Here is a 93,701-nt window from a genome sequence, read left to right as displayed (position 1 = left end):
CCGCCTTCTGTGCCGGCGGGTCCTGTTGGAGGGCGCGGTCGATGTCGTTGAGCTGATCGGGCGCCACCACCTGAGCCTCGTCATTCGGCGCGGTGGTATTATCGGCTGCAGCCTGAACGTTGTCGTTGGCGCGGCCGGTCAACGCGGAGGCCGCGGCAGCCGTCGGCGTATCGGCTGCGGCGATCTGCGCGTTGGCGTTGGCGACTGCCGGCGGCATCTGGCTCAAGGCCGGCACGTCGTTTTCGGCCTTCGCCGCGCCGTCCTTCTTGTCGGCCTTGTCGTCGGATTTCTGCGCCGTCTTGCCGCTGTCGCGGTGGCGCGATGCATGGCGCCGCTGCTTGCTCGGCTTGACTGCGTCGGCCTGGTTGCCCGCGCTGTCCGATTGGCTGCTTGCGGCTGAACTCGGTGCCGCCTGTGCAGCGGCTCCGACCAGCACGAAAAGGCCGGCAAGAAGAATCAGTGCGGCGCGCCCGCTGGCTTTCATCATGTTGACGATCTCCCCAATTCCGCCTGTCCCGGGACCGAACAGAGCCCCTGGGGCGTGACCACAGCGGGGCAAAAAATGGGAATCTTCGGGCTATCCCGGGCAAAAGCGGGGCAAACCGCCGCCTCGCAACCGGCCGCCGGATGCGGACGGGACCGATCGGTGTTATGAGCCGTCGCGGGTTTCGACGGCCGCATCGCGTGGCGAGGCACGGCGCAGATCACGAAGTCGTGATCTTTCTGGTGCCGGCGTAACAAACTGAAAGAGCTGCCGAATTGCATGGTGAGGGCGCGTGCGCGGACGTGAGGACGAGTGGACCGGCCTGATGCGGTCGGCCATGGCAGGCGATGATGCGGCGTATCATCGCCTGTTGAAGGCGGTCACGCCTGTGCTGCGCGCTGCCGCGAGGCGGGGTCTGGCGCGGGCCGGGCAGCCTCCCGACCAGGCCGAGGATATCGTGCAGGAGATTTTGTTGGCGGTGCATCTGAAGCGGCACACCTGGGACAGCGAAGCCCCCTTCGCCCCGTGGCTGTTTGCGATCGGGCGCAACAAGCTGATCGATGCGCTCCGGCGGCGGGGCCGGCGGGTCTTCGTCAACATCGACGATTTCGCCGAGACGCTGCCGGGCGAGGCACCGCAGGAGACGGCCTCGGCGGCCGAGGTCGCAACGCAGCTCGACACGCTGCCGCAGCGCCAGCGCGACGTGCTGCAGTCGATCGCCGTCGACAGCGCTTCGATCAAGGACACGGCGTCAAAGTTTTCGATGAGCGAAGGTGCGGTGCGGGTCGCGCTGCATCGCGGACTTGCGGCGCTGACTGCCAAACTGCGGGACCACTAGTCATGGATACCGATCAACTCATTCGCTCGCTCGCGGCCGACAACGCCCATCGCGCGCCGCGCGTCGGTGCCGTGCTGACGATGGCGCTGCTGGTGGCGGCGCCGTTCTCGATCCTGATCTTCGCCAGCTTCCTTGGCGTGCGGCCCGACGTGATGACCGCGATGCATAATCCGTTCTTCGACACGAAGTTCGCGGTCACGCTGTCGCTTGCGATTCCCGCGATCATCGTCAGCCTGCATCTGTCGCGGCCCGAAGCCTTGATGCGCGGCTGGGGCTGGCTGCTGCTGCTTCCCGTCGGCCTGCTTGCGGTTGCGATCGGCGGCGAGACCATGATGGCCCCGGCGATGCCGATGACGATGCGGCTGGTGGGCAAGAACTCCCGGGTGTGCATGCTCGCGATCCCCGCGATGTCGCTGCCGCTGCTTGCGGGCGCGCTGTTCGGCCTGCGCCACGGCGCGCCGTCGCATCCTGCACTCGCCGGCGCGCTCGCCGGCCTGCTGTCGGCCGGCCTTGCCGCAACGCTCTACGCCTCGCACTGCACCGACGACTCGCCGCTGTTCGTCGCGACCTGGTACACGATCGCGACGGCACTCGTGACCGCGATCGGCGCCTACGCGGGTTCGAAAGTTTTGCGCTACTAGCGGCGGCGGCCTCACGCCGCCGGCGTCGTGCCCTGCTGCATGCGGTGGAAGCGCAGCACCTGCTGCGCGGTCGATGAGCGCAGGGCCTCGTAGGCATCGCGCAGCGTCAGCATGTCGGTCTTCGAGCCGCCCGAGAGCTTTTCGCGCATCGCGATGATCGCGCGGACGCTCGACCATTGCATGCCCGCGACCTTGGCGAGAACCATCACGCCCTCGTTGCGGCTCTCGATCATCATGTTCTCGGCGGTCTCGACCGCGACGCCCGCGAGTGCTGCGAGCCCCGCATTTGTCTCGTCGAACTTGCCCTGCTCGGCGAAGCTGGTGACCTGAAACTCGTTGAGACGACCGTCCTCGTGCAGCGATCTCACCAGCGCGCGCGCCATTTCGGTCTGCCTGGTCATGGCGGCGGCGCGGACCCGATGGGTCGCTTCCTGGACCACGCTGGACACTTCGTCCGCGAGCTCCGGATGCGCGGTCTCGAGCTTCCTGCGCACGCTCAGGGACGCCTTGGCGATCAGCTTCAGGTAGTGATGGCGCGGCAGGTCGGGCCGCAGGCCGATGCAGGTGGCGAGGTCATCGTCGCGTTCGGCGCGCGTGACGAGGTCGGTAAAACTTCCCTCGGAGAGCTGCGCGCCCGGATTGCTGACGGTCGATTGCACGACGTCTTCGTTGCCGCGCGCCACCAGCACGTCGGTCAGCGCTTCCGACAGCACCCGCCGCAGCGAGATCGCCTTGAGATGCGCCTGGCCCCTGGTGCGCGCGATCTCGATCAGGGTCGCCTCGTCCAGCCGTTCCGATTTCGAGAGCACGGGGCCGGAGACCTCGATCACCTCGTCGAGCGCGAGGGTGCGGATGATCCTGGGCGGCGCGGCCGCGATCGGCGCGAGACGGTTGGCGAGCAGCGCTCTCGCCGAGGTCTCGATCTGCTCGATCAGGCACTGGAACACGTCGTCGAACACCCTGATGTGCTCGTCGGAATAATCCACCGCATTGTTGATGAAGAGATCGGTGACGCGGCGCAGGGCCTCGACCCGGCGCGCGACGGTGCCGTGCGAGAGCGCGGTCTGCAATTCATCAAGCAGGTTCTCGGATGGTTTGTCGGATTTCGATCTCATGGCCCTGTCCTGGAGCGTTCGGTCCGGCTGCGGCTTCTGCGCAGCCAGGAAAAAATGGATTAGTCAGCTCGTTGCAATACGGTTGCGCCCTTGCGCCTTGGCGGAATAAAGCGCGCTGTCGGCGCGTGCGAGAAACGTGTCGGCAGTATCGTTGTCGCGCAGCGTCACGACGCCCGCGGAAATCGTCACCCGCATGCCGGGGGAAAATGCGCTCCAGTCGAGATCGGCGACGATGCCGCGCAGCCGCTCGAGCATGCGCCCAGCTGCGCCGCCGTCGGTGCCCGGCAGCAGCAGCAGAAATTCCTCGCCGCCATAGCGGCCGAAAAAGTCGGCCGGGCGGATATTTGCAAAAATGGTGATGGCGAAGGTGCGCAGCACCTCGTCGCCGACGGGGTGGCCGTGGGCGTCGTTGATGCGCTTGAACCAGTCGAGGTCGATCAGCGCGATGGCGCAAGGTGCGGACGCCTGCTGCGACTTTTCGACCTCTGCATCGAGCAGCCGCATGATGCAGCGGCGGTTGTAGGAGCCGGTGAGCTCGTCGAGCTCGGCGAGCTCCTCGATGCGCTGATAGGCGGCCTTCAGCTCGATGCTGCGCCGGTACAGGACCTTTCGCAGTGTGGCACCGAACAGGCCGAGGAAGGCGCACTGGCCGATCACCAGGACGAAGCACAGCATCGAGGCGGTCCGCTGGAGCTTCGTGGCGACTGGCATGCCGATCGGCAGGTCGGAGGCGAGGAAGACGGCCGCGAGGCAGGTCGTCGCGATCGCCCAGGTGAACATCGCCTGCGCCGAGGTCATGCGCAGCGTGCCGAAGGCGAAGATCAGGAACAGCACGCTGATGAAGGCGATGCCGAGGGTCGGCACCGACACCAGGAAGATGAACTGCAGCGCCATGTGCGCCGAGATCTGGAAGACGGTGAGATAATGGTCGCTGTGTCTGTCGCCGACGCCGGCTTCCGACATCACGACGAAGATGCCGATGATCATCAGGCCGCCGACCCAGAACAGCGACGGAACGTTCATCGGGACGACGCCGTCATGGGCATAGATCAGCAGCACGAAGGCGCCGAGCGAGTAGCTTGCGACCTGGCCGACATACATCTGCCGGCGTTGCCGGACCCGGCGTGCTCGTACCTCGGGCGCAGCCGCGTCGGGCATGAGAACGAGATCCGCGACCTCAGCGGCATTCCTCTCCGGTAAGGTCGTCGCGGCCGTGCTCATTGTCCCGCCAAGGGTGAATGTCGCCCAAAAATCTACGCGGCAAGCCTTTAGGTTTGGTATCCTTCGAAATCGAATCCAAACGGTGCTGCGCGCAACAGGGTGACAGCGGCCGGCGGGGAAATTTGCCGGCGATTAGGCATCGTTGGCGACGGGGTCGAGCCAAAGCAGGGCTTGGTGAGACATACGTCGTGCAGGGCTGCTATGGTTCCATCATGTCGGGCCGTCCGCGCCGGACGGCATTGCGCAGGGAATTCTTCATTACTATGTTACCGTTATCGAGCGAGCCGGCCAACCGCCGCGGGTGGCAAAAGGAAAATTCGCGTATGTGGGGTAGATCACACAGACCCCCGTGTGACTGCGGTAGGCTGAAGAATTTCGCCCCGCCCGTCGAACCGTCCGCCGCGCCGACCCGACCAACTTTGCGAGACGGGCATTGAGCGTGACACAGGCGGCTTCGGACGAGGTCCTCATCGCCAGGATCGCTCAAGGTGACCGGCTCGCCATGCAGGTGCTGTACGGGCGGCACCATGTCAGGGTCTACAGGTTCGGGCTAAGGCTCGTGCGGGACGAGCAGGCGGCGGAAGACCTCATCAGCGAGGTGTTTCTCGACGTCTGGCGTCAAGCCGGCAAGTTCGAGGGTCGATCCGCCGTTTCCACCTGGCTGCTGGCAATCACCCGATTCAAGGCCCTGTCTGCGCTCCGGCGCAGGAAGGACGTTGGGTTGGACGACGAAGCTGCCAACGCGATCGAGGATTCGTCTGACGATCCGGAAATCGCGGTGCAGAAAAAGGATACCAGTGAAGCGTTGCGGGAGTGTCTGACGGGCCTCTCGCCGGACCATCGGGAAATCGTCGATCTCGTCTACTACCACGAGAAATCCGTGGAAGAAGTGGCCGAAATCGTCGGTATTCCGGAGAACACTGTGAAGACGCGCTTGTTCTATGCGCGCAAGAAACTGGCCGAACTGCTGAAGGCAGCCGGCGTTGAGCGAGGCTGGCCATGATGGCATTGAGCAAAAAGATGCTGGAGCAAGAGCCCAGTGAAATTGAACTGCTGCTGCCCTGGCACGCCGCCGGCACGCTGAACACGCGTGACGCTCGCCGCGTCGAGGAAGCGCTGGCGCGTGATCCGGCGCTTGCAAAGCAATATGCCGCGATCCGCGGCGAGTACGAAGAGACCATCCATCTGAACGAGAGCTTGGGGGCTCCGTCGGCGCGGGCGATGCAGAAGCTGTTCGCCGCGATCGACGCCGAGCCGGCGCGGCCGGTCGGTTCGCTGCCGCTCTCGGCGCGCATCGCGACCTTCTTCTCGAGCCTGTCGCCGCGTACGCTGGCCTGGTCGGCGAGCCTGGGTGCCATCGCGCTGCTGCTCCAGGCCGGCATCATCGGCGCCGTGCTGATAAAGACCCAGCCCGCGACCTTCGAGACCGCTTCGCTGTCGGTCGGCGCGCCGATCACGCGTGAGCTTGGAGCTCCACCTGCGCGCGCGCTGGTGCGCTTCACGCCCGAGGCGCGCGTCGCCGACATCACCGCGCTGCTCGACAGCTACCAGGCTTCGATCATCGGCGATGCCAAGGGCGGCATGTTCCGTCTCCAGTTCGACAAGGCGATGGGCCGGGACGAGCTCGCCTCGCTGCTCGGCAGGATGTCGCGCGAGAAGTTCGTCAACCTCGCCGTCGCGGCGCCGTAAGGCGCCGCTGCACCGATGACGCGCAAGTCCGAGAGTAAGTCGCGAGCCGGGGCCTACGCTTCATCGGTCGGAGCTGCACTCCTGCTCGCCGGTCTCGGCGTCGAGGTTGCGCAGGCGCAGGCGATCATGCGCACGCCGACGATCAGCGTCCCCACGCGCACCCCGACCATCTCTCCCAGCATCGCCGCGCGCGTCAGCCCCGGTGTTGGTGCGCGGGCTGTCGGCGTCGGCCCCGGCCCGCGTTCTATCCCTGCTATCCCGCGTACCACCACCACGGCGCGGATGCGACCGACCCCAGTGCTGCCCTATGCGCGCTATTCGCCGAACCTCTATCCGGCCTGCACCGCCCCCTATCGCGACGCCGACGGCGAATGCCTGGCGCAGCCGGGCGCGGGCGGCGATGGCGCGGGAAAATCGGGCAAGAAGAGCGCCGGGAAGGGGCGGGGCAACAGCACGCCGGCCGCCGTCGACTTGCGCACCTTCGCCAACGAATTCGTGGCCGAGATCGACGGCGCGCTGTCGGCGACTGAAGCCGACGAGCTTGCGCGTCGCCACGGCTTGACGCGTGTCTCATCCGAGAATTTCCCGCTGATCGGGGCGACGTTCGGCCTGTTCCGCATCACGGACGGCAGGCCTTCCGAGACGGTGCGGCGTGAGTTCGCCGCCGACGGCAGCGTGCGCTCGCTCCAGCCGAACTTCCGCTACGTGCTCCAGGATCAGAAATCGTCAGTGCCGACCGAGGGCGATCCCGCGCAATACGCGCTGGCCAGGCTTCGCCTGCCGCAGGCGCATACGCTGGCGCACGGTGCCAACGTGACGGTTGCCGTGATCGACTCCGGCATCGACGCCCAACATCCCGAGCTCGCCCACTCCATCGCCGACAACTTTGATGCGCTCGGCAGCGCCGAGGGCCCGCATGTCCATGGCACCGGCATTGCCGGCGCCATCGTGGCGCATGCCAAGCTGATGGGCAGCGCGCCCGAGGCGCGCATCATCGCCATCCGCGCCTTTGGCGGCTCGACGGGTGGAGCCCAGAGCTCGTCCTACATCGTCCTGCGCTCACTGAATTACGCCGCCGAGCACGGCGCGCAGATCGTCAATATGAGCTTTGCCGGTCCGAAGGATGCCGTGATCGAGCGCGCCATCGCGGCGACCGCCGCCCGCGGGCTGGTGCTGATCGCGGCAGCCGGCAATGCCGGCGCGAAATCGCCGCCGCTCTATCCAGCCGCCAATCCCAACGTGATCGCGGTCAGCGCGACCGACCAGCAGGACAAGCTGTTCTCGGCGTCCAACCGCGGCAATTACATCGCGCTGGCCGCGCCCGGCGTCGACATCTTCCTGCCGGCGCCCGACGGCAAGTACCAGATGACCTCGGGGACCTCGTTCTCGGCCGCCTATATCTCCGGCGTCGCCGCGCTGCTGCTCGAGCGCAATTACACGCTCAAGCCGGAGGCGCTGCGCATGACGCTGGCGAAGACCGCGCGCGACCTCGGCTCACCCGGCCGTGATGATCTGTTCGGCGACGGTGAGGCCGACGCGTTTGCCGCAGTGATGGCCGTTCCCGCCGACAGCGCGACGCCTGTTGCGGCTGCGTCCGGTACAACAAAACGTGAAGATGCCGAGAAGCGTCGCGACGAGCCTGGCATCCGCGCGATCGAACAACCTTCGCTGTCGAGCGCAGACGATAAATCCACGATTTCTCAGGCGGATAGGCCGGCGACGCGATAGCGGCTGCGACAACTTTGCGCGCCGTGCGAGGGCCAAGAAATCGAACGCCGCATTGAACGTTCAGCCGGCTGCCACGACCAAATTATGTGGGAGCGGTCATCCCTCCCCATAAGTCATATCAGGCGCGAGCGCCCATCCACCCCAAGCGCCCATATGGCTCGACCCGTCCGGTTGTCCCCCCGGACGGGTCTTTTCTTTTCAGGCGTCTGATTTCTTGAATCGCTCGGCACGATCAGCTTCTGGTTGAGCGAACGTGGCGGCGCCCCTTGTCGGCGTCCGGGAGTCGCCCCGCAGGCCGGTTATGCTTGTGCGAAGCTTGACTCGAAAACACAGCAATTGTCCGCACGACTACGGTGATTGACGACGACCGGCGTGTCGTTGCTGGACAAGTCAAAACTTTTCCACAAAATATTCATGTCGCGTCTAAATTGATTCGTGTGCGTTGCGTCGCGTCCGTATTTTTCTCCCAACGGGCTGGTTTATGACACATCGCCAAGAGGCTGTTCGCGACGTGGCGCGTGGCCGCGACATTGCGGCACGCTGGTGCGCTCTCGCCGAGCAGCGGCTGGAACATCTCTCCGAAATGTTCGAGACCGGACGCTGGCGCCGCTATCACTCCGAGCTCGCATTCCTCGAAAACATCCAGGAAGCCAAGCGCGCCGTCCAGACCTGGCGCGCGCTCGCGACCGGTAGTGACGTGGCCGCGGCGGCCGCGAGTGTCTCGCCCGTATTCGGCTGGTCGCCGGCGACCATGCCCCGCGTGTTTCCGCGCGACCAGCAGGCCCAGACCGTGCAGCCGAAGGCCGTCCACATCGCCGCGGAGACCGCCGTCCCGGTCAGGCTCGCGCCCAAGCCGGAGGTCCTTGCCGAAATCACCGAAGCCCCGCTCGCGCCGCGAGCGACGCCTGCTACGGTGGCATTGTTCACTGCGCCCGCCGCTGTCGCGCCGCTCAAGGCTCCCGCTGCGCGGGCGCCGCTCACCGCACCCGCCGTGAGGTCGCCGGTTGCCGCGCCTGCCGCAATGGCGGCGTTCACCACGCCTGCCGTGAAGGCGGCGTTCGCCGCACCTGCCGTGAAGGCGCCGCCCGCCACACCTGCTGTAATGGCAACGCTTCTGCCGCAGTTCGCCCCGCCCGCCGCCGAAATTGTCGCCGCTCCCGAGCGCGTCGTCGAATTCACCTTCAGCCTCGACGGCCTGCAAGCGAAGTACCCGCTGCTGAGGAACGCGTTCTAGCGTTTGGGCTCCGGGATGAGGGCGGCAGCTACCGCCGCACCGCATTGCCGCCGACCACCAGCTGCGCAAAGCGCTGTGCGCCGTCGGCCGACAGATCCGACGTCACTGCACGGGCGTGATCGAGCCCAACCACGGCGCCGCGCGGGGTTTCCGAGATCATGTTGTTGTTGACGAGCGCGGTGCCTGCGCCGGACACCACGGAGACGCCGACGCCGGCCAGCGCCTTGCGGATCACATTGCCCGTGATCGCGACGTCGCGCAGATATTTGCCCCAGCCGGCGACGATGCCATAGGACGGCGCGTTCTCGATCACATTGCCGGTCACGGAGCTGTCAGCCTCGATGTAGATGCCCACACCGGCATCGTCGTCGGGGGCGGTGCCGATCGGCCGCTTCGGGATCAGATTGCGGATGATGTTGCCCTGGACCACCGCGATGCGGCCGCCTTCGTTGAAATTGCAGACCGAGACGCCGACGGCGGCACCATCGACCGTGTTGTTGGCGATCATCGCGGCCTCGAACGCGAACTCCGAATAGAGCGCGACCTCGCGCACGTCGCTGACGCTGTTGCCTGATATGTGGATGTTCGACGCCGAATTGCCGCGCACCGCCGAGTAATCGCAGTTCCTGATGCGATTGCCGCGCACGATCACGTTGCCGGCGCGAAACGCGTTGATGGCGTTGCCGTACTGGCCCGAGCCGCCGGGGCCGGCCTTGATGTCCTCGATGCGGTTGTCAGTGACCAGCGTGCCGTCGTCGCCGATTGCGGTGCGCAGGATCTCGATGCCGTTGTCGTTGGTGCCGATGATGGTGTTGCGGGACACGCTGAGGCCCTTGGCGTCGAACGAGACGACTGCCGTCACCGCGATGTTGGTGAAGATGTTGCCCGAGATGTCGCCGGACACCTGCTCGAGCCAGATGCCGCTGCCGCCGGAGCCGGTGATCTCGCAATCGGTGATGCGGACGTCACGCCCGCCGAGGACATGGATCAGTCCGCGCCGCGTCGGCAGCGGGATGCCGCCGCCGTCGAAGATGAGGCCGGTCAGGCCGATCGAGTCCGACCCGTCGCTCTGGATCGCTGCGGCCCCGCCGGTGAAGATGATTTTTGTCGCGCCGCGCACGCCGATCAGCTGGGCGCCATTCGGCAACCGCAGCAATCCGCTGCGGTAGATGCCGGGTGGCAGCGCCAGCGGCATCTGTGCCCGCGCAGCGTCGTCGATGGCGCGCTGGAGCACGCGGGTCTGGTCCTCGCTGCTGCCGGGCCGCACGCCGTATTGCGTGGCATCGCGGCCGAGCAGGGACGTCAGCGGCGCCGCGCGCGCGGCGTCGGCCGGCATGGCGAGGGCGCCCGCGATGCCTGCGGTCGAAGCTCCGATGAGATGACGGCGATTGAGGTCCATGACGCATCCTTCGGCGGACGCGGGAGGTCCGCGACCGACTAGGTAGCGCAGGGTGGCTGGGGCGGTGAGGATTGTTCGCGGTAGGGTTAAATGTTTACCGCAAAGACGGTGCCGTAGGGTGGGCAAAGCGACTTGTCCGCCGTAGCTCGAAGAGCGAAGGCGGAAGCGTGCCCACCATTGTTACACGAATGCGGATGTATGGTGGGCACGGCGCGACGCGCCTTTGCCACCCTACGAAATCTGAGTGTTCCGCTGCTTCCTTGCCAGCCCCACCAGCTCCATCAGCATCGCTTCCCCCGCGTCCACCAGCTCCTCCAGCGTAATCCGGGCTGCGCCCTTGCGCCGCACCGCGCCGCTGCGGGCGAGCAGGGGAATGTGGATGAACGCCGCAAGCTGCGGTCCGCCCGCCCTCACATTCTCGATCGCGCGCCAGCTGAGATAGTTGCAGAGATAGGCGCCGGCATCGCGCGAGGCGCGCGCGTCGATGCCGGTGAGGCGCGCGGCGCGCAGCAGTCTTGCCGTGTGCGGACCGAACGTCATCGCGTCCGCATGGCCGGCGATCCCGCGCTTGCTGGAGCGGGTGTTGGCGGCATCGGGCCAGAGCATGGTGACGGCATTGCGTGCGCGGGTCTCGATGCGGAGGTAAGGCGTACGCGAGGCGAGGCCGAACATCAGCAGCGCGTCGGGCTGTTCCTTCGCGAGCACATCAGGCAATTGCCGGTCGACCGCGGCATAGGTGACCGGGAAGATGTGGCTCGCGAGCGCGACATCGTCGAGCGCCGGACGGCGCAATTGCGCCAGCCGCGCCACCAGTGGCTGGGTCGGGTTATAGGGCGCGCCGGGAAACGGTCCGAAGCCGGTGAGGAGAATGCGGAGCTTTTCGCTCATTGCAGCAACTCCAGAATCTGCTCGGCGGCGAGTGCCGGCGTGAGATGGCCTTCGGCCACCTCAGCCTCGATCTTCCTGACCTTGGTCCGCACCGACGCCTCGCTGCGCAGCCGCGCCAGCATGCGCTGCTCCAGCATCGACCACATCCATTTCACCTGCTGCTCGCGCCGCCGTGCGGCGAAATCACCGGACGCGTTCATCGCCTTGCGGTGATCCAGAACCTTCTGCCAGAGTTTTGCGATCCCGTCGCCGGTCAGCGCCGAATAGGTCTCGACCGGCGGGTGCCAATGCTCGGATCGCGGCGCCAAAATATGCAGCGCRCCGCGATAGTCGGCGGCGGTGATGTTGGCGCGCTTGAGATTGTCGCCGTCGGCCTTGTTGATCGCGATCATGTCGGCGAGCTCGACCAGGCCCTTCTTAATGCCTTGCAGCTCGTCGCCGCCGCCCGGCAGCATCAGCGCGAGGAAGAAGTCGGTCATGTCACAAACTGCGGTCTCGGACTGGCCGATGCCGACGGTCTCGACCAGCACGACGTCGAAGCCGGCGGCCTCGCACAACAGCATGGCCTCGCGCGTCTTGGCGGCGACGCCGCCGAGCGTGCCTGACGATGGCGAGGGACGGATGAAGGCGTCATTGGAGGCCGACAGCCGCGCCATCCGCGTCTTGTCGCCGAGGATCGAGCCGCCGCTGCGCGCCGAGGACGGATCGACCGCGAGTACCGCGACCTTGTTTCCCTGCTCGATGAGATACGTCCCGAGCACGTCGATGGTGGTGGACTTGCCGACGCCGGGCGAGCCGGTGATGCCGACGCGAACCGCCTTGCCGGTGTCGGGCAGCAGCATCTGCACCAGCTCGCGCGCCAGCGCCTGATGGTCGCCGCGCCGGCTTTCCACCAGCGTGATCGCGCGGGCGAGGGCTGCGCGACTGCCGGAGCGCAAGTCGCGGGCGAGGGTTTTGATGTCCAGCGAGGCCTTCTTCTCAGTCATGCCCTGCTTTACAACGCCCCGGCGGGGCAGGCGAGGGCCGCTCGCCCGATATCACCGAGTCGTTGCCGCCGCTGTCTGCACCGGCTTCACCTTGCGCCAGACCCACACCAGCACCGGCCAGAGCAGCGCGCCGATCGCCATGGCGGCGAGGATCGCCGCGACGGGCCGCTCGAAGAACGGCAGGATGCTGCCGTCCGACTTGATCAGCGAGGTCACGAAAGCCTGCTCGACCATGGTGCCCATGACGATGCCGAGCACCATCGCGGCCACCGGATAGCCGTTCGCCTCCATGACATAGCCGATGATGCCGAAGGCGGCGACGGTGACGACGCCGAACATGTTGTTGCCGATCGCGAATGAGCCGACCGCACAGCACAGCATGATGATCGGCATGATGGCGGAGCGCGGTGCCAGCAGGATGTAGGCGGCGATCCGGATCATGGCGATGCCGAGCGGGATCATCAGGATGTTCGCGATGATGAACATCAGATAGATCGCGTACATGCTCGACGCCTTCTCGGTGAACAGCGTCGGGCCGGGATTGAGGCCCTTCATGTAGAGCACGCCGATCGCGATCGCGGCGATGGTGTCGCCGGGGATGCCGAACAGCAGCGAGGGCACCCAGCCCGAGGCGATGCTGGCATTGTTGCTCGCGCCGGCCTCGACCAGGCCCTCGACGTGGCCGGTGCCGAATTTCTCCGGCTCCTTGGAGAAGCGTTTCGACATCGCATAGGAGACCCAGGCGGCCATGTCGGCGCCGGCGCCGGGCAGCACGCCGATGATGATGCCGATGATGTTTCCACGCGTCATCTGCCAGTGATATTTCTTGGTCAGCTTCCACTGGCCGGCCATGATGCTTCCGAATTTTCGCCGCGGCAGCGGCGGCGGCTCGGGCGTCAGCATCGCGCGCATCACCTGCGCCACCGCGAACACGCCGACCAGCGCCGGGATCGGCTCGATGCCGCCGAACAAATCGGTGATGCCGAAGGTGAAGCGCGGCACGCCGCCCGGATTCTCGATACCGATGCAGGACACCAGCAAGCCGAGGAACATGCCCGCGATCGCCTTCACCGGCGAGGAGCGCGCAACCAAAGTGGCGCACATCAGGCCGAGCAGCGCCAGCCAGAAATATTCGAAGGTCGAGAACGAGAGCGCGATCTCGGCGAGCGGCGGCGCCAGGATCATCAGCGACAGCACACCGGCAATGCCGCCGACGGCGGAGAACCAGACGCCGGCCCCCAGCGCCAGCTCAGCCTGGCCCTTGCGCGTCATGGCGTAGGCCTCGTCGGCATAGGCTGCCGAGGCGGGGGTGCCGGGAATGCGCAGCAGCGCGCCGGGGATGTCGCCCGAGAAGATCGCCATCGAGGAGGCTGCGACAATGGTTGCGATCGCCGCGATCGGCGAGAGGTAGAAGGTGACGGGGACGAGCAGGGCGGTCGCCATCGTCGCCGACAGGCCCGGCAGCGAACCGATGACGAGGCCGTACACGGAGGCTGCGAACATCGCGATGATGACCTCCCAGGTGGAGATCAGCGCGAATGCTTCAATGAGGGTCTTGAGCATGGGATCACCAGGGCGTCGGCAACAGGCCAGCGGGGAGCGGCACGCGCAGCAGCTTGCCGAAGATGAGGTGGATGGCGAACGGCGACAGCGCCGCGAGCGGCAGTGCCAGCTTCCACTTCGCCCCGAGCGCGGTCGAGGTGACGTAGACCATGATCGCCGCGGTGATGATGAAGCCGAGCCGGTCGGCGGCGGCGACGTAGAACAGCAGCAGCGCCGGCGGCAGCAGGGCGCGCAGGCCGTAGAGCTTGCCCTGCGGCGGCGGTGCGGCCGCCACCTGGCCGTCCTCGAGCGGGACCAGCTCTTCCTCCTCCTCGAAGGAATGGCCGATGCCGAACACGATCGCGAGCCCGCACAGCGCGAGCCCGATGCCGATCACGAGCGGAAATACGTTGGGGCCGACCGGCTGCCCCGGCACCGGCGGCAGGATCCAGCCGCCATAGGCAGCCGCCGCGCCGAGCACGACGAGAAACGATCCCGTGACGGAGTCGGGAAGACGCATGTGAGAATCCTATGCGAGGTATTCTCCCTCTCCCCGCGCGCGGGGAGAGGGTTGGGGTGAGGGGGGCTCTCCGCGGGGGAGGTGAGAATTGGACTCGTAGAGAGTCCCCCTCACCCGAAACCCGCGCTTCGCGCGAATTCCGGCCTCTCCCCGCAAGCGGGGGGAGGCGATCAGAGCATCGCAGGTCCGGATCACGCCTTGCTCAGGCCGGCGGCCTTCATCGCCTCGCCCATCTGGGCGTCGCCCTTGTCCATGAAGCTTGCGAACTGACCGGCATCGCCCCACACCGTACCGAAGCCGCGGTTGCTCATGAAGTCCTTGAACTCGGCGGAGTCGTAGACCTTCTTCAGCGCTGCGGTGAGCTTCGTTGCGATCTCCGGCGGCAGGTTCTTCGGTGCGCCGATGCCGCGCCAGGCGCCGGTTGCGTAGTCGATGCCCATCGCCTCCTTCAGCGTCGGCACGTCCTTGAAGATCGGGTTGCGCGCCGGCGCCATGATGGCAAGGCTCCTTGCCTTGCCCGCCTCGATGATGGCGCGCGCCTCCGGCACCGAGCACGTCGTGAGGTCGAGGCCGCCGGCGGCGAGATCCTGCATCGCGGGCGCAGCGCCATTCGACGGCACCCAGGCGACCTGGTTGGCGGGCAGGCCCATCGCCTGCATCCAGCCGACCAGCGCGAGATGCCAGATGCCGCCCTGACCGGTGCCCGACGCCTTGAACTTGCCGGGAGGCGCCGCCTTGATGGCTTCGGCGAGCTCCTTGACGGTCTTGTAGGGCGAGGAGGAGGAGACCTGGATGCCGGGCGGGTCCTCGTTCATCAGCGCCAGCGGCGTGTAGCTCTTCGGCGTCAGCTCGGTGAGGCCCTGCCAGTGCATCATCGAGATTTCGACGGTGAGCATGCCGATCGTGTAGCCGTCCGGCTGCGCGGTCGCGATCGCGCTATGGCCGACCACGCCTGAACCGCCGGTGCGGTTGACGACGTTGAAGGGCTGGCCGAGATCCTTTTCCAGGAGGGCTGCGACAATGCGCGCAGTCGCGTCGGTGCCGCCACCGGCACCCCAGGGCACGATCACGGTGACCGGCCGGGCCGGATACGCCTGTGCGCGTGCGGGTGTGAGACCGAATGCGGCGGATGCGGCAATCGCGGCGGAAGAGGCCGCAAAAGTGCGGCGCGAAATCTTGGACATCAATGCCTCCCAGCGGCGCCCGTGACACCGGGCGCTCTTGTCAATGAAGGCATTCTAGTCGGCTTTGCGGCGCCGCTGCAAGGTAGCGCTACCACAGCGTTGTGAGCAATGTGTCGCTGCTCAAAACATCATCACTGCGGCTCCGCCGCGTCGCCCTTCGGTCGCGCACCGCCGAAGATACGCATGCCTTCCGCCGTGAGATAGGTCTTCAGCGTTTCCCACGTCACGAAGGCGACATATTCGCCCTCGGCGTAGGGGCCGACCGCGTAAGGCGGATAGTGGAAGGTGAGCCCGGAACTCTTGCCCGTTTCGGTTGACGGCGCGAGCGTCACCGCGCCGATCTTGAGCAGGCTCGGCTCGACGCTCTTGAACCACTCGTCGGTCGCGGTCTCGCTGGTGTCGCGCTTCTTCTTCTCGACTCTCAGCGAAGCGATCACGGCCTTCACCATCGCCTTCATAGTTGCCCCGTTGTCGGTGGTCTCGGTGAAGAACGGGCGGATCGAGATGCGCTTGCCCTCGCTCTTGTCCCACAGGATCGTGTTCACGTCCGAGTTGGGATGGGCGCCATGAGTGTCCATGTAGTCGTTGCGCAGGACGCTGACATAGCGATCTGCAACAACGGAGCGGATCGCATATTTGCGCTCGAAATCCCAGCCGCCGTCCTTGAAGAACTGCGGATCTTCCTTGCGCGAGGCGGCGGCCTCGGCCGCGTTCTTGTCGAGCCACTTCCTGCCTTCGGCCAGGCAATCCGCCGCGAGCGCCGCATCCGCCTTGATCCTGTCGTCGAGGAAGACGCGGGCGTCGATGCTCTTGGTCTTGATGATGGCGTCGGGCTTGGGGTCCGCGGCGAGGGCGGAGATCACGCACGTTGCGCTAAGCGCCATGGCGACGCTCAAACCGATCATGAACTTCAATGGGAGTGCTCCTTACGTGAGCGTCAGAATATTTCGAGGATGTGGTCTGCGATCTGCTGCGCAGAGTGGGGGGAGGCGGAGCGCCGGACAGTCGCCTGCGCCTGCAAGCCGGTCGCATCCTCGATGATCTGCTCGACGTCGATCAGGTTGAGCAGCGAGAAAGAGGCCTCCGGTTCGACCTCGACCAGGACATCGATGTCGCTGTGCGGGTGATAATCGTCGCCGTCCCGCGTGCCGAGGATGGCGAGCTTCGAGACGCCCTTGGCTTTGATGGCATCAGCGTTCTGGCGTATCGCAGCGATGACCTCATCACGTGTCATGGAGACAATCCGGCCGGTGATACGGCCAGCGTACCATCTACTCCGCCGCCTCGCTATGCCCGAGCCGGGCATTCAGCTTGCGGATCAGCTCCTCGGCGGCTTCCGCGATCACCGTGCCCGGCGGGAAGATGGCTTCGGCGCCGGCCGCATAGAGCGCGTCGTAATCCTGCGGCGGCACCACGCCGCCGATGATGATCATGATGTCGTCGCGGCCCTGTTTCTTCAGCGCGGCCTTGAGTTCAGGCACTGCGGTGAGATGGGCGGCGGCGAGCGAGGAGACGCCGAGGATGTGCACGTCGTTCTCGACCGCCTGCCGCGCAGCTTCATCGGCAGTTGCAAACAGCGGCCCGATGTCGACGTCGAAGCCGATGTCGGCGAAGGCCGAGGCAATCACCTTCTGGCCGCGGTCGTGGCCATCCTGGCCGATCTTGGCGACCAGGATGCGCGGCCGGCGGCCTTCCGCCTCCTCGAAGGCGTCGATCAGCGCCTGAACCTTCTCGACCTGGTTACCCATGCTGGACGCCTCCCGCTTGTAGACGCCGGTGATGGACCTGATCTCGGCGCGGTGCCGGCCGAACACCTTTTCCATCGCGTCCGAGATTTCGCCGACGGTCGCCTTCGCCCGTGCTGCGTCGATCGCGAGCGCGAGCAGATTGCCGTTGCCTTCGCCGGCCGAGCGCGTCAGCGCGGCAAGCGCCGCGTCGACGTCGGTCTGGTTGCGCTCGGATTTCAGCCGCGTCAGCTTGTCGATCTGGAGGCGGCGGACATTGGTGTTGTCGACCTTGAGGATGTCGATGGGAGCCTCATCCGTCGGCTTGTACTTGTTGACGCCGATCACCGCCTGCTTGCCGGCATCGATCCGGGCTTGCGTCTTGGCCGAGGCCTCCTCGATGCGCAGCTTGGGCACGCCGGCCTCGATCGCCTTGGCCATGCCGCCGAGCTCCTCGACCTCCTGGATGTGGCTCCAGGCCTTCGCCGCGAGGTCGCGCGTCAGCCGCTCGACATAATACGAGCCGCCCCAGGGATCGATGATGCGGGTGGTGCCGCTCTCCTGCTGCAGGAACAGCTGGGTGTTGCGGGCGATGCGGGCCGAGAAGTCGGTCGGCAGCGCTAAGGCCTCGTCGAGCGCGTTGGTGTGCAGCGACTGGGTGTGGCCCTGGGTGGCCGCCATCGCCTCCACCGTCGTGCGCATCACATTGTTGAACACGTCCTGTGCGGTCAAAGACCAGCCCGAAGTCTGGCAATGCGTGCGCAGCGACAGCGAGCGCGGGTCTTTCGGGTTAAAGGGCTTCAGCAGCTTCGCCCAGAGCAGGCGCGCGGCGCGCATCTTGGCGACTTCCATGAAGAAGTTCATGCCGATCGCCCAGAAGAACGACAGGCGCGGCGCGAAGCGGTCGACGTCGAGGCCCGCGGCAAGACCGGCGCGCAGATATTCGACGCCGTCGGCGAGCGTATAGGCGAGCTCGAGGTCCTGCGTCGCGCCGGCCTCCTGCATGTGATAGCCGGAGATCGAGATCGAATTGTATTTCGGCATCTTCGTGGAGGTATAGGCGAAGATGTCCGAAATGATCCGCATCGAGGGCGCGGGCGGATAGATATAGGTGTTGCGCACCATGAACTCTTTCAGAATGTCGTTCTGAATGGTGCCCGAGAGCTTTTCCGGCGGCACGCCCTGTTCGCCGGCGGCGGCGACATAGAGCGCGAGGATCGGCAGCACCGCGCCGTTCATGGTCATCGACACGCTCATCTGGTCGAGCGGAATGCCTGCGAACAGCGTGCGCATGTCGTAGATGGAATCGATGGCAACACCGGCCATGCCGACGTCGCCGCCGACGCGCGGATGGTCGCTGTCATAGCCGCGATGGGTGGCGAGGTCGAAGGCGACCGAGAGGCCCTTCTGTCCGGCCGCGAGGTTGCGGCGGTAGAATGCGTTGGAATCCTCCGCCGTGGAGAAGCCGGCATATTGCCGGACGGTCCAGGGCTGATTGACATACATGGTCGGGTAGGGGCCGCGCAGGTACGGCGCGATGCCCGGATAGGTCTCGAGGAAATCGAGCCCGGCGAGATCGGCCTCGCCATAGGCGGGCTTCACCAGAATGCCCTCGGGCGTCAGCCACGGCTCGGCGCTGCCTGACGGCGCGGCGGTAGCGATGCGCTCGAAGGCGACGTCGGCGAAATCAGGAATGCGGCTCATGGTTTCAACCATATCATTAGACGCTCAATCATGATCCGGATGCTGATGGCTGACGATGGTCGCCATCTTCTCCGGTCCGTAATTCTGTTGCGTGGTCTGGCTCGGCAAATTGGAGATTCCGACCACCCAGCCGAGCCGGGATTCGGATCCGTATTGGCGCGTCGGCACCAGCTGGTCGGGGCGGTCAAAGGCGCCGGTCATGATCTCGATCCGGTCGCCGTCGATGCGGCCAAAGCTCAGCGGCGTGCCGCAGGCGGCGCAATAGCCGCGATCAGCGATCGAGGAGGAGCGGAAGAACGCCGGCTGCCCCTTGCTCCAGGCGAAGTCCGTCCGGTTGATGTCGGCGAAGGACGCGAACGGCGCGCCGCTCGCCTTCTGGCACATACGGCAATGGCAGATCGAAACCCTGTTGGGGGTTGCCGAAATCGCAAAGCGCACCGCGCCGCATTGGCAACCGCCGGTGAAAACTGGTTTGCCCGCCTCGCTCATGCCTGCTCCATCCGTCGGTAGGCGTCTTGCAGTGTCGCAAGCGCATCGCCTCCGGCGAAGACAAAACCCGTGACGCCGGCCGCACGGAGTGCCGCCTCGGCATCGGTCGGACGGCCTGCCAGATAGATATGTCGCGCGCCCGCCGTTTGYAGGGCCTTCGCCGCGGCGTCGGCGTGTTCCGGATAGACCTTGTCGCTGGAACAAAGACAGGCGAGCTCGGCGCCGGAGGCCTTGAATGCGGCGGCCAATTTGGCCGGATCGGCAAAGCCCTCGCTGTCGACGGCCTGGATGCCGCCGGCCTCGAACAAGCTCTTGGCAAAGGTCGCCCGCGCCGTGAAATCGGCGGGCGTGCCGAGATTGGCCAGAAACACCTTTGGCCGCGCACCGCGCGCCTTCAGCGCCGCATCGGATTTGTCGCGCAACGCCTCGAACGGTTCCGCCAGCCGGATCGGCGGCAGCGCATCGAACTTGTATTTCTGCTCGCCGTAGGGAGCGAGCTTGACCGGCGTCGCCGTCAGCACCGCCGTCTCGCGCTCATGCAGGTTGGGAAACTCGCTGGCGCCTGTCAGCACGTCGCGGCGCTTTGCGATGTTGGCGTCGCGGGCCTTTCGCGCGGCCGCGACCTTGCTTTGGAACAGGCCTTGCTGAAGCGCGGCGAAGGCGCCGCCGGCTTTCTCGCTGTCCTGGAACAGCGCCCAGGCGGCGTCGCAAAGCTGCGCCGTCAATGTCTCGATGCCGCCCGCGCCGGCGGCGGGATCGCTGACCTTGGCGAGGTTGCTTTCTTCCAGAAGCAGGGCTTGCGTATTGCGCGCCACGCGCCGCGCGAATGGATCAGGTAGCCCGAGCGCCAGCGTATGCGGCAGCACGGTGATCGCATTGGCGCCGGCGAGCCCGGCCGCGAATGTCGCGATGGTCGCGCGCAGCATGTTCACGTAAGGGTCACGCTGGGTCAGCATGCGCCAGGCCGTATCGGCGGCAATGAACAGCGGCTTCGGCGTCAGCCCGCACGCCGTCTCGATGCGCGCCCACAGCAGCCGCAGTGCGCGGAATTTTGCCATGGTCAAAAACTGGTCGGCATCCGCAGAGAGCCGCGCATAGATCATGTCCTGCGCCTGCTCCAGTGGAACGCCGGCGCCCTCGATCGCGCGCAGATAGGCGACGCCGCAGGCCAGCACGAACGCGAGCTCCTGCACCTCGGAGCCGCCGGCATCGTGGATCACGCGCCCGTCGGCGGACGCGAACGGTCCCTTGAAGCCGAGCGCGGCGAGCCCCTTGATGGCGCCAGTGACGGCCGGAACGATCTCGTCCCATGTGTAGGGGCTGTGACCCCACACCGCGCCGGCCGCAAGCGGATCGAGCCCGAAGCGGATGTTGCAGGCGGCGGGATCGAGGCCGTTGCTCTTCACATATTCCGCGACATGGATCGCCGCCATCCGCGATTGCGGACCGATCTGGAGCTCGATGCCGATGCCGGCATCGAGATGAATATCCTTGAAAACCTTGGCGACCGCATCGGCCGAAGGTTCCAGCCCGAACCCGTGAGCGCCACTGCCGCCGGCGAACACCAGCGCGAGCCCCGTCGCGCCATTTTCGAGATCGGTCAGCGCCTGCGCATTCGCGAGCGCCGCATCGGGATGGTCGATCCGCTGCATGATCTGCCACGGCGCGGCGGCAGGCCGTCCCACCACGGGCGCAACGCCCCGGGCGCGCGGATAGAGAGGGTCGATCTTGAGGCCGTCATAAGTCTTGCCGACCAGCTTCTCGAACGGCGCGCCCTTCAGCACGCCGTCGACCAGCTTGCGCCAGTCGTTGACCGTGGCCTTGGGGAAATCCGCCGCCAGCGGCAGGTCGTCAGTCACGGAGGTCATACGGCCAAGGGCTCCCAAAAATCTTGTTGTTCGCGGGCGAAATTGCCACGGCCGGCCGTCGCTGCAAACGGTTGTTTTTGGTTAACCGGTATCCGGAAGCCGCTCAATGCCTTGCGTCGAGGCGCTGGCAAGCCCGTCACGCACACGAATGCCTGAGATCACGCGGTCGGGCGCGATTTCGGCCAGCGGCACCAGCACGAAGGCGCGCTCGAACAAGCGCGGATGCGGCAAGGTCAGGTCGGGTTTCTGCAAGCTGACATCGTCATAGGCGATCATGTCGAGATCGAGCGTGCGCGGGCCCCATTGCCTCTCCTTGTTCCGTGTGCGGCCGAATTTCTGCTCGACCTTATGCATCACGAACAAGAGCGCATGCGGATCGAGGCTGGTTTCGATCTCGACGCAGGCATTGATGAAGGGATCCTGGTCCTCGTCACCCCAGGGCGGCGTCGCATAGTCCGAGGAGCGCGCGATCAGCGCAGCTTGCRCCATGCCGCAGATGTGCGAGATCGCCTTCCGGAACGTCGCGCGGACATCGCCGACATTGCCGCCGAGTGCGATCAGCACGCTCGCCATCTTACGGATGCCGCGAGCGCGTCAGCATGATGCCGACGTCGTCGAAGATTGCGGCGATCGGCGCATGCGGCTTGTGCACGGTGATCTTCACGGCGCGGATGCGCGGGAAGTGCGACAGGATGGCATCGGCGACCGCGCCGGCCGCTCGCTCCAGCAGCTTGTAATTTGTATTCTTGAACGCCGCCGTCGTGGTCGCCACGACTTCGGCGTAGGACACGGTGTCGGCGAGCCGGTCGCTACGCGACGGCTCCGACAAATCGGTATAGAGCTCGAGATCGATGACGAAGCGCTGGCCGACTTCGGTCTCGTGATCCATCACGCCGTGGCGGGCGTGGATCGACAGGCCGGTGACGAAGATCGTATCGGTCATTGCTTGCTCTCGATTGCATTCGCGACCCGCAGGGCCTGCAAGGTCTCGGCGACGTCATGGGTGCGGATGATCTTGGCGCCGCGCTGTGCGGCGATCAGATGCGCGGCGATCGAGCCGGCGAGCCGTTCCTTCGGCTCCGAGGGCGACACCGAGGCGATGAAGCGCTTGCGCGAAGCGCCGACCAGGATCGGCAGGCCGAACGTGTCGAATTCGCGCAGCCGCGCCAGCGCGGTCATGCTCTGCTCGGCCGTCTTGCCGAAGCCGATGCCGGGATCGAGCACAATCTTGTCGCGCGCGATGCCGGCCTTGGCGGCGATATCGAGCGAGCGCAGGAAGAACGCTTTCATGTCCGCGACGATGTCGATGGCGGAATCGACGGCCTCGCGGTTGTGCATGACGATGACGGGGACGCCGCGCGCGGCGATAAGCTGTGCCATGCCAGTGTCGCGCTGCAGGCCCCAGACGTCGTTGGCGATCGCAGCGCCCTGGTCGAGCGCAAAGGCCACCACCTCAGCCTTCATGCTGTCGATCGACACGGGAACGCCCAACGCCACCACGCCTGACAGCACCGGCTTCAGCCGGGCCAGCTCGTCCGCCGCCGTCACCGGCCGGGCGCCCGTGTAGGGCCGGGTGGACTCGGCACCGATGTCGATGATGTCGACGCCGGCCTCGATCATCGCCCGCACCCGCGCAAGCGCCAGCTCGGGCGCGATGAACTCACCGCCATCGGAGAAGGAATCCGGGGTGACGTTGAGCACGCCCATCACTGCCGGAATCGGCCGCTCCAGCAGCGTCCGCAGCACGTCGGGCCCGGCCGAGCCGGCCGGCGGGACGGATGGGGAGGGCGAGGCATTCATGCGGCCCGCTTTAGCGGTCGGGGAGGGGGGATTCAAGGTGGGATTGGGGGCGAATGTCGATGTGTTCGCGGAGCATCGATCGCCTCCGCTGTCATCGCCCGCGAAAGCGGGCAATCCAGTATTCCGAGGCCGTGCGGTGATATGGAGGAGCCGCTGCGTACTGGATACCCCGCCTTCGCGGGGTATGACACCGAKAGCTAACGCGGCAGGTCGTATGCCGAGGGAGATGCCCTAATACGTAATCTTCGGCGGCAGCTTCTTCGCCTTGGCGATGATGTCGCCGACCGATTTTTCCGAGGGCAGGATGCGGACGAGCTTCTTCTTCACGTTGGCTTCCCGCATGCTCTGGGCCAGCCGTGCCGGATTCCGATAGGCGAGCTCGCGCACGGTGGTGACGCCGGCGGCGCGGACGAGGCCGACCTTGGCCCGGCCCATCCCGGGAATGCGCATGTAGTCGGAGACGTTGGCCCATTCCAGCAACTGCTGCTCGCTGATGCCGGTCTTGGCGGCGAGCGCCTTGCGACCCTTCACGGTCGAGGCCGCCTCGAGCAGCGCGTCGGTCGTGCGGATTCCTTGCGCCTTCAATTTGTTGGCGGCAAAGGCTGGCAGGCCCTCAATCTCGGAGATCGGATATGTCATGATACTCGATATGAAAAGCGTCGCTCAGGCGAACTGGCTGAGGCCCGGCGTCCCCGCGATGATCTTGCCCATCTGATCCGCTCCGATTTTGTCTCGGCCGTAGCGGAAAAGTTCACGGGCAACGTTCTGAATCTCGGACATGCCAAGTCCCAGGCCCATCAGGCGCGTGCCGACGGCCATCAGGCCGCCGCCCATCAGCCGCGACAGTCCGCCGCCGCTCCTGGACGCTTCTATCGCCGCTTCTGCACCGGGAATCTGATCGATCAGCGCTTCGACGTTCTCGGAAGGACCTTCGCTGCGGAGGAAGCCCAGGATAATGCCGACGGTCTTTTCAGCCACAGCACCATCTATGCTGGCGTTCGACGCCAGCCGCCCGATCAGCTCGTCCATAAGGCCCGCCCCTCAGCCGGTTTGCATGCCCGAGTATTGCTTCCGAAATGATCTTGATCCGGAGCGATGTGAAATACAAGCGATGAACGTACGCAAGGTTCCGATTCACTCTCGAAGGCGCGAAAAGTGTTGCAACGATGCAAGAGCGGAGATGGATTCAGCGAAAAATTGCCGCGGTGCGAACGCGTCATTCCTACTTTCGGCTGATGTCGGCGGTATGTTTCCGACAATGTCGCATGCTCGGGGCGCGTTGAACGGTTTTAATCCGCACGCGACATGCGTTAAACTACGGAGCAGGTGCATTCGAGTTTCAATAGGCGAAACACGGCAGAGAGATCAGAGAGAAGCATGACCGCACAGGACAGCAAGCTCGGCGACACCGACGACAAGATCTTCGTCGGCAAGGGAGACGAGCAGGCATGGCTGACGCTGGCGCTTGCCAATCGCCACGGCCTCGTCACGGGTGCAACCGGGACCGGTAAGACGGTATCGCTGCAAGTCATGGCGGAAGGATTTGCGCGCGCCGGCGTTCCGGTCTTCGCATCCGACATCAAAGGCGACCTCTCCGGCATCTCCGAGGTCGGCGAGGCCAGGGATTTCATTGTCAAGCGTGCCACCGAGATGGGGCTGACGTTCCAGCCCGACCAGTTCTCGACAGTGTTCTGGGACGTGTTCGGCGAACAGGGCCATCCGGTGCGGGCGACCGTCACGGAGATGGGGCCGCTTCTGCTTGCGCGCATGCTCGACCTGAACGACGTGCAGGAAGGCGTGCTCAACGTCGCCTTCCGCGTCGCCGACGACAACGGGCTGACCCTCATCGACATGAAGGATCTGCGCGCGCTGCTCGATGCCATCGTGCCGGATGCCGGCAAGAAGGGGGCGGACGCCGAGGAAGGCCCGCTTGCCGACATCAAGAAGGAGGCTCAGGGTTTTGGCAACGTCACCAAGGCCACCGTCGGCACCATCCAGCGCCAGCTTCTGGTGCTGGAAAACCAGGGCGGCACCAAATTCTTCGGCGAGCCGGCGCTGACGCTGAAGGACTTCCTGAAGACCGACCGCGACGGCCGCGGCATGGTCAACATCCTTGTTGCCGACAAGCTGCTGCAGAGTCCACGGCTTTACGCGACATTCCTGCTGTGGATGCTGTCAGAATTGTTCGAGGAGCTGCCCGAGGCCGGCGACCTGCCGAAGCCGAAGCTGGTGTTCTTCTTCGACGAGGCACATCTGTTGTTCAACGACGCGCCGAAGGCGCTGATGGACAAGATCGAGCAGGTGGTGCGTTTGATCCGATCCAAGGGCGTCGGCGTCTATTTCGTGACGCAAAACCCCGTCGACGTGCCCGACCGTGTGCTCGGGCAATTGGGCAACCGTGTCCAGCATGCGCTGCGTGCCTTCACCCCGCGCGACCAGAAGGCGGTCGCCGCCGCGGCCCAGACCTTCCGGCCCAACCCGAAGCTCGACACCGCCAAGGTGATCATGGAGCTCGGCAAGGGCGAGGCGCTGGTGTCCTTCCTCGAAGGCAACGGCACGCCGACGATGGTCGAGCGTGTCATGATCCGGCCGCCATCGGCCCGCATCGGATCGATCACGCCGGAAGAGCGCAAGGCGATCATGGATGCGAGCCCGGTGAAGGGCAAATACGACACCGCTGTCGATGCCGAATCCGCCTACGAGATGATCCAGAAGCGGATTGCCGGCACGGCTGCGACTGCCGATGCCGGTGCGGCCGACGGAGGTGGCGGCGGCATCCTCGGCCAGATCGGCTCGATGGTCGGCACCATCTTCGGCACCAACGTCAAGCGCGGCCGCCTGTCGGCGGGCCAGGTCATTGCGCGCGACGTGACGCGATCGGTCACCAACCAGGTGATCGGGGGGATGGCGGCCAATCTCGGCAAGTCGGTCGCCGGCCAGCTCGGTGGCTCGATCGGCCGCACCCTGGTGCGAGGCGCGCTCGGCGGGCTGCTGCGAAGGTAGGCAGGGAAGCCGGATTTGAGGCACTAAAGCCTCCACTGCGTCAAGCCCGGGCATGACGAAATCTCGCGAGTATTTGGATGCGATTGCCCCGCACGCCGGGCGAGGCCGAACACCATAAATTCAGGTGAGGGGGGTTCTCCAAGCGTCCGTCGGTCTGCTACGTGCTATTTGTTTCCGACGGGACATAATGTGACATCACCGAATCTATCAGACAAACTCGGCCCGCACAGAGCCTTGTCGCTGCGCGCGCCGCTCGATCTGCTCTTCCTGTTCTGCTGCGTCCTCCTGACCGCCGACGTGSTCGTTCCCGAGATCTTCGGCCACGGCAAGACCAAGGATTATGGGCTGTGGTACTGGGCCGGGCAGCAGGTGCTGCACGGTGGATCGCTCTATCCCGACGAGATCGGCGAGTATTTCGAATTCATTTATCCACCGCTGCCGGCGATCCTGCTGGCGATCCCGAGCTGGTTCGGCAAGATCCCGCTCTATGTCGTGCTGTCGATCCTGAACGTGGTGGCATGGTGGTACACGGGCAACTTCTCCAATGCCATGACGGGATCGGGCCGCAGGCCCGGCCCGTGGCTCGAAGCGCTGCCGGCCATCGTCACCGTGACCTTCGTGTTCGACATGTTCGACCTCGGCCAGCCGAACCTCGTCCTGCTGGCGATGATGCTGTGGGGCYTCTGGTTGTTGCAGCGTCAGCGGTCCTGGCTCGCGGGCTTCCTGTTCGCGCTCGCTACCGCCATCAAGGTGTTTCCGATCGCGGTGCTGCCCTATCTGATCTGGCGCAGGAAGTGGGCGGCCACCGTCGCGACGGTCGCTTTCACCGGCATCCTTCTTTATGTCGTGCCGGCACCGATCCGCGGCTTCGAGCGCAACGCGGCCGAGCTCAAGACCTGGTACYAGGGCATGGTCGGCACGAGCTCGGAAAAGGGCTTTGGCCAGCGCGACGAGCAGAACTGGTCGTGGGTCAACCAGTCCCTCATTGCCGTCACGCACCGTCTGGTCCGGCCGATCAACTACAATCAGGAAGATCCCAGCAAGTCACCGCGCACGATGAATGTCATCGACGTCGACTACAAGACGGCGAACTTGATCGTGCTGGCGTTGTCGGCGTTGCTCGGGCTCGGCTTCCTCGCGGTGATGCCGTCGCAAGCGCGGCGAACGGCGCGCTCGGATGCGGAGGAGCTCGGCATCCTGTTCTGCCTGATGACGGTGGCATCGCCGCTGGCGCGGCAATACTACTTCATGTGGCTGTTCTTCCCGATGACGGTGCTGATGCATCGCGCCGCTTTCGACGCGCGACCGAGCGTGCGGCTGGGAACCTGGCTCGCGCTGGGCGCTGCCGGCATCCTCATGCTGCTGTCGCTGCCGTGGTTTCCCAATGTCATCCAGGCCTGGGGCAATAACCTTGTCGCGACCGCCATTCTTGCAGGTAGCCTCGCATGGCACATCCGGCATCCGCCGGTTGCGGCTGGCTCCGAGGCGGCGGCGGCGCTAAAACCCGGTACCTCTTGAGACTCACAAGTCAGGAATACGACCATGGCCAATGCGCAGCTTCAATCGGTGCTCGATCACATTGACAAGGATTTCGACAACAGCCTGGAGCGTCTGTTCTCGCTGTTGCGGATCAAGTCGATCTCTGCGGATCCGGCCTTTGCCGCCGACTGCAAGGCTGCGGCCGAGCATCTCGCCAAGGACATCGCGAGCCTCGGTGTCGCCACTGAAGTCCGCCCGACCGCCGGCCATCCCGCCATCGTCGGCAAGACCGGGGCGGGCGGACGGCCGCATGTGATTTTCTACGGCCATTACGACGTGCAGCCGGTCGATCCGCTCGATCTCTGGCACCGTCCGCCGTTCGAGCCTGTCGTCACCGACCATGCCGACGGCCGCAAGATCATCGTCGCGCGCGGCGCCGAGGACGACAAGGGCCAGGTCATGACCTTCGTCGAGGCCTGTCGCGCCTGGAAGAAAGTGACGGGCTCGCTGCCGATCGACATCACCTTCCTGATCGAAGGCGAGGAGGAGGTCGGCTCGAAGAACTTTGTCCCTTTCATCGAGGCCAACAAGGACGAATTCAAAGCGGACTACGTGCTGGTCTGCGACACCGGCATGTGGGACCGCAACACGCCCGCGATCACGACGTCGCTGCGCGGCCTGCTCTATGAAGAGCTGAAGATCACCGCCGCCAATCGCGATCTGCATTCCGGCGTGTTCGGCGGCAGCGCGATGAACCCGATCCGGGTGCTGACGAAAATCCTGGGCGGCCTGTTCGACGACGACAACCGCATCACCATCCCCGGCTTCTATGACGGCGTGAAGGATCTGCCGCCTGATATCCTGGAGCAGTGGAAGAAGCTCAACCTCACGCCGGAGATGTTCCTCAAGCCGATCGGTCTGTCGATCCCCGCCGGCGAGAAGGGCCGGCTGCTGATCGAGCAGGCCTCCTCGCGTCCGACCTGCGACGTCAACGGCATCTGGGGCGGCTATATCGGCGAAGGCTCCAAGACGGTGATCCCGTCGCATGCCTCGGCCAAGGTCTCGTTCCGCCTGGTCGAAGGGCAGGACCCCCAGAAGATCCGCAAGGCTTTTCGCGACTACGTGACGGCGCGTATCCCCGGCGACTGCAAGGTCGAGTTCGGCGATCACTCCGCCGCGCCCGCGGTGGCGCTCGACTGGAACATGAAACCGCTCGCGGCCGCCAGCAAGGCGCTGACCGAGGAGTGGGGCAAGGAGACCGTGCTGATGGGCTCGGGCGCCTCGATCCCGATCGTCGCCGATTTCAAGCGGACGCTTGGGCTCGACTCGCTGCTGGTCGGCTTCGGATTGGACGACGACAACATCCATTCGCCGAACGAGAAATACGACCTCCGCAGTTTCCAGAAGGGTATCCGCTCCTGGGCGCGGATCCTCGCGGCGCTCGCGGACGTGAAATAGGCGCGGTGCCGTAGGGTGGGCAAAGGCGGTGCCCACCATCTCTCCGCGATCGCGATGGAAGAGGTGGGCACGCTTCCGCCTTCGCTCTTCGAGCTACGGCGGACAAGTCGCTTTGCCGACCCTACGAAGACTCTCTCCTCGTCATTGCGAGCGTAGCGAAGCAACCCAGAATCCCTCCACGGGCACAGTCTGGATTGCTTCGTCGCTTCGCTCCTCGCAATGACGGCGGGGCCAAATAAAAACGCCGCCCGGAATTGGGCGGCGTTTCATTCCGAAACGTGTAGAGGGTGTTGAGACCTACCCTACACGAAATCCAGAAAATCTCAAGACCGGTAGCCCGGCAGCTCGCGGTCGAGCTTGCGCAGCAGCGSCGGCCAGACCAGGTTGGTGGCGCGCAGCTCGGCGCGGTCGCGGTTGGCGAGCAGCTCGGTGTTCTTCTCGATCGCAATCTCCTCGACCGGATAGACCGGCGTGCCCAGCGCGCGCGTGCGCACCTGCATCGAGCAGGCGCGCTCGAGGTGGTACATGCGCTCGAACGCGGAGGCGACCGAGCGGCCGACCGTCAGCGTGCCGTGGTTACGCAGCAGCATGTGGTTGTGGTCGCCGAGGTCCTTCTGCAGCCGCGGCCGCTCGTCGTGGTCGAGTGCGATGCCCTCATAGTCGTGATAGGCGAGGTCGTGGGTGACGAGCTGGGCGGTCTGGTTGAGCGGCAGCAGCCCTTCCGCGCTGCTCGACACCGCGGTGCCGTCGAGCGTGTGGAGATGCAGCACGCAGATTGCGTCCTCGCGCACCTCGTGGATCGCCGAATGGATGGTGAAGCCGGCCGGGTTGATGCTGTACTCGCTCTCGGAGAGCTGGTTGCCGTGCAGGTCGACCTTGACGAGGCTCGATGCCGTGATCTCGTCGAACATCAGCCCGTAGGGGTTGATGAGGAAGTGATGGTCGGGGCCGGGCACGCGCGCCGAAATGTGGGTGTYGACCAGATCGTCCCAGCCATACAGCGAGACGAGGCGGTAGCAGGCGGCGAGATTGACCCGTTGCTGCCACTCCGCCTCCGTCATGTTCGACGGCACTTCCTTCAGGCGCGCTTCCGCTGGCGACATGGCTTATCTCTCCGAACATCGTTGTTGCGGGGAGGGAGCGTAGTCGCGGGTGAGGCTGGCGGCAAGGCGGTCAAATCGCAGCAGCCACGCGTAGCCCGCATGGAGCGCAACGTAATGCGGGGGCCGCTGTCCCCGGATTTCGCTTCGCTCCATCCGGGCTACAAGGGAGAAGAATTTTACGGCGCCGGGATCGACAGCAGGCTGGAAATGCTGCGGCCGCGGATGTCGTAGACGCGGGCGAACACCACGTCGTCGCGCTTGATCTCGACCATCACGGGCGCAGTGAGGCCCTTGCAGTAGAACTCGCCGAGCGTCATCGCGAAATCGGCCGCGTTGGAATCCCAGCCGATGGTGAAGTCGGGCCCGAGCGCGACCTGGGCCGGGCGCTGCGGACCGCACACCGCGACCTTCCATTTGCGGTTGCCCGGCGCCACTTCCTGCCGCTCGACGATCTGCTCGCGCAATTCGTCCGAGGCCTGCTTCAGCGCAAGGCCCCAATAGTCCAGCATGAAGCGGTCGTCGGCGCCGSGCACGGTGCCGGCGATGTGGTTGAAGTGCGTGTACTGATAGGGATGCAGCCGGATCATCTCGGCCAGCGAGAGCGCGAGGCCGAAGCAGAAGGTCGCGAGCACGACGGGCTGCCAGGTGCGGTGGTTGGTGCGCAGGCGCTCCATGGCCCAGGCAAAGGCGACGCCGCCGAGCACCGCCATCGGCGGGATCACGAAGACGAAGTGGCGGATGCCGTTGTACAGCGCCGGCCGCTTCACCATCGCGATCGCGAGCGGCAGGGTCGCCGCCAGCGTCAGCATCAGGAGGATGGTCTTGCGGCGCGCCGGAACCTCGCGGCGCGGCAGCATCGCGAAGGTGCTGACCACGGCGCCGCCCATCAGCACCAGCATGACCTCGGGAAGCTGCAGCGCGAACAGCGTCGGCAGATAGGACCAGGGCATGTCGGGCACGGACACAATCGCGCCGTCGAACATCTCCTTCCAGGGCTTCTCGAAGAAATGCGAGAAATAGGTCAGGGCCTCGAAGGGATTGCCGGGCTCCATGATYGACCACGGCCAGATCAGGCCCATCACGAGATAGCCGAACACGAGGCCGGGCAGCAGCACGTAGACGACATGGGCGAAGCGGCGGGCTGCTTCGCGGGCGCCTTCGGTGCGCAGCTCCTCCAGGAACAGCGGCATGAAGCCGATCATGGCGTAGACCAGCGCGAGGCCGCCGAGGACGCGGCAGCCGAGCGAGAGGCCGGCACCCAGGCCGACAATCAGGATCGTGCGCGGCGACGGCTGCGGATATTCCTCGGCGAGGCGGACGAGGCCCAGCATCAGGATGATCATGGCCACCGCGAAGGGCGCATCCTTCGGGTTCATGAACATGTGGCCATAGAAGATCGGGCAGAGCGCGAGCAGCAGGAGTGCGGCAAGACCGGCAAGGGGCCCGCCGATGCGGCGGCCGAGCCGCCACGTCACCGCAAGCCCGATCACGCCGACCGTGGCGCCGAGCAGGCGTCGCGTCTCGAACAGCTCGAGCGGAATGACCTTGTGCAGGAGAGCCGCGACCATGTCGAAGCCGCCGCCATACATGTAGAGATTCGCGAAGGAGAGCGCCGCGGTGTCCCTGAAGCCGGAACCGAACATGCGCAGCAGCAGGTCGGCATATTCAGCGTGGGTGTAATCGTCCCAGCCGAGCCCGTAGTCGCGGAAGGTCAAGCCTGCAATGACGGCGACCGCAGCCAGCACCAGCATGGCGAGATCGTCGCAAGTCCGTTCAACCGAGCGCCGCAGAGGCGTGTCGATCGCCGAAGTCGTGATGGATGTCATGGCTATTGGTGACCCGGAATCCCCTCTTGGCCCTGCTGGTGCCCGCGGGCCACTTCCCCGGAATCCCTATAGCGCAGTTCCATTACCAAGTAATTGGGCATTATGGCTAAAATCCTGATGCGACGCAGCAAATCCAGACAGTTGAGAGCAAGTTAGAAGTAGCGGGCCGTAGCTGAAGGGAATGTGAATAAGTCCCTGATATCCTTCCCTTTAGGAACGCAGGCTCTAATTCGCCGTTGGCGTGGAACACCGTATGACGGTATCGTGGCGCAACGGGTGTCGCGCACGGCTGCGCGACCAGGGGTGAGTTCGATGAGCTTGGCATTGTTGATTGTGGGGATTTTCGCCGTCCTGGCGGGCCTCCTTACGATCCTGTTCGGCTTCACCGTTAGGGAGGCCAGCCTCGGCAGCACCCTCATAATCTCCGGCACCATTGGCGTCTGCTCCGGAATGTTACTGGCCGGCCTCTACGTCGTGGTCGTGGAACTGAAGGGCATCGCCCGCCGGTTGGCCGGATCGGCCGCGCCGGGCGAGGTTCGGGTCAGGCCCGTGCTGCCAGGCCTCGCGGTGCCTGGCGTGCCAGTGTCCGAGCCGTTCCCGGCATCGGCGACGAAAACCGAGCCACCACCGGCCGCGGGTCTGCCGCCGTGGCAGAGCGAGGCCGCCGCGCGCGAGCGTCCGCGCGCCGAACCGCCGCCGGAGCCGGAAGCTCCGACACCGCCTGCGGCTCCGGAAGCGCCGCGCCGCCGCAACCTGTTGTTCGCATCGTCCTCCCGCAAGGAGCGCGAGCGCGCGGAGGCGAAGGCGACAGAGAGCTTGCCGCCGCAGCCTCATGACGAGCCCACGGAACCGGCCGGCCCGGAGAGTCAGCCGGCGAGCTTCGACGATGCCTGGCCGAGGCCGGACCGTATGCGGCCACCGGAACCGCCGGCCGCCGGGCGTCGCCCGCCGCCGCGCTCGCCGTCGATCTTTACCGAGCCCGGCCCGCCGCCTCCGCCCGAACCGACGCCGGTCGAGCAGGCGCCCGTGACCGTGCTCAAATCGGGTATCGTCGACGGCATGGCCTATTCGCTCTATTCCGATGGCTCGATCGAAGCGCAGATGCCGGAAGGCATGATGCGCTTCGCCTCGATCGACGAACTGCGCGCCCATCTCGACCAGCGGTCCTGAGGCCGCTGCGTCCAAGTAGAGCGCCATCGTTCTTGTCACTTCGTCAGTAATCAGCTCATATTCGTCAGTCGTCTTATTTCGGCCGAATGTATTGTTGACACGAAATACTTCGGCGTCGTCAATCCGGCGAGACGCAAGGTCAGGGAGAGGTCGGGCCCATGTCGGATAACGGGGCTAAGAATTTCATCGAGCTAACGGCGAGCATCGTGTCCGCCTATGTCGGCAACAATCCGACGCCGGCGGCCGATATCCCGAACCTGATCAGCCAGGTGCATGGCGCCTTGGTGCGCGTCTCGTCAGGCCGCACCGAGACCGCGCCGCTCGAGCCGGCCAAACCGGCGGTGTCGCTGAAGAAGTCGATCGCGCCGGACTATCTGGTCTGTCTGGAAGACGGCAAGCGCTTCAAGTCGCTGAAGCGCCATCTGCGCACCCAGTACAACATGACGCCGGAGCAATATCGCGAGAAATGGGGCCTGCCGGCCGACTATCCCATGGTCGCGCCGAACTACGCGGTGGCGCGCTCGCAACTGGCAAAGCAGATGGGACTGGGACAGCAGCAGCGGAAGCGGAAGTAACCGCTTCAGGTGGCTTCCGCGAGCGCCTCTTTCGCGTCGGTCTTGATGCGCTCGACCATCGAGCGCAGGCCGTTGGAACGCTGCGGCGTCAGATGATCGCGAAAGCCGAACTCGTTGAACACCGCGATCGCGTCGGTCGCAAGGATCTGCTGCGGCGTGCGGCCGGAGTAAAGCGAGAGCACGATCGCGACCAGCCCGCGCACGATGTGGGCGTCACTGTCGCCGCGATATTTCAGGATCGGGGCGCCGCCATCGCGATCGACCAGCTTCTGGAGCCAGACCTGGCTGACGCAGCCATTCACCTTGTTCTCGGCCGAATGCTCGGATTCGGGCATCGGTTCCAGGGTGCGGCCGAGCTCGATGACGTACCGGTAGCGGTCGTCCCACTCGTCCAGAAGCTCGAAATTGTCCCTGATTTCGTCGATCGTCGTCATGCTGGCCCAATGTTTCCGTTCAGGCCAATATAAGGATGCGAGGAGGCGAAATCGATAGGGTTTGGGCGCTAATTCGCCGGCGCCGCCGCAGGGCCGCGCCATTCCAGCGCGAGGTCGTCCTGGCTCAGGGTGTCGCGCGGCGCCTCGCCCGAGGCGGCATCGCCTTCGCCGGCCAGCGCGATCGAGCCGGTATGATCGGGCGCCTTCTTGTCGGTCTTCTCGAGCTGCTCTTTCTTGTCGTTGATGATCTGGTAGATCTTCTTCGCGCCGTCCTGGGCGCGCTGGCCGATGATGGTCGCGGCCTGGCCGCCGACCTCGCAGGCCGCCGGCTGGCGCTTGCAGAACTGGGTCACGTCGGAGACGGCCGCGGTCGCAGCCTGCACCGCATCGGCGGCGCCGATCTGCGGCAGCTTCTCCGATTCGGGCGTCTTGTCCCGCGGCAGGAGCACCAGCACCAGCCCGAGCCAGAATGTGATGCGGAGCAGAAAGCGCATCTTATCGACCTGTATGTTAGATCCCGCCGCGGCGATGCCCGCGAGGCGCCGGACCTAGCAACTCTCGATAAATCGCAAGTGATTGCCTTCCGCTTAATTCGCGGAAAATCTGCGCAAGAATCTTCCCGAACCGCCACGTCGTAAATTTTCGATTGACGCCGGAGCCCCGTGATTCCGCCGGCGCCGCTTGTCCACCAATTCGAAACCATGCGGGGACTGGTGAAACCCTGTGTTCACCATCCCCGATGATGACGTGGTCAAATCGCTTAAAAATCTCCGCGATGACACAGTGTCCGGCGGCGGGCCGCATTGCCTTAGCACTCGTTTAAGGTCGCTCTGACACGGTGGCTCAACGATAAGGAGGCGTTCCGGCACGTCTTCTCGACGAGTGGGCCGAAGCGCGAGACCCGTGACAGTTTTGAGTATCATCCGCGATTGTCTCGATGCACTGCTGCATCCCTCCGCGCGTTACGACGCGCTGACGCGAGCGCGCCATCGTGCCTTCATGGCGCCGCGGCTGCTCGGCAGCCTGGCCGCGTTTGCCGCATTCCCGGTCTATCTCGCCACGCGCGGTGCGCCGAGCGCGATCGAGGTCGCCGCCTTCGCGTGGCTGATCGCCCCCATTCTCCTGTCATGGTTCCTGTCGCGCACCGGCCGCTATGAAGGCGCCCATGTGCTGTCGTCGCTGGCGCTCGCCGGCCTGATCATGGCGGTTGCCGGCACCACCGGCGGCATCGAATCATTCGCCGCGATCTGGCTGGTCGTGGTTCCCCTGGAAGCCGCGTTGTCGGCCTCGCGCCGCGTCGCGGCCTTCGCCTCCCTGCTTGCGCTGTCCTGCGCCGGCGTCCTGATCCTTGCCGGCCAGCTCGGCTGGCTGCCGGCCGGAGACGCCAGCTCCGCACAACGCGGCGTGCTGATGGCGTTCGGCGTCGCCTCGGCGACGCTCTATGCCGCGGGCCTCGCCTTCGGCGCGGAATCGCTCGCGCGCACCAGCGTTGCGCTGCTGTTGCGCGAGGAAGAGCGCTATCGCCTGCTGGCGCGCAACATGAGCGACGTGATCTCGCGGCATCGGCGCAACGGCGCGGTGCAGTTCATCTCGCCGGCGGTGGAAGCCATGCTCGGCATGCCTGTCGCGCAGCTGCTCGGCCACGGCCTGTTCGACCGCGTCCATGTCGCCGATCGTCCGGCCTATCTCACCGCGCTCTCCGATGCCGCGCGCGGCGACGTGCGCAGCGTCGAGTTCCGACTGCGGCGGGAGCCGGCCGGATCGGAGCGTGGCCAGGTCGATTTCATCTGGGTCGAGATGCGCTGCCGGCCGCTCGACCAGGATATCGGCCGCCAGGATATTGACGGTGACGCCACGCGCGAGGCGGAAGTCGTCGGCGTGATGCGCGACGTTACCGATCGCAAGCTCGCGGAGCAGGCGCTCGATCAGGCACGCAGCGCCGCGGAAACGGCCGATGCCGCCAAGACGCGCTTCCTCGCCACCATGAGCCACGAGCTGCGCACGCCGCTCAACGCCATCATCGGTTTCTCCGAGATGATCGCGCAGGAGCAGACCCTGATGCTGGGTGCGGCCCAGCGCAAGGAATATGCCCAGCTCATCAACGATTCCGGCCAGCATCTGCTGTCGGTCGTCAACGGCATCCTCGACATGTCGAAGATGGAATCGGGCAATTTCGAGATTGCGTCGGAACCGTTCGCGCCGCGCGCATCTCTGATGCATTGCTGCAATCTGCTGGCGCTGAAGGCGCGGGAGAACGGCATCGACCTCATCACCGATGCGCCGCAGGACCTGCCTGTCATGACCGGCGATCCGCGCGCCTTCAAGCAGATCGTGCTCAATCTCGTCGCCAACGCCATCAAGTTCACCGAGCGCGGTGGTCAGGTCACCGTATCGGCCGCGGTGTCCGGATCGCAGCTCGCGCTGCGCATCAGCGACACCGGTGTCGGCATTGCGGCGGATGATCTCAAGCGCATCGGCGCGCCGTTCTTCCAGGCCGGAAAGACTTATCAGCGCCGTCACGAAGGCACGGGTCTCGGGCTTTCGATCGTCAAGAGTCTGGTGGCGTTGCATCTCGGCGAATTGACTGTACAAAGCAGGCTCGGCGAGGGCACCTCCGTCACCGTCAGATTGCCGCTCGTCTACACGCCGCCGCAGGCCAAGACGTCCGATAGAATGGCGGCCGAGAGCAAGATCGCGACGCTGACACCGGTGCCGCGCCAGGAGCTTCAGGACCAATCTCACGACCAACCCGCTCTGGTGAAGAAAAGTGCCTAAGAAGTCTGCCAAGGACGAAGCCGCTCCGCGCCGCCGTGGCGCCAAGGCCGCGGTCATCGATGTCGAGACCGAGCGCAATCTTGCGATGCGCATCCTGCTGCACAGTCCCAAGGACACGCTGGCCGGTCTCGTCGGCGTCGCCGCAGTCAGCGCGATCGTTGCGAATGCGCTGTTCCTTCAGACCGGCCGGCATCCGGCGCCGATGTTCGGCACCGTGATCAATCTTCCCGCGCCGTCGTCCGTGCCGCTGTCGAACCCCTTGCCGCGTCCGCGCCCCGTCGGCGCGGATACCTCGCCGCTGGAGCCGAGAGCGACGGAATTCCGCGCCGAGCCCAAGCCTGTCGAGCGCGCCGCCGAGAAGGCCCCCGAGAAGCCGGTCGAGGCGACGGCATCGACGCCGCGCGCGGGCGATCCGATGACCAATCTGGTCAAGCAAACGACGTCGGCGCCGCCGCAATCCGTCGCCATCGCGCGTCCGCCGGCGCCGATTCCCGTCGCGCAGAGTCCGGCCGCGCGGCGTATCGCCGGCGTGCAGCGCGCGCTGTCCGAATACGGCTATGGCAATTTGAAGATCACGGGCACGATGGGCGCAGAGACGCAGTCCGCGATCCAGAAATTCGAGCGCGAGCACAAGATGCAGGTGACGGGTCAGGTCTCCGACCGCCTGCTGCGCGAGCTCGGAGCCGCGATCGGCCACCCCGTCGAATAAGCGTCATTGTTGTGCGAAGGCTGGTGCTGATTGCAGCACTGGCCTATCGTGCTCTTCATGCGTTTGAAATCAAACATTTGGGTTTCCGCCTACCTGCGCCGGTGCCAGACCGAAGGCGTGTTCGGGGCGGTGCGTCGTCGCGGTGCCGAGGAGGCGGGCGCGGTATTCGTGAAGGTGTCGCTGCTCGACGGCAACGCGATGCTGTACGTACCGGCGCCGCAGACCGTCTATGACGACGGCCGGCCGGTCGATCGCTTCTTCGTGCCACTTGCCGCGCAGCCGATGCCTGAGCCAGCGGTCGAGGAGCGCCTCACCAAGGAAATCCGCTTCGATCCGGACGCCTGGATCGTCGAGACCGAGGACCGCAAAGGTCGTCACTTCCTCGAATTGGCGAAGACCTAGCGGTCCGATCCGTCGGTGCCCGTCCGCACCGCGGGCGCGGAGCCCGGCTGCACGCCCGGCCGGGTCTGATTGGCGCCCGCACGCGCGCGCTGGCGTTCGCTCTCATGCAGCGACGACTGGTATTTTGCGCGCGTGACTGCGAGCGTCGAGCCGCGCCAGGCCGCCAGCATCACCAGCGCGGAGCGGTCGCTGAGCCGGTCGTAGAGCCGTGACAACCGGTACACCGCATCGACCGACGTGCCGATCTCCGGCTTGAAGAACAGGAGGATGCGCTGGAAGTTCGGGCTCGGCATGTCGAGCGCGCGCGCGGCGACCGCGAGCGCTTCGCCGCCGGCATCGTCGACGATCTGCGCTGCGACGCGCGAGGGCAGGATCAGGCTGTCGCCGAGCTCGTAGGTGAAATTCTCGACATCGTTGGCGATTGCCGCCATCTCCAGGATCTGGATCGCGCGCTTGGCACGCACGGTCGGAATCCGCGGCGCGGCCCTCAGCGGGGTCTGCCCCAGATTGTGCAGGACCAGCGCGCGCTGGGTCGCATCGGCGCGGAAGAACATCTCGTGGATCTCGGCCGCTTCCTTCGGCTGCATCGCCATGTTGGCGGCCATGCGCAACTCGGCGTCGGTCGGCGTGCGAGCAGGCGAAGCCGCCTGCTGCGAGCTGCGAATTTCGCGCGCGAGCGGAACCCTGCGGCCTTCCTGGGTCGCGACCAGCCCGAGTTTCTGCAGGACCGGGACGGGCGTCTGCGGATAGATCGCAAGCTTCGCCTTGACGGCCGCGCGCGTCGCATCGTCGACCTGGTCGATCAGCCGCGTCGCAAGCTCGATGAACTGGCGCTGCTCGTCGTCGCTGTGGGTGGGCGCCTGGACATAGAGGTCCGTCAGCACGCGCAGCAGCGTCGGGCGAACATCAACGCCTTCGCGACGGGAGAGGCTCATCAGCCCGTCGAATCCGGGAAACAGCGACTTGGTCATGGAGAGATACGCGACCTGGAAGAGATACTCGTCCGCGAGCCTAACGCAGGTTCCTTTAAAGGCTCGTTAAGGAAAACGAGGCGTGAAGTCGACCCCATCATTTCAGGTGTTGTCGTCCCGCAACGGGACGCGGGAGGCCGCCCGTGAAGTTACGGTCCGGCAGGCGCGTTTACACCCCGTTAACCATGAACTGATCTTAATGAACGCACGTTGCACCAGCGCGCTCGGTCGCGCGGCAATTGATAGAGAGCTGATATGGGGACCATTATCGAATTTCCGGCCGGTCGCCGGGCAGGCTCGTCGGGGGATGCCACGCCGCGTACGGAAACGGGAACGATTCTGATCCTCCCCGTGATCCGCATCGAGCGCCAGACGGAAGAAACCAGCGGCGATCGCGGGCCGGAGCAGGGCACAGCACCGGGGCGCCGTCGTCGTCGCCGCTAGCGTCCGGCTTTTGCAATGCCGGATGCCATCCGCCAGATTCGGCCTGTCGTAACGGCCGTCCTGCTCGCACTCGTCGGTGCGACGCTCGGCGCGTGCAGCGGCGGCGATTTCGGCCGCACCCGCGCTGACATGCGCAGCGACGACATGCATCGCTGGCTCGGGGCCGAGGCCACCGGCAGCGTTGGCCTGAAGTCGTCACAATTCCAGCTCACCGACGCGGAGCGCCAGCTTCGCGATCTTGCCTATCCCATGATCGAGCCGCCGCTGTCGCGGCCCGCCTGGAAGAGCGTATTCGGCGACTACAAGGCGCTGCCGTCGCCCTGGCAGCAGAAGGTCGTGTTCGACCGCACTATGTATGGGCGCACGCTGATCGACGAGCCGCATCGCTCGCATTCCTCGCGCTATGCGCAGCTGATCGAGGACGTGCGCAACGACATCACCCGTTTCGAGCCGTTCTTCGGCTCCGCGATCCGCGTCATCGATCTCGACAGGAAGCGCGATGCGACCATGGCGCGCGTCTCCGAGCTCTCGCCAAGGGAGAGGGAGGATGCGGTCGCGCGCATGCGGGAGAACTCGCTGATCATCCAGTGGGTGCAGCTGTGCCTCGAGCAGCGCGTCTCGTCCTATCGCTGGGCGCTGGAGCGTCTGGTGATCCAGGCGCCCGACGGCATGGCCGCCGATGCCGACCGCCTGATCGGCGAACTCGCAGCCCAGACCGCCAATCCGCCGGTTGCGGCCCAGCCGCCCTATGGCCGCGCAGTCATCTCGAAGGGCTAGGACTTCCTGCGTTTGTTGCGCCGTGGGCCGGTCGGATCCGGCTTGCGCCGCTGCTTCTGAAGTTTCCCGACAAAATCCTTCAGCGCATCCGCCAGCGGCTCTGAGGCGCGGTAGGCAAGCCCGACCTCGCGTTTGACCCTGACCTCGATCTCGCGCACCGCGACATCGGGATTGCCGCGCGCCACGCCTTCCGGGACGATCGCAATGCCGACGCCGGCCGCGACCAGCGCCATCGCCCAATCCTCCGATTGCGCGATCGCCGCGGTCTGCCTTCGTTGTGAACTCCGGCCGAAGAATTCGCTTTGCTCGCAATGGCAGCGGTCGATCAGGGGGACGCCGGCGAGATCGGCAGCCCGCAGCTTCTCCTTCAGCGTCAGCGGATGCGAGGGCGGAAGTGCGGCGACATAGCGCTCGCTCCACAGCGCGACGAAATGCTCGTCGGCGCGGAGCATGCTCTTTGAGATGATCCGCGCATCGGCGCCTTCGTCGCTGCCGACGAGGCGGAGCGCGATGTCGGTGCGCGCCGTCAGCGGCTTCAGCAGCGCGATCGTTCGGGGTATGTCGAGCGTGCGCATCAGTCCCAGCGTGACGGTGGTCTTCGTATTCGGCTTCCTGAAGAGGCTGCGTGCGGCGTCCGCCTCGTCGATGATGCGGCGGGCCAGCGCATGAAACTGCTCGGCCGAGGCGGTCGGCGCGACGCCCTTCTTGTGCCGGATGAACAGCGTGGTGCCGAGTTCGGCCTCCAGATGGGTGATCGCGGTCGAGATCGACGGCTGCGACACGAAGCAAGCGCGTGCCGCCGCGGTCAGTTTGCGCTCGCGATACACGGCGGCGAAGTAGCGAAGCTCGCGGATGTCCATAGGTTATGCCTAGAGATAGTATCAATATTCAATATTTTACTTATGGATTGCCCGGTGGCAAGCAGCGCCCTGCTCACAACAGGCAGGGAAGCGCCATGAAGATCCACCACCTCAACACCGGCACGATGTGCCCCATGGGCCGCCGCCTTGTGAACGGCACCGGCGGCCTGTTCCAGCGCGCCCGCCTGGTCTGCCATTGCCTGCTGGTCGAGACGAGGGACGGACTCGCTCTGGTCGACACCGGCATCGGTCTCGGCGATATCGCAACGCCCAATCGGCTGGGTGGCCGATGGCTGCGCCAGACCGCGCCGAGGCTGGACCCGGCGGAGACGGCGGTCGAGCAGGTGAAGGCGCTCGGCTACTCACCCGGCGATGTGCGCCACGTGCTCCTGACGCATCTCGACCGCGACCACGCCGGCGGCGTGCCKGACTTTCCCCATGCCGCGATCCACGTCCACCGCGCCGAATACGACATGGCGGTGCTACGCAAGCCCGCGCCGCCCGAAGGGCGCTATGTCACGGGGCAGTGGAGCCATGGGCCGGGCTGGACCTTCTATGGCGAGGCCGGCCAGGACTGGTTCGGCTTCAAGGGCGTGCGCGCGCTCGGCGACAAGGAAGCCGACATCCTGATGATCCCGCTCGCCGGCCACACGCTCGGCCATTGCGGCATCGCGGTGCGATCAGGTGACAAATGGCTGTTGCATGCCGGCGACAGCTATTTCCACCACGCCCAGCTCGACCCATCGCCGCGCGTGCCGTTGATGCTGGGTTATTTCCAGCGCCGCGGCGACATGGATCGCAAGATGCGGATCGCCAACCAGGCGCGGCTGCGCGCGCTGAAGCTCAACCACGGCGACCGCGTGAGCATCGTCAATAGCCACGATCCCGTCGCCTATGAAAGCTGCCGCTGCGCTGCGCATTAGGGTGTCGAAGCCAGGCCGCCGGTTATACGCCCGAACGCACTGCTTGAGTCCGGAGCAGGCGGTGCTTCACCGTTCGGGCGATTGCCGCCGGCGCGTCGTCGGGAATCGCGAAGCATGAGCTCGCGTTGATTTCGCACAGGACGTAGGTGTCGGTGCCGGCGGCGTCGCGGGGCCCGTACAGGAAGTCGGCGTCCCAGATCACCGGCAGCGACGGCTCGTCGATGCCGAGCGTGCCCATCAGCTGCGGCGTCCATTCGTCCTCCATCGCTCTTCGGAGCGCCTGGAATTGCGAAGCAGCGGGTCCGTGCATGATCCGTGGGCCCGGCTGAGCCTCGGGTGCGTCGGGGCCTTCCGGCGGCGGCGGGATCAGGGCCTTGATCAATTGATGCCCGAAGCCCGCGACCTTGGCGCCGCTCATGTAGCAGCGGATCATGCCGTCGGGTAGGCGGGGTTGGAACGCCTGGTCGATGATGCAGCCGCCCCATCCGAAATACGGTTCGCAGCGGGCGAGCAAGGCATCGAGCGGAATGTCCTCGGGTAGACTGCCGCGTTGGGCATGCAGCACGCGAACCATGGCGTCCACGTTGGGCAGGGCCTCCACCTTCCACACCCCCTGGCCACCATTGCCGCGATTTTGCTTGAGCACGCGCGGACCATTCGCCTGAAGGCGCGAAGGAAATTCGGCGCGGAAGCTTGCGGCGGTGTCATAGCGGTGCGTGTCGGCTCCCCAGCCGAGGTGACGCGTTCGGTAGAGCACGTCCTTGACGCCCATCTTCAGGATCACGTCGGGATGGGCGCTTACCCACGGCCCTTGCGCCGCAACGTCGCGAAGCAGCGGGTCGAGGGCCTCGCGCGTCTTGCCTTGATGGATCGGATCGACCCAGACGAGCACGCCATCGACGGCGAGCAGTTGATCGCGCGCGGCGTCGGCGAAAATCTCGTCGTAGATCACCGGCCGGGCTTCGATGCCGACCGCGGCGAGTGCTTCGAAAACGCGAACGAAGCGGCTGTTTTGCGCCGTCGCGTCCCGGCGCGCGGCTGCATCGCCGCGGGAGAGGATGGCAACGGTATGGCGGAGAGGAGGGTGGCGTTCGGTATCCATGCGCAAGCTCCACGAATGGCGTGCTGCGCAGAGCTTGGACCGAGGTCTCACGGGGAGTCTGCTTCGTCCCCACGCCGATGAATGTACGTGAAATCGTCCGGTCGTTGCAAGATGGTGCTTGTGCGGTTCCATCTAGACGGCGAACGCTTCGCGCGCGCCGCTACGGTGGCGGAGGATAGCGGTCGAATGTCGGCAGTTCGTGCGCGCGCTCCATCCATCGAAGGCGCTCTGCGACCTGGATGTGCATCGTCGCCGGTACGGCATCGGGATCGTCGTAGGTCGCGCTCTGGACGTCGATGACCCCGGGCAACATGTCGGCATTGACATAAAACAGGCCGGTTCCGCAGTCGCCGCAAAAGTGCCGCCGGGCATTTTCCGAGGAGTGATACACCTTGGGCTCGCCCTTGGTCACCTTGACGGCATCGTCCGCGTACATCGTCCAGCCGACGACGGGAGCGCCCGCGTGAAGCCTGCAATCGCGGCAGTGACACAGCGCGTGCACGATCGCTTCGCCCTCGACCTGATAGCGGATCGCGCCGCAGTGACAACCGCCGGTGATGGTGCTCATGCGTTCCTCCCGATGGAAGACAGGTCTCGTTGATCGATAGCTCTCGAGACCTGCGGCTTCAACGGCGCAATCGATTTGCGATTGCGTCCTACTGTCGCGTGACAACTCCTGCCACGGCGCGGGCGAGGTGATCCGCGACTACCACTTGAACGAAGCCGCGATCTCGTAGCTGCGCGGCGCGCCCAGGATGATCTGGTCGGTGTAACCCGGATCGCCCCAGGCCGCGTAGAGCTTGTTGGTCAGGTTCCTCACGCGAAAGCTGATCCGGGTCTGGTCGACGCCCGGGAAATAGGCTTTTGGAATATCGACGAACGCGTATGCGTCGAAGATCGTGTAGGCGTCCATCGTGACCAGATTGTCCTGGAAGTTGAAGCGGTCGCCGACGTGACGGACGAGGCCGCCGATCTCGACCGGCAGCTTCGTGTCGAAGCGATAGGAGGCGCCGGCGTTGGCGATGAAGTTGGGAACGTTGGGCGGCGTCTTGCCCGAATAGGACTGGAAGTCGCCATTGCCGTCGACATAGGTGAAGTCGATGAAGCGCGACTGCACGAAGGCGACGTTGCCCCATAGTTTCAGGCCCGCGACCGGATTGACCGCGGCGGCGATCTCGACGCCCTTGGAGGCCATCTTGCCGGCGACGTTGAAGAGGATGCCGCTTTCGGGGACGTAGACGTTCTTGCGCTCGATGTCGAAGGCCGAGAACGTGGCCTCCGCGCGCCTGTCGGCCGACAGCAGCTTCACGCCGGTCTCGTAGGTCCGCGACGTCGTGAGCAGCAGCGGCGTCGTGGGCCTGAGGATGAAGATGTTCGCCACCGTCGGGTCGGCTGCCGTCGCGTACTGGCTGTAAAGCATCACGCCGGGCGCGATGTCCCAGGTGTAGCCGATGCGTCCGGTGACCGGATTGAACGTCTTCGAGAAAGGATAGTTGGCTTTCAGGAGGCCATTCTCGTCGAAGCGGGTCCGCGACAGCTCGATATTCTCAAAACGGATGCCGCCGATCAGCGCAAAGGTCGAGGTCAGCTTGAGCCGGTCCTCGAACGACAGCGAGGCGGTGTCGAGATGGGTGTAGATCTTCTCGTCGCTGCGCGGGCCGTAGAGGCCGCGGTCCGGATTGAGGAGGTCGACGTAGTCATTGAAGAACAGCGTGTCCTGCGAGACGTTGAACTGGTTGCTGCTCGCCGCCACGGTGGCGACGAAGCGATTGTCCATTCCGCCGAGATTGGAATTGACGGTGAGGTCGGTGATGTTGCCGTAGAGCCGCTGCGCGTGATCGAGCGCCAGGCGCTCGCGGTAGATGCTCTGCGCGCCTGCGAAATTGCCTACGGTCTGGTCAAACGACGAGATCTCGTTGTTGAACCAGTGCCGGTGGGCGTCATAGCCATAGACCAGGCTCTTCAGCGAGATGTTGTTGGTGATGTCCCATTGAAAGCCGCTGCGCAGCCAGAGCTCGTTGGCGCCGCTGTGATTGTCGAGCACGTTGTAGTTCGTGGTCAGCGTGCGCGCGTCGATGGTGACCGGGACCGGCGTGCCGCCGCCGAGGTAATAGTTGCTCCAGAGGCCGGAGACGACGCCATACGTCGGCACGATGCCCGGCGCGTTCGCCGGCACCAGCGGCGTCCCCCAGTAGAAGCGGTCGTTGTCCTGCCTGTATTCGGTCGCGCCCCAGATCCTCAGGTTCTCGTTGACGCGATAGTTCAGCTGGCCCGAGACGTTGCTGAGCTTCGAATAGGTGTCGTCGATAAAGCCCTTGTTGTTGAAATGGCTGATGTCGAAGCGGTAGTCGAGGCCGTTGATCAGCGTGCTGCCGCCCGATCCGTAACCGGCGCGATAGCCGTTGAAGGAATCGTAGGAAGTGAAGGCGTCGTTGACGATTGGTCCGGTGTGCGGCGCCTTGTTCACGTAGTTGATGGCGCCGCCGGTCGCACCGAGGCCCGCCACCAGCGAGTCCGGTCCCTTGATGATCTCGACCTGCTGGAGACCAGCCACGTCCATGGGACGGCCGGTCATGGTCGACGGCCCGATCGGGATTCCGTTGTAGAGCGTGGAGATCTGGTCGCCGGAAAAGCCACGCATCGAGAAGATGGCGGGCGCGCCGGGCGCATCGCCGCCGGTGACGCCGACTGCAGCCTTGGCGACGTCGGTCGTGGTCCGGATGCCCAGGTTCTGCATCGTCTGTTGACCGATGACCTCGACGGTCGCCGGCATCTCGCGCGCCGTGATGCCGAGCCGGGAGCCGACGTCGGTGACGGCTGCCGTATTGAGCGGCGTCTGTACCGGCCCGCTCGGAGCTTGCGCGGCCGGAACGGCGACAGCAGGGGCGCCACGATTGCGTCCCGCGGCGCGCCGGGCCGCGCGCTGCTTCTGAGTGCCGGGGCTGACGGCAGGAGCCTGTCGCGGCGCAGGCGGCGACACGATCACCGGGCCGACCTCCCGGGAGCGGTTGTCCTGCGCCGCGCTTTGCGCGAGCGCCGCGGACGACAAGGACACCGACGAGAGCAGAGTAATCAGGAAAGCACGCGATAACGCTGGCCTTGCGCCAGCACGGAAATGAAGATTTTGCACGACAACGCTCTGCGGCGACGCAAACAAACCGTCACCGCGGTTGCCTTAGTCATCCACCTTCGCCCCAGGCGGCGGATGCACCGGCTACTTGTCCGACATCAGGGCACCCCGCCCAATGCGTTCGCGCGTGACCATGGCTGGTAGCAGGTTTCCTGGCTCGCGGGTCATCGCCTTCGACCACCTTCCCAGAGGCCCAAGCGGGGCTCCAGTGGTTCGTTTGGTCGTCGGCTATCCGCCTACAGTTGCGGGGGCAGCCGCGGAATTGCCCACTGAGGTGGACGCACCGCATTCCCTTGAAGAGTCCTTGCGGACACTACCGATCACGAAACTGGCATCAGGGGATGAGCGCGTCAACATCCGCGCGGGCTGCTGGACGGGCCGGTCGGTCGATGGTGGCCTTGTGTTGCTGTTTTGCACGATAGTCCGAAGGACCGCGTCGAAACGTCCAACCCGGCCTCCGGACGAGCCTGGGTAACGAACGCTTGACCACGATCAATAACTGCCTTTGGTGTCCGAGTATGCTACTGAGGCCGAGTTCCGGCCCGACAAGGTAAGTCGATATTGATGCAGTTCGTCCGTACCATCCTGGCAGTCGCCATCGCCATATCCTTGGCGATGCTGCCGGTTGGCGCGTCCGCGGCGAACCTCGCAATGTCGTCGGATGGCATGCAGACGGCCATGCACATGAGCGGCGACGCCGACATGTCGATGGACGATTGTTGTCCCGACATGAAGGGAACGGGCTCCCATAGCGGCGGCTACAAGTGCGGGATGGGCTTCTGCTGCGTCGGTGGGATCATCGCGCTCGGTGATGTCAGGCCCGTGGCGTTCGAACGTCTCGCCGTCATGGCCAGCACGATGGCTATTCCCCCGGATCAGGTCGTTTCCTTCCGCGGCGGCAGTCCTCCTTTCCGACCTCCTCGAATCTGATCTCGCAAAGCCCGAGACGCGAGCGGCGTGCCTGCTCGCGACGACGACTGACGTGCGCGCTTCACGCGCCACGGCGAAAGATCAATTCATGAGGACAGGACAATGCTTTCCAAAATCAGCACCGCGGCTCTCGCCGCCACCCTTTCGCTTGCCGCTTCCGCCGCGATGGCGGGCGCGGGCGACTACGCCTTCGAGCCCGTCACTCCGCAGATGAAGAAGGGCGAAGACGTCACGCTCGCCGTTCGCCTGACGAACAAGCAGACCGGCAAGCCGATACCGGACGCAGTCATCTTCAAAAGCCGCCTCGACATGGCCCCGGACGGGATGGCCGAGATGGAATCGGCGGTCGCGCCGCTGCCGTCCAGGGAGCCGGGTGTGTACGCCTTCAAGACGGACCTGCCGATGGCTGGACGCTACCAGATGACGCTGTCCGTGAAGGTGCAGGGCGAACCGGAGACCGTCACCGGCAAGGTGATCGTCACGGCGGTCAAGTGAGCGTTCGGGCGCTGCCCGGCGGCGCCCGACATTCCCCTTTTTCCTTCACACGGACGCGCGCTCCCGGGCGCGCGGATACACCATATGAAAACGCTGCGTCTCCTGACGGCTCTTGCGCTGGGCGGTGGCCTGGTCCTGGCCGGCTACTACTGGCATTCGAACGGTGCGGGCTGGCTCGCTGAGGCCGACATATCATCGGCTGCGGCTGGCGCGGAGCGAACGCCGCTTTACTACCGCGATCCAAGCGGTGCGCCGCTCTGGTCTGCGGGTCAGAAGAAGGACGACCGCGGGCGGGACTATGTGCCGGTCTACGACGACGATGGAGCGGCCGTCGCGCCGGCGCTACCGAAGGCGCAAGCGGCTTCGCCGCGAAAAATCCTCTACTACCGCAATCCGATGGGGCTGCCCGACACGTCGCCCGTCCCAAAGAAGGATCCGATGGGGATGGACTATGTCGCCGTTTACGAAGGCGACGACACCGACGACGGCACGGTGAAGCTGTCGCCCGGCAAGATCCAGCGCGCGGGCGTGAAGTCCGAGCCCGTCGCGCGGCGCCCGATCCGGGTCTCGGTGAAGGCGCCCGGCACGATCCAGCTCGATGAACGCCGCGTGTCGGTGATCGCGATGCGCGCCGAGAGCTTCGTGCAGAAGGTCGCCGACGTGACGACCGGCACGCGCGTGAAGGCCGGCCAGCCGCTGATGGAAATCTACAGTTCGGCGGTGGCGTCCGCGGCGGCGGAATATCTCGCGACGATCACCTCCAGGACGGTCGGCGGTGTCGAGATGTACGGCCGCGGCTCGCGGCAGCGGCTGGTCAATCTCGACGTTCCCGAGTCCGTCATCGCGGAGATGGACAAGACGCACACCGCGCCCGTGGCCATACGCTGGTCTGCGTCGCGCGACGGGGTCGTGCTCGAACGCAACGCGATCGAAGGCATGCGGGCCAATCCCGGCGACGTCCTGTTCCGGATCGCGGACACCTCGGTGGTCTGGGCGCTGGTCGACGTGGCCGAGCGCGATCTCGGCAACATCGCGGTGGGGCAGTCAGTCGCGGTGCGCGCGCGCAGTTTCCCCGGCCGAACCTTCACCGGGACAATCGCCGTCGTCTATCCGCAGGTGAACCGCGACACGCGAACCGTTCGCATCAGGATCGAGCTTGCCAATCCGGACGCGGTGCTGCTGCCCGACATGTACGTCGATGCCGATATCGACACGGCCGATGCCGCGCCCGTCCTGGCGATACAGGACAGCGCGGTGCTCGACACCGGCAGCCGGCAGGCCGTCCTCGTCGACAAGGGGGAAGGGCGTTTCGAACCGCGGGAAGTCAAGCTCGGCCGTCGCGGCGGCGGCTATGTCGAGGTGCGCCATGGTCTCGCGGACGGCGAGGCGGTGGTGACCTCCGCCAACTTCCTGATCGATGCGGAAAGCAACCTGAAGGCGGCGCTGAAGGGGTTTGGCGAGGCGGCATCCCAGGCCACCGACGCCGGCCCTGGCAATGCAACGGGAGATCACAAATGATCGCCCGCATCATCGCCTGGTCGGCGCGCAATCTGCTGCTCGTGCTGTTCGGGACCGGCTTCGCGGCCGCCGCCGGCCTCTATGCCCTGGTTCACCTTCCGCTGGATGCGATCCCGGATCTCTCGGATACGCAGGTCATCGTCTACACCGAGTATCCCGGCCAGGCGCCGCAGGTGATCGAGGATCAGGTCACCTATCCGCTGACGACGGCGATGCTCACGGTGCCGAAATCGAAGGTCGTACGCGGCTTCTCGTTCTTCGGCGTTTCCTTCGTCTACGTGATCTTCGAGGACGGCACCGACATCTATTGGGCGAGGTCGCGCGTCATGGAATTCCTGAACGGCGCGGCGTCCAGGCTTCCCGCCGGCGTCACCCCGACCATCGGACCCGACGCGACCGGCGTCGGCTGGGTCTACCAATACGCCGTGGTATCGAAGGAATTGAACCTGGCGGACACGCGCACGATCCAGGACTGGAATCTGAAATTCGCGCTGGCCAAGGCCGAAGGCGTCGCCGAGGTCGCCAGYGTCGGCGGCTTCGTCAAGCAGTACAACGTGGTCCTCGACCCGCAGCGGATGCGCGACCGCGGCATCAGCATGCAGAAAATACGTGAGGCGATCCGCGCCAGCAACGCCGACGTCGGCGGCCGCACCGTCGAGCTCTCCGAGTTCGAATACGTCATCCGCGGCAAGGGCTACATCAAGAGCATCAACGATCTCGGCAACATCGTGCTGAAGACGAGCAACGGCACGCCGGTGTTGTTGCGGGACGTCGCCAGCGTCGAGCTCGGGCCCGACGAGCGGCGCGGCATCGCCGAATTGAATGGCGAGGGCGAGGTTGCGAGCGGCATCGTGCTGCAGCGGTTCGGCGTCAATGCCCTCGACGTCATCGAAAACGTCAAGAAGCGCTTCAGGGAGATCGCGAGCAGCCTGCCGAAATCGGTCGAGATCGTGCCGGTCTACGACCGGTCGAACCTGATCTACGCGGCCATCGATACCCTCAAGCATACCCTGTTCGAGGAGAGCATCGTCGTCGGGCTCGTCTGCATCGTGTTCCTTCTGCATGTCCGCAGCGCACTCGTCGCGATCCTGATGTTGCCGGTCGGCGTGTTGATGGCGTTTGGCGCCATGAAGCTGCTCGGGCTGGGGTCGAACATCATGAGCCTCGGCGGTATCGCGATTGCGATCGGCGCCATGGTGGACGCCGCCATCGTCATGATCGAGAACGCACACAAGCACCTGGAACGGGCGAGGCCCGATCAGTCGCGCGTGCAGGTTCTGATCGACGCGGCATCCGAAGTCGGCCCCGCGCTCTTCTTCAGCCTGTTGATCATCACCGTGTCGTTCATGCCGATCTTCACGCTGGAATCGCAGGAGGGCCGATTGTTCAGCCCGCTGGCGTTCACGAAGACCTTCTCGATGGCCGCCGCGGCGTTGCTGTCCGTCACCCTGGTGCCGGCGCTGATGGTGATCTTCGTCCGCGGCAGGATCGTCCCCGAGAGCAGGAACGTCATCAATCGCGTCCTGATCTGGATCTACCGTCCCGTGATCAAGGGGGTTCTGCGCGCCAAGACGCTGGTCATCCTGGCTTCGCTCGTCGTGCTTGCGGTGACGATCTGGCCGGCGCGCCAGCTTGGCACCGAGTTCATGCCGGCGCTGAACGAGGGAACGCTGCTCTACATGCCAACGACGCTGCCCGGCATTTCGGTCACCAAGGCGGCCGAGCTGATGCAGATGCAGGACCGCATCATCAAGTCGTTTCCGGAGGTCGCTTCGGTCTACGGCAAGGCGGGACGAGCCGCTACTGCGACCGATCCCGCTCCGACCGAGATGTTTGAGACGATCGTCAACCTGAAGCCGAAGGAGCAGTGGCGTTCCGGCGTAACCGTCGACAGTCTCATCGCCGAGATGGACAAGGCGTTGCAGTTTCCGGGTGTCTCCAATGCCTGGACCATGCCGATCAAGGCACGTATCGACATGCTCTCGACCGGAATCCGCACGCCGGTCGGCGTCAAGGTCATGGGCAATGACCTCGCCGAGATCGACCAACTCGCGAAGCAGATCGAACGCGTCATCAAGACCGTACCCGGCACCTCGTCGGCCTACGCCGAGCGCGGCATCGGCGGCTATTATCTCGAGATCGTTCCCGACCGTGAGGCGCTCGCCCGTTACGGCATCCTGATCCAGGACGTCCAGGACACCATCGCGGCCGCGCTCGGCGGTCAGACGGTCACGACGACCGTGGAGGGACGGCAGCGGTTCACCGTGAACATGCGCTATCCGCGCGACCTTCGCGACAACCCCAAGGCCATCGCCAGCGACATCCTGGTGCCGATGCCGTCGGGCGGCGCCGTGCCGCTCGGCGAGGTGGCGAAGGTCGAGCCCGCGCGCGGGCCGACGTCGATCCGGACGGAGAACGGCCAGCTTGCGACCTACATTTACGTCGACATCCGGGATCGCGACATCGGAAGCTACGTCGCTGACGCGCAACGCGCCGTGACGGAGAGCATCCGGTTTCCCGCCGGCACCTACGTCGTGTGGAGCGGCCAGTACGAATATCTGCAGCGCGCCGCCGCCCGTCTGAAGATCGTCGTGCCCGTGACGCTCACGATCATCTTCCTGCTGCTGTACCTGAACTTCCGGGCGATGACCGAGACCCTGATCGTGATGCTGTCACTGCCGTTCGCGCTGGTCGGCGGCATCTGGATGATGTGGTGGCTCGGCTTCAACCTGTCCGTCGCCGTCGCGGTCGGCTTCATCGCGCTCGCAGGCGTCGCCGCCGAGACGGGTGTCGTCATGCTGATCTACCTTGACCATGCGCTGGCCGAGGTGAAAGCCAGGTGCAGCGCCGAAGGGAGGCCACTGACGCGCCGGGATCTCCACGACGCCATCATGGTGGGCGCGGTCGAGCGCGTGCGGCCCAAGATGATGACGGTGGTTGCCATCATGGCCGGTCTGCTGCCGATCATGTGGAGCACCGGGGCCGGATCGGAGATCATGCAGCGCATTGCGGTGCCGATGATCGGCGGCATGACGTCATCGACACTGCTGACGCTGGTCGTGATCCCCGCAATTTTCGGCTTGGTGAAGGGACGGGGGCTTCCATCGGGCGAGCGATCGGCTCCTGCCGACGAATGGACCGTGCGCGCGTCGCAAGCCGCCGAATAGGCGGGCCAGCGGAGATCGTCTTTCATGGCGACCGCCGCTCCGGCGTGAAAAAAACCGCGGCGGATTTCGACTGAGGAGCGTTAGGGGCGGTGAGTTGCCTGGCGCGCTTCGACCACCTCGCCATCTTCCTTCGTGAACCGGCCGACCGGATTGTCGAGGAGATCGACGACGGCTTCGGAAGGGCGGCACAAGCGCGTGCCCTTCGAGGTCACGACGATCGGGCGGTTGATGAGAATGGGATGCGCGAGCATCTGGTCGATCAACTGGTCGTCGGTCCATTTGGGGTCGGCGAGGCCGAGTTCCTTGTACGGCGTGCCCTTCTCGCGCAGCAATGCGCGAACCGGAATGCCCATCGCTGCAATCAGCTGCTTGAGCGTCTCGCGCGATGGCGGGGTCTTGAGATATTCGATGACAGTGGGCTCCGCGCCGCTCTGCCGGATCATCGCCAGCGTGTTGCGCGAGGTGCCGCAATCGGGGTTGTGGTAGATCGTAACGTTCATCGGGTCGTCTCCGCAATTGGGACAGGGCCGCGCGACTTCGACTGTCCGAGCAGCCAGTTCATCAACAGCATGCCGGCGAATGCTCCGCAGAGCTCCGCAAGGATGAATCCGGGCAGGTCGGTCGGACGAATGCCCGAGAACGTGTTCGTCAGCGACCGCGCGATGGCCACCGCCGGATTTGCAAACGACGTGGAGGCCGTGAACCAATAGGCTGCCGTGATGTAGAGGCCCACCAGCCAGGGAACCGCGGTCCGCTGAAATCGGATGCCGGCCAGGATCGTCGCGACCAGACCGAAGGCGGCGACCGCTTCGGCGAACCATTGCGGCCCGCCCGTTCGAACCTTCGTCGAGAGATCGAGCAGGGGAAGTCCGAACATCAGATGCGCGGCCATCGTTCCCGCGATGCCGCCGGCGATCTGCGCGACCGCGTAGAGCACGGCTTCGTTGACCGGAAGCTCGCGCTTGCCGGCGAAGACGAGGGTCACCGCGGGATTGAAATGCGCGCCGGAGATCGGACCGAGCACGGTGATCAGGACAACCAGAATGGCTCCGGTCGGCAGGGTATTGCACAGAAGCGCCAGCGCCACGTCCTTGGTCAGCGTCTCGGCCATGATGCCGGAGCCGACGACGGTGGCGACGAGAATGCCGGTGCCGAGCGCTTCGGCTGCGAGGCGCCGTGGAAGATCGAAATTGTCCATCAGCCGGCCTTCGGCGTTGAATGTGTTGCGCCCTGGGAGCGTCCGATCTCGCGCAGCTTGGTGCCGAGGGAGAGCTTGTCGATGCTCCTGAGCGGCAGGCTCACAAAGGTGTCGATCCGATTCTTGAGGTAGCGGAATGCGGTGACGAACGCTGCCTGTTTCTCCAGATCGGTACCTTCGGCTGCGGCGGGGTCCTCGATACCCCAATGTGCGGTCATCGGCTGTCCCGGCCAGATGGGGCAGGATTCACCGGCCGCATCGTCACAAACGGTGAAGACGAAATCCATCACCGGCTCATCGGAAGCGGCGAACTCCAGCCAGCTCTTCGAGCGCATTCCGTCGGCGGGGTAGTCCATGCTTTCCAGCGTGCGCAGCGCGAGCGGGTGGACCGTCCCTTTCGGGGTGCTGCCGGCGGAGAAGGACTGAAAGCGGGCGGCTCCGTCCTTGCGAAGGATCGACTCGGCGAGGACCGAGCGCGCCGAATTGCCGGTGCACAGGAACAAAACATTGTACATCTGGTCAGGCACGGCTTCGCTCCTTTCGCTTTGGCGAGCAGCAGGCTTGAAGGCTCTCGACGACCGGTTCGCAAACCTCGGGCCGGCCGCCGCAGCAATCCCGAAGCAGGAAAACCGCGACGTCCCTGAACTCCGCAAGGTTGGCGCGATAGACGATCGAACGGCTGTGTCGCTCGGAGGTGACGAGGCGGGCACGCGTCAGGATCGAGAGATGAGCCGAAAGCGTATTCGGGGGGACTTCCAGCAGACGTGCGAGGTCGCCGGCCGCAAGGCCATCGGGCTCGTGTCGGACCAGCGTCCGGAAGGCCTCCAGACGGGTCGATTGTGACAGGGCAGCGAGCGCGAGGACTGCTTCTTCAGTTTCCATATATCCAGATTTATAGAAATGATGATAAAGCGTCAATTGAATTTCCGAACTGGGCGCGTTTAGAATGCATCCTGTCTTGCGATCGAGGAAAGCCGGCAATGCAAACCCAATCGGTCATTACGTGTCCGGTCTGTCATCACGCGTCAGCCGAAACCATGCCGACCGACGCCTGTCAGTTCTTCTACGATTGCAAGGGATGCGGGACCCGGCTCAAGCCGACGAGCGGCGATTGCTGCGTCTTCTGTTCGTACGGATCGGTCCCTTGTCCGCCGATCCAGCAGAACGGAAAGTGCTGCTGAAGCCGCCCCGCCGGGGGGCGGTCTCTCCCATATTTCCAATATTCTAGAAATATGGTTGACGGCGAGGGCGGATCGGCGCATCTTATGGTCATGAAGATCGACGACGCAGCAGCACGCTTGGAAGCCCTGGGTAACCGGACACGGCTTCAGATCTATCGGGCCCTGGTCCGCGCTGGCCGATCGGGCATGCCCGTCGGCCGCTTGCAGGACAAGCTGAAGATCCCGGCATCGACGCTATCTCATCACATCAAGTCTCTGGTTGCGGTCGGGCTGATTAGTCAGGTCCGCGAATCCACGACCCTGGTCTGCCACGCGAACTACGACGGGATGCGGGGCCTGGTGGATTTCCTGGTGTCGGAGTGCTGTGCGGACGAAACCGAATGCAAGGATGCCAAGACGGCGGCCTGATTTTTTTGTGCCGAATTATTCGATGATTCTAGAACAATCGGAGTAGCGAAATGAGCGGCGGAAAGACAGTTGCCATTATCGGGGCAGGACCGGTCGGCCTGGCTGCGGCCGCGCACGTGCTCGAGCGCGGCATGTCTCCCATTGTGCTCGAGGCCGGACCCGAAGCCGGACACGCCGTCCGCCAGTGGCAGCAGGTCCAGCTCTTCTCGCCGTGGGAGTACAATGTCGACAAGGCCGCCGCGCGCTTGCTTGCACCGACGGGATGGAATTCGCCGGACCCGCAATCCTATCCGACCGGCGGCGAACTGCTCGATCGATACCTGACGCCGCTTGCGACGCGAACGTCGCTGCGCGATGTGATCCGGACCTCCAGCCGCGTCTCGGCCATCAGCCGCGTCGGCTTCGACAAGGCGAAGACCAGGGGGCGCGAGCAGGCGCCTTTTGAAATCCGCTACCAGAACGGCAGGGGGCCCGAGGTTCTGCGTGCAGATGCCGTGATCGATACCTCAGGCACATGGTTCTCCCCCAATCCGGCCGGCCGCAATGGCTTGCCGGCGATCGGCGAGCCCGAATACGGCGACCGTGTCGCCTATGGCATGCCGGATGTCCGGGGTGTCGCTCGTTCCAGATATGCTGGCAAGACCGTTGCTGTCTTGGGCGCGGGCCACTCCGCGGTTGGTACTCTCATTGATCTCGTGTATCTCGCCGGCGAAGTGCCGGGTACGCAGCCTGTCTGGCTGTTGCGCGGCGCCGATCCCGCGAAGGCTTTTGGCGGCGGCCGTAACGATAAACTCGCGGCACGCGGCGAACTCGGCAGTGCCTTCGCCGCACTTGTGGCCTCCGGGAAGATCAAGGTCGAAACCGAATTCGGCGTCACGCACCTCTCGGACTCCGAAGGTCGCCTCAAGATCGCGGCAGGGTCCTGTTGCGGTGGGCGAAGCGTGGTCGTGGACGAACTGATCGTGTCGACGGGTTTCCGTCCAGACTTCTCCTTTCTGTCTGAACTGCGTCTGCGGCTCGATCCCGCCATCGAGGCACCGGTCGCTCTGGCGCCGCTGATCGATCCCAACGAGCATAGCTGCGGGACGGTGCGTCCACACGGCGCGCGCGAGCTCGCGCATGATGAAGCGGGCTTCTTCATGGCTGGCATGAAGTCCTACGGCCGCGCTCCGACCTTCCTGATGATGACGGGTTATGAGCAGGTTCGCTCGATTGCGGCCGATCTCGCTGGCGACAAGGAGGCGGCGGCGAGGGTGGAGCTTGTGCTGCCGGAGACCGGCGTCTGCACACGTGGCGGTGTCGAGGCCGCCGGGACCGCATCGGGATGTTGCGGCGGGCCGGCGAAGGAGGATTTGTCCGCCTGCTGTTCTGCCGACGAAACAGCCAAGAAGGCCGGCGGTTCGGGGTGTGGTTGTTCATGAAGCGAGTTCTCGCGGGCCAAGCCCGAGGCCCGCTCGGCGTCGTCGCCGCGCTCGGCACCGCGCAAACGGTTGCATGGGCGTCGAGCTATTATCTCCCGGCCATCCTGGCTGCGCCGATTGCGCGCGATCTCGGTCTCGCGCCGACTTACGTGTTCGGCGCGCTGTCGGGAGCGCTCGTCATCTCTGGCCTGCTCGGCCCGCGCGTGGGGCATGCCATCGATACGTTTGGCGGGCGCAGCCTGCTCGCAATCTCGAACCTCGTGTTTGTGGCAGGCTTGCTCCTGCTGTCCGTGGCCCATGGCATGGCGGTGCTGATTGCGGCCTGGGCGCTGCTGGGGATCGGCATGGGGATGGGCCTCTATGAGGCGGCCTTTGCGACGCTTGCGCGCATCTACGGTACCAATGCACGACGAACCATCACCGGCATCACGCTGATCGCCGGTTTCGCCAGCACGCTCGGCTGGCCCCTCACGACCTGGCTCGCGTCGGAGTACGGCTGGCGCGTCGCCTGTCAGATATGGGCGGCGATCCATATCGCTGTTGCGTTGCCGCTCAATCTCTCGCTGCCGCGCGCCGTCCCATTGGACCAGCAGGCTCGACCGGGGCCGGGTGCAATCCAGCAATCCGGACGCCAGAGCGAGACCTTCGCGATGGTGCTGCTGGCTTACATGTTCGCGGCAGCTAGCTTCGTCAGTTCGGGCATCTCGGCCATTCTGCCGACCATGCTGGTTGCGTTCGGCGCGACACCGGCTCAGGCCCTGCTCGCGGGCGCGCTGGTCGGGCCTGCACAAGTCGGCGCGCGTCTGCTGGAAGCAGGATGGCTCGCCCGGTTTCACCCGCTGCTGTCGGCGAGGCTGGCCATGCTGATGAATCCGATCGGCGTCGTTGCGCTGGTGATGGGCGGACCCTTGCTCGCGTCGACCTTCACGGTGCTGTACGGAGCGGGCAACGGCATCATCACCATTGCCCGTGGGACGCTTCCATTGGCGCTGTTTGGGCCGGCCGGATTCGGCAAGCGGGTCGGCATGATCTCGCTGCCTTCTAGACTGACGGGTGCCGCCGCGCCGCTCGCATTGGGGCTGATGGTGGAGCACTTCGGCAGCAGTGCGCTGTGGATCAGCGCGCTCGTCTCGGTCTCGRCCTTCTTCGCTCTCTTGCTGCTTCGTACGGAGCGGGCAAACTCAGCGCCGCTTCAGGTGGGAGAACAAAATTCGTAAGCTCGGCGGCCGGTCTCTGATTGCGGTGATGTGCATAGGGCAGGTCGGCAACCTGTTGCCGCATGTGACGTTGTCCGCAAATCTGGCGCAGCACCTGATGCCTGAGTGGGGACTGTCGGCGGCCGAAGGCGGCTTGATGGCAAGCGGTTATGCATTCGGCTACATGCTCGCGGTGCCCGTGCTGACGACGTTGACCGACCGGATCGACGCGCGGATTGTCCTGCTCTGGGGCTCGATCGTCAGCGGGCTCGCGACCGCAGCGTTCGGAATCTTCGCGCAAGGGTTCTGGTCGGCGACCGCGATCTGGTCCCTTGCAGGACTTGGTTTTGCCGGCGCCTACATGCCGGGATTGAAGGCGCTGACGGACCGGCTTCCCGCCGGCGACACCTCGCGCGCCGTTACTCTCTATACGTCGAGCTTCTCCGTCGGCGTCGGCCTCTCGTTCCTGGTCGCGCAACTGATCGCCGACCGCTGGGGTTGGCGGATCGCCTTCCTCGTCACTGGCTTCGGCCCCGTCGCCATGGTCATCGCGTGCCTTCTGATGCGGGAGCAGCGGCCCGCGCCGAAGGCGGGGCGTCTGCTCAACTTCGCGCCGTCTTCGCCAACCGCGAGGCGCTCGGTTACATCCTCGGCTACGGCGCGCACTGCTTCGAGCTTTACGGCATCCGCACCTGGCTGGTCGGGTTCTGGACGTTCGTCGTTGCGCACCAGGGCGCGCCGTCTTGGTTGAGTCCCGTCGTGCTGAGCTTCTGCTTCGCGGTGATCTCGATGCCCGCAAGCATCCTCGGCAACGAGGCCGCGCTGAAATTCGGCCGCCATCGGGCGATCACGGTCGTCATGATCGCATCGGCCTGTGTCGCACTTATCATCGGGCTCAGCGCGACGGCGCCGGCATGGGTGCTCGCACTGCTGCTGCTCGCCTATGGCCTGACCGTGCCCGCCGATTCAGGTGCGTTGACTGCCGGCATGTCTGCCGCTGCGATTTCCGAACATCGCGGCGCGACCCTGGCCTTGCATTCGACGGTCGGCTTCGGTCTGTCGGCGGTCGGAGCCTGGGGAACCGGCGCCGCGCTCGACGCCGCCGGCGGCCCACAGAGCGCGACCGGCCTGGCTGCTGGCGTTCGTCGTTCTTGCGGCCGGCATTGCGCTCGGTCCGTTCGCGCTGCTCTGGGCGCGGATGGATCGAACGCATCACGGCTGAGCCAGCTCTACTCGTGCCGCCATATCTCCACGGCTGAGATGACCAGGATCGCAGCCAATCCCGGCAAAAGAATCGAATTCGGGACAACGCCGAGCAGCAAGCCGCCGATGAATGTACCGACGATCGATCCGATCGCCATTGCAAGCATGAACTGCCAGTTGGCGCGGAGCACTGAAAAATTCTGATCGCGGCTATAGCGCGCGAAGCCCACCAGCATCGTCGGAAGGCTTACCGCGAGTGAGAGGCTGCCTGCCAGCTTGACGTCCGCGCCGAACAGCAGGATCAGGGTGGGGATCAGGAACTCTCCACCGGCAACGCCGAGCAACGACGCCACGATGCCAATCACGAAGCCTGCCGCTACGCCCGCGATAATCAGGTACATGCCAGTCAGCGCCGGGGCGGGTGCTGCCGCAGTGCTGTGTGCGAACAGAAGCACACCTGCGATCAGCAGCAACAAGACGGCTATGACCTTGTAGAGCGTTTCGGACTTGAGGCGCGTCGCCCAGGATGCTCCGGCATAGGCGCCAACAAGGCTGCCCGCCAGCAGATTCAGGATGACCGGCCAATGCGCATATATTTCGGCAAAGGGAACGGCGCGGGCACGAAATGGCAGCGCGCTGGCCACCACGATCAGGCTCGTCGCCTTGTTGAGGACCACGGCTTCAAGACCGCGAAACCTGAACAAGCTGATGAGTAGCGGCAGACGAAATTCGGCGCCCCCGAGGCCGATGAGGCCGCCCAAGGTACCGATGATTGCGCCCGAGCCGAACGCGGCGGAATTGTTTCGCATGGTCACGACGGAAAAAATGCGCTGGTGCGCGAAACTAGACTTGCCCGTAATCCGTCGTGGCGGGGAGCTTCACACCTGCTTACGGCAGGGCGTGGGGCTGAAGAACAGGCTAGTCTAGAATCTTGGGCGTTGCAAACTTACGTCCAATCGGCTTCGAGCGGCAGGAGACGATGACGATCCTTCGATCATGGCTCGCTTTGCTCCGACATGAAAAAAACCGCGACGGATTGCTCCGCGCGGGTGTTACGAACTTTAGATGCTGCCGGTATGCCGGTCTTTTGCTCGACGTGCCAAAGGTTCCAAACCGTCGGCGCAATCCTCGTGACGTGCCTCCGATGACTTCTGCATTCCCCGACTTAAGCAGGTTGACAGTTCGGCCATCCGGGTTTTAATTCGCCGCTACGGGGATGTGCGATCTCCCCGTGAGGCGACATGCCCAAGTATCGCGTCCTTAATCACCAAGGGCGCAGCATGTCAGCATCATACATCCCCATTTCTTCCGGCAGATTATCTAGACTGATCGGCACGGCGAATACGCCGGCGCTTATCGATGCGCGCATTGACGGGGACGTCTCAGCCGACCCCCGCCTGATACCCGGCGCCGGGCGACGCTCGCGCGACGTCCAGGATTGGGCCTCCCGCTTGATGGACCGATGCGATCGATCTCGGGGCGTGATTAGCCGCAGCTGCTTCAAGACCTAGGAGCACATCAATGAGAAACACACTCTTCGCGTTCATCGGTCTCGGCGCCTGCCTCCTTGGCTCGGTCTCGACGGCTCAAGCGCAGAACATCGACTGGCAGAAGGTTGACGAGACGCTGGGCCGCAAGCCCGCCGTTTCGGACGACGTCCACCGCTACGGCTTTCCCCGCAGCGATCTCTCCGTGACGCTGGACGGGGTGACGATCAAGCCGGCGCTGGCGCTCGGCGGCTGGGTTGCGTTCAAGCCTGGGCACGGCGGCGCCATGGTCATGGGCGACCTCGTGCTGCTCGAAACCGAGATCAATCCTGTGATGGCGAAGATGATCGCGAACGGCCTCGAGATCACGGCCATCCACAATCATCTGCTGCGCGCGAGTCCGGCGACGTTCTACATGCATGTTGCCGGGCACGGGGACCCGGTCAAGCTCGCCGCTGCGATCCACGATGCACTCGCCGAAAGCAAGACTCCATTGACCGTCGCAGCGCCGGCGAGCCCGCCGCCGGCCGTGGACCTCGACACCGCGAAGCTCGACCAGATTATCGGCAGCAAGGGACAGGCCAACGGAGGCGTCTACCAATTCAACGTGAAGCGACGTGATCCGATCACGCAAGACGGCATGCCATTGACCCCCGTCGCTCCAATGGGCGTTGCGATCGGTATCAACTTCCAGCCGACCGAGGGCGGGAAGGCGGCCATCACGGGCGACTTCGTACTGACGGGCAACGAGGTCAACCCTGTCATTCTGGCGCTGCGCGCGCACGGCATCGAGGTGACCGCGCTGCATAGCCACATGCTGGATGAGCAGCCGCGGCTTTTCTTCATGCACTTCTGGGCGAACGACGATGCTGTGAAGCTCGCCGAAGGCTTGCGCGCGGCCTTGGACAAGACTGCCAGCACGAAGAGTTGAGCCAAAGATCGAGGGAGGAGACGCCCGATGCGTTACGAACCCAAGCCGATGCCGTTCGATCCAAAGTCGATCAGCGGCATCTCCGAAAAGGTGCTCGTCAGCCACTACGAGAACAACTACGGCGGAGCCGTGAAGCGGCTCAACGCGATTGGCGCTCAGCTCGCAGAGCTCGATTTCGCCAAGGCGCCGAACTTTCTCATCAACGGCCTGAAGCGCGAGGAGTTGATCGCAACGAACTCGATGATCCTGCACGAGATCTACTTCGACGGTCTTGGTGGATCCGAGAGGCCGAGCGGCGCTCTCGCCGATGCGATTGCGCGCGACTTTGGCAGCATCGAGCGCTGGCGTACGGAATTCGCAGCCATGGGCAAGGCCGAAGGCGGCGGCTCGGGGTGGGTGATCCTTGCCTATTCACCCCGTGACGGGTGGCTCATCAATCAATGGGCCGCAGATCATACCACAACGCTCGCCGGCGGTCGGCCGGTGCTGGTGCTCGACATGTATGAGCACGCCTATCACATGGATTTCGGCGCTGCCGCCGCCCGCTATGTCGACGTCTACATGGAGGCCATTCGCTGGGAGAACGCCGCCAAATTGTACGATCGATACGCCGGGGAATCCTGAAAGAGGCGGGAGGGGGATAGGACGCCGAGGTATTGCCAAACGAGCGATCGACTGCGGGGACCCGCGACCTCCCCATCAGATGGATATCCATCCAAGTGCTCGCCTGCATTGTTCTTGGGGAGACGAGCTATGGAAGGACCTGTCTTCGCTCTCTTCGCTCTTGCCGCGCTCGCTGGCGGCTTCGTCAGCGGCTTTTCCGGATTCGCCATGGGCCTCGTGGTGTCGGGCGTATGGCTGCACATCATCACGCCGATGCAGACCGCTACCTTGATCGCGGGCTACGGCTTGCTCACGCAGGGCTACGGCATCTTCAAGCTGCGACGTCTCCTCGACCTTCGGAAGGCTTGGCCGCTCGCGCTCGGAACTGTCATCGGCATCCCGATCGGCGTCAGCATTCTCGCTTACCTGAACCCCAGCTACCTCCGATTTGGTGTGGGGGTCCTGCTGGTGCTCTACGCAATCTACGGCCTGACGAAGCCCGTATTCGCTCCGGTAAAGATCGGAGTCGGGGCCGATATCGCCATTGGCGTCTCCAACGGCTTGCTTGGCGGCCTGACAGGGCTCGGCGGCGTCATCTCGACGATTTCCTGCCAATGGCGTGGCTGGCCCAAGGACGTGCAGCGCGCGGTATTTCAGCCGGTGTTGTTCGTGGCGTTCGTTGTCATCTCGAGCTCTCAGGCCGTAGCCGGTACCATTACCAGGGAGACGCTGGTGCTCTATGCGCTCGGCGTTCCCTTCATGGTCGCCGGCCTTTGGTCCGGTTTCAAATTGTTCGGCAAGATCAACGATGAGAACTTCCGCAGGACCGTGCTGGCGCTTCTGCTGCTCGCGGGATTGTCGCTGATCGCATCGGTGCTGTCGTTCGGACTGCGTTGATATCAGCCGAATCCCCGGCGGCTTACCACCTCGGACTATTCTCCGCGGACGAGAAAATCGCCGGAAAGAGGCCTTATCGCCGCCTCGCTGCCTTTGGTGTTCCGGTGACGGATTTAAGCAGGCGCAGGTCGCTCGACGCCTCCGCGAGCAGCCAGTCACGAAATGTCGCAATCTTCGGAAGTGACGCGGTCGCCTTGGGGCAGACGATCCAATAGCTCTTCGACAATGGCACCGACTCCGGGAAGGGCAGCGCCAGCCGTCCATTGATCAGGTCCCAGGCGCCTAATGTCGTGCGGGCCAGGGCGATGCCCTGGCCGTTGATTGCGGCATCGATGACCATGCTGGCGCGATTGAGCACCGGACCATGCGTGACATCGGCGTCGTCAATGCCGACGCCACGTAGCCAATCTGCCCAGTCGGATCTGCTGTCGAGGTGGATCAGGGGAAATCTCAGGATATCCGCGACCCCGCCGATGCGGCGGCGTCCCGACAGCAGCTTGGGACTGCATACGGCGAAGAGCCGTTCCGTGCAGAGCCTTGTGGCATCGAGGCCCGGCCAGTTTCCATCGCCATGGCGGACCGCAAGATCGACCTCCTCACGCGCAAAATCGACGTGATGCATCGTTGCCGAGACGCGGAGATCGATTCCCGAATGCGCTTCCGCGAAATGGCCGAGGCGATGCACCAGCCATTTGGCGGCAAAATCCGGGGACGTGCTGACCGTGAGCACGCCTGCGTTCTGTCGCTGCAACAGCCGCTCCGTTCCGGTGGCAATTCGATCCAGCGCATCGCGTATCACCGCGAGATAGTCGCGGCCCGCTTCCGTGATGATCAGGCGCTGGCGCTCGCGGCTGAACAGCTTGATGGCGAGCTCCGTTTCCAACGCCTTGACCTGATGGCTCACCGCACCTTGCGTGACGCACAGCTCTTCGGCGGCCCGCGTGAAGCTCTCGTGGCGGGCTGCGGCTTCGAAGGCCTTTAGTGCGTTCAGCGGTGGCAAACGCGGGCGCATGACGCACCTTCCTGAGGGACTTCATGAGAAAAATTGGGGCTGGCCCGAGAAACGATGCTTTGCGGACTTTGCCCTGCCGGCCCTATGCAGGCGGCCACGACACGAAACCATGGGATTTGGAGGCAATAAATGTCAATACCTATTGCCGATCGCGGTTTTCCGGCGCGAGTTCGACGCAGCGCGACGGCTGCGGATCATAAGCAAAATTCATGGCAGGCGTTGATCGGCGGATGGCTTGCCCGCATCGAGCGGGTAAATCAGCGCGACGATCTTCGCGCGATTGCCGACAATCCCCATCTCCTTGCCGATCTCGGGCTCACTCGGGAAGAGGCCTTGGAGCAAGCGAACAAGCCGTTCTGGCGCTGATCGAGCCCGATCGACGGCAAGCGAACCGGGAGGAGAAAAGATGTCCGAGACCATCGTTTACGGCTTTCCCCGCAGCACGTTCGTCAACATCGTGCGGCTCGTCCTCACCCACAAGGACGTGGCCTACCGCTTCGAGGACCTCGAGCCCGTGATGGGCAGGAGCGAGCATCTCGCGCTCCATCCGTTCAACCGCGTTCCGATCTTCCGGCACGGCGACTTCACCGTCTACGAGACGCGCGCCATCGTCGGCTACATCGACGAGGTGTTCGCGGGAGCACGGCTGACGCCGCAGAACCCGCACGCGCGGGCTCGCATGAATCAATGGATCGGTGTCGTCGATTCCTACGTCTATCCCTACATGATCTACCATGTGACCCACGAGCGGCTGGTGTTTCCCGAGCTCGGGATTGCATCCGACGAGAAGGTGGTGGCGCACGCACTGCCGAAGGTCGAGAACGCACTCGTGGCCATCGAGCGCGAGCTCGCCGATGGTCGGGACTACCTCCTCGGTCCAGAACTCTCGATCGCGGATTTCTACCTGTTGCCAAGCACCTTTGCGTTCAGCCTGACGGAGGAAGGCAAGGCCATGTACCCGAAATATCCGGCGTTCTGTCTATGGCGGGAGCGCATGGAGAGCCTGCCGACGACGCAGAAGCTGCGCGCGATCCTGCCGCCGCGCGCGCCCATTGCGCATGCCCGCGAGTGGGCGCACTCGCACCGCCCGAGATATTGAGCTAGGTGGACTGACACTGGGGGCAGGGACTTTCCGCCAGGTACCCGACGCAGTGGATTGCGTTTTCGAGCGGCGGGGGACGACGGTGATCCTTAGATCACGGCAACCTGTGCTACGACATGAAAAAAACGCGGCGGATTGCTCCGCCGCGGGTGTTACGAACTTTCGATGTTGCCATCATGCCAGTGTTTTGCCCGACGTGTCAAAGGCGGCCAAAATGGTCTCGCCGCTGAGGTCGCGCTGCTGCTGATCGGTCGTTCAGATTAGCTAACAGTTTCAACGCCCCCGCTACTGTGCATGGGGTTGTTTTTCAGTTCTTGTTTTGAGGGCGCCGAAATGGCCGCGTTTCAGCGCCGCCCGCGCGGCGCTTCCGCCTTGGCCGGCGCTTCTGTCTGCGGCGCGCAGGTCGCAGCCTGAAGCGAGTTTTGCGCCTGCTGCATCAGGCCGGGCTCGGCGGCGAGCGCCTTCATCACGATCAGGCCGGTGGTAGCAGGGGAATCGATGATCAGGCGGTCGGCCGCGGTGATCTCTTCGTCCTCGGGCAGCTCGTTATGCTGCGGCTCGGTCATGAGGTCGAGCTCGATCACCTTCTTGCCGGCGGAGCGGTCGTTGATGGCGTAATAGGCGATCTCGTTGCGGGTGTAGAACGACACCGAGGTGTAGGCCTGGCTCACCGGCACCGTAAGCTTGAGCGGCCCGCCGGTGAGATCATAGCGGCAGATCGCGATCGCGAAGGCCGGGTCCATGAACGGCATCGGCGAATTGTTGGGATCGGCGAGGGGAAGCTGCGTCACGGCGTTGAGCTTCGTCATCGGCGTCAGCCGCGAATAGGCGTCCTGTGTCGCGATCCGCGGCAGCGCCAGCACGCTGACGAGATGGACCACGAGGCCCAGCACCACGCCCGCGACGATGGTGAACATCAGGCGGATCATGAGCAGCCCACCGTCTTGATCGTGGGCATCGGCGCATCGCGCTGGGTGCGCGTCGCAACGCCGACAGGGGTGTCGTAGAGGCGCAGCATCAGCGCGTAACGCTCGATGCCGCCGGTCGGCAGCCAGTTGCCGGCGCGCGAGCGCGAGGCGATGCGGATCTCGAACGTCCCGTCGGACTGCCGCACGATCTCCTGGCTGGTGAAGCCATAGCGCTGCAGCGAATTGGCGACGAGGTGGCCCTTGCGGTCGTACAGCGTCAGCGTCCAGAACCGCGCCGGCGGCGTCACGCCGGAGACGACGACGTCGCAGCGGCCGTCGAGCGCCTTCTTCTTCTCGTCGGCGGTCGCCGTGAAGGCGACGCCGTCACCGGTGCCGATCGGCAGCTCGCCATTGCGCACGATGGTGGCGCGCGAATAGGGATCGACGTCGGCGGTGCCGGTGCGCGGGCGGGCGGTCCAGGGGCCGATGGTCAGCGCGCCGATCTCGGTGCCGCGCGTCGTCGTCATCCAGGTCGCGCCGACGCCGACCACGCTCGCGAGCAGAAGGGCCGTCAATGTGATCAGGATCAGCCGCACGGGTTTCGATCAGTTCTTGCGCGGGACGGATGCATTCGCATTCTCTTCCGCATAGTTCTGCGGGAAGGCGAGCGCGCTCGTCGACGAGGCCGGCTTGGCCAGCTTGTCGTCGTCGGCAGCCGCCTTGGTCGCGGTCCTGGCGGCGTCATCGAGCAGCTTCTCGACGCGCACCAGCACGTCGGCGCCGCGCTTGGTCAGCACGGGCGGCGGGCCGGGCTTGGTCTCCAGCACCTTCGGTGCCGCATTGGCCTGCGCTGCCATCGGCTGCGGCGGCAGCTTCTGGCCCATGCCGATGCCGGGGATTTCCCGGACCTCGACGCCCTGATGCGCGGTGACCATGATGTCGTGCCAGGTCTGCGCCGGCAGCGAGCCGCCGGTCATGCGGTTGGTCGGCGAATAGTCGTCATTGCCGTACCACACCGCGCAGGTGAAATTGCCGGTGTATCCGACGAACCAGGCGTCGCGATACGCATTGGTCGTGCCGGTCTTGCCGGCGGTCGGAATGCCGTCGAGCGCGGCGCGGCGCGCGGTGCCTTCGCTGACGACGTGGCTCATCATGCCGGCCATGTCGGCRGCAACGGAGGCCGSGATCGCCTGTCGCGGCTTCGGACCGTCGCGGTCCCAGCGCCAGACCGGATCACCGGCACCGGTGCGCACTTCCAGCACCGAATGCGGCGTCACCGCCTTGCCGCGGTTGGGGAAGGTGGCGTAGGCGACGGCGTGCTCGATCACGGTGACTTCGTCCGAGCCGATCGGCAGCGACGGCGTGTCGGGCAGCGGTGCCTTGAGGCCGAAGCGGCGGGCGACCTCGACGATCTTGGCGCGGCCGAGCTTGGCCGGGTTCGGCGCCTTCGGCTGTTCCTTCTGGCCGATGGCAATGGACAGCTTGACGGGCACGACGTTRATCGAGCGCGTGATCGCCTGCGTCAGCGTCACCGAGCCGGAATAGGAATGGCCATAGTTCTGCGGACACCAATTGCCGATGCAGACCGGACCGTCGACCACGATCGAGTTCGGCGTGAAGCCGTTGAGGAGCGCGGTGGTGTAGACGTAAGGCTTGAACGACGAGCCTGGCTGGCGATAGGCGTCGGTGGCGCGGTTGAACTGGCTCGCGCCGTAGTCGCGGCCGCCGACCATGGCGCGGATGCCGCCGTCGAGGTCGGAGACGACGGTCGCGGCCTGGGTCGCGTGATAATCGCGGCCAAACTGGCGCAGCTGGTTCTCGATGGCGTCTTCCGCGGCCTTCTGCACGTTGGTGTCGATCGCGAGGCGCACCACGAAGACGCGCTCGGTGTACGACTTCGGGAAGGTGTCGACCAGCTTGCGCATCTCGTCGAAGGCGTAGTCGAGATAGTAGTTCGGCGAGGCCTCGTCGCGGCGATCGACCGCGAAGGCCGGGTTGCGGCGGGCGCCGAACACCTGGCCCTCGGTCATGAAGCCGGCATCGACGAGATTGTCGAGCACGACGTTGGCGCGGGCACGCGCCGCGGGCAGGTTGATGTGGGGTGCGTATTTGGTCGGCGCCTTGAACAGGCCGGCGAGCATCGCGGCTTCTGCCAGCGTCACGTCGCGCGCGGATTTGTTGAAGTAGAAGTGGGCTGCGCCGTCGACGCCGAAGGTGCCGCCGCCCATATAGGCGCGGTCGAGATAGAGCTTGAGAATCTCGTTCTTGGTCAGGCGCCATTCCAGCCAGACCGCGAGGAAGGCCTCGTTGACCTTGCGCTCGATGGTGCGCTCGTTGCTCAAGAACAGGTTCTTGGCGAGCTGCTGGGTGATCGAGGAGCCGCCCTGGCGGACGCCGCCGGCCTGGGCGTTGGTGACGAGCGCGCGCGCGGTGCCGGCGATGTCGATGCCGAAATGCTCGTAGAAGCGGCGGTCTTCGGTGGCGAGCGTCGCCTTGATCAGCACGTCCGGAAAGTCTTCCAGCGGGATCGAGTCGTTGTGCTTGATGCCGCGGCTGCCGATCGGGTTGCCGTAGCGATCGAGGAACGACACCGCGAGGTCGGACTTCTTCAGCCAGTCCTCGTCCGCGGTCTCGCGGAAGGCGGGGATGGCCAGGGTGAGCATCACCACCAGGCCGCCGAGGCCCAGTGTCGCGGCCTCCGACAGCGGCTCGATGAACACCCAGCGCTTCCACCGCCCGACATAGAAGCGGTCCATGAAGGTCGAGTAGCGCTCGTAGAGCTCGCGGATGCCCTTGGCGGAGGAGAACAGCGAGGAATCGATGCGCGCGTCGAGGTCCAGAAAGAAATTCCGGATGCGGCTCTTCCAGTTGGATGGTGTGTTCTGGACCACCTAGAACCCTTGAGGCTCGGTTCGACAGCGTTCAGGCACCCGGCCGGGCGGCACCGAGACGTCTTGAGGGAATGTTACGGCAAACCCAAGGCGCCGGTTTCGCGTCCGAGGGGACTTGCTGTTCCTTCTAGCCGAGCAGGGCCCATAAACCAATGGTCAGGCTCGCGATTTTGAACAACAGGCCTAATTGACCCCGGTTCATTACGGGCCTCAATTGGGCGTTGCTTGCAGCGTCCCGGCCGCACGCCGTAGATGAACGAGCCGTAGCTCTTTCGAACCCTTGTTGAGGCGCATGACCGCAGCTCCCAAACGACCTTCAGGCCAGGAAGGATTCTTCTGGAAAACCAAGACGTTGGAAGAGCTGTCGACGGCCGAATGGGAGAGCCTGTGCGACGGTTGCGGCCGCTGCTGCCTGAACAAGCTCGAGGACGAGGATACCGGCGATATCTATTTCACCCATGTCGGCTGCAAGCTGCTCGATGCCGGGACCTGCGGCTGCAAGGACTATCGGAATCGCTCCGCCAAGGTTCCCGATTGCGTCCGCCTGACCCCGGCCAATGTCCGCACCCTGAACTGGCTGCCGCCGAGCTGCGGCTACAAGCTGGTCGCCGAAGGGCGCGACCTCTATTGGTGGCATCCGCTGGTCTCGGGCGATCCCAACACCGTTCATGAAGCCGGCGTCTCCGTCCGCGGCCGGGTCGAGGGCAGCGAGGAGGAGATCCCGGACGAGGAGCTCGAGGACCACATCGTGCAATGGCCGGCGCAGCTGCCGAAACGGGCACGCCTGAAGCGACGTCCGAAGGACTGACCCGCCTGCGACGTCGAATCACGTCATCGCGATGACCCCGCGGCGGGATGCACCCATGCGCCGCGGTGCCTGCCTGAGAAGAACTTTCCTCTCTACATTGCCTGCATAGAACGAATCCTCCGCGGCGTTTGCGCCTCCTCACGGCTTCCGATCGAGATGAACAAGTTCGACCGGCAGAGCAGTTCTGCCGACATTCAGGCTTTGCCTGACGACATTGCCGAAGAGCTGTCCCGCCTTCCCAGCGAGGTCTTGAGCGTCGACGACGCGCCTTCGCTCGCGCCGCCGGCGCCGTTGTCGCAGGACGAGGTCCGGACCATCGTGATCAGCCTGATGCTGACGATGTTCCTGGCTGCGCTCGACCAGACCATCGTCGCGACCGCGCTGCCGACCATCGGGCGCCAGTTTAACGACGTCTCCAACCTCTCCTGGGTCATCACCGCCTATCTGCTCGCCTCGACCGCGGTCGCACCGGTGTTCGGGACGCTGAGCGATATCTACGGCCGCCGCGTGATGATCATCATTTCGCTCAGCCTGTTCGTCGCCGGCTCCGTGCTGTGCGCGATCGCGCCGAACATGCCGATGCTGATCCTGGCGCGCGGCCTTCAGGGCCTCGGCGGCGGCGGCATCATGCCGGTCGTGCAGACCGTGATCTCCGACGTCGTCTCCCCGCGCGAGCGCGGCCAGTACCAGGCCTATTTCTCCAGCGTCTGGATGGTCGGCGGCATTTTGGGCCCGGTCATCGGCGGCGTGTTCGCCGAGCATCTGCACTGGTCGATGATCTTCTGGATCAATCTCCCGCTCGCGGCCGCCGCCATCGCGATGCTGCTGCCGAAGATGAAGAAGATCCCGGTGTTCCACCGCAAGCGCAAGGTCGACTGGCTCGGCGGCGTGCTGCTGATGGCCTCTGCGGTCGTCTTCATGCTGGTGCTGACCTGGGGCGGCACGCGTTATCCGTGGCTCTCGCCGACGGTGCTTGCGATGGTGGGCGGCGCTGTCGCGCTCGCGGTCACCTTCGTGTGGCACGCGCGGCGGGCCGACGAGCCGTTCCTGCCGTTGAAGCTATTGACGGGTTCGGTGGCGCCTTTCGCCATGACGGCCGGTGGCTGCGGGCTCGGTGCGATCACGGGCCTCACCGTGCAGCTGCCGCTCTATTACGAGTCGGTCTACCATCTCAGCGCCAGCGAGGCGGGGCTCGCATTGATTCCGCTCGCGGCGGTCTCGACCTGCGGCGCGGCGATTGCCGGCCGCACCATGGCGCGCGCAAAACACTACAAGCGCGTTGCCATCATCGGCACGTCCTGGGCCGCGCTGTGTGGCCTCGCGCTCACGGTCACCACCTTGCCGCTGTGGGGCTTGCTGATGCTGATGGCCGCGTTTGCGCTCGGCCTCGGCACGACCTTTCCGGTCTGCGTGGTCTCGCTGCAGAATTCGGTCGCGCGCCCGCAAGTCGGCACCATCACCGGCGCGRTGAACTTCTTCCGCTCGCTGATGTCCTCGTTCACGGTCGCAGCGTTCGCGGCGATCCTGCTGATCGCGCTCGGCACCGACGTTCCGCTGGCCGGCGAGCATCACGCCGCGGGTGCCATCGCAATTCCCGCCGACGACATGCGCCACGCCTTCCGCTACGTCTTCGGCGCCGCCACCGCGCTGATGACCACCGCCGCGCTCTGCCTGATCATGATGGAGGAGCGGCCACTCGCCGGCCCCTCCGTCACGCAGCAGGTGGAGATGGCGGAGTAGGGGTTAGCCGCCGCGATCGGGATCGTCGTCGGCATCACCTGCGCTCGTCTTTCGCGCCTTCGCCGCGAGCTGTTCCTTGAGCTTCGCGAGTGCTTCGGCGGACCAATCATTCACATCTGTCACCGCAACCCAGGCATCGACGTAATGCTCGGGCGCGTAGACATGGCCAAAGCCCATCGGCGTCGCGGTCGCGACCGCCATGTCGAGGGCGAGCTGCAGCATCGTCACGACAGGATACCATCGCAGCTCCGGCGACACGTCCGGCCCGCGCGGTGCATTCATCCAGTCCGGCGCCTGATAGGCGTCGCGGTAGGCGAAGAAGGTGATCGCGTCGCTGGCATATTGCAGATAGACGACGCGCATCGGCCCCCAGGGCGTATCCGGCGGCACCGTCGGTCCATTCTGGTTCATGAAGCGGACGAGGCGGCCGTCGCGGAATTCCGGGAGCCAGGCCGGCGATCCCGGATTGCGGTTCGCAGTGACCGAGCGCCAGATGCGGCTCTCGAATGGCGCCCCGCTCCACAGCGCGCCGCCAATGGGATCCCCGATCGTCTCGAACAGCTCCGCGGATTTCTCCGAGTTCATGGCGCCGAGGCTCAGTCCGTGCAAATACAGCATCGGCCGCTTGTCCTTCGGCAGCGTCGTCCAGTAGCCGTAGATCTCCGCGAACAACGCGCGCGACGCCTCTGCGCCGTATTCGGGCTGAAACAGCAGCGACAGCGGGCTGTTGAGATAGGAGTACTGCATCGCGACGCTCGCGACATCGCCATGGTGGAGATATTCGACCGTATCCATCGCGGCCGGATCGATCCAGCCAGTGCCGGTCGGCGTGATGACGATCAGGATTTTGCGGTCGAAGCCGTGCTGGCGCTTGAGCTCCTCGAGCGCGAGCCTGGCGCGCGCTTGCGCGGTGTTGCGGCTGCCGAGCCCCACATAGACGCGCACGGGATTCTGCGCGGGCCTTTCCGTGACGGCGCTGATCTCGGCTGCGGTCGGGCTTGAGGCGATGAACCGGCGCCCCATGCGCCCGAGCTCCGTCCACTTCACCAGCGATGCCGGGCTTCCCGTCCGGTCGGCTGCGGTTGGCTGCGGCCGCTCCGGCTCGAACAGAACATCGAGTTCGCGGAAGGAGGAATCGAGTGCGTTGAACGCCGTGCGGATCAGGACATTGCTGGCGATCGACCAGAACAGCAGGGCTGCGACGAGCACGCCGATCACGTTCGCGACCTTCCGCGGAACGAGGCGTCGTGTGCGCGCGGCGAGAAAGCGGGCGACAAGCGCGAACAGCCGCCCCAGCGCCAATAGCACGACGAACGTGATCAGGGCGATGGCGCAGACCTTGAGCGGATGGGCGGTCTCCACCGGCGCCATCTTCATCACGGTGCGGATCGAGTTCTGCCATTCGGCGGTGCGCGCGAGGGCGAGGATGACGACGAGCAAGCACCCGACTGCGACAAGCGCATTCGCAACTGATCTTGCGCGCGCCGAAGGCTCGGGCAGTTCGAGATAGTGCCACAGCCGGCGCCACAGGATTCCGGCGAAATAGCCGATCGCAAAGCAACCGCCGGCGAGGGCGCCTTGCGTGAGATAGCTGCGCGGGATCAGCGTCGGCGTCAGCGCGGCAGCGAAGAACAGCGCACCCAGCATGAGGCCGACGCCGGACAGCGACAGCAATTGTCGCCGAATGAACCGAGCTGGATTCATGAAAGCACCTCCCGAGCCACGCTATCCTCCGGTCGTGTCCGGAAAGCTGCTCTTTCGCGGCAACAGGATCGTGAACTCCGTGAACGCGCCGGGCTCTGTCGTGACGTCGATCGTGCCGCCGTGCTGCTTCACGATGATGTCGTGGCTCATCGACAGCCCGAGACCGGTACCTTCGCCGGCCGGCTTGGTGGTGAAGAACGGATTAAACATCTTCGCCTTCACGTCTTCCGGAATGCCGGTGCCGTTGTCGCGGATGCGGATCTCGATGCTGTCGCCGCGGTCGCGGGTCGCGGCGATCACCACCGGCTCGTAACCGGCGGCGCCGCTGCCCATCTGGCGCCTGGTCACCGCATAGAACCCGTTCGAGATCAGGTTCAAGAGCACCCGGGAAATCTCCTGCGGAAACACCTCCGCCGAACCTGCCGCCGGGTCGAGCTCGCTCTTCAGCGTCACGTCGAAGAGCGGCTTCTCGGCACGCGCGCCGTGATAGGCGAGGTTGAGACTCTCCTCGACCAGCGCGTTGATGTCGCTGAGCCGATGCTCGCCGCCGCCCTCGCGCGAATGCAGCAGCATGTTCTTGACGATGGAATCGGCGCGCCTTCCGTGCTGCACGACCTTTCCAAGATTGTCCCTCAGCAGCCCGGTCAGCTCGTCCACCTCCGCGCGCAGATCGTCGGCGAGCGGGACGGGCGCAAGCACCTCGTTCAGCTCGTCGGTCAGCTCGGCCGAGAGCGAGGCGAAATTGTTGACGAAGTTGAGCGGGTTCTTGATCTCGTGCGCGATGCCGGCGGTGAGCTGGCCGAGCGAGGCCAGCTTTTCGGTCTGGACCAGACGGTCTTGCGCCGCGCGCAAATCGTCGAGCGATCTGGCGAGCTCCCGCGTGCGGTCCTGCACTTCGTTGAACAGGCGGGTGTTCTCGACCGCGATCACGGCCTGGTCGGCAAAGGTCTTGAGCAGGCTGATCGCCTTGTCCGGGAAAGGGCCGGCCTCGCGGCGCGTCACGCCGATGGTTCCGATCGCAATGCCATCGCGCAACATCGGAATCACGAGGATGCTGCGATAGCCGCGCGTCCGCGCCAGCTCCCGCATGGCCTCCGTGAGGTCGGGCTCGTTCTGCATGTCGCTACGGAAGGCGTAGTCACCACTCGTCGCCACCCGGCTGTGAATGCCGGATGCCGCAAGCGGCGCCGGGAACGAGCTACGCAGCTCCGCGTTGCCGGCCTCGTTGTCGGTGGTGAAGGCGGCCAGATGCAGCATGCCGTTGATGACGCGGGTGACGGTGGAGGAATGTCCGCCGACCAGCGCCTTGGCACTGTCGGAGATGGCCTGGAACACCGGCGTGACGTCGGCGGGCGAGGCCGCGATCACCTTGAGGATGTCCGCGGTCGCGGTCTGCCGCTCCAGCGCTTCCCGGGTGGCGTTGAACAGGCTGACATTCTTGACCGCGATCACCGCCTGGTCGGCGAAAGTCTGCAGCAGCCGCACATGATGCTCGGCGAATGCGCCGGTCGTCCGCCGCGTGGCGATGATGACGCCTTTGGCCTCGCCCTCGCTCATCAGCGGCGTGAACAGCATGCTGCGAAAGCCGCGGGCGCGCGCGATGTCGCGTGCCGCCGGCTCGAGCTCGGTATCCGGCAGCTGCGCCGATTCACCATGGGCCGTGAGCTGGTACGCCGGGAACTGCGCGAACGGCACCGGAAACGAGGCCTGGAGCACGCGGTCGCCGGCCGGATCGCCCGGCGTGAATGCCACGAGGTGCGCGGCGCCGTCGACATAGCGCAGCACCGCGGTGGAGAAGCCGCCGATCAGCCGGTTGGCGTTGGCGGCGACGGCGTCGAACACCGGCTGCACGTCGGAGGGCGAACTCGCCAGCACTTTCAGAATGTCGGCGGTCGCGGTCTGCCGTTCCAGTGATTCCCGCGTCTCGTTGAACAGGCGCGCGTTCTCGATCGCGATCGCGGCCTGGTCGGCAAAGCTCTGTTGCAGCGCCATCTCATCATCGGTGAAGGGCGCGAGGCGGTCGCGGTAGACGATTAACGCGCCGATCGCCTTGCCTTCAAGCCGCAGCGGCGAGCCGGACATCGAACGCGTGCCGGCGGCGCGAGCGTGAGGCATGCCGGGCCAGTCGGCGATGGCCGGATCGACATTGTCGAGATCGGGAACATGAACCTGCCGGTTCTCGGCCACGATGGTGCCGGGCATGTTGCGGCCGCCGATCTTGAGCTGGGCGAGCGGCACGCCGGCGCCGACGCGCATGGAGCTGTCGCCGACCCGGATCACCCTGGACCACCCGTCGCCTTCCGCAATGTGAATGGTGGCGCTCGGCGCGCCGAACAGATGCATGGTCGCTTCCGCGATCTGTTGCAGCGAGCTCTCCGCATCGCCCGAGGAGTTGGCGATGGTGCGCAGGATCTCCATGCTGGCGTTCTGGCGGTCGCGCGCAATGGCAAGCTCGGCTCGCAGGCGGGCATTCTCGCCCGCTTGGGATCGCAATTGCCGTTCGAGCTCGGCGGCCTTGTCCTGGGGAGGCGCGGTCATTGATAATCCGGCTAAGCGCCGCGACGTACGCGGTACCAAGCCCGATTATCACATCTCCTGCGGCCGGAGCCAGCGCCGTGCCCCCGCCTTGGTGCAAACGGCTCACGTGCCCGGCCGCGACACCTCGGTCTCCTTGCTGGTGATGAACTCCAGCAGCACCGGCACGCCTTCCTTCGTCTTCTGGATGCCGCGCTTGATCGCGGGGATGATGTCCTCCGGCCGCGTCACCCGCTCGCCATGGCCGCCAAAGGCGCGCGCCATTGCGGCATAGTCGCCGGAGATGTCGGTCGAGCGATATTTCTCGGTCGAGATCGGCATCACCTTCAGTTCGATCGCCATCGAGAAATTGTTCAGCAGGATCGACATGATCGGGATGCGCTCGCGCACCGCGGTCTCGAAATCCATGCCGGTGAAACCGATGGCCGCGTCGCCCCAGACATTGATGCAGAGCTTGTCGGGCTTTGCGAGTTTTGCGCCCATCGCGAGCCCAAGGCCGTAGCCGAGCTGCGTCGTCTTGCCCCAGCCGAGATAGGTGAGGGGCTCGACCGCCTTCCAGAACGGCGAGAGCTGGTCGCGCGGACTGCCGGCATCGTGGGTGATGATGGTGTTCTTGATATCGACGGTGTGCTGGAGGTCCCAGAGCACGCGATAGGGGCTGAGCGGCGCGTCATTGCTGGTGAGTTTTGGCATCCATTTCGCCAGCCACTCCTTGTGCGAAGCGGCGATCTCGGCCGCGACCGCTGATGCATCGCGATCCTTCGTGACGGTCTTGCCGATCTCCTCCAGCAGCGCATCGAGCACGAGGCCGGCATCGCCGACGAGGCCGACCTTGGCTTCCACATCCTTGTTGAGATGGTTCGGATCGAGCGTGGAGTGGATGATGGTCTTGCCCTTCGGCATCGCGACGCCGAAACTGGTTTCCGTGAACGAGCAGCCGATGCCGAAGATGACGTCGGCCTCAGCGAGGAATTTGGGGACCGCGCGCGGCACCGCGAGGCCGCCCGAGCCGAGCGATAGCGGATGCGTTTCCGGGAACGATGATTTGCCCCCTAAACTGGTGGTGACGGGAATGGCGAGCCGCTCGGCGAGCCGCTTCAATTGCGGCCAGGCCTGCGCGTAGTGCACGCCCTGGCCGGCATAGATCACGGGACGCTTCGCGTTGACGAGCAGAGCTGCTGCCTCCTTCACATGAACAGGATCGGCGCCGTAGCGCGTGCGCAGCACCGGCGTGTAGTTCAGCGGCTCCGGCACCTCCTCGTTCCACATGTCGGCGGGGATCTCGACGATGACGGGCCCGCCGCGGCCGTTCTTGAGCTTGGTGAAGGCACGGCGAAAAATGTTGGTGACCTCCGCAGCCAGGATGATCGGCTCGGACGATTTCGAAAACGCCTTCATCGCCTCGCTGGAATTGAAGTTCGGCTCGATATGCGCAAGCCTGCGCTGATAGCCCATCGGCAGCACCAGCACGGGCACGGATTCGCCGTAGCATTGCGCAACGCCGCCCATCGCGTTTTCGGCGCCCGGCCCGTGCTGCATGCAGAACGCGCCGATCGATCGCCCCGACGTCACCCGCGAGATCGCGTCCGCCATGTGCACCCCGACGCGCTCCTGCCGCACCATCACCGGCCGGATCTCGGCCTTGGCCGCGTGCTCGATCAGATGGTTGACCGGATAGCCGCAGAGGATCTCGATCCCCTCGCGCTTCATGATTTCCGCAATGGCGGTGCCGAGCTTCATGGCGTCTCTCTCCTCAGGCTTGGCCGGTTGCTCCGGCCGATTGGGGAGAGAGGATCAGGAATTTGCAGGAGGGTAAAGCACGGGTGGGCGACGGGCGCGGTAGGTCAGCCATGCAGCGAGCTGCCGTAGCCTGGATAGGGCGACTTGTCCGCCGTAGCTCGAAGAGCGAAGGCGGAAGCGCAATCCGGGCTACAAACGTCCTACTTGCAGTTTTTGCAGATCGTCAGCTTTCGTTTCAGCGCCTCGTCTTCCTGATCGACCGATGACTGGCCGCCGAGGCCATTTGTATCGGGATTGGACGTGGAATTGGACTTGGCGCCCTTTGCTGCGCGTGACCTCACGGGCGGCGTCACCTGGCTTGAGGCGTCATTGTCGTCGACGGTGCCTACGCTGAAGCCATCGTAGTCGGCGGCCGGATTAGGCATCGGCGGAGGCCCGCCGATCACAGGGGGCGAAGCCTCCCTGCCGGATGTCGCCGGCGGAATTCTGGAAGTTTTGGCGCTCGCGCGCGGTGGCGATGCATTGGGCGGGGCAAGCGAAACCGGAGGCGCGACCGAAGTCTGTCCTCTCGCGCTGTCGTGCGACCAGGCGCCGACAAACATGAGGCTGAGAGCCAAGACCGTCGCGCTTCTCATCCGAATCCTTCAAATCGCTCTGGCCCAATGATTGAGCATGGCCCGTCGAACCACGCCGGGCCGAAGACTATCAGGACTCAAAAGGCCGTCAAAGCGCGGGAGCGCGAGGATGTGGTTGCTTGAAGGACGTTGCGTAGCGTCCGGGACACGATTTTGAGTGCTTTACGGGCCACCCACCGTCATTGCGAGCGCAGCGAGGTAATCCAGAATTCCTCCGCGGGAGGACTCTGGATTGCTTCGCTGCGCTCGCAATGACGAGATCGCGGAAGGAGCATGCGCCGACGGCCGCACCCGAGCCGGCGCGTGCAGGGACGTCGCCTCAGGCCAGGGCGGCCGTTACGAGGCGGCCGTTACTTCAGCGACGAGCTGATCGAGTTGAACTTGTTGTTGAGGAGCTGGCTGCCCGTGTTGTTCACGACGGTCACGATCGCCAGCGCAATGCCGGCGGCAATCAGGCCGTATTCGATGGCGGTTGCGCCAGTCTCATCGGCAAGGAAAGACCTAAGCAAAGTCATTGCCAACTCCTCTTCATCCGATCCAATGTGTGGCAGCGTCGTTTTCGGACTGGTAAATAGATCGAATAGATTTTTCTGCGCGACGGAAGAATGAAGCCCGGGCGGCCGCGCCTCCGTCACATACGATGGCATCCATTAAATTAAGGTTCCATCGATCCATCCAAATGGATTCAAATCGACCGCCCTCCGCAAGGACGCGCGGAAGCCGCGGTGTCTGTCAGGGCGTGATGGTCGGGCCCGGTGCGGCGGGGAGGCGGCGCTTCAGCACGGTCGCGAGACGGCCGACGAAGTCCTTCATCGTGCCCGGCTGCGGCTGCGGCCGCGGCGCGGTGCTCGCCGCCTGCTCGTGATCAGGCGCGTCGTTCACGATGCTGATGTAGTTCTTTCTGACGTCCTGCTGCACGGGGGCACGCGAACCTTGGCTCGATCGGAGCCGGAACCATGCTGCGCATAAGGGGAACCAACGGTTAATTTTGTCGCCCGTAGGAATACCCTGTCGTGCTGGACACGAGGGCGCCGATTAACGGTTTGTTGAGCCTGTTCGTCACGGTCGGCACGGATGCCTGCCCGGGATGACTACCAGGGACGACAACCAAGGCGCTCATCGGCCGCGGCCGTCCGCATTCAGCGCCCGCAACATCGCGATGCGGGCGAACATTACCCAGCCGCCGCCTGTCTCGGCTGCGTTGATCAAGGTCTCGATGGCGGTCTGCCAGTGCGTCTCGTGCTGCAAGTCTTCAGGCAGCTGCATGATGTAGTCCGCCGCGTCTTGCAGCGTCAGCAGCTTGCGCTTGTGGCTTACGCGAACAGGATCGTCGAACGCCGTCGACCAGGGCATGTCAGGCCGGCCGATCGGCGAGGGGAGACATCACGGCGCGATGGCAGACGCGGATTGCGTCTAACCGGCCTTCTTCGCCCGCGCCGGCGCGCGCACCGGCTTGTCGGCCTTCTTGGGCGGCGCTTCCTTGGCTGCTGCAGTCTTGCCGCCCTTGCCGGTGATCGGCAGCAGCATCTCGCGCTGGCCCTCGACGCGCTTCTTCGGCTTCTTGCCCTTGACGGTCTCCCTGACGGGCTCCTTGGCGGCCTTGGCCGCGGGCGCCATGTCCTTCTCGCTGGCGATGCTCTTCTTCAGCGCGTCCATCAGGTTGATGACGTTGCCGCCGGTCTTCGGCGCGGCCTTCGCCGCGATCGGTGCACCGCTGCGCTTCTTGTTGATGAGGTCGATCAGCGCCGTCTCGTAATGGTCCTCGAACAGCTCGGGCTCGAACGCGCCGGATTTCTTTTCGACGATGTGCTTGGCAAGGTCGAGCATGTCCCTGGTCAGCTTCACGTCCTGGATGTCGTCGAAATATTCCTTCTCGCTGCGGACCTCGTAGGGATAGCGGAGCAGCGTGCCCATCAGGCCGCTCTCGAGCGGCTCCAGCGCGATGATGTGCTCGCGGTTGGTCAGCACGACGCGGCCGATCGCGACCTTGTCCATGCTGCGGATGGTCTCGCGGATCACCGCGAAGGCGTCGTGGCCGACCTTGCCGTCAGGCACGAGATAGTAAGGGCGGATCAAATAGCGGCTGTCGATATCGGTCTTCGGCACGAACTCGTCGATCTCGATCGTGTGCGTGGAGTCCAGCGCGATGTCGTCGAGTTCGTCCTTGGTGACCTCGATATAGGTGTCGGTGTCGACCTTGTAGCCCTTGACGATGTCCTCGGAGGTCACCTCGTCGCCGGTCTCGGCGTCGACCTTGAGGTACTTGATCCGGTGGMCGGTCTTGCGGTTGATCTGGTTGAACGAGACCTTCTCGGTATCCGAAGTGGCCGGATACAGCGCGACCGGGCAGGTCACGAGCGACAGACGCAGAAAACCCTTCCAATTGGCGCGGGGGGCCATGGGCTACTCCAAACGCAACGGGGACAGAGGACGAGGATACCATCGGGGAACAAYGAATCATAGCAAGGCGGATTGCGGAATCTTGCAACTGCGTTAACCGGCCGCCCGGCGCGCGGTTGCAGCCCGATGCAGCGGCAAAAACCGGAACATCATATCCAATCACGCGTTGGCTCAAGACATCAGGCCGCGAGGAGGTCGCGACCACCGCAGCCGACATCCAGAGATTGAGGGCATTATGGCAGCCACGCGAGAGCACGATCAGATCGTCGAAACCGCCACCGAGGCGCGTCAGGGCGAACCCGGGCCGTCAGTGGCGGCGCTGCTTACCATCTCGACCGGGCTCGCGATCCTGATCCTTGCCGTCATCTGGTTCGTGTTCTTCCGGACCTGACGGCCGATCGACGGGACGGTTCGGACCTTCCGACTCGCCGCGTAACGCGGCACATTGCGCCCGCCACGCCCGCCGGCTCGTCCGGTGGCTGCCTGGCGGGCGCCGTCGCGTCGGCGCTTGAGAAGCTCTATATGACCAAAAAGTAACGCGGCCGGTTCCCCGTGTTCATATTCAGTTCACGCCGGAATTGCTCATCTCTGGCGATCGATTGTGCAGTCTATTTCTGGAGAGAAGCGTGCGCCTGCTTGTTGTTGAGGACGACCCCGATCTCAATCGGCAGCTCACCAAGGCGCTGACCGACGCCGGCTACGTCGTCGACCGTGCCTTCGACGGCGAGGAGGGGCATTATCTCGGCGATAATGAGCCCTACGATGCCGTTGTGCTCGACATCGGCCTGCCGAAGAAGGACGGCATCTCGGTGCTGGAAGCCTGGCGCCGCAACGGCCGCACCATGCCGGTCCTGATCCTCACCGCGCGTGACCGCTGGAGCGACAAGGTCCAGGGGTTCGATGCCGGCGCCGACGATTACGTGCCGAAGCCGTTCCATCTGGAGGAGGTGCTGGCGCGCATCCGCGCGCTGCTGCGCCGCTCCACCGGCCATGCCCAGAGCGAATTGAGTTGCGGCCCCGTCACGCTCGACACCAGGACCGGGCGGGTCAGCGTCTCCGGCAATCCCGTCAAGATGACCTCGCACGAATATCGGCTTCTGGCCTACCTGATGCACCATTCGGGGCGCGTCGTGTCCCGCACCGAGCTGGTCGAGCACCTCTACGACCAGGACTTCGACCGCGACTCCAACACCATCGAGGTTTTCGTCGGCCGCATCCGCAAGAAGCTCGACGTCGACATCATCCAGACCGTCCGCGGCCTCGGCTATCTCCTGACCCCGCCGCCTGCTCCCGGCGCTTGAGGCGTCAGGACTTGACGGCCGGCCGAACAGGGGCCTTGGTCCGGTCATGACGTCCGACGCCCCGCCCCCCTGCGCCTGCCGGGATCCTTCCGATGGCCGCTAGCTCGCTTGCCAATCGCCTGTTCCTGTCGGCGACGGCGTGGCTCGTGGTGATCCTGGCCATCACCGGGGTGGTGCTGTCGTCGGTCTACAAGAGCGCCACCGAGCGCGCCTTCGACCGCCGGCTCAATCTCTATCTGCGCACCCTCATCGCCGAGGTCGCAACCCCCGACGAGCCGCCGGATCGTCAGTTCCAGTCGCTCGGCGAGCCCCTGTTCGAGCTGCCGCTGTCGGGCTGGTACTGGCAGATCACGCGGACCGATACCGAGAAGCCGGAGGTGCGCTCGTCGCGCTCGCTCTGGGACAAGAAGCTGCCGAAGCTGGAGGAGCAGGGCACCGAGCTCACCGCCGCCGGCATTCGCCTCGCCTATGTCGACGGGCCGGAGGGACAGAATCTCCGCATGGTGGAGCGGCCGGTCGATCTCGGCGCGGACGGCAAATATCTGGTCAGCGTCGCCGGCGACGACACCGAGATTTTCGACGAGACGCGGAGCTTCGACTACTACCTCGGCGGCACCTTCACCGCGCTCGGCATCGTGCTGCTGCTGACCACGGTGTTCCAGGTGAGGTTCGGTCTTGCGCCGCTCAAGCGCATCTCGGAATCTATCGCCGACATCCGCTCGGGGCGGGCGGAGCGGCTCGAAGGTGAATTCCCGGTCGAGATCGCGCCGTTGGCGCGCGAGACCAACGCGCTGATCGATGCCAATCGCGAGATCGTCGAGCGCGCGCGCACCCATGTCGGCAATCTCGCCCATGCGATCAAGACGCCGCTCTCGGTGATCGTGAATGAGGCCGGCACGCACGCCACCGAGCCGTTCGCAGCCAAGGTGATGGAGCAGGCGGACGTGATGCGCGACCAGCTCGCCCATCATCTGGAGCGCGCGCGCATCGCGGCGCGCGTCTCGGTGGTGGCGACCGTGACGGAGGTCGCGCCCGTCATCGAGGCGCTGCGGCGGACCATGGAGAAGATCCATCGCGATCGCGACATCGTGGTCGAGGCCAAGGCCGATCCGTCCGCAAAATTTCGCGGCGAGCGGCAAGATCTGGAGGAGATGGTCGGCAATCTCGTCGACAATGCCTGCAAATGGGCGGCCTCGCAGGTCTTCATCGAGGTTCTGGTGGAAGCGCCGCACCAGACGGGCGCCGGCCCGCGCCTGCGGATCATCGTCGACGACGATGGCCGCGGCCTGTCGGAGGCCGAGCGCGCCCAGGTCTCCCGGCGCGGCCAGCGGCTCGACGAGTCCAAGCCCGGCTCGGGGCTCGGCCTGTCCATCGTGACCGACCTCGCCGCGCTCTATGGCGGCAGCCTCTCGCTCGCGGGCGCCCCGACCGGTGGCCTGCGGGCGGAGCTGGTCCTCCCCGGAATATAATCCTTTGTTCCGGCACGACTATTTGGCTGGTCCGGTACCGATCCGGACCAAACCGGAGCTATTTCGGAGCGACTTCCTAAACGGCTTCTTAAGTGGGCCCCATCTATGATCGCGCAGGACGCATCCCACGTCTGCCATTTTATCGTGCATCACCCGGGCGCATGAGCCAGACATCGATCGAGCGGCTGAGGGAATATCTCGCGCAGCTCCCGCCGCAGTCGCAGGCGCTGCTGATGCGGGAGTTCGAGCGCGCGCTCGAGCGCGGCCAGGACACGGCGGTGGCGACGCTCGTGCTAGAGCAGCTGCGCAAGATCGTCCGCAAGACCGAAGTCGACGAGGCTGCGCCGCCGCGCACGGACGATCTGTCGCGGCTGTTGTTCCAGGTGCTGGAACCGTTCCTGGTCGAGACGGGCGCCCCTGTCAGGGTCGGCCAGATCCGTCGCTCCTCATTGCATCCGATCTGGCAATGGCTCGGCCGCGATGGCGCCCCCGACAAGGTCAACGAATTCGAGGCGGCGCTGGCGCGCATGCCGGCTTCAGACAGTGCAGGGCAGGTCGAAGCCCTCGCGGCGAGGCTCCAGGCCGTGGCCGCGGATGCCATCTTCGGGTTGACGGGTCCCGGCGGCGGCGACAAGTCGCGCGCGCTCGCCCGTGTCGGCCCGCCCAACGTGATCGAGGACCTCTATTCGATCGGAGCGGTGCTTCAGGTCCGGGAAGCCATCGCTACGCTGAACGAGAAGCTGCCGCGCTTCCTGCGTACCTTCGGCGAAGCCCAGATCGCATCTGTGACGTCCACACTCAACATCCCCGCGCTCCAGACGCCGCAGATGCTGGCCTTCGCGCTGTCGATGGTCGTGCAGCGGATGACCGCGCCGTGGCAGATCATCCGCCTCGCCATCAAGATTGCCGCGTCCGACGACGAGATCCGCGTCGCGGCCACGCCCTACGGTGTGGCCGTCACGATCGCCCTGCATGATTTGTCCTGCGTTGCCGCGATCCTGCGCATGGACATCAAGCGCGGCCATTTCGAGAACGTCGCCGACAATCTCAAGGCGCTGCATGACGGCGTGCGCGGTCTTCGCACGGAGCTCGATCTGCGCAACGATTCCGTCTGGGGCAAGCAGCTGACCTCGATCCGGGCCGACATCTCCAATGCGCTGCAATCGGAGATCGACAGCGTTCCCGGCCGCGTTCGCCGCATCCTGCGCCAGCGCGCCGAGAAGGACATTCCGCCGGGGGCGCGGATCGACAGCACCGAGGTCGAGGAAACCGCGGCGCTGATCGATTTCGTCGCGACCTGCCGCAACTACGCGAGCGAGCTTGCGATCAACGAGGTGACGTTGCGCACCTATTCCGATCTCCAGCAATATGTCGAACGCTCGACCGAGCAGTTGGTGCAGTCGCTGCGAGCGGCCGATCACAAGGTCCGCACCTATCGGCAGCAGCAGGTGCAGGCCGCGATCCGCTTCTGCCAGGTGCTGTTCGGCGATGATTACGCGTCGCTGATGAGCCGCGCCGCAGAGAACGCGGCCACGGGCGAGCGCAAATCGTCGCGGGCAAGCTGATCAAGCGCATTTTTTTGTGATCACAATTTGTGGTTGACGGTGCCGGTGGCGGGCCCTACGGTCGCCGTGCAAGATTTTGGAATTTCTATCTGTGGGCGCATGAAACCCCTTATCAGCTCCATCGAAATTGAAAACCGCGTCATTGTCGCCAAATACCAAAGGCTGATGGTTGGCGCGAAGGTGGTGCTGATCGAGAAGGCAAGCGGCCGCCAACTGCCTGAGACCGTCACCAGGGTCGCATCGACCGTTCCCGTCGGGGCGTTGCGCATCAGATTGCCTGAAGCAATCGAGCCGGGAACATACTTCCTGAGGGCCTTCAACGGGCACGGCGAGGACGCCGCTCAAAGCGCGGACTTCGAGATCCGTTAAGCCGTTGGATTTTCACAGTTTCGGGACTGTGTGCGGTCGCGCCGAATTGACAATTGTCAATTGCCGCATCGTCCGGCCGTGGTGTAAAGCCACCTATGGGCGCGGTTCGCGCGCCGCCGGAAGCTTGCCTGATGACGCTATGGTTCGTGTTCGCGCTGATGACGGTCGCGGCGATTTTCGCCGTGCTTCTGCCGCTCGGCCGCAGCGGACGCGCGCAAAATCAGGGGAGCGAGGTCGCGGTTTACAAGGACCAGCTGGCCGAGATCGAGCGTGATCTCGCCGCAGGACTGATCGCCGCGCCGGAAGCCGAGGCCGCACGTGTCGAGATCAGCCGCAGGCTGCTTGCCGCGGCCGGGAGCGAGCCTGTATCGGAACCGACATCGAGCCTCAAATGGCGCCGCGCGGCGGCTGTGCTGGCGCTTGCCGGCCTGCCGCTCATTGCGATCGGCGTCTACATGCCGCTCGGCTCGCCCAGGCTCCAGGACTTTCCCCTGGCGCAGCGGGAGCGCGGGGCCGGGTCCGGCATGGCGCTCGAGAATCTCGTCGTGCAGGTCGAGCAGCATCTGGAAAAGAATCCGACCGACGGGCGCGGCTGGAACGTGCTCGCGCCGGTGCTGGTGCGGCTCGGCCGCTTCGACGATGCGGTGCGCGCCTATCGCAACTCGCTTACCTACAATGGCGAGAGTTCGGAGCGCCGGGCCGATCTAGGCGAGGCGATCGCGGCTGCTGCCGGCGGCGTGGTGACTGCCGAGGCCAAGACCGAATTCGAGCGCGCGCATGGCCTGAACGCGGACGATCCCAAGGCGAACTATTTCCTCGGGCTTGCCGCCGAGCAGGATGGCCGCAAGGACGATGCCGCCAACATCTGGCGCGCACTGCTGGCGAAAGCGCCGGCGGATGCGCCGTGGCGCCCTCTGGTGCAGACCTCGCTGGCGCGGGTCGGCGGCGGTGGCGCTACGATGCCGGCGCTGTCTGACGAGACGATCGCAGCCTCCAAGGACATGAACGAGGGCGATCGCAACGCGATGGTGCGCGGCATGGTCGAACGCCTGGCCACCCGGCTGAAGCAGAACGGCGATGATGTCGAGGGTTGGCTGCGCCTGGTGCGCGCCTATCTCGTGATGGGCGATCGTGACAGGGCAATGGGCGCTTCGACCGACGCCCGACAGGCTGTCGCCAACGATGCCGCGCGGCTGCGCCAGCTCAACGAAGGCCTCAAGACTCTCGGGCTCGACGGATGACGATGTCGGGACGAGGCGAGCGGAGAACGGATACGCGATGACGCGCAAGCAGCGACGTATGACCATCATCGGCGGCTCCCTCGCGGTGCTCGCGCTTGCAGCCGCGCTGGTGCTCAACGCTCTGCGCGACTCCATCGTGTTCTTCTCGACGCCGACGATGGTCGCCGAAAAGCACGTCGAGCCCGGCAAGCGGTTTCGTCTCGGCGGCCTAGTGCAGCCCGGCTCGCTCCAGCGCGGCGATAATCTCGCCGTGACCTTCGAGGTTGCCGATGGCGGCGCCAAGCTGCCGGTCGCCTACAAGGGCATCCTGCCCGACCTGTTCCGTGAAGGGCAGGGCGTGGTGGCCGAAGGCGCGCTCGACGCCAATGGCGTGTTCAAGGCCGACACCGTGCTTGCCAAGCACGACGAGACCTACATGCCCAAGGAAGTCGCCGATGCCCTGAAGAAGCAGGGGCATTGGAAGGACGATTACGGCGCCAAGGCTTCTGATAGCGTCAAACCCGCGGCGACGACCGCGCAGGGCAACTCGCAGGGAGCAGTGCGTTGATCGCGGAATCCGGACACTACGCGCTGGTGCTGGCCCTCGGCCTGGCGCTGATCCAGTCCATCGTGCCGCTGATCGGTGCGCGTCTGCGCGATGCCGCGCTGATGAACGTGGCGCGCTCCGCCGCGCTGGCGCAACTCCTGTTCGTCGGTGCGTCGTTCATCGCGCTCGTGATGCTTCACGTGAACTCGGATTTCTCCGTCGCCAACGTCTACGAGAACTCCCATTCGATGAAGCCGCTGATCTACAAGATCACCGGCGTGTGGGGGAACCATGAAGGCTCGATGCTGCTGTGGGTGTCGATCCTGGCGCTGTTCGGCGGAATGGTCGCCGCCTTCGGTAACAATCTGCCGCTGTCGCTGCGCGCGCATGTGCTGGCCGTGCAGGCCTGGATCGCCAGCGCCTTCTATCTCTTCATCCTGGTGACATCGAACCCGTTCCTGCGCATCGCCAATCCGCCGATCGAGGGACGCGATCTCAATCCGGTGCTCCAGGACATCGGCCTCGCCGTGCATCCGCCGATGCTCTATCTCGGCTATGTCGGCTTCTCGATCTCGTTCTCCTTCGCCATCGCGGCGCTGATGGAGGGGCGGATCGACGCGGCCTGGGCGCGCTGGGTGCGGCCGTGGACGCTGGTGGCCTGGATCTTCCTGACCCTCGGCATCGCGATGGGGTCGTACTGGGCCTATTACGAGCTCGGCTGGGGCGGCTGGTGGTTCTGGGATCCGGTCGAGAACGCCTCGCTGATGCCGTGGCTCGCCGGCACGGCGCTGCTGCACTCGGCGCTGGTGATGGAGAAGCGCAACGCGCTGAAGGTCTGGACCATCCTGCTGTCGATCCTGACCTTCTCGCTGTCGCTGCTCGGCACCTTCCTGGTGCGTTCGGGCGTCATCACCTCCGTGCACGCTTTTGCCACCGATCCGACGCGCGGCGTGTTCATTCTGCTGATCCTCTGCCTGTTCATCGGCGGCAGCCTCTCGCTGTTTGCAGCGCGCGCGACCTCGTTGAAGCAGGGCGGCCTGTTCGCGCCGATCTCGCGCGAGGGCGCGCTGGTGTTGAACAATCTTCTGCTCAGCGTGGCCTGCGCGGTCGTGCTGTTCGGCACGCTCTATCCGCTGGCGACGGAAGCGCTCGACTTCAAGATATCGGTCGGCGCGCCCTTCTACAATCTCACCTTCGCCCCGCTATTCGCGTTGCTGCTGCTCGCGGTGCCGTTCGGGCCGATGCTGGCGTGGAAGCGCGGCGATCTGCTCGGCGTCACCCAGCGGCTGCTTGCGGCGGGCGTTGCCGCGCTCGTTGTGATCGCCATCGTCTGGGCCTGGACCCGTGGTGGCAGTGCGCTGGCACCATTGGCAATTGGGCTTGGAGTCTTCGTCATCGCCGGTGCCGTGACCGATCTGTCCGAACGGACCGGTTTGTTCCGCCTGCCGTTCGCAACGACGCTGCACCGGGCCCGCGGCCTGCCGCGTTCGGCCTGGGGTTCTGTGTTTGCCCATGCGGGCCTCGGCGTCGCGCTGATCGGGATCGTCTGCGAGACCACCTGGAACAGCGAGTATATCGCGACCATGAAGCAGAACGACGTTGCACACGTCGCCGGCTATGATCTCAAGCTCGACGGCCTGTCCCAGCGTCAGGGGCCGAACTTCCGCGAGATGATCGCCGAGTTCAACGTCAGCCGCGACGGTGAGAAGATCAGCGTCATGACGCCGTCCAAGCGCAACTTCACGACGCGCGGGTCCTCGACCACCGAGGCCGCATTGCTGACGCGCGGCGCGAGCCAGCTCTACGTTTCCCTCGGCGACGCGACTGCCGATGGCGCCATTGCGGTGCGCATCTATCACAAGCCGCTGGTGCTGCTGATCTGGTGGGGACCGGTGCTCATGGCCTTTGGCGGCATGCTGTCGCTGTCCGACCGGCGCCTGCGGGTCGGCGCACCGAAGCCGGCGCGGGCCAAGCAGCGCCTTCAGCCGGCGGAGTGATCCGATGCGGCGGATGATGGTCACGATCGTTGCGCTCATGCTGCTGGCTTTGCCCGCCGCCCACGCCGTGCAGCCCGACGAGATCATGTCGGATCCCGTGAAGGAGGCACGCGCCCGCGACTTGTCGCGCGAGCTGCGCTGCATGGTCTGCCAGAACCAGTCGATCGACGATTCCGACGCGCCGCTGGCGCGCGATTTGCGGCTGCTGGTGCGCGAGCGGATCGCTGCCGGCGACAGCAATTCGCAGGTGCTCGACTTCCTGGTCGCGCGCTATGGCGAGTTCGTGCTGCTCAAGCCGCGCTTCGAGCGGCAGACCATGCTGTTGTGGCTGCTCGCGCCGCTGCTGCTGATCAGCGGCGGCCTGGCGCTCTGGCTGCAAATCCGCCGGCGCGCGCGAAGCGGTGCAGACCTACCAGCTCCGCCGCTCACTGCGGATGAAGAGTCGCAGCTCGCCGCCTTGATGTCGGACGAGACGAAGTCGTCCTAGGCTACGTAATGATACGTAGGCCGTCTGCCACAGCGTGTTTCATGCTCTGTTGACCTTTGTCTGGAAGCTTGTCGCGAAATTCAATTCCAGATTTTTGAGTCCTCAGCGATGTTCACGAACAGCAATCTGACGATCCGCTTCCTGATCGGCGCCGTCGTCGCTGCATTATTGTTCCTGCTGGGCATCGGCGGCGGCACCGGCTTCGTCGCGGTGCTCTACCTCAACAACGAGATCACCAGCCTGTCGTCGGATTTCGCCGCGCTGAGCGGCCCCGCGCGCGAGCATGCAATGCTGATCTACCAGCAGGCGCAGGCGGCATTCTCCTATTTTCTGATCGCCTGCGGCGTAATCGCGGTGGTCGCTGTCGCGATCTGCCTCACCACCTGGTTCGCTGTGCGCAACGGCATCCTCAATCCGCTGGCGGCGATTGTGCACGCCATGCGTGAGGTCGCCGATCAGAAATTCGAGACGCCTGTTCCGGGCCTCGGCGGTACCAACGAGATCGGCCTGCTCGCCGGCGCACTGGAAGTGTTCAAGACCAACGGCCTGGAGCGGCGGCGCCTCACCGAGCAGCAATTGCACGAAGTGCAGCATCAGGCCGAGCGGTCGAAATTCCTGGACGCCCGGATCAAGCGCTTCAACGATCTCGTTGCCAGCGTGGTCGACAGCGTGGCGTCCTCGGCCGCGCACCTGAAGAGCAATGCCGAAACGCTGTCGCGGACGGCCAACGACACCAGCACCAAGGCCAATGCGGTCGCGAGCGCGGCGAACCAGGCCAGCGCCAGCGTTCAGGTCGTCGCGGGCTCGGCCGAGCAGATGACGAACTCGATCGGCACGATCAGCCGCCGCGTCACCGACGCGACGCAGCGCGCCGAGGGCGCGGCGACGCAAGCCGAGAAGAGCCGCGACACCATCCACACGCTGTCGGATGCCGCCGACAAGATCGGCGAGGTCGTGCAGCTCGTGCAGGCGATCGCCTCGCAGACCAACCTGCTGGCGCTCAACGCCACCATCGAGGCGGCGCGGGCAGGAGACGCCGGCAAGGGTTTTGCCGTGGTTGCCTCCGAAGTGAAGAGCCTCGCGCACCAGACCAGCAAGGCGACGGAGGAGATCACCTCGCACGTCGCCAGCATCCAGGGCATCACCGCGGAGACGCGCGGCGCGATCGACGGCATCTCGAAGACGCTGTCGGAGATCTCGTCGATCATGTCGGGCATCGAGGTCGACACCGCCCAGCAGCGCAACGCTACGCAGGACATCACCCGCAGCGCGCAGGATGCCGCGCATGGAACGCTGGACGTCTCCAACCACATCGTCCAGATCACCTCGACGTCGGCGGAGACCGGCCGCATGGCGGCTGAAGCGCGCGATTCCGCCGTCGATCTGTCGCAGCAGGCCGAAACCCTGAAGCGTGAAGTCGACGAATTCATCGGCAGCGTGAGGGCGAGCTGATCTCGCCAAAGGCGTGTTCGACGCTCGTCAGGGGAACTCGATTAAGTTCCTGTAAGGCCACGACTTTCGGCGTGCGATAAACTGCCGCAACGGCGCGACCCTTCATTACAAAAGTTTAACCCCGCCGCCAGCGCACGGTAAGGCGGGAGCCCCCATCTTCATGTCCGTAACGTGCTGCCATCCGGCACCGAAAGAATTCAAGGCCTTGGAGATTCCTGCATGACCGACCGTCCCGACCTCACGAACCTTCCGTCCTACCGGCCGCCCCGCCGGTCGGTTTTCTCCGCGCGCAGGATCGCGCTGATGGCTTCGGTCGTCGCTGGCCTCGGGATTGCCGTCCACGGCTTCAGCCCGTCGACCTCGCCGAGCGAGCTGTTCTCCAGCCCGGCGCATGCGCAGGTCAACAACGAGGTCCGGAAGGTTGAGCGTCCGGTCGGATTCGCCGACATCGTCGAGCGCGTGAAACCGTCGGTGATCTCGGTGAAGGTCAATATCAAGGAGAAGACCGCGAGCAACGACGATGGCGATGATTCCTCCTCGCCGTTCCAGCCCGGCTCGCCGATGGAGCGCTTCTTCCGCCGCTTCGGCGGTCCGGATGGTTTCCCGGGCCAGAAGGGTGGCCGCGGCCGCGTCGTGCAGGGCCAGGGCTCCGGCTTCTTCATCTCCGCCGACGGTTTTGCCGTGACTAACAACCACGTGGTCGACGGCGCCGACAAGGTCGAGGTCACGACCGACGACGGCAAGACCTATACCGCCAAGGTGATCGGCACGGACCAGCGCACTGACCTCGCCCTCATCAAGGTCGAGGGCAGCTCGAACTTCCCGTTCGCCAAGCTCGCCGACAGCAAGCCGCGGATCGGCGACTGGGTGCTCGCGGTCGGCAATCCGTTCGGCCTCGGCGGCACCGTGACTGCGGGCATCGTCTCGGCCAGCGGCCGCGACATCGGCAACGGTCCTTATGACGATTTCATCCAGATCGATGCGCCCGTGAACAAGGGCAATTCCGGTGGTCCCGCTTTCGACACCAACGGCGAGGTGATGGGCGTCAATACCGCGATCTACTCGCCCTCCGGCGGCAGCGTCGGCATCGCGTTCTCGATTCCGGCGAGCACCGTGAAGAGCGTGGTGGCCCAGCTCAAGGACAAGGGCTCGGTCAGCCGCGGCTGGATCGGCGTCCAGATCCAGCCAGTGACGTCCGATATCGCCGACAGCCTCGGTATGAAGAAGGCTGAAGGTGCGCTGGTGGCGGAGCCGCAGGCGAACGGTCCGGCGGCGAAGGCCGGCATCGAGTCCGGCGACGTGATCACCTCGGTCAACGGCGAATCCGTCAAGGACGCCCGCGAGCTTGCCCGTACCATCGGCGGCATGGCGCCCGGCGCGACCGTGAAGCTCAACGTGTTGCACAAGGGCCAGGACAAGGTCGTGAACCTCACCCTCGGCCAGCTGCCGAACACGATCGAGGCCAAGGCCGACACCGACAAGGATAGCGGCAAGAGTGCGAGCCGTGGCACCGACGTGCCCAAGCTCGGCATGACCGTCGCGCCCGCCGACTCCGTCGCCGGCGCCGGCAAGGAAGGTGTCGTGGTCACCGAAGTCGATCCGAAGAGCGCCGCGGCCGAACGCGGCTTCAAGGAAGGCGACGTCATTCTCGAAGTCGGCGGCAAGAGCGTAAGCACCGCCGGCGAAGTCCGCGACGCCATCAACACGGCGCGGACCGACAACAAGAACAGCGTCCTGATGCGCGTGAAGAGCGGCGGCCAGTCGCGCTTCGTCGCCGTGCCCATCGCCAAGGGCTAAGCCTTCAGGAGGTCTACGAGATGAGGGGTGTCGCCGGCATCAGTCGCCCCCGCCGCCGACGCCCTTCGGGGGAGCAGCGTAAGGTCCGCTCCCCCAGCCTACCTTCCGGTGGAATTACGCCCCCCTCCGTCGGAAGGCCTAGGGCGGTGAGGTCCCCCCAGCTTCACCGCCCGCCTTTTTGCCTACCCAAGTCCCGTTTGCTTGGCTTGCATGCGATTGCCGCTCGCGCCATGTTCAGAGAAGGTTGACCCCCTTGACCGCCGCCGAACGCACGATGCGCCTCCTCATCATCGAAGACGACCGCGAATCCGCCGACTATCTCGTGAAGGCGTTTCGTGAAGTCGGACACATTGCCGACCACGCCGCCGACGGCGAGGAAGGCCTCGCCATGGCCGAGAGCGGCGATTACGACGTGCTGGTGGTCGACCGCATGCTGCCCAAGCGTGACGGCCTGTCCCTGATCGGCGCGTTGCGCGACAAGGGCGACTCGTCGCCGGTGCTGATTCTCTCCGCGCTCGGGCAGGTCGACGATCGCATTAAGGGTCTGCGCGCCGGCGGCGACGACTATCTGCCGAAGCCTTATTCCTTTGCCGAGTTGCTGGCCCGGGTCGAAGTGCTGTCACGGCGCCGCGGCGGTCCGGCCGAGGACACGCTCTACCGCGTCGGCGATCTCGAACTCGACCGGCTGTCCCATCGCGTCGCCCGCGGCAAGGACGAACTGACGCTCCAGCCGCGCGAATTCCGCCTGCTCGAATACCTCATGAAGCATGCCGGCCAGGTGGTGACGCGCACCATGCTGCTGGAGAACGTCTGGGACTACCATTTCGATCCGCAGACCAACGTGATCGACGTGCACATTTCGCGGCTGCGCTCCAAGATCGACAAGGGTTTTGAGCGGCCGCTGCTGCACACGATCCGCGGCGCCGGATACATGATCCGTGACGGGATCAGATAAGAAGCAGTAATTGTTGAGTTTTTTTGGCGAGCTGTTTTTAGATGGCCAGTTATTTACCTCATCTCCCGGCCATCATGGTGTAGTACAGGAGTCGTTCGTGAAGAACTGGCGGCGGCGCCCGGCTCAAGCGGTGTTTCGAGCCGGGACGGTCTCGAAGAAGGCTCGGATGATGACACGCAAGAGCTCTGCGAGCCATCGCAGCAGCAGACCGAAGTTATAGCCGGCGGCGGCGAGAAC

The 93,701-nt window shown here is 65.1% G+C and carries 89 protein-coding genes, 1 pseudogene and 1 riboswitch; of the genes and pseudogenes, 44 read left to right on the top strand and 46 right to left on the bottom strand.

What is annotated here, in order from left to right; translation table 11 throughout:
• Window positions 1–487 (bottom strand): hypothetical protein (locus AB4Z51_RS16815; protein ID WP_441497652.1); only part of this gene is annotated, 487 nt, incomplete at its 3' end.
• A 289-nt stretch (window positions 488–776) separates the two neighbouring features.
• Between AB4Z51_RS16815 and AB4Z51_RS16810 the strand changes: the two genes are divergently transcribed.
• Together AB4Z51_RS16810 and AB4Z51_RS16805 are read left to right on the top strand one after the other, a co-directional pair.
• Window positions 777–1,322 carry a sigma-70 family RNA polymerase sigma factor gene (locus tag AB4Z51_RS16810; protein ID WP_028146986.1) on the top strand — a complete coding sequence of 182 codons (546 nt, stop codon included), beginning with the start codon at window positions 777–779 and terminating at the stop codon, window positions 1,320–1,322.
• A gap of 2 nt (window positions 1,323–1,324) precedes the next feature.
• Entirely contained in the window at window positions 1,325–1,963 is a 639-nt protein-coding gene (locus tag AB4Z51_RS16805) for an NrsF family protein (RefSeq protein WP_085403865.1), read from the top strand.
• Window positions 1,964–1,974: 11 nt separating this feature from the next.
• Here AB4Z51_RS16805 and AB4Z51_RS16800 read toward each other — a convergent pair whose 3' ends face one another.
• Together AB4Z51_RS16800 and AB4Z51_RS16795 are read right to left on the bottom strand one after the other, a co-directional pair.
• On the bottom strand, window positions 1,975–3,078 hold the full coding sequence (locus AB4Z51_RS16800; RefSeq protein WP_085403864.1) for a DUF2336 domain-containing protein: 1,104 nt from the start codon (window positions 3,076–3,078) through the stop codon (window positions 1,975–1,977).
• Between the two features lie 63 nt (window positions 3,079–3,141).
• Complete coding sequence (locus AB4Z51_RS16795; protein WP_085403863.1) at window positions 3,142–4,299, bottom strand: GGDEF domain-containing protein; 1,158 nt, start codon at window positions 4,297–4,299, stop codon at window positions 3,142–3,144.
• A gap of 433 nt (window positions 4,300–4,732) precedes the next feature.
• Between AB4Z51_RS16795 and AB4Z51_RS16790 the strand changes: the two genes are divergently transcribed.
• From AB4Z51_RS16790 to AB4Z51_RS16775, 4 genes are all read left to right on the top strand, one after another.
• Window positions 4,733–5,302, top strand: a complete 570-nt coding sequence (locus AB4Z51_RS16790; RefSeq protein ID WP_008140099.1) for a sigma-70 family RNA polymerase sigma factor — start codon at window positions 4,733–4,735, stop codon at window positions 5,300–5,302.
• Window positions 5,299–5,988: a hypothetical protein gene (locus AB4Z51_RS16785; protein ID WP_085403862.1), complete on the top strand. Its 690-nt coding sequence runs from the start codon at window positions 5,299–5,301 to the stop codon at window positions 5,986–5,988. The genes AB4Z51_RS16790 and AB4Z51_RS16785 overlap by 4 nt, the downstream gene beginning before the upstream one ends.
• 15 nt (window positions 5,989–6,003) lie before the next feature.
• Window positions 6,004–7,716, top strand: a complete 1,713-nt coding sequence (locus AB4Z51_RS16780) for a S8 family serine peptidase (protein ID WP_085403861.1) — start codon at window positions 6,004–6,006, stop codon at window positions 7,714–7,716.
• A 481-nt stretch (window positions 7,717–8,197) separates the two neighbouring features.
• The gene (locus AB4Z51_RS16775; protein ID WP_094184353.1) at window positions 8,198–8,950 is read left to right on the top strand and encodes a TIGR03809 family protein; all 753 of its coding nucleotides are present in this window, start codon (window positions 8,198–8,200) and stop codon (window positions 8,948–8,950) included.
• A gap of 28 nt (window positions 8,951–8,978) precedes the next feature.
• On the opposite strand, the gene AB4Z51_RS16770 is transcribed toward AB4Z51_RS16775, so the two are convergent.
• The 16 genes from AB4Z51_RS16770 to AB4Z51_RS16695 form a co-directional block, all read right to left on the bottom strand.
• The gene (locus AB4Z51_RS16770; protein WP_063984604.1) at window positions 8,979–10,349 is read right to left on the bottom strand and encodes a TIGR03808 family TAT-translocated repetitive protein; all 1,371 of its coding nucleotides are present in this window, start codon (window positions 10,347–10,349) and stop codon (window positions 8,979–8,981) included.
• Between the two features lie 231 nt (window positions 10,350–10,580).
• Window positions 10,581–11,237: a pyroglutamyl-peptidase I gene (locus AB4Z51_RS16765; protein WP_085403860.1), complete on the bottom strand. Its 657-nt coding sequence runs from the start codon at window positions 11,235–11,237 to the stop codon at window positions 10,581–10,583.
• Window positions 11,234–12,223: a methylmalonyl Co-A mutase-associated GTPase MeaB gene (gene meaB, locus AB4Z51_RS16760; protein ID WP_085403859.1), complete on the bottom strand. Its 990-nt coding sequence runs from the start codon at window positions 12,221–12,223 to the stop codon at window positions 11,234–11,236. Before meaB ends, AB4Z51_RS16765 begins: the two co-directional genes overlap by 4 nt.
• A gap of 51 nt (window positions 12,224–12,274) precedes the next feature.
• The gene (locus AB4Z51_RS16755) at window positions 12,275–13,786 is read right to left on the bottom strand and encodes a tripartite tricarboxylate transporter permease (RefSeq protein ID WP_085403858.1); all 1,512 of its coding nucleotides are present in this window, start codon (window positions 13,784–13,786) and stop codon (window positions 12,275–12,277) included.
• A 4-nt stretch (window positions 13,787–13,790) separates the two neighbouring features.
• Window positions 13,791–14,285 carry a tripartite tricarboxylate transporter TctB family protein gene (locus tag AB4Z51_RS16750; protein ID WP_039151132.1) on the bottom strand — a complete coding sequence of 165 codons (495 nt, stop codon included), beginning with the start codon at window positions 14,283–14,285 and terminating at the stop codon, window positions 13,791–13,793.
• 191 nt (window positions 14,286–14,476) lie between these two features.
• Window positions 14,477–15,469, bottom strand: coding sequence for a tripartite tricarboxylate transporter substrate binding protein (locus AB4Z51_RS16745; RefSeq protein WP_028146998.1), 993 nt, complete (start codon window positions 15,467–15,469; stop codon window positions 14,477–14,479).
• 131 nt (window positions 15,470–15,600) lie between these two features.
• Window positions 15,601–16,374 (bottom strand): RsiV family protein, encoded by a 774-nt coding sequence (locus AB4Z51_RS16740; protein ID WP_085402697.1) that lies wholly within the window; start codon window positions 16,372–16,374, stop codon window positions 15,601–15,603.
• Window positions 16,375–16,406: 32 nt separating this feature from the next.
• A complete protein-coding gene (locus tag AB4Z51_RS16735) occupies window positions 16,407–16,703 on the bottom strand; it encodes a nucleotidyltransferase family protein (protein ID WP_085402698.1) in 297 nt (98 codons plus the stop codon).
• A 37-nt stretch (window positions 16,704–16,740) separates the two neighbouring features.
• Window positions 16,741–18,897: a methylmalonyl-CoA mutase gene (gene scpA, locus AB4Z51_RS16730; RefSeq protein WP_085402784.1), complete on the bottom strand. Its 2,157-nt coding sequence runs from the start codon at window positions 18,895–18,897 to the stop codon at window positions 16,741–16,743.
• Window positions 18,898–18,921: 24 nt separating this feature from the next.
• A complete protein-coding gene (locus AB4Z51_RS16725; protein WP_085402699.1) occupies window positions 18,922–19,386 on the bottom strand; it encodes a GFA family protein in 465 nt (154 codons plus the stop codon).
• Complete coding sequence (locus tag AB4Z51_RS16720; RefSeq protein WP_085402700.1) at window positions 19,383–21,254, bottom strand: methylmalonyl-CoA mutase family protein; 1,872 nt, start codon at window positions 21,252–21,254, stop codon at window positions 19,383–19,385. The genes AB4Z51_RS16725 and AB4Z51_RS16720 overlap by 4 nt, the downstream gene beginning before the upstream one ends.
• An 81-nt stretch (window positions 21,255–21,335) precedes the next feature.
• Window positions 21,336–21,827 (bottom strand): 2-amino-4-hydroxy-6-hydroxymethyldihydropteridine diphosphokinase, encoded by a 492-nt coding sequence (folK, locus tag AB4Z51_RS16715; RefSeq protein ID WP_441497651.1) that lies wholly within the window; start codon window positions 21,825–21,827, stop codon window positions 21,336–21,338.
• Window position 21,828: 1 nt separating this feature from the next.
• Window positions 21,829–22,197, bottom strand: a complete 369-nt coding sequence (gene folB, locus AB4Z51_RS16710; protein WP_008553485.1) for a dihydroneopterin aldolase — start codon at window positions 22,195–22,197, stop codon at window positions 21,829–21,831.
• The gene (folP, locus tag AB4Z51_RS16705) at window positions 22,194–23,054 is read right to left on the bottom strand and encodes a dihydropteroate synthase (RefSeq protein WP_135214856.1); all 861 of its coding nucleotides are present in this window, start codon (window positions 23,052–23,054) and stop codon (window positions 22,194–22,196) included. The genes folB and folP overlap by 4 nt, the downstream gene beginning before the upstream one ends.
• Before the next feature lie 231 nt (window positions 23,055–23,285).
• Window positions 23,286–23,693, bottom strand: a complete 408-nt coding sequence (locus tag AB4Z51_RS16700; protein WP_071915663.1) for a DUF4332 domain-containing protein — start codon at window positions 23,691–23,693, stop codon at window positions 23,286–23,288.
• A gap of 24 nt (window positions 23,694–23,717) precedes the next feature.
• Window positions 23,718–24,083 (bottom strand): hypothetical protein, encoded by a 366-nt coding sequence (locus tag AB4Z51_RS16695; protein ID WP_063984593.1) that lies wholly within the window; start codon window positions 24,081–24,083, stop codon window positions 23,718–23,720.
• 348 nt (window positions 24,084–24,431) lie between these two features.
• Here AB4Z51_RS16695 and AB4Z51_RS16690 point away from each other — a divergent pair, with 348 nt between their 5' ends.
• The 3 genes from AB4Z51_RS16690 (at window position 24,432) to AB4Z51_RS16680 (ending at window position 28,994) form a co-directional block, all read left to right on the top strand.
• Window positions 24,432–26,057 carry a helicase HerA-like domain-containing protein gene (locus AB4Z51_RS16690; protein ID WP_085402703.1) on the top strand — a complete coding sequence of 542 codons (1,626 nt, stop codon included), beginning with the start codon at window positions 24,432–24,434 and terminating at the stop codon, window positions 26,055–26,057.
• Window positions 26,058–26,291: 234 nt separating this feature from the next.
• Window positions 26,292–27,575, top strand: coding sequence for a glycosyltransferase family 87 protein (locus tag AB4Z51_RS16685; RefSeq protein WP_441497650.1), 1,284 nt, complete (start codon window positions 26,292–26,294; stop codon window positions 27,573–27,575).
• A 24-nt stretch (window positions 27,576–27,599) separates the two neighbouring features.
• Window positions 27,600–28,994, top strand: coding sequence for a M20/M25/M40 family metallo-hydrolase (locus AB4Z51_RS16680; protein WP_085402705.1), 1,395 nt, complete (start codon window positions 27,600–27,602; stop codon window positions 28,992–28,994).
• A 323-nt stretch (window positions 28,995–29,317) separates the two neighbouring features.
• Here AB4Z51_RS16680 and AB4Z51_RS16675 read toward each other — a convergent pair whose 3' ends face one another.
• On the bottom strand, window positions 29,318–30,097 hold the full coding sequence (locus AB4Z51_RS16675; protein WP_441497649.1) for a class II aldolase/adducin family protein: 780 nt from the start codon (window positions 30,095–30,097) through the stop codon (window positions 29,318–29,320).
• A 176-nt stretch (window positions 30,098–30,273) separates the two neighbouring features.
• Entirely contained in the window at window positions 30,274–31,923 is a 1,650-nt protein-coding gene (locus AB4Z51_RS16670) for a glycosyltransferase family 39 protein (protein ID WP_441497648.1), read from the bottom strand.
• A gap of 312 nt (window positions 31,924–32,235) precedes the next feature.
• On the opposite strand from AB4Z51_RS16670, the gene AB4Z51_RS16665 reads away from it, so the two are divergent.
• A complete protein-coding gene (locus AB4Z51_RS16665) occupies window positions 32,236–33,093 on the top strand; it encodes a hypothetical protein (RefSeq protein WP_085402707.1) in 858 nt (285 codons plus the stop codon).
• A 158-nt stretch (window positions 33,094–33,251) separates the two neighbouring features.
• A complete protein-coding gene (locus AB4Z51_RS16660; RefSeq protein WP_063984587.1) occupies window positions 33,252–33,668 on the top strand; it encodes a MucR family transcriptional regulator in 417 nt (138 codons plus the stop codon).
• 5 nt (window positions 33,669–33,673) lie between these two features.
• Here AB4Z51_RS16660 and AB4Z51_RS16655 read toward each other — a convergent pair whose 3' ends face one another.
• A complete protein-coding gene (locus AB4Z51_RS16655) occupies window positions 33,674–34,102 on the bottom strand; it encodes a SufE family protein (protein ID WP_028149946.1) in 429 nt (142 codons plus the stop codon).
• 68 nt (window positions 34,103–34,170) lie between these two features.
• A complete protein-coding gene (locus AB4Z51_RS16650) occupies window positions 34,171–34,596 on the bottom strand; it encodes a DUF5330 domain-containing protein (RefSeq protein WP_063984586.1) in 426 nt (141 codons plus the stop codon).
• Window positions 34,597–35,005: 409 nt separating this feature from the next.
• Here AB4Z51_RS16650 and AB4Z51_RS16645 point away from each other — a divergent pair, with 409 nt between their 5' ends.
• Genes AB4Z51_RS16645 through AB4Z51_RS16635 form a run of 3 tightly spaced genes read left to right on the top strand, consistent with a single transcriptional unit; the run spans window position 35,006 to window position 37,988 of the window.
• Window positions 35,006–36,877: a PAS domain-containing sensor histidine kinase gene (locus AB4Z51_RS16645; RefSeq protein ID WP_085402708.1), complete on the top strand. Its 1,872-nt coding sequence runs from the start codon at window positions 35,006–35,008 to the stop codon at window positions 36,875–36,877.
• A complete protein-coding gene (locus AB4Z51_RS16640; protein WP_085402709.1) occupies window positions 36,870–37,586 on the top strand; it encodes a peptidoglycan-binding domain-containing protein in 717 nt (238 codons plus the stop codon). Before AB4Z51_RS16645 ends, AB4Z51_RS16640 begins: the two co-directional genes overlap by 8 nt.
• Before the next feature lie 57 nt (window positions 37,587–37,643).
• Entirely contained in the window at window positions 37,644–37,988 is a 345-nt protein-coding gene (locus AB4Z51_RS16635) for a DUF1491 family protein (protein WP_063986550.1), read from the top strand.
• Here AB4Z51_RS16635 and AB4Z51_RS16630 read toward each other — a convergent pair.
• Complete coding sequence (locus AB4Z51_RS16630) at window positions 37,985–38,959, bottom strand: DUF2336 domain-containing protein (protein WP_085402710.1); 975 nt, start codon at window positions 38,957–38,959, stop codon at window positions 37,985–37,987. The two genes, AB4Z51_RS16635 and AB4Z51_RS16630, sit on opposite strands and share 4 nt — an antisense overlap.
• A gap of 255 nt (window positions 38,960–39,214) precedes the next feature.
• On the opposite strand from AB4Z51_RS16630, the gene AB4Z51_RS16625 reads away from it, so the two are divergent.
• Both AB4Z51_RS16625 and AB4Z51_RS16620 read left to right on the top strand, forming a co-directional pair.
• On the top strand, window positions 39,215–39,403 hold the full coding sequence (locus tag AB4Z51_RS16625) for a hypothetical protein (RefSeq protein WP_014496746.1): 189 nt from the start codon (window positions 39,215–39,217) through the stop codon (window positions 39,401–39,403).
• Between the two features lie 15 nt (window positions 39,404–39,418).
• Window positions 39,419–40,180 carry a hypothetical protein gene (locus AB4Z51_RS16620; RefSeq protein ID WP_085402711.1) on the top strand — a complete coding sequence of 254 codons (762 nt, stop codon included), beginning with the start codon at window positions 39,419–39,421 and terminating at the stop codon, window positions 40,178–40,180.
• On the opposite strand, the gene AB4Z51_RS16615 is transcribed toward AB4Z51_RS16620, so the two are convergent.
• Window positions 40,177–41,040 carry a LysR family transcriptional regulator gene (locus AB4Z51_RS16615; protein ID WP_085402712.1) on the bottom strand — a complete coding sequence of 288 codons (864 nt, stop codon included), beginning with the start codon at window positions 41,038–41,040 and terminating at the stop codon, window positions 40,177–40,179. The genes AB4Z51_RS16620 and AB4Z51_RS16615 overlap by 4 nt on opposite strands.
• Window positions 41,041–41,135: 95 nt before the next feature.
• Here AB4Z51_RS16615 and AB4Z51_RS16610 point away from each other — a divergent pair, with 95 nt between their 5' ends.
• Window positions 41,136–41,963, top strand: a complete 828-nt coding sequence (locus AB4Z51_RS16610; RefSeq protein ID WP_135214853.1) for an MBL fold metallo-hydrolase — start codon at window positions 41,136–41,138, stop codon at window positions 41,961–41,963.
• A 22-nt stretch (window positions 41,964–41,985) separates the two neighbouring features.
• On the opposite strand, the gene AB4Z51_RS16605 is transcribed toward AB4Z51_RS16610, so the two are convergent.
• The 3 genes from AB4Z51_RS16605 to AB4Z51_RS16595 form a co-directional block, all read right to left on the bottom strand.
• The gene (locus tag AB4Z51_RS16605) at window positions 41,986–43,065 is read right to left on the bottom strand and encodes a Cj0069 family protein (protein ID WP_085402714.1); all 1,080 of its coding nucleotides are present in this window, start codon (window positions 43,063–43,065) and stop codon (window positions 41,986–41,988) included.
• 160 nt (window positions 43,066–43,225) lie between these two features.
• Window positions 43,226–43,633: a GFA family protein gene (locus AB4Z51_RS16600; RefSeq protein WP_085402715.1), complete on the bottom strand. Its 408-nt coding sequence runs from the start codon at window positions 43,631–43,633 to the stop codon at window positions 43,226–43,228.
• 138 nt (window positions 43,634–43,771) lie between these two features.
• Entirely contained in the window at window positions 43,772–46,120 is a 2,349-nt protein-coding gene (locus AB4Z51_RS16595; protein WP_244623169.1) for a TonB-dependent receptor, read from the bottom strand.
• 200 nt (window positions 46,121–46,320) lie between these two features.
• Window positions 46,321–46,528, bottom strand: a riboswitch (cobalamin riboswitch).
• 231 nt (window positions 46,529–46,759) lie between these two features.
• Here AB4Z51_RS16595 and AB4Z51_RS16590 point away from each other — a divergent pair.
• From AB4Z51_RS16590 to AB4Z51_RS16575, 4 genes are all read left to right on the top strand, one after another.
• Window positions 46,760–47,125, top strand: a complete 366-nt coding sequence (locus AB4Z51_RS16590) for a hypothetical protein (RefSeq protein ID WP_085402716.1) — start codon at window positions 46,760–46,762, stop codon at window positions 47,123–47,125.
• 102 nt (window positions 47,126–47,227) lie between these two features.
• Window positions 47,228–47,620 (top strand): FixH family protein, encoded by a 393-nt coding sequence (locus AB4Z51_RS16585; protein WP_085402717.1) that lies wholly within the window; start codon window positions 47,228–47,230, stop codon window positions 47,618–47,620.
• An 84-nt stretch (window positions 47,621–47,704) separates the two neighbouring features.
• On the top strand, window positions 47,705–49,138 hold the full coding sequence (locus AB4Z51_RS16580; protein ID WP_085402718.1) for an efflux RND transporter periplasmic adaptor subunit: 1,434 nt from the start codon (window positions 47,705–47,707) through the stop codon (window positions 49,136–49,138).
• Window positions 49,135–52,305: an efflux RND transporter permease subunit gene (locus tag AB4Z51_RS16575; RefSeq protein WP_085402719.1), complete on the top strand. Its 3,171-nt coding sequence runs from the start codon at window positions 49,135–49,137 to the stop codon at window positions 52,303–52,305. The genes AB4Z51_RS16580 and AB4Z51_RS16575 overlap by 4 nt, the downstream gene beginning before the upstream one ends.
• An 80-nt stretch (window positions 52,306–52,385) precedes the next feature.
• Here the strand turns inward: AB4Z51_RS16575 and arsC are convergent, their stop codons facing one another.
• The 4 genes from arsC to AB4Z51_RS16555 are packed head-to-tail and all read right to left on the bottom strand — an operon-like array spanning window position 52,386 to window position 54,385.
• The gene (gene arsC / locus AB4Z51_RS16570; protein WP_071915639.1) at window positions 52,386–52,805 is read right to left on the bottom strand and encodes an arsenate reductase (glutaredoxin); all 420 of its coding nucleotides are present in this window, start codon (window positions 52,803–52,805) and stop codon (window positions 52,386–52,388) included.
• Window positions 52,802–53,503: an aquaporin gene (locus tag AB4Z51_RS16565; protein ID WP_085402720.1), complete on the bottom strand. Its 702-nt coding sequence runs from the start codon at window positions 53,501–53,503 to the stop codon at window positions 52,802–52,804. The genes arsC and AB4Z51_RS16565 overlap by 4 nt, the downstream gene beginning before the upstream one ends.
• Window positions 53,503–54,030 (bottom strand): arsenate reductase ArsC, encoded by a 528-nt coding sequence (locus tag AB4Z51_RS16560; protein WP_441497647.1) that lies wholly within the window; start codon window positions 54,028–54,030, stop codon window positions 53,503–53,505. The genes AB4Z51_RS16565 and AB4Z51_RS16560 overlap by 1 nt, the downstream gene beginning before the upstream one ends.
• Entirely contained in the window at window positions 54,023–54,385 is a 363-nt protein-coding gene (locus AB4Z51_RS16555; protein ID WP_063984569.1) for an ArsR/SmtB family transcription factor, read from the bottom strand. The genes AB4Z51_RS16560 and AB4Z51_RS16555 overlap by 8 nt, the downstream gene beginning before the upstream one ends.
• A gap of 98 nt (window positions 54,386–54,483) precedes the next feature.
• Between AB4Z51_RS16555 and AB4Z51_RS16550 the strand changes: the two genes are divergently transcribed.
• The 5 genes from AB4Z51_RS16550 (at window position 54,484) to AB4Z51_RS16530 (ending at window position 58,460) form a co-directional block, all read left to right on the top strand.
• Entirely contained in the window at window positions 54,484–54,684 is a 201-nt protein-coding gene (locus AB4Z51_RS16550) for a GDCCVxC domain-containing (seleno)protein (protein ID WP_080586512.1), read from the top strand.
• 90 nt (window positions 54,685–54,774) lie between these two features.
• Window positions 54,775–55,092 (top strand): ArsR/SmtB family transcription factor, encoded by a 318-nt coding sequence (locus tag AB4Z51_RS16545; RefSeq protein ID WP_085402786.1) that lies wholly within the window; start codon window positions 54,775–54,777, stop codon window positions 55,090–55,092.
• A 50-nt stretch (window positions 55,093–55,142) separates the two neighbouring features.
• Window positions 55,143–56,513 (top strand): NAD(P)-binding domain-containing protein, encoded by a 1,371-nt coding sequence (locus AB4Z51_RS16540; protein ID WP_085402722.1) that lies wholly within the window; start codon window positions 55,143–55,145, stop codon window positions 56,511–56,513.
• Complete coding sequence (locus AB4Z51_RS16535) at window positions 56,510–57,730, top strand: MFS transporter (RefSeq protein WP_441497653.1); 1,221 nt, start codon at window positions 56,510–56,512, stop codon at window positions 57,728–57,730. Before AB4Z51_RS16540 ends, AB4Z51_RS16535 begins: the two co-directional genes overlap by 4 nt.
• A gap of 28 nt (window positions 57,731–57,758) precedes the next feature.
• Window positions 57,759–58,460 (top strand): MFS transporter, encoded by a 702-nt coding sequence (locus AB4Z51_RS16530; protein WP_441497646.1) that lies wholly within the window; start codon window positions 57,759–57,761, stop codon window positions 58,458–58,460.
• 478 nt (window positions 58,461–58,938) lie between these two features.
• Here AB4Z51_RS16530 and AB4Z51_RS16525 read toward each other — a convergent pair whose 3' ends face one another.
• Window positions 58,939–59,721 (bottom strand): sulfite exporter TauE/SafE family protein, encoded by a 783-nt coding sequence (locus tag AB4Z51_RS16525; RefSeq protein WP_049831723.1) that lies wholly within the window; start codon window positions 59,719–59,721, stop codon window positions 58,939–58,941.
• A gap of 712 nt (window positions 59,722–60,433) precedes the next feature.
• On the opposite strand from AB4Z51_RS16525, the gene AB4Z51_RS16520 reads away from it, so the two are divergent.
• The 3 genes from AB4Z51_RS16520 (at window position 60,434) to AB4Z51_RS16510 (ending at window position 62,830) form a co-directional block, all read left to right on the top strand.
• Window positions 60,434–61,330 (top strand): DUF1259 domain-containing protein, encoded by an 897-nt coding sequence (locus AB4Z51_RS16520; protein ID WP_085402723.1) that lies wholly within the window; start codon window positions 60,434–60,436, stop codon window positions 61,328–61,330.
• A gap of 27 nt (window positions 61,331–61,357) precedes the next feature.
• Window positions 61,358–61,954 (top strand): superoxide dismutase, encoded by a 597-nt coding sequence (locus AB4Z51_RS16515; RefSeq protein ID WP_085402724.1) that lies wholly within the window; start codon window positions 61,358–61,360, stop codon window positions 61,952–61,954.
• Window positions 61,955–62,083: 129 nt separating this feature from the next.
• Window positions 62,084–62,830 carry a sulfite exporter TauE/SafE family protein gene (locus AB4Z51_RS16510; protein ID WP_085402725.1) on the top strand — a complete coding sequence of 249 codons (747 nt, stop codon included), beginning with the start codon at window positions 62,084–62,086 and terminating at the stop codon, window positions 62,828–62,830.
• Window positions 62,831–62,903: 73 nt separating this feature from the next.
• On the opposite strand, the gene AB4Z51_RS16505 is transcribed toward AB4Z51_RS16510, so the two are convergent.
• Window positions 62,904–63,842: a transcriptional regulator GcvA gene (locus AB4Z51_RS16505; RefSeq protein WP_085402726.1), complete on the bottom strand. Its 939-nt coding sequence runs from the start codon at window positions 63,840–63,842 to the stop codon at window positions 62,904–62,906.
• A 207-nt stretch (window positions 63,843–64,049) separates the two neighbouring features.
• Window positions 64,050–64,262 (bottom strand): hypothetical protein, encoded by a 213-nt coding sequence (locus AB4Z51_RS16500; protein WP_161495875.1) that lies wholly within the window; start codon window positions 64,260–64,262, stop codon window positions 64,050–64,052.
• Between AB4Z51_RS16500 and AB4Z51_RS16495 the strand changes: the two genes are divergently transcribed.
• Window positions 64,249–64,941: a glutathione S-transferase family protein gene (locus AB4Z51_RS16495; RefSeq protein ID WP_085402727.1), complete on the top strand. Its 693-nt coding sequence runs from the start codon at window positions 64,249–64,251 to the stop codon at window positions 64,939–64,941. The genes AB4Z51_RS16500 and AB4Z51_RS16495 overlap by 14 nt on opposite strands.
• Before the next feature lie 347 nt (window positions 64,942–65,288).
• Here AB4Z51_RS16495 and AB4Z51_RS16490 read toward each other — a convergent pair whose 3' ends face one another.
• Genes AB4Z51_RS16490 through AB4Z51_RS16480 form a run of 3 tightly spaced genes read right to left on the bottom strand, consistent with a single transcriptional unit; the run spans window position 65,289 to window position 68,743 of the window.
• Complete coding sequence (locus tag AB4Z51_RS16490; protein WP_063984559.1) at window positions 65,289–65,873, bottom strand: DUF1254 domain-containing protein; 585 nt, start codon at window positions 65,871–65,873, stop codon at window positions 65,289–65,291.
• Window positions 65,870–66,448 carry a DUF1214 domain-containing protein gene (locus AB4Z51_RS16485; protein ID WP_028149914.1) on the bottom strand — a complete coding sequence of 193 codons (579 nt, stop codon included), beginning with the start codon at window positions 66,446–66,448 and terminating at the stop codon, window positions 65,870–65,872. Before AB4Z51_RS16485 ends, AB4Z51_RS16490 begins: the two co-directional genes overlap by 4 nt.
• Window positions 66,449–66,457: 9 nt before the next feature.
• Entirely contained in the window at window positions 66,458–68,743 is a 2,286-nt protein-coding gene (locus AB4Z51_RS16480) for a transglycosylase domain-containing protein (RefSeq protein ID WP_441497645.1), read from the bottom strand.
• 292 nt (window positions 68,744–69,035) lie between these two features.
• On the opposite strand from AB4Z51_RS16480, the gene AB4Z51_RS16475 reads away from it, so the two are divergent.
• Complete coding sequence (locus tag AB4Z51_RS16475; RefSeq protein WP_085402729.1) at window positions 69,036–69,551, top strand: YcgN family cysteine cluster protein; 516 nt, start codon at window positions 69,036–69,038, stop codon at window positions 69,549–69,551.
• Between the two features lie 156 nt (window positions 69,552–69,707).
• Entirely contained in the window at window positions 69,708–71,291 is a 1,584-nt protein-coding gene (locus AB4Z51_RS16470; RefSeq protein ID WP_441497644.1) for an MDR family MFS transporter, read from the top strand.
• Between the two features lie 3 nt (window positions 71,292–71,294).
• Here AB4Z51_RS16470 and AB4Z51_RS16465 read toward each other — a convergent pair whose 3' ends face one another.
• The 8 genes and pseudogenes from AB4Z51_RS16465 to ku form a co-directional block, all read right to left on the bottom strand.
• A complete protein-coding gene (locus tag AB4Z51_RS16465; protein WP_085402731.1) occupies window positions 71,295–72,995 on the bottom strand; it encodes an alpha/beta hydrolase in 1,701 nt (566 codons plus the stop codon).
• A gap of 21 nt (window positions 72,996–73,016) precedes the next feature.
• On the bottom strand, window positions 73,017–75,533 hold the full coding sequence (locus tag AB4Z51_RS16460) for a GAF domain-containing protein (RefSeq protein ID WP_085402732.1): 2,517 nt from the start codon (window positions 75,531–75,533) through the stop codon (window positions 73,017–73,019).
• 102 nt (window positions 75,534–75,635) lie between these two features.
• Window positions 75,636–77,279, bottom strand: a pseudogene (locus tag AB4Z51_RS16455) (thiamine pyrophosphate-requiring protein); the annotation flags it as partial.
• Window positions 77,280–77,470: 191 nt separating this feature from the next.
• Entirely contained in the window at window positions 77,471–77,905 is a 435-nt protein-coding gene (locus AB4Z51_RS16450; RefSeq protein WP_085402734.1) for a hypothetical protein, read from the bottom strand.
• A gap of 350 nt (window positions 77,906–78,255) precedes the next feature.
• The gene (locus AB4Z51_RS16445) at window positions 78,256–78,420 is read right to left on the bottom strand and encodes a Flp family type IVb pilin (RefSeq protein ID WP_014496710.1); all 165 of its coding nucleotides are present in this window, start codon (window positions 78,418–78,420) and stop codon (window positions 78,256–78,258) included.
• A 217-nt stretch (window positions 78,421–78,637) separates the two neighbouring features.
• Window positions 78,638–78,823, bottom strand: coding sequence for a hypothetical protein (locus tag AB4Z51_RS16440; protein ID WP_085402735.1), 186 nt, complete (start codon window positions 78,821–78,823; stop codon window positions 78,638–78,640).
• 198 nt (window positions 78,824–79,021) lie between these two features.
• On the bottom strand, window positions 79,022–79,258 hold the full coding sequence (locus tag AB4Z51_RS16435) for a hypothetical protein (RefSeq protein WP_085402736.1): 237 nt from the start codon (window positions 79,256–79,258) through the stop codon (window positions 79,022–79,024).
• A gap of 60 nt (window positions 79,259–79,318) precedes the next feature.
• Window positions 79,319–80,305, bottom strand: coding sequence for a non-homologous end joining protein Ku (ku, locus tag AB4Z51_RS16430; RefSeq protein WP_441497643.1), 987 nt, complete (start codon window positions 80,303–80,305; stop codon window positions 79,319–79,321).
• Between the two features lie 235 nt (window positions 80,306–80,540).
• Between ku and AB4Z51_RS16425 the strand changes: the two genes are divergently transcribed.
• From AB4Z51_RS16425 to AB4Z51_RS16370, 12 genes are all read left to right on the top strand, one after another.
• Window positions 80,541–80,696, top strand: a complete 156-nt coding sequence (locus tag AB4Z51_RS16425) for a hypothetical protein (RefSeq protein ID WP_166351390.1) — start codon at window positions 80,541–80,543, stop codon at window positions 80,694–80,696.
• Window positions 80,697–80,931: 235 nt separating this feature from the next.
• Window positions 80,932–81,606, top strand: a complete 675-nt coding sequence (locus AB4Z51_RS16420; RefSeq protein WP_014496705.1) for a response regulator transcription factor — start codon at window positions 80,932–80,934, stop codon at window positions 81,604–81,606.
• A gap of 92 nt (window positions 81,607–81,698) precedes the next feature.
• The gene (locus tag AB4Z51_RS16415; RefSeq protein WP_085402738.1) at window positions 81,699–83,075 is read left to right on the top strand and encodes a sensor histidine kinase; all 1,377 of its coding nucleotides are present in this window, start codon (window positions 81,699–81,701) and stop codon (window positions 83,073–83,075) included.
• 161 nt (window positions 83,076–83,236) lie between these two features.
• Complete coding sequence (locus AB4Z51_RS16410; protein ID WP_085402739.1) at window positions 83,237–84,640, top strand: hypothetical protein; 1,404 nt, start codon at window positions 83,237–83,239, stop codon at window positions 84,638–84,640.
• A gap of 99 nt (window positions 84,641–84,739) precedes the next feature.
• The gene (locus AB4Z51_RS16405; RefSeq protein ID WP_085402740.1) at window positions 84,740–85,009 is read left to right on the top strand and encodes a hypothetical protein; all 270 of its coding nucleotides are present in this window, start codon (window positions 84,740–84,742) and stop codon (window positions 85,007–85,009) included.
• A gap of 131 nt (window positions 85,010–85,140) precedes the next feature.
• Entirely contained in the window at window positions 85,141–86,250 is a 1,110-nt protein-coding gene (gene ccmI / locus AB4Z51_RS16400; RefSeq protein WP_085402787.1) for a c-type cytochrome biogenesis protein CcmI, read from the top strand.
• 37 nt (window positions 86,251–86,287) lie between these two features.
• On the top strand, window positions 86,288–86,797 hold the full coding sequence (gene ccmE, locus AB4Z51_RS16395; RefSeq protein WP_085402741.1) for a cytochrome c maturation protein CcmE: 510 nt from the start codon (window positions 86,288–86,290) through the stop codon (window positions 86,795–86,797).
• Window positions 86,794–88,773 carry a heme lyase CcmF/NrfE family subunit gene (locus AB4Z51_RS16390; protein ID WP_085402742.1) on the top strand — a complete coding sequence of 660 codons (1,980 nt, stop codon included), beginning with the start codon at window positions 86,794–86,796 and terminating at the stop codon, window positions 88,771–88,773. The genes ccmE and AB4Z51_RS16390 overlap by 4 nt, the downstream gene beginning before the upstream one ends.
• Before the next feature lie 4 nt (window positions 88,774–88,777).
• Window positions 88,778–89,260, top strand: coding sequence for a cytochrome c-type biogenesis protein (locus AB4Z51_RS16385; RefSeq protein WP_135214846.1), 483 nt, complete (start codon window positions 88,778–88,780; stop codon window positions 89,258–89,260).
• A gap of 108 nt (window positions 89,261–89,368) precedes the next feature.
• The gene (locus tag AB4Z51_RS16380) at window positions 89,369–90,712 is read left to right on the top strand and encodes a methyl-accepting chemotaxis protein (RefSeq protein WP_135214845.1); all 1,344 of its coding nucleotides are present in this window, start codon (window positions 89,369–89,371) and stop codon (window positions 90,710–90,712) included.
• Between the two features lie 219 nt (window positions 90,713–90,931).
• Window positions 90,932–92,509 carry a Do family serine endopeptidase gene (locus tag AB4Z51_RS16375; protein WP_135214844.1) on the top strand — a complete coding sequence of 526 codons (1,578 nt, stop codon included), beginning with the start codon at window positions 90,932–90,934 and terminating at the stop codon, window positions 92,507–92,509.
• Window positions 92,510–92,783: 274 nt separating this feature from the next.
• On the top strand, window positions 92,784–93,464 hold the full coding sequence (locus AB4Z51_RS16370; RefSeq protein ID WP_063986547.1) for a response regulator transcription factor: 681 nt from the start codon (window positions 92,784–92,786) through the stop codon (window positions 93,462–93,464).
• The last annotated feature ends 237 nt before the right edge of the window (window positions 93,465–93,701 follow it).

The organism is Bradyrhizobium sp. 2TAF36 (assembly GCF_052114925.1).
In the GTDB taxonomy this organism is placed as follows: Bacteria; Pseudomonadota; Alphaproteobacteria; order Rhizobiales; family Xanthobacteraceae; genus Bradyrhizobium; species Bradyrhizobium barranii.
Note: the sequence above shows the minus strand (reverse complement) of the source record. Positions and strands in the feature narration are given on the sequence as shown.

Coding starts and splice junctions, on each gene's coding strand:
- AB4Z51_RS16805 (WP_085403865.1), top strand. CDS start 1,325: ATGGATACCGATCAACTCATTCGCTCGCTCGCGGCCGACAACGCCCAT.
- AB4Z51_RS16800 (WP_085403864.1), bottom strand. CDS start 3,078: ATGAGATCGAAATCCGACAAACCATCCGAGAACCTGCTTGATGAATTG.
- AB4Z51_RS16795 (WP_085403863.1), bottom strand. CDS start 4,299: ATGAGCACGGCCGCGACGACCTTACCGGAGAGGAATGCCGCTGAGGTC.
- AB4Z51_RS16785 (WP_085403862.1), top strand. CDS start 5,299: ATGATGGCATTGAGCAAAAAGATGCTGGAGCAAGAGCCCAGTGAAATT.
- AB4Z51_RS16780 (WP_085403861.1), top strand. CDS start 6,004: ATGACGCGCAAGTCCGAGAGTAAGTCGCGAGCCGGGGCCTACGCTTCA.
- AB4Z51_RS16775 (WP_094184353.1), top strand. CDS start 8,198: ATGACACATCGCCAAGAGGCTGTTCGCGACGTGGCGCGTGGCCGCGAC.
- AB4Z51_RS16770 (WP_063984604.1), bottom strand. CDS start 10,349: ATGGACCTCAATCGCCGTCATCTCATCGGAGCTTCGACCGCAGGCATC.
- AB4Z51_RS16765 (WP_085403860.1), bottom strand. CDS start 11,237: ATGAGCGAAAAGCTCCGCATTCTCCTCACCGGCTTCGGACCGTTTCCC.
- AB4Z51_RS16755 (WP_085403858.1), bottom strand. CDS start 13,786: ATGCTCAAGACCCTCATTGAAGCATTCGCGCTGATCTCCACCTGGGAG.
- AB4Z51_RS16750 (WP_039151132.1), bottom strand. CDS start 14,285: ATGCGTCTTCCCGACTCCGTCACGGGATCGTTTCTCGTCGTGCTCGGC.
- AB4Z51_RS16745 (WP_028146998.1), bottom strand. CDS start 15,469: ATGTCCAAGATTTCGCGCCGCACTTTTGCGGCCTCTTCCGCCGCGATT.
- AB4Z51_RS16740 (WP_085402697.1), bottom strand. CDS start 16,374: ATGATCGGTTTGAGCGTCGCCATGGCGCTTAGCGCAACGTGCGTGATC.
- AB4Z51_RS16735 (WP_085402698.1), bottom strand. CDS start 16,703: ATGACACGTGATGAGGTCATCGCTGCGATACGCCAGAACGCTGATGCC.
- scpA (WP_085402784.1), bottom strand. CDS start 18,897: ATGAGCCGCATTCCTGATTTCGCCGACGTCGCCTTCGAGCGCATCGCT.
- AB4Z51_RS16725 (WP_085402699.1), bottom strand. CDS start 19,386: ATGAGCGAGGCGGGCAAACCAGTTTTCACCGGCGGTTGCCAATGCGGC.
- folB (WP_008553485.1), bottom strand. CDS start 22,197: ATGACCGATACGATCTTCGTCACCGGCCTGTCGATCCACGCCCGCCAC.
- folP (WP_135214856.1), bottom strand. CDS start 23,054: ATGAATGCCTCGCCCTCCCCATCCGTCCCGCCGGCCGGCTCGGCCGGG.
- AB4Z51_RS16700 (WP_071915663.1), bottom strand. CDS start 23,693: ATGACATATCCGATCTCCGAGATTGAGGGCCTGCCAGCCTTTGCCGCC.
- AB4Z51_RS16695 (WP_063984593.1), bottom strand. CDS start 24,083: ATGGACGAGCTGATCGGGCGGCTGGCGTCGAACGCCAGCATAGATGGT.
- AB4Z51_RS16690 (WP_085402703.1), top strand. CDS start 24,432: ATGACCGCACAGGACAGCAAGCTCGGCGACACCGACGACAAGATCTTC.
- AB4Z51_RS16680 (WP_085402705.1), top strand. CDS start 27,600: ATGGCCAATGCGCAGCTTCAATCGGTGCTCGATCACATTGACAAGGAT.
- AB4Z51_RS16665 (WP_085402707.1), top strand. CDS start 32,236: ATGAGCTTGGCATTGTTGATTGTGGGGATTTTCGCCGTCCTGGCGGGC.
- AB4Z51_RS16660 (WP_063984587.1), top strand. CDS start 33,252: ATGTCGGATAACGGGGCTAAGAATTTCATCGAGCTAACGGCGAGCATC.
- AB4Z51_RS16655 (WP_028149946.1), bottom strand. CDS start 34,102: ATGACGACGATCGACGAAATCAGGGACAATTTCGAGCTTCTGGACGAG.
- AB4Z51_RS16650 (WP_063984586.1), bottom strand. CDS start 34,596: ATGCGCTTTCTGCTCCGCATCACATTCTGGCTCGGGCTGGTGCTGGTG.
- AB4Z51_RS16635 (WP_063986550.1), top strand. CDS start 37,644: ATGCGTTTGAAATCAAACATTTGGGTTTCCGCCTACCTGCGCCGGTGC.
- AB4Z51_RS16630 (WP_085402710.1), bottom strand. CDS start 38,959: ATGACCAAGTCGCTGTTTCCCGGATTCGACGGGCTGATGAGCCTCTCC.
- AB4Z51_RS16625 (WP_014496746.1), top strand. CDS start 39,215: ATGGGGACCATTATCGAATTTCCGGCCGGTCGCCGGGCAGGCTCGTCG.
- AB4Z51_RS16620 (WP_085402711.1), top strand. CDS start 39,419: ATGCCGGATGCCATCCGCCAGATTCGGCCTGTCGTAACGGCCGTCCTG.
- AB4Z51_RS16615 (WP_085402712.1), bottom strand. CDS start 41,040: ATGGACATCCGCGAGCTTCGCTACTTCGCCGCCGTGTATCGCGAGCGC.
- AB4Z51_RS16605 (WP_085402714.1), bottom strand. CDS start 43,065: ATGGATACCGAACGCCACCCTCCTCTCCGCCATACCGTTGCCATCCTC.
- AB4Z51_RS16600 (WP_085402715.1), bottom strand. CDS start 43,633: ATGAGCACCATCACCGGCGGTTGTCACTGCGGCGCGATCCGCTATCAG.
- AB4Z51_RS16590 (WP_085402716.1), top strand. CDS start 46,760: ATGCAGTTCGTCCGTACCATCCTGGCAGTCGCCATCGCCATATCCTTG.
- AB4Z51_RS16585 (WP_085402717.1), top strand. CDS start 47,228: ATGCTTTCCAAAATCAGCACCGCGGCTCTCGCCGCCACCCTTTCGCTT.
- AB4Z51_RS16580 (WP_085402718.1), top strand. CDS start 47,705: ATGAAAACGCTGCGTCTCCTGACGGCTCTTGCGCTGGGCGGTGGCCTG.
- arsC (WP_071915639.1), bottom strand. CDS start 52,805: ATGAACGTTACGATCTACCACAACCCCGATTGCGGCACCTCGCGCAAC.
- AB4Z51_RS16565 (WP_085402720.1), bottom strand. CDS start 53,503: ATGGACAATTTCGATCTTCCACGGCGCCTCGCAGCCGAAGCGCTCGGC.
- AB4Z51_RS16555 (WP_063984569.1), bottom strand. CDS start 54,385: ATGGAAACTGAAGAAGCAGTCCTCGCGCTCGCTGCCCTGTCACAATCG.
- AB4Z51_RS16550 (WP_080586512.1), top strand. CDS start 54,484: ATGCAAACCCAATCGGTCATTACGTGTCCGGTCTGTCATCACGCGTCA.
- AB4Z51_RS16545 (WP_085402786.1), top strand. CDS start 54,775: ATGAAGATCGACGACGCAGCAGCACGCTTGGAAGCCCTGGGTAACCGG.
- AB4Z51_RS16540 (WP_085402722.1), top strand. CDS start 55,143: ATGAGCGGCGGAAAGACAGTTGCCATTATCGGGGCAGGACCGGTCGGC.
- AB4Z51_RS16530 (WP_441497646.1), top strand. CDS start 57,759: ATGTGCATAGGGCAGGTCGGCAACCTGTTGCCGCATGTGACGTTGTCC.
- AB4Z51_RS16525 (WP_049831723.1), bottom strand. CDS start 59,721: ATGCGAAACAATTCCGCCGCGTTCGGCTCGGGCGCAATCATCGGTACC.
- AB4Z51_RS16520 (WP_085402723.1), top strand. CDS start 60,434: ATGAGAAACACACTCTTCGCGTTCATCGGTCTCGGCGCCTGCCTCCTT.
- AB4Z51_RS16515 (WP_085402724.1), top strand. CDS start 61,358: ATGCGTTACGAACCCAAGCCGATGCCGTTCGATCCAAAGTCGATCAGC.
- AB4Z51_RS16510 (WP_085402725.1), top strand. CDS start 62,084: ATGGAAGGACCTGTCTTCGCTCTCTTCGCTCTTGCCGCGCTCGCTGGC.
- AB4Z51_RS16505 (WP_085402726.1), bottom strand. CDS start 63,842: ATGCGCCCGCGTTTGCCACCGCTGAACGCACTAAAGGCCTTCGAAGCC.
- AB4Z51_RS16495 (WP_085402727.1), top strand. CDS start 64,249: ATGTCCGAGACCATCGTTTACGGCTTTCCCCGCAGCACGTTCGTCAAC.
- AB4Z51_RS16500 (WP_161495875.1), bottom strand. CDS start 64,262: ATGGTCTCGGACATCTTTTCTCCTCCCGGTTCGCTTGCCGTCGATCGG.
- AB4Z51_RS16490 (WP_063984559.1), bottom strand. CDS start 65,873: ATGATCCGCCTGATGTTCACCATCGTCGCGGGCGTGGTGCTGGGCCTC.
- AB4Z51_RS16475 (WP_085402729.1), top strand. CDS start 69,036: ATGACCGCAGCTCCCAAACGACCTTCAGGCCAGGAAGGATTCTTCTGG.
- AB4Z51_RS16465 (WP_085402731.1), bottom strand. CDS start 72,995: ATGAATCCAGCTCGGTTCATTCGGCGACAATTGCTGTCGCTGTCCGGC.
- AB4Z51_RS16460 (WP_085402732.1), bottom strand. CDS start 75,533: ATGACCGCGCCTCCCCAGGACAAGGCCGCCGAGCTCGAACGGCAATTG.
- AB4Z51_RS16450 (WP_085402734.1), bottom strand. CDS start 77,905: ATGAGAAGCGCGACGGTCTTGGCTCTCAGCCTCATGTTTGTCGGCGCC.
- AB4Z51_RS16445 (WP_014496710.1), bottom strand. CDS start 78,420: ATGACTTTGCTTAGGTCTTTCCTTGCCGATGAGACTGGCGCAACCGCC.
- AB4Z51_RS16435 (WP_085402736.1), bottom strand. CDS start 79,258: ATGCCCTGGTCGACGGCGTTCGACGATCCTGTTCGCGTAAGCCACAAG.
- AB4Z51_RS16425 (WP_166351390.1), top strand. CDS start 80,541: ATGGCAGCCACGCGAGAGCACGATCAGATCGTCGAAACCGCCACCGAG.
- AB4Z51_RS16415 (WP_085402738.1), top strand. CDS start 81,699: ATGGCCGCTAGCTCGCTTGCCAATCGCCTGTTCCTGTCGGCGACGGCG.
- AB4Z51_RS16410 (WP_085402739.1), top strand. CDS start 83,237: ATGAGCCAGACATCGATCGAGCGGCTGAGGGAATATCTCGCGCAGCTC.
- AB4Z51_RS16405 (WP_085402740.1), top strand. CDS start 84,740: ATGAAACCCCTTATCAGCTCCATCGAAATTGAAAACCGCGTCATTGTC.
- ccmI (WP_085402787.1), top strand. CDS start 85,141: ATGACGCTATGGTTCGTGTTCGCGCTGATGACGGTCGCGGCGATTTTC.
- ccmE (WP_085402741.1), top strand. CDS start 86,288: ATGACGCGCAAGCAGCGACGTATGACCATCATCGGCGGCTCCCTCGCG.
- AB4Z51_RS16385 (WP_135214846.1), top strand. CDS start 88,778: ATGCGGCGGATGATGGTCACGATCGTTGCGCTCATGCTGCTGGCTTTG.
- AB4Z51_RS16380 (WP_135214845.1), top strand. CDS start 89,369: ATGTTCACGAACAGCAATCTGACGATCCGCTTCCTGATCGGCGCCGTC.
- AB4Z51_RS16375 (WP_135214844.1), top strand. CDS start 90,932: ATGACCGACCGTCCCGACCTCACGAACCTTCCGTCCTACCGGCCGCCC.
- AB4Z51_RS16370 (WP_063986547.1), top strand. CDS start 92,784: ATGCGCCTCCTCATCATCGAAGACGACCGCGAATCCGCCGACTATCTC.